This window comes from Sphingomonas mangrovi, from assembly GCF_047975845.1.
Classification (GTDB): Bacteria; Pseudomonadota; Alphaproteobacteria; order Sphingomonadales; family Sphingomonadaceae; genus Sphingomonas.
The window spans coordinates 56,882-169,139 of sequence record NZ_JBIUCZ010000003.1 but is presented as its reverse complement, the minus strand read 5'-3'; the positions used below and the strand labels follow the sequence as shown (position 1 = coordinate 169,139).

General features: G+C 69.9%; 99 protein-coding genes, 2 tRNA genes and 1 pseudogene (1 of these 102 only partly in view). 45 read left to right on the top strand and 57 right to left on the bottom strand.

Annotated elements, in window-relative coordinates:
• Positions 1-298: 298 nt before the first annotated feature.
• The 4 genes from ACBY01_RS03365 to ACBY01_RS03350 all read right to left on the bottom strand — a co-directional run bounded on the left by ACBY01_RS03365 (position 299) and on the right by ACBY01_RS03350 (position 4,784).
• Positions 299-706 (bottom strand): DUF3035 domain-containing protein, encoded by a 408-nt coding sequence (locus tag ACBY01_RS03365; RefSeq protein WP_416459353.1) that lies wholly within the window; start codon positions 704-706, stop codon positions 299-301.
• Entirely contained in the window at positions 699-1,214 is a 516-nt protein-coding gene (gene lspA, locus ACBY01_RS03360; RefSeq protein WP_416459352.1) for a signal peptidase II, read from the bottom strand. Before lspA ends, ACBY01_RS03365 begins: the two co-directional genes overlap by 8 nt.
• Positions 1,214-4,210: an isoleucine--tRNA ligase gene (ileS, locus tag ACBY01_RS03355; protein ID WP_416459351.1), complete on the bottom strand. Its 2,997-nt coding sequence runs from the start codon at positions 4,208-4,210 to the stop codon at positions 1,214-1,216. The genes lspA and ileS overlap by 1 nt, the downstream gene beginning before the upstream one ends.
• Positions 4,211-4,283: 73 nt before the next feature.
• The gene (locus tag ACBY01_RS03350; protein ID WP_416459350.1) at positions 4,284-4,784 is read right to left on the bottom strand and encodes a hypothetical protein; all 501 of its coding nucleotides are present in this window, start codon (positions 4,782-4,784) and stop codon (positions 4,284-4,286) included.
• A 92-nt stretch (positions 4,785-4,876) separates the two neighbouring features.
• Here ACBY01_RS03350 and rpiB point away from each other — a divergent pair, with 92 nt between their 5' ends.
• The 5 genes from rpiB to ACBY01_RS03325 all read left to right on the top strand — a co-directional run bounded on the left by rpiB (position 4,877) and on the right by ACBY01_RS03325 (position 8,701).
• Positions 4,877-5,323, top strand: coding sequence for a ribose 5-phosphate isomerase B (gene rpiB / locus ACBY01_RS03345; protein WP_416459349.1), 447 nt, complete (start codon positions 4,877-4,879; stop codon positions 5,321-5,323).
• A gap of 269 nt (positions 5,324-5,592) precedes the next feature.
• On the top strand, positions 5,593-6,900 hold the full coding sequence (gene glyA, locus ACBY01_RS03340) for a serine hydroxymethyltransferase (protein ID WP_416459348.1): 1,308 nt from the start codon (positions 5,593-5,595) through the stop codon (positions 6,898-6,900).
• Between the two features lies 1 nt (position 6,901).
• Complete coding sequence (locus tag ACBY01_RS03335) at positions 6,902-7,069, top strand: hypothetical protein (protein WP_416459347.1); 168 nt, start codon at positions 6,902-6,904, stop codon at positions 7,067-7,069.
• A complete protein-coding gene (nrdR, locus tag ACBY01_RS03330; RefSeq protein ID WP_416459346.1) occupies positions 7,070-7,531 on the top strand; it encodes a transcriptional regulator NrdR in 462 nt (153 codons plus the stop codon).
• 126 nt (positions 7,532-7,657) lie between these two features.
• Positions 7,658-8,701, top strand: coding sequence for a TrmH family RNA methyltransferase (locus ACBY01_RS03325; RefSeq protein WP_416459345.1), 1,044 nt, complete (start codon positions 7,658-7,660; stop codon positions 8,699-8,701).
• 126 nt (positions 8,702-8,827) lie between these two features.
• On the opposite strand, the gene ACBY01_RS03320 is transcribed toward ACBY01_RS03325, so the two are convergent.
• Positions 8,828-9,127 (bottom strand): chorismate mutase, encoded by a 300-nt coding sequence (locus tag ACBY01_RS03320; protein ID WP_317893612.1) that lies wholly within the window; start codon positions 9,125-9,127, stop codon positions 8,828-8,830.
• 218 nt (positions 9,128-9,345) lie between these two features.
• Between ACBY01_RS03320 and rpsD the strand changes: the two genes are divergently transcribed.
• The 5 genes from rpsD (at position 9,346) to aguB (ending at position 14,298) form a co-directional block, all read left to right on the top strand.
• Positions 9,346-9,960 carry a 30S ribosomal protein S4 gene (gene rpsD / locus ACBY01_RS03315; RefSeq protein WP_416459344.1) on the top strand — a complete coding sequence of 205 codons (615 nt, stop codon included), beginning with the start codon at positions 9,346-9,348 and terminating at the stop codon, positions 9,958-9,960.
• Between the two features lie 145 nt (positions 9,961-10,105).
• Positions 10,106-11,758 carry a M28 family metallopeptidase gene (locus ACBY01_RS03310; RefSeq protein ID WP_416459343.1) on the top strand — a complete coding sequence of 551 codons (1,653 nt, stop codon included), beginning with the start codon at positions 10,106-10,108 and terminating at the stop codon, positions 11,756-11,758.
• 22 nt (positions 11,759-11,780) lie between these two features.
• Positions 11,781-12,185: an NUDIX hydrolase gene (locus ACBY01_RS03305; RefSeq protein WP_416459342.1), complete on the top strand. Its 405-nt coding sequence runs from the start codon at positions 11,781-11,783 to the stop codon at positions 12,183-12,185.
• Between the two features lie 41 nt (positions 12,186-12,226).
• Positions 12,227-13,201 (top strand): agmatine deiminase family protein, encoded by a 975-nt coding sequence (locus ACBY01_RS03300; protein WP_416459341.1) that lies wholly within the window; start codon positions 12,227-12,229, stop codon positions 13,199-13,201.
• Between the two features lie 248 nt (positions 13,202-13,449).
• A complete protein-coding gene (aguB, locus tag ACBY01_RS03295) occupies positions 13,450-14,298 on the top strand; it encodes an N-carbamoylputrescine amidase (protein WP_416459340.1) in 849 nt (282 codons plus the stop codon).
• A 161-nt stretch (positions 14,299-14,459) separates the two neighbouring features.
• Here the strand turns inward: aguB and ACBY01_RS03290 are convergent, their stop codons facing one another.
• Both ACBY01_RS03290 and ACBY01_RS03285 read right to left on the bottom strand, forming a co-directional pair.
• A complete protein-coding gene (locus ACBY01_RS03290) occupies positions 14,460-15,389 on the bottom strand; it encodes a mechanosensitive ion channel family protein (protein WP_416459339.1) in 930 nt (309 codons plus the stop codon).
• Between the two features lie 112 nt (positions 15,390-15,501).
• Entirely contained in the window at positions 15,502-16,164 is a 663-nt protein-coding gene (locus tag ACBY01_RS03285; RefSeq protein WP_416459338.1) for a uracil-DNA glycosylase, read from the bottom strand.
• 23 nt (positions 16,165-16,187) lie between these two features.
• Between ACBY01_RS03285 and folK the strand changes: the two genes are divergently transcribed.
• From folK to ACBY01_RS03270, 3 genes are all read left to right on the top strand, one after another.
• A complete protein-coding gene (gene folK / locus ACBY01_RS03280) occupies positions 16,188-16,682 on the top strand; it encodes a 2-amino-4-hydroxy-6-hydroxymethyldihydropteridine diphosphokinase (RefSeq protein WP_416459337.1) in 495 nt (164 codons plus the stop codon).
• A 12-nt stretch (positions 16,683-16,694) separates the two neighbouring features.
• Positions 16,695-16,770: transfer RNA gene (locus ACBY01_RS03275), tRNA-Lys, on the top strand.
• 167 nt (positions 16,771-16,937) lie between these two features.
• A complete protein-coding gene (locus tag ACBY01_RS03270; protein WP_416459336.1) occupies positions 16,938-17,666 on the top strand; it encodes a phosphatase PAP2 family protein in 729 nt (242 codons plus the stop codon).
• Here ACBY01_RS03270 and galE read toward each other — a convergent pair.
• Positions 17,649-18,644 carry a UDP-glucose 4-epimerase GalE gene (gene galE / locus ACBY01_RS03265; protein ID WP_416459335.1) on the bottom strand — a complete coding sequence of 332 codons (996 nt, stop codon included), beginning with the start codon at positions 18,642-18,644 and terminating at the stop codon, positions 17,649-17,651. The two genes, ACBY01_RS03270 and galE, sit on opposite strands and share 18 nt — an antisense overlap.
• Before the next feature lie 166 nt (positions 18,645-18,810).
• On the opposite strand from galE, the gene msrA reads away from it, so the two are divergent.
• Positions 18,811-19,359, top strand: a complete 549-nt coding sequence (gene msrA, locus ACBY01_RS03260; RefSeq protein WP_416459334.1) for a peptide-methionine (S)-S-oxide reductase MsrA — start codon at positions 18,811-18,813, stop codon at positions 19,357-19,359.
• Between the two features lie 149 nt (positions 19,360-19,508).
• Here the strand turns inward: msrA and ACBY01_RS03255 are convergent, their stop codons facing one another.
• Genes ACBY01_RS03255 through ACBY01_RS03240 form a run of 4 tightly spaced genes read right to left on the bottom strand, consistent with a single transcriptional unit; the run spans position 19,509 to position 21,756 of the window.
• Positions 19,509-20,450, bottom strand: coding sequence for an L-threonylcarbamoyladenylate synthase (locus ACBY01_RS03255; RefSeq protein WP_416459333.1), 942 nt, complete (start codon positions 20,448-20,450; stop codon positions 19,509-19,511).
• 38 nt (positions 20,451-20,488) lie between these two features.
• The gene (locus ACBY01_RS03250) at positions 20,489-20,710 is read right to left on the bottom strand and encodes a hypothetical protein (RefSeq protein ID WP_416459332.1); all 222 of its coding nucleotides are present in this window, start codon (positions 20,708-20,710) and stop codon (positions 20,489-20,491) included.
• A gap of 57 nt (positions 20,711-20,767) precedes the next feature.
• A complete protein-coding gene (locus tag ACBY01_RS03245; RefSeq protein WP_416459331.1) occupies positions 20,768-21,124 on the bottom strand; it encodes a GntR family transcriptional regulator in 357 nt (118 codons plus the stop codon).
• Between the two features lie 50 nt (positions 21,125-21,174).
• The gene (locus tag ACBY01_RS03240; RefSeq protein ID WP_416459330.1) at positions 21,175-21,756 is read right to left on the bottom strand and encodes a nitroreductase family protein; all 582 of its coding nucleotides are present in this window, start codon (positions 21,754-21,756) and stop codon (positions 21,175-21,177) included.
• A 111-nt stretch (positions 21,757-21,867) separates the two neighbouring features.
• Between ACBY01_RS03240 and ACBY01_RS03235 the strand changes: the two genes are divergently transcribed.
• From ACBY01_RS03235 to ACBY01_RS03215, 5 genes are all read left to right on the top strand, one after another.
• Positions 21,868-23,514 carry a peptide MFS transporter gene (locus ACBY01_RS03235; protein WP_416459329.1) on the top strand — a complete coding sequence of 549 codons (1,647 nt, stop codon included), beginning with the start codon at positions 21,868-21,870 and terminating at the stop codon, positions 23,512-23,514.
• A 112-nt stretch (positions 23,515-23,626) separates the two neighbouring features.
• On the top strand, positions 23,627-25,147 hold the full coding sequence (locus ACBY01_RS03230) for an efflux transporter outer membrane subunit (RefSeq protein ID WP_416459328.1): 1,521 nt from the start codon (positions 23,627-23,629) through the stop codon (positions 25,145-25,147).
• Entirely contained in the window at positions 25,147-26,547 is a 1,401-nt protein-coding gene (locus tag ACBY01_RS03225; protein ID WP_416459327.1) for an efflux RND transporter periplasmic adaptor subunit, read from the top strand. Before ACBY01_RS03230 ends, ACBY01_RS03225 begins: the two co-directional genes overlap by 1 nt.
• Entirely contained in the window at positions 26,537-27,262 is a 726-nt protein-coding gene (locus tag ACBY01_RS03220; RefSeq protein WP_416459326.1) for an ABC transporter ATP-binding protein, read from the top strand. The genes ACBY01_RS03225 and ACBY01_RS03220 overlap by 11 nt, the downstream gene beginning before the upstream one ends.
• Positions 27,262-28,470, top strand: coding sequence for an ABC transporter permease (locus tag ACBY01_RS03215; RefSeq protein WP_416459325.1), 1,209 nt, complete (start codon positions 27,262-27,264; stop codon positions 28,468-28,470). Before ACBY01_RS03220 ends, ACBY01_RS03215 begins: the two co-directional genes overlap by 1 nt.
• On the opposite strand, the gene ACBY01_RS03210 is transcribed toward ACBY01_RS03215, so the two are convergent.
• The 5 genes from ACBY01_RS03210 to glpX all read right to left on the bottom strand — a co-directional run bounded on the left by ACBY01_RS03210 (position 28,439) and on the right by glpX (position 33,867).
• Positions 28,439-29,053, bottom strand: coding sequence for a nucleotidyltransferase family protein (locus tag ACBY01_RS03210; RefSeq protein WP_416459324.1), 615 nt, complete (start codon positions 29,051-29,053; stop codon positions 28,439-28,441). The two genes, ACBY01_RS03215 and ACBY01_RS03210, sit on opposite strands and share 32 nt — an antisense overlap.
• A complete protein-coding gene (locus tag ACBY01_RS03205) occupies positions 29,040-29,963 on the bottom strand; it encodes an XdhC family protein (protein ID WP_416459323.1) in 924 nt (307 codons plus the stop codon). Before ACBY01_RS03205 ends, ACBY01_RS03210 begins: the two co-directional genes overlap by 14 nt.
• 258 nt (positions 29,964-30,221) lie before the next feature.
• Entirely contained in the window at positions 30,222-32,108 is a 1,887-nt protein-coding gene (locus tag ACBY01_RS03200) for a CocE/NonD family hydrolase (protein ID WP_416459322.1), read from the bottom strand.
• A gap of 47 nt (positions 32,109-32,155) precedes the next feature.
• Positions 32,156-32,905: a CPBP family intramembrane glutamic endopeptidase gene (locus tag ACBY01_RS03195; RefSeq protein WP_416459321.1), complete on the bottom strand. Its 750-nt coding sequence runs from the start codon at positions 32,903-32,905 to the stop codon at positions 32,156-32,158.
• Positions 32,902-33,867: a class II fructose-bisphosphatase gene (gene glpX, locus ACBY01_RS03190; protein ID WP_416459320.1), complete on the bottom strand. Its 966-nt coding sequence runs from the start codon at positions 33,865-33,867 to the stop codon at positions 32,902-32,904. Before glpX ends, ACBY01_RS03195 begins: the two co-directional genes overlap by 4 nt.
• A 153-nt stretch (positions 33,868-34,020) precedes the next feature.
• On the opposite strand from glpX, the gene ACBY01_RS03185 reads away from it, so the two are divergent.
• On the top strand, positions 34,021-34,377 hold the full coding sequence (locus ACBY01_RS03185) for a hypothetical protein (protein ID WP_416459319.1): 357 nt from the start codon (positions 34,021-34,023) through the stop codon (positions 34,375-34,377).
• A gap of 8 nt (positions 34,378-34,385) precedes the next feature.
• Here ACBY01_RS03185 and ACBY01_RS03180 read toward each other — a convergent pair whose 3' ends face one another.
• Positions 34,386-34,781 (bottom strand): hypothetical protein, encoded by a 396-nt coding sequence (locus ACBY01_RS03180; protein ID WP_416459318.1) that lies wholly within the window; start codon positions 34,779-34,781, stop codon positions 34,386-34,388.
• A 78-nt stretch (positions 34,782-34,859) separates the two neighbouring features.
• On the opposite strand from ACBY01_RS03180, the gene ACBY01_RS03175 reads away from it, so the two are divergent.
• The 14 genes and pseudogenes from ACBY01_RS03175 to glgA all read left to right on the top strand — a co-directional run bounded on the left by ACBY01_RS03175 (position 34,860) and on the right by glgA (position 59,105).
• Positions 34,860-35,171, top strand: coding sequence for a DUF6496 domain-containing protein (locus ACBY01_RS03175; RefSeq protein WP_416459317.1), 312 nt, complete (start codon positions 34,860-34,862; stop codon positions 35,169-35,171).
• 16 nt (positions 35,172-35,187) lie between these two features.
• Positions 35,188-35,601 (top strand): annotated as a pseudogene (locus ACBY01_RS03170) (Mut7-C RNAse domain-containing protein); the annotation flags it as partial.
• Between the two features lie 90 nt (positions 35,602-35,691).
• Entirely contained in the window at positions 35,692-36,549 is an 858-nt protein-coding gene (locus ACBY01_RS03165) for a glucose 1-dehydrogenase (protein WP_416459357.1), read from the top strand.
• Positions 36,550-36,616: 67 nt separating this feature from the next.
• The gene (locus ACBY01_RS03160; RefSeq protein WP_416459316.1) at positions 36,617-36,943 is read left to right on the top strand and encodes a DUF2934 domain-containing protein; all 327 of its coding nucleotides are present in this window, start codon (positions 36,617-36,619) and stop codon (positions 36,941-36,943) included.
• Positions 36,944-37,097: 154 nt separating this feature from the next.
• Complete coding sequence (locus ACBY01_RS03155) at positions 37,098-40,196, top strand: maltotransferase domain-containing protein (RefSeq protein ID WP_416459315.1); 3,099 nt, start codon at positions 37,098-37,100, stop codon at positions 40,194-40,196.
• On the top strand, positions 40,193-43,426 hold the full coding sequence (treS, locus tag ACBY01_RS03150; protein ID WP_416459314.1) for a maltose alpha-D-glucosyltransferase: 3,234 nt from the start codon (positions 40,193-40,195) through the stop codon (positions 43,424-43,426). The genes ACBY01_RS03155 and treS overlap by 4 nt, the downstream gene beginning before the upstream one ends.
• Positions 43,423-45,609, top strand: a complete 2,187-nt coding sequence (glgB, locus tag ACBY01_RS03145; protein ID WP_416459313.1) for a 1,4-alpha-glucan branching protein GlgB — start codon at positions 43,423-43,425, stop codon at positions 45,607-45,609. The genes treS and glgB overlap by 4 nt, the downstream gene beginning before the upstream one ends.
• The gene (gene glgX, locus ACBY01_RS03140) at positions 45,606-47,744 is read left to right on the top strand and encodes a glycogen debranching protein GlgX (protein WP_416459312.1); all 2,139 of its coding nucleotides are present in this window, start codon (positions 45,606-45,608) and stop codon (positions 47,742-47,744) included. Before glgB ends, glgX begins: the two co-directional genes overlap by 4 nt.
• Positions 47,741-49,453, top strand: coding sequence for a malto-oligosyltrehalose trehalohydrolase (treZ, locus tag ACBY01_RS03135; RefSeq protein WP_416459311.1), 1,713 nt, complete (start codon positions 47,741-47,743; stop codon positions 49,451-49,453). Before glgX ends, treZ begins: the two co-directional genes overlap by 4 nt.
• Positions 49,450-51,441, top strand: a complete 1,992-nt coding sequence (gene malQ, locus ACBY01_RS03130) for a 4-alpha-glucanotransferase (RefSeq protein WP_416459310.1) — start codon at positions 49,450-49,452, stop codon at positions 51,439-51,441. Before treZ ends, malQ begins: the two co-directional genes overlap by 4 nt.
• Positions 51,438-53,897: a malto-oligosyltrehalose synthase gene (gene treY / locus ACBY01_RS03125; protein WP_416459309.1), complete on the top strand. Its 2,460-nt coding sequence runs from the start codon at positions 51,438-51,440 to the stop codon at positions 53,895-53,897. Before malQ ends, treY begins: the two co-directional genes overlap by 4 nt.
• A 55-nt stretch (positions 53,898-53,952) precedes the next feature.
• Entirely contained in the window at positions 53,953-56,352 is a 2,400-nt protein-coding gene (locus ACBY01_RS03120) for a glycogen/starch/alpha-glucan phosphorylase (RefSeq protein WP_416459308.1), read from the top strand.
• Positions 56,353-56,415: 63 nt separating this feature from the next.
• Positions 56,416-57,672 (top strand): glucose-1-phosphate adenylyltransferase, encoded by a 1,257-nt coding sequence (glgC, locus tag ACBY01_RS03115; RefSeq protein ID WP_416459356.1) that lies wholly within the window; start codon positions 56,416-56,418, stop codon positions 57,670-57,672.
• Entirely contained in the window at positions 57,669-59,105 is a 1,437-nt protein-coding gene (gene glgA / locus ACBY01_RS03110) for a glycogen synthase GlgA (RefSeq protein ID WP_416459307.1), read from the top strand. Before glgC ends, glgA begins: the two co-directional genes overlap by 4 nt.
• 199 nt (positions 59,106-59,304) lie before the next feature.
• On the opposite strand, the gene ACBY01_RS03105 is transcribed toward glgA, so the two are convergent.
• Positions 59,305-59,748 carry an Lrp/AsnC ligand binding domain-containing protein gene (locus tag ACBY01_RS03105; protein ID WP_416459306.1) on the bottom strand — a complete coding sequence of 148 codons (444 nt, stop codon included), beginning with the start codon at positions 59,746-59,748 and terminating at the stop codon, positions 59,305-59,307.
• A gap of 144 nt (positions 59,749-59,892) precedes the next feature.
• Here ACBY01_RS03105 and putA point away from each other — a divergent pair, with 144 nt between their 5' ends.
• Positions 59,893-62,994 (top strand): bifunctional proline dehydrogenase/L-glutamate gamma-semialdehyde dehydrogenase PutA, encoded by a 3,102-nt coding sequence (putA, locus tag ACBY01_RS03100; RefSeq protein ID WP_416459305.1) that lies wholly within the window; start codon positions 59,893-59,895, stop codon positions 62,992-62,994.
• Positions 62,995-63,198: 204 nt separating this feature from the next.
• Here the strand turns inward: putA and ACBY01_RS03095 are convergent, their stop codons facing one another.
• The 5 genes from ACBY01_RS03095 to ACBY01_RS03075 all read right to left on the bottom strand — a co-directional run bounded on the left by ACBY01_RS03095 (position 63,199) and on the right by ACBY01_RS03075 (position 70,624).
• Positions 63,199-64,248: a LacI family DNA-binding transcriptional regulator gene (locus ACBY01_RS03095; RefSeq protein ID WP_416459304.1), complete on the bottom strand. Its 1,050-nt coding sequence runs from the start codon at positions 64,246-64,248 to the stop codon at positions 63,199-63,201.
• A gap of 6 nt (positions 64,249-64,254) precedes the next feature.
• The gene (locus ACBY01_RS03090; protein WP_416459303.1) at positions 64,255-65,766 is read right to left on the bottom strand and encodes a tryptophan halogenase family protein; all 1,512 of its coding nucleotides are present in this window, start codon (positions 65,764-65,766) and stop codon (positions 64,255-64,257) included.
• A complete protein-coding gene (locus tag ACBY01_RS03085; protein ID WP_416459302.1) occupies positions 65,763-66,794 on the bottom strand; it encodes a cupin-like domain-containing protein in 1,032 nt (343 codons plus the stop codon). The genes ACBY01_RS03090 and ACBY01_RS03085 overlap by 4 nt, the downstream gene beginning before the upstream one ends.
• Entirely contained in the window at positions 66,787-67,503 is a 717-nt protein-coding gene (locus ACBY01_RS03080) for a SapC family protein (RefSeq protein ID WP_416459301.1), read from the bottom strand. Before ACBY01_RS03080 ends, ACBY01_RS03085 begins: the two co-directional genes overlap by 8 nt.
• 124 nt (positions 67,504-67,627) lie before the next feature.
• A complete protein-coding gene (locus ACBY01_RS03075; protein ID WP_416459300.1) occupies positions 67,628-70,624 on the bottom strand; it encodes a TonB-dependent receptor in 2,997 nt (998 codons plus the stop codon).
• Between the two features lie 202 nt (positions 70,625-70,826).
• On the opposite strand from ACBY01_RS03075, the gene ACBY01_RS03070 reads away from it, so the two are divergent.
• Both ACBY01_RS03070 and ACBY01_RS03065 read left to right on the top strand, forming a co-directional pair.
• Complete coding sequence (locus ACBY01_RS03070; RefSeq protein ID WP_416459299.1) at positions 70,827-73,085, top strand: beta-glucosidase; 2,259 nt, start codon at positions 70,827-70,829, stop codon at positions 73,083-73,085.
• Positions 73,086-73,242: 157 nt separating this feature from the next.
• Positions 73,243-73,638, top strand: a complete 396-nt coding sequence (locus ACBY01_RS03065) for an acyl-CoA thioesterase (protein WP_416459298.1) — start codon at positions 73,243-73,245, stop codon at positions 73,636-73,638.
• Between the two features lie 203 nt (positions 73,639-73,841).
• Here the strand turns inward: ACBY01_RS03065 and ACBY01_RS03060 are convergent, their stop codons facing one another.
• The 9 genes from ACBY01_RS03060 to ACBY01_RS03020 form a co-directional block, all read right to left on the bottom strand.
• Entirely contained in the window at positions 73,842-75,839 is a 1,998-nt protein-coding gene (locus ACBY01_RS03060; protein WP_416459297.1) for an acetyl-CoA carboxylase biotin carboxylase subunit, read from the bottom strand.
• Between the two features lie 4 nt (positions 75,840-75,843).
• The gene (locus ACBY01_RS03055) at positions 75,844-76,215 is read right to left on the bottom strand and encodes a lysozyme inhibitor LprI family protein (protein WP_416459296.1); all 372 of its coding nucleotides are present in this window, start codon (positions 76,213-76,215) and stop codon (positions 75,844-75,846) included.
• A gap of 66 nt (positions 76,216-76,281) precedes the next feature.
• Positions 76,282-76,491: a hypothetical protein gene (locus ACBY01_RS03050; RefSeq protein ID WP_416459295.1), complete on the bottom strand. Its 210-nt coding sequence runs from the start codon at positions 76,489-76,491 to the stop codon at positions 76,282-76,284.
• Positions 76,482-77,510: a biotin synthase BioB gene (bioB, locus tag ACBY01_RS03045; RefSeq protein WP_416459294.1), complete on the bottom strand. Its 1,029-nt coding sequence runs from the start codon at positions 77,508-77,510 to the stop codon at positions 76,482-76,484. The genes ACBY01_RS03050 and bioB overlap by 10 nt, the downstream gene beginning before the upstream one ends.
• On the bottom strand, positions 77,507-79,672 hold the full coding sequence (gene scpA, locus ACBY01_RS03040) for a methylmalonyl-CoA mutase (RefSeq protein ID WP_416459355.1): 2,166 nt from the start codon (positions 79,670-79,672) through the stop codon (positions 77,507-77,509). Before scpA ends, bioB begins: the two co-directional genes overlap by 4 nt.
• Before the next feature lie 40 nt (positions 79,673-79,712).
• Entirely contained in the window at positions 79,713-80,138 is a 426-nt protein-coding gene (mce, locus tag ACBY01_RS03035) for a methylmalonyl-CoA epimerase (RefSeq protein ID WP_416459293.1), read from the bottom strand.
• On the bottom strand, positions 80,135-80,569 hold the full coding sequence (locus ACBY01_RS03030; RefSeq protein ID WP_416459292.1) for a hypothetical protein: 435 nt from the start codon (positions 80,567-80,569) through the stop codon (positions 80,135-80,137). Before ACBY01_RS03030 ends, mce begins: the two co-directional genes overlap by 4 nt.
• A gap of 124 nt (positions 80,570-80,693) precedes the next feature.
• On the bottom strand, positions 80,694-81,512 hold the full coding sequence (locus tag ACBY01_RS03025) for a hypothetical protein (RefSeq protein WP_416459291.1): 819 nt from the start codon (positions 81,510-81,512) through the stop codon (positions 80,694-80,696).
• On the bottom strand, positions 81,493-83,019 hold the full coding sequence (locus ACBY01_RS03020; RefSeq protein WP_487247709.1) for an acyl-CoA carboxylase subunit beta: 1,527 nt from the start codon (positions 83,017-83,019) through the stop codon (positions 81,493-81,495). The genes ACBY01_RS03025 and ACBY01_RS03020 overlap by 20 nt, the downstream gene beginning before the upstream one ends.
• 222 nt (positions 83,020-83,241) lie before the next feature.
• Between ACBY01_RS03020 and ACBY01_RS03015 the strand changes: the two genes are divergently transcribed.
• A complete protein-coding gene (locus tag ACBY01_RS03015) occupies positions 83,242-84,213 on the top strand; it encodes a Gfo/Idh/MocA family protein (protein ID WP_416459289.1) in 972 nt (323 codons plus the stop codon).
• 330 nt (positions 84,214-84,543) lie between these two features.
• On the opposite strand, the gene topA is transcribed toward ACBY01_RS03015, so the two are convergent.
• Entirely contained in the window at positions 84,544-87,129 is a 2,586-nt protein-coding gene (topA, locus tag ACBY01_RS03010; RefSeq protein WP_416459288.1) for a type I DNA topoisomerase, read from the bottom strand.
• 85 nt (positions 87,130-87,214) lie between these two features.
• A complete protein-coding gene (locus ACBY01_RS03005; protein WP_416459287.1) occupies positions 87,215-87,892 on the bottom strand; it encodes a hypothetical protein in 678 nt (225 codons plus the stop codon).
• Between the two features lie 160 nt (positions 87,893-88,052).
• Between ACBY01_RS03005 and ACBY01_RS03000 the strand changes: the two genes are divergently transcribed.
• Complete coding sequence (locus ACBY01_RS03000; RefSeq protein WP_416459286.1) at positions 88,053-88,835, top strand: M48 family metalloprotease; 783 nt, start codon at positions 88,053-88,055, stop codon at positions 88,833-88,835.
• Between the two features lie 439 nt (positions 88,836-89,274).
• Here ACBY01_RS03000 and ACBY01_RS02995 read toward each other — a convergent pair.
• Positions 89,275-89,367: transfer RNA gene (locus tag ACBY01_RS02995), tRNA-Ser, on the bottom strand.
• Positions 89,368-89,531: 164 nt separating this feature from the next.
• On the opposite strand from ACBY01_RS02995, the gene ACBY01_RS02990 reads away from it, so the two are divergent.
• Complete coding sequence (locus ACBY01_RS02990) at positions 89,532-90,266, top strand: DUF1134 domain-containing protein (RefSeq protein WP_416459285.1); 735 nt, start codon at positions 89,532-89,534, stop codon at positions 90,264-90,266.
• A 49-nt stretch (positions 90,267-90,315) separates the two neighbouring features.
• On the opposite strand, the gene ACBY01_RS02985 is transcribed toward ACBY01_RS02990, so the two are convergent.
• Positions 90,316-91,641 carry a dihydroorotase gene (locus tag ACBY01_RS02985; RefSeq protein ID WP_416459284.1) on the bottom strand — a complete coding sequence of 442 codons (1,326 nt, stop codon included), beginning with the start codon at positions 91,639-91,641 and terminating at the stop codon, positions 90,316-90,318.
• A gap of 44 nt (positions 91,642-91,685) precedes the next feature.
• Between ACBY01_RS02985 and ygfZ the strand changes: the two genes are divergently transcribed.
• Positions 91,686-92,417 (top strand): CAF17-like 4Fe-4S cluster assembly/insertion protein YgfZ, encoded by a 732-nt coding sequence (gene ygfZ, locus ACBY01_RS02980; protein ID WP_416459283.1) that lies wholly within the window; start codon positions 91,686-91,688, stop codon positions 92,415-92,417.
• A gap of 297 nt (positions 92,418-92,714) precedes the next feature.
• On the opposite strand, the gene ACBY01_RS02975 is transcribed toward ygfZ, so the two are convergent.
• The 16 genes from ACBY01_RS02975 to ACBY01_RS02900 all read right to left on the bottom strand — a co-directional run bounded on the left by ACBY01_RS02975 (position 92,715) and on the right by ACBY01_RS02900 (position 104,697).
• Positions 92,715-93,839: an OmpA family protein gene (locus ACBY01_RS02975; protein WP_416459282.1), complete on the bottom strand. Its 1,125-nt coding sequence runs from the start codon at positions 93,837-93,839 to the stop codon at positions 92,715-92,717.
• A gap of 106 nt (positions 93,840-93,945) precedes the next feature.
• A complete protein-coding gene (locus ACBY01_RS02970; RefSeq protein WP_416459281.1) occupies positions 93,946-94,455 on the bottom strand; it encodes a DUF2793 domain-containing protein in 510 nt (169 codons plus the stop codon).
• 13 nt (positions 94,456-94,468) lie between these two features.
• On the bottom strand, positions 94,469-96,616 hold the full coding sequence (locus ACBY01_RS02965; RefSeq protein ID WP_416459280.1) for a phage tail protein: 2,148 nt from the start codon (positions 96,614-96,616) through the stop codon (positions 94,469-94,471).
• Complete coding sequence (locus ACBY01_RS02960) at positions 96,616-97,023, bottom strand: NlpC/P60 family protein (protein WP_416459279.1); 408 nt, start codon at positions 97,021-97,023, stop codon at positions 96,616-96,618. The genes ACBY01_RS02965 and ACBY01_RS02960 overlap by 1 nt, the downstream gene beginning before the upstream one ends.
• Complete coding sequence (locus ACBY01_RS02955; RefSeq protein WP_416459278.1) at positions 97,020-97,838, bottom strand: DUF2163 domain-containing protein; 819 nt, start codon at positions 97,836-97,838, stop codon at positions 97,020-97,022. Before ACBY01_RS02955 ends, ACBY01_RS02960 begins: the two co-directional genes overlap by 4 nt.
• Entirely contained in the window at positions 97,835-100,123 is a 2,289-nt protein-coding gene (locus ACBY01_RS02950) for a phage distal tail protein, Rcc01695 family (protein WP_416459277.1), read from the bottom strand. The genes ACBY01_RS02955 and ACBY01_RS02950 overlap by 4 nt, the downstream gene beginning before the upstream one ends.
• A gap of 17 nt (positions 100,124-100,140) precedes the next feature.
• A complete protein-coding gene (locus ACBY01_RS02945; protein WP_416459276.1) occupies positions 100,141-100,704 on the bottom strand; it encodes a tail tape measure protein in 564 nt (187 codons plus the stop codon).
• Entirely contained in the window at positions 100,697-100,897 is a 201-nt protein-coding gene (locus tag ACBY01_RS02940) for a phage tail assembly chaperone (RefSeq protein WP_416459275.1), read from the bottom strand. The genes ACBY01_RS02945 and ACBY01_RS02940 overlap by 8 nt, the downstream gene beginning before the upstream one ends.
• Entirely contained in the window at positions 100,894-101,211 is a 318-nt protein-coding gene (locus ACBY01_RS02935; protein WP_416459274.1) for a gene transfer agent family protein, read from the bottom strand. The genes ACBY01_RS02940 and ACBY01_RS02935 overlap by 4 nt, the downstream gene beginning before the upstream one ends.
• On the bottom strand, positions 101,208-101,615 hold the full coding sequence (locus ACBY01_RS02930; protein ID WP_416459273.1) for a phage major tail protein, TP901-1 family: 408 nt from the start codon (positions 101,613-101,615) through the stop codon (positions 101,208-101,210). Before ACBY01_RS02930 ends, ACBY01_RS02935 begins: the two co-directional genes overlap by 4 nt.
• Before the next feature lie 14 nt (positions 101,616-101,629).
• Positions 101,630-102,031, bottom strand: a complete 402-nt coding sequence (gene gp17 / locus ACBY01_RS02925) for a tail completion protein gp17 (protein ID WP_416459272.1) — start codon at positions 102,029-102,031, stop codon at positions 101,630-101,632.
• On the bottom strand, positions 102,028-102,243 hold the full coding sequence (locus ACBY01_RS02920) for a hypothetical protein (protein WP_416459271.1): 216 nt from the start codon (positions 102,241-102,243) through the stop codon (positions 102,028-102,030). Before ACBY01_RS02920 ends, gp17 begins: the two co-directional genes overlap by 4 nt.
• The gene (locus tag ACBY01_RS02915) at positions 102,240-102,791 is read right to left on the bottom strand and encodes a head-tail connector protein (protein ID WP_416459270.1); all 552 of its coding nucleotides are present in this window, start codon (positions 102,789-102,791) and stop codon (positions 102,240-102,242) included. The genes ACBY01_RS02920 and ACBY01_RS02915 overlap by 4 nt, the downstream gene beginning before the upstream one ends.
• Positions 102,792-102,861: 70 nt before the next feature.
• Complete coding sequence (locus tag ACBY01_RS02910) at positions 102,862-103,917, bottom strand: phage major capsid protein (protein WP_416459269.1); 1,056 nt, start codon at positions 103,915-103,917, stop codon at positions 102,862-102,864.
• A gap of 67 nt (positions 103,918-103,984) precedes the next feature.
• Positions 103,985-104,371: an HK97 family phage prohead protease gene (locus ACBY01_RS02905; RefSeq protein ID WP_416459268.1), complete on the bottom strand. Its 387-nt coding sequence runs from the start codon at positions 104,369-104,371 to the stop codon at positions 103,985-103,987.
• Complete coding sequence (locus ACBY01_RS02900; RefSeq protein ID WP_416459267.1) at positions 104,359-104,697, bottom strand: DUF6127 family protein; 339 nt, start codon at positions 104,695-104,697, stop codon at positions 104,359-104,361. Before ACBY01_RS02900 ends, ACBY01_RS02905 begins: the two co-directional genes overlap by 13 nt.
• On the opposite strand from ACBY01_RS02900, the gene ACBY01_RS02895 reads away from it, so the two are divergent.
• A complete protein-coding gene (locus ACBY01_RS02895) occupies positions 104,696-104,845 on the top strand; it encodes a hypothetical protein (RefSeq protein WP_416459266.1) in 150 nt (49 codons plus the stop codon). The genes ACBY01_RS02900 and ACBY01_RS02895 overlap by 2 nt on opposite strands.
• On the opposite strand, the gene ACBY01_RS02890 is transcribed toward ACBY01_RS02895, so the two are convergent.
• A complete protein-coding gene (locus tag ACBY01_RS02890; RefSeq protein WP_416459265.1) occupies positions 104,842-105,984 on the bottom strand; it encodes a phage portal protein in 1,143 nt (380 codons plus the stop codon). The two genes, ACBY01_RS02895 and ACBY01_RS02890, sit on opposite strands and share 4 nt — an antisense overlap.
• Before the next feature lie 28 nt (positions 105,985-106,012).
• On the opposite strand from ACBY01_RS02890, the gene ACBY01_RS02885 reads away from it, so the two are divergent.
• A complete protein-coding gene (locus ACBY01_RS02885) occupies positions 106,013-106,228 on the top strand; it encodes a hypothetical protein (RefSeq protein ID WP_416459264.1) in 216 nt (71 codons plus the stop codon).
• A gap of 82 nt (positions 106,229-106,310) precedes the next feature.
• Here ACBY01_RS02885 and ACBY01_RS02880 read toward each other — a convergent pair whose 3' ends face one another.
• Both ACBY01_RS02880 and ACBY01_RS02875 read right to left on the bottom strand, forming a co-directional pair.
• Positions 106,311-107,591 carry a DNA-packaging protein gene (locus tag ACBY01_RS02880; RefSeq protein ID WP_416459354.1) on the bottom strand — a complete coding sequence of 427 codons (1,281 nt, stop codon included), beginning with the start codon at positions 107,589-107,591 and terminating at the stop codon, positions 106,311-106,313.
• Positions 107,592-107,617: 26 nt separating this feature from the next.
• A complete protein-coding gene (locus tag ACBY01_RS02875) occupies positions 107,618-108,121 on the bottom strand; it encodes a hypothetical protein (RefSeq protein WP_416459263.1) in 504 nt (167 codons plus the stop codon).
• Between the two features lie 182 nt (positions 108,122-108,303).
• On the opposite strand from ACBY01_RS02875, the gene ACBY01_RS02870 reads away from it, so the two are divergent.
• Positions 108,304-109,293, top strand: a complete 990-nt coding sequence (locus ACBY01_RS02870) for a bile acid:sodium symporter family protein (protein ID WP_416459262.1) — start codon at positions 108,304-108,306, stop codon at positions 109,291-109,293.
• 21 nt (positions 109,294-109,314) lie between these two features.
• Here the strand turns inward: ACBY01_RS02870 and ACBY01_RS02865 are convergent, their stop codons facing one another.
• On the bottom strand, positions 109,315-111,486 hold the full coding sequence (locus tag ACBY01_RS02865; protein ID WP_416459261.1) for a catalase: 2,172 nt from the start codon (positions 111,484-111,486) through the stop codon (positions 109,315-109,317).
• A 125-nt stretch (positions 111,487-111,611) separates the two neighbouring features.
• Here ACBY01_RS02865 and ACBY01_RS02860 point away from each other — a divergent pair, with 125 nt between their 5' ends.
• Positions 111,612-112,258, top strand: partial view of a TraB/GumN family protein gene (locus ACBY01_RS02860; RefSeq protein ID WP_416459260.1) — the 5' portion only. 256 nt of this gene lie beyond the right edge of the window; the window shows 647 of its 903 coding nt (coding positions 1-647); the start codon lies at positions 111,612-111,614; its stop codon lies off the right edge, out of view.

Genomic DNA, 112,258 nt, shown 5'->3' with positions numbered 1-112,258 from the left:
GATTGCCCGGCTTCGCGAAGCCGGGCAATCGCACACCGTTCCGCATACGAGAGCTGTCGGTACCTGGTTCCCATCGCAACACCTCAACCTGGTGTTGCACTTCGTTTGTGAACTCGGGGCATCCATTCGCGCAGCGCTTGCGATTCCAGGCGGAGCGGCAATGGATCCTGACTTCCGTCAGGATGACGAAGGGGGGACCTTGCGCAGAGTCTTCCCGACGCGGAAGCACCTCGGGGCATAGCAAAAGGGGCTGCGACGCGAGTCGCAGCCCCTCTCGTATTCCGTACCCCTGGCGTGCTTACGGCGTAGTGCGGGCGGCCTGGCCGTCGCCTTCGGGAGCGGCGATGATGTCCTGGGTGGTCGAGCCCTTGTCGACCACGTTGGTGTCCGGATCGGCGAGTGCCGAGCGGACGCCGGTGTCGGCCGCGGCGTTGCCGCCGGCTTGGCTGACCGCGGCGCGTTCGCTAGCGCTGCGCTGCGCCTCGCCGCCGAACATCGCCTGCAGCGCCTGGGTGGAGGCGCCGACTTCCTGCGGGCGCGGCGCACCCGGCTGCGGCGGCACCAGCGCATAGTCGGGCGGGATCACCAGCGGCGCCTGGCGCGCCACCGCGAACTCGTCGGGACGGGCGCGGTTGAGACCCGACGAGCCGCAGCCCGCCAGCGCAAGGGCGAGCGCAACGCTCGCGGCGGCATGGAGTTTACGCATTTACCTTCTCCCCAGCGGGCGTTTCGGCGGGCTTGTCGCGCACCAGCACGGCGCGGACAAGCAGGATCAGCACGCCGATGGTGATGGCGGCGTCGGCGACGTTGAAGATCAGGAACGGGCGCCACGTTCCGAAATGCAGGTCGAGGAAGTCGACCACATAGCCGAAGCGCACGCGGTCGAGGATGTTGCCGAGCGCACCACCCAGCACCATGCCCAGCGCGAACAGGTCCGGCCGGCTCTTTTCACGCAGCATCCACCAGGCGACGCCCGAGGCGATCGCGGCAGTGAGCAGCACCAGCGCCCAGCGCATCACGCTGCTGTCGGCGGGGAGCAGCCCCAGCGACACGCCGACGTTTGGCACGAAGCGCAGGTCGAAGATCGGCAGCAGCAGGCGCTCGTCGCCCGGCTGGGACACGCCGAGCGGTCCGGTGACGACGAACTTCACCGCCTGATCGACGAGAAAGATCAGGCCGGCGAGCAGAAAGCCGTGAAGGCGGGTGCGTTGCATCAGGATACTACCTCGGCACAGCGGTGGCACAGCGCATCGTCCTCTGCAACGTCCGGCAGATGGCGCCAGCAGCGGCCGCACTTACGCTTGTCGGTGCGGGCGACGCCCACGGCGGCGTCGTCGCCCTGCCCCTTCGCCACTGAAGCGACGATGAACGCCTCGGCAAGCGCGTCCTCGGGAAGCGGCAGCGCGGGGACGGTGACGTCCGCCTCCAGGCTGGAGCGCACGATCTTTTCGCGGCGCAGCGGCTCGATCGCCTCGGTCACCCGCTCGCGCAGGCGGCGGACGTCCTCCCAGTTGGTCGACACCGCATCGTCGGCGGGCAGCGCCGGCAACTCTGGCCATTCGAGCAGGTGCACCGAGCCGTCCTCGCTGGGGTAGCGCGCCTGCCACACTTCCTCGGCGGTGAAGGCAAGGATCGGTGCGGCATAGCGAACCAGCGCGTGGAACAGCAGGTCGAGCACGGTGCGATAGGCGCGGCGCTTGGGATCGTCCGCAGCGTCGCAGTAGAGCGAATCCTTGCGGATATCGAAGAAGAACGCCGACAGATCCTCGTTGGCGAAGTCGGTCAGCGCGCGCGCATAGCGGTTGAACTCGTACGCCTCGGCGGCGGCGCGCAGCTCGACGTCGAGCTTGCCGAGCAGGTGGAGCACGTAGCGCTCCAGCTCGGGCATCTCGGCGACCGCGACCCGCTCCGCGTCGGTGAAGCCGTCGAGCGCACCGAGCAGGTAGCGGAAGGTATTGCGCAGCTTGCGATAGGTGTCGCCGGTGCCGGCGAGCACTTCCTTGCCGATGCGAACATCCTCGAAATAGTCGGTCTGCGCGATCCACAGGCGCAGGATGTCGGCGCCCGATTCGCCGATCACCTTCAGCGGATCGACGACATTGCCCAGGCTCTTGGACATCTTGCGGCCGTTGCCGTCGAGCGCGAAGCCGTGGGTCAGCACCGCATCATAGGGCGCACGGCCACGGGTGCCGCAGCTCTCCAGCAGCGACGACTGGAACCAGCCGCGATGCTGGTCCGAGCCCTCGAGATAGAGGTTGGCGCGGGTGCCGGCGCCGTAGCGCGCCTCGACCACGAAGGCGTGGGTCGAGCCCGAGTCGAACCACACGTCGAGGATGTCGGTGACGACCTCATAGTCGGCGAGCGCATAGTCGGGGCCGAGCAGCGCCTGATGATCGGCGGCGAACCAGGCATCGGCACCACCCTGGCGGAAGGCGTCGAGGATGCGCGCGTTGACCGCCGGATCGCGCAGATAGGCGCCGGTCTGGCGGTGGACGTAGAGCGCGATCGGCACGCCCCAGGCGCGCTGGCGGCTGATGACCCAGTCGGGACGGCCCGACACCATCGAGGCGATGCGGTTGCGGCCCTTTTCCGGCACGAAGCGGGTGTGCTCGATCGCGTCGAGCGCGAGTTCGCGCAGGGTCGCGCCGTTGCCGGCGGCGGGTGCGCGCCCATCTGCCATCCCTACAGTTCCCGTCACCCCAGCGAAGGCTGGGGTCTCCCGCGGCTCCTGTCCCGCGCCCTCGCCGGAGATCCCAGCCTTCGCTGGGATGACGGGGGCGGCGGACGAGGTCGACGCGCCTCCGTCCATCGGGATGAACCACTGCGGCGTCGCGCGGAAGATCACCTTCGCCTTGGAGCGCCACGAATGCGGATAGCTGTGGCGGAAGTCGTCCGACGCGGCGAGCAGCGCGCCCGCTTCGCGCAGGTCGCGGCAGATCGACCCTTCCTCCAGCTTGCCGCCGTTGCCGGACGCGGTGAACTTCGGGTTGATGACGCTGCCCTGGCCGCCGAGCCACGCCCAGTCCTCGCGGTACTTGCCGTCGCCGGTCACCGCGAACACGGGGTCGATGCCGTAGGCCTTGCACAGCGCGAAGTCGTCCTCGCCATGGTCCGGCGCCATGTGGACGAGGCCGGTACCCGCGTCGGTCGTGACGAAGTCGCCCGGCAGCATCGGGCGCGGCTTCGCGAAGAAGCCACCGCGCGCGTGCATCGGATGGCGGGCGACGGCGCCAGCGAGTTGCGCGCCCGTGCCGCGCCACACCACCGTACCCCGGCGAAGGCCGGGGTCCAGGGTTTCGGACGCTGCCGCCCGGGGCTCTGGACCCCGGCCTTCGCCGGGGTACGGCACCCGCTTGGTGAAGGATTCGACCAAAGCCTCGGCGACCAGGTAGCGCCGCTCGCCCTCTGCCAGCAGGACGTAGTCCACCTCCGGACCATACGCCAACGCCTGGTTCACCGGGATCGTCCAAGGCGTAGTCGTCCAGATCACCGCATGCGCGCCGACCAGCTCGGGCGCATTGGGCGCCTCGACGATCTCGAACGCGACGTCGATCTGCGTCGAGGTGATGTCCTCATATTCGACTTCGGCCTCGGCGAGCGCGGTCTTTTCGACCGGGCTCCACATCACCGGCTTGGCGCCGCGGTAGAGCTGGCCGCCTTCCGCGAACTTGAGCAGCTCGCCCGCGATCGTCGCCTCGGCCTCGTACTTCATGGTGAGGTACGGGTCTTCCCAGTCGCCGAGGACGCCCAGCCGCTGGAACTGGCCCTTCTGCACGTCGACCCAGTGCGCGGCATAGGCGCGGCATTCGGCGCGGAACTCGGCCGGCGGCACCTCGTCCTTCGAGCGCTTCTTGGCGCGATACTGTTCCTCGATCTTCCACTCGATCGGCAGGCCGTGGCAGTCCCAGCCCGGAACATAGGGCGCGTCCTTGCCCATCAGCGTCTGCGAACGGACGATGATGTCCTTGAGGACCTTGTTCATCGCATGGCCCATGTGGATGTCGCCGTTGGCGTAGGGCGGGCCGTCGTGGAGGATGAACCGCTCGCGCCCGGCGCGCTCCTTGCGGAGGCGATCGTACAGCCCGATGCGCGCCCAGCGATCGAGGATCGCCGGCTCCTTGGCGGCAAGCCCCGCCTTCATCGGGAAGTCGGTCTTCGGCAGGAAGACGGTGTCGCGCCAGTCGCGCTTCGCGTTCGGTTCGTCGGTCATGGAACCGCGCCGATTAGAGGATGCGGGGCCGGGGGTGAAGCGCGAAGTGGTGGACGGGGCGCGGTGGCGCCCGTCAGTCGCGGCAATAGCCCTCGCCGGGTTTCACCGTCAGGCAGTCGTCCTTGCCCGCGAGCCACTTGAGCCCGGTGGCGTCGCCGTCGGTCGCGCGCAGCGTCTGCGCGCCGTCGGGCCGAGTGAAGCGGATGGTGTCGCCGTCCGCCACGCCCGCGAAGCTGCCCTTGTCATCCAGCGTGTATTGCATCGTCAGCGTGTAGTGCCCGGGGCCGTGGGCGGCATCGGCGGCGATGTCGAGGTTGAGCCCCTCGACCCCGCGCCAGCGGCCGATCCAGCCGTCGGTGGCGGCGGTATCCGCAGTGGCCGTCGCTGCCGGGGTCGGCGTCGCGGAAGCGGCCGGGGTCGGCGTCGCGGAAGCGGCCGGGGTCGGCGTCGGGGCGGTGGCGACGCTGTCGCGGACCTGCTGCTCGACCGCCTCGCCCTCGGCGCGGCGCGCATCATGGTCGTTGCACCCCGCCAGCGTCACCAGCACCGCCGCCAATCCGATCCCTGCGCGCATCCGTTCCTCCACCGCGTTCGCCCGCTTCTCTAGCGTTCGCAGGCCGGGACGGCTAGGCAGCAGCGATCCCCAGATTTGCAAGGCCCGCACCCATGACCCACCGCATCGCGCTCGCCTCCGACCATGCCGCCGTGTCGCTCAAGGCCACGCTGGCGCAATGGCTGCACGACGCCGGGCACGAGGTAGTCGACCTGGGCCCGGAGGGCGAGGCGAGCGTCGACTATCCCGACTACGGCTATACACTCGCGCGTGCGGTCGCCGGCGGCAAGGCGACGTTCGGCATCGCGCTGTGCGGATCGGGCATCGGCATTTCGATCGCGGTCAACCGCCACGCCGGCTGCCGCTGCGCGCTCGTCAACGAGCCGCTGTCGGCGCGGCTGGCACGCGAGCACAACGACGCCAATGTGCTGGCGCTGGGCGCGCGGCTGGTCGGCATCGAAATGGCGAAGGCCTGCATCGACGCGTTCCTCGCCACCCCCTTCGGCGGCGAACGCCACCAGCGCCGCGTGGACAAGCTGGGAACACCGTCGCTGGATTGATGCGCCTTCTGGCGCTGCTTCGTCCAACCTCCTCCGTTTGCCTCGAGTAGCCGTCGAGCTTGTCGAGACGGCGTATCGAGAGGGCGGTTGCCGTGGCTCTCTCGATACGGGCTCTCGACAAGCTCGATCCCTACTCGAGACAAACGGAAGAATAAGAGCGGCCCCGGCAATGGGAGCAACATGCCGGACCCAACAACGGGTAGCCTTCACGCGCGCGGCATCCTAAAGGCACGCGCGACCGGCCAGCCCGAGCCCCAGGAGGCGCATCCATGAGCAGCAATCCGCAGACCCATCAGGTCCAGCCCGACGGTTTCTTCACCCGTACCCTGGCCGATGCCGATCCGGACGTGTTCGCCGGCGTCGCCCACGAGCTCGACCGCGAGCAGACCCAGATCGAGCTGATCGCCAGCGAGAACATCGTGTCCAAGGCGGTGCTCGAGGCGCAGGGTTCGGTGTTCACCAACAAGTACGCCGAGGGCTATCCGGGCAAGCGCTATTACCAGGGCTGCGCCCCGTCCGACGAGGTCGAGACGCTGGCGATCGAGCGCGCCAAGCAGATCTTCGGCTGCGGCTTCGCCAACGTCCAGCCGCACTCGGGCGCGCAGGCCAACGGCGCGGTCATGCTGGCGCTGACCAAGCCCGGCGACACCATCCTGGGCATGAGCCTCGACGCCGGCGGCCACCTCACCCATGGCGCCAAGGCGGCGATGTCGGGCAAGTGGTTCAACGCCGTCCAGTACGGCGTGCGCCGCGAAGACCATCGCATCGACTACGACCAGGTCGAGCAGCTGGCCAAGGAGCACAAGCCGACGCTGATCATCGCCGGCGGCTCGGCCTATCCGCGCCACATCGACTTCGCCCGCTTCCGCGCGATCGCGGACGAGGTGGGCGCGAAGTTCATGGTCGACATGGCGCACTTCGCCGGCATCGTCGCAGCCGGGCTGCACCCGACCCCGTTCGGCCACGCCCATGTCGTCACCACCACCACCCACAAGACGCTGCGCGGGCCGCGCGGCGGCATGGTGATGACGGACGACGAGGCGATCGCCAAGAAGATCAACTCGGCGGTGTTCCCGGGCCTGCAGGGCGGGCCGCTGATGCACGTCATCGCCGCCAAGGCGGTGGCGTTCGGCGAGGCGCTGCGCCCCGAGTACAAGAGCTACATCGCCGCGGTGGTGGAGAACGCCCAGGTGCTCGCTGCCACGCTTAAGGAGCGCGGCAGCGACGTGGTGTCGGGCGGCACCGACACCCATCTCGCGCTGATCGACCTGACCCCGCTGGGCGTCACCGGCCGCGATGCGGACGAGGCGCTGGAGCGCTCGGGCATCACCTGCAACAAGAACGGCATCCCGTTCGACCCGCTGCCGCCAGTGAAGACCAGCGGCATCCGCGTCGGGTCGCCGGCGGGCACCACCCGCGGCTTCGGCACGGGCGAGTTCCGCGAGATCGGCAACATGGTCGCCGACGTGCTCGACGGCCTGGCGGCCAAGGGCGAAGCGGGCGACGCGCAGGTCGAGGCGGGGGTCCGCGAGCGGGTTCGTGCGTTGTGTGCTCGGTTCCCGATCTACGGAGGCTGAGATGACCGACTACACGACCGACGCGGAAAAGAAGGCGCTCGGCAAGAGCATGGCGAAGTGGGGTGCCTTGGGCGCCGTGGTCGCCATCCCCCTCCCCTTCGTCGGGCCGGTGATCGGCGCGGCGGCGGGGGCGGGCTATGCCTATTACAAGGCCAAGAAACGGATCTGAATGCGCTGCCCCTTCTGCGGACATGAAGCGAGCCAGGTAAAGGACAGCCGCCCCACCGAGGATGGGGCGGCGATCCGCCGGCGCCGCCAGTGCGAGGCCTGCGCCGCACGCTTCACCACCTTCGAACGCATCCAGCTGCGCGAGCTGTGGGTGCTCAAGAGCGAGAGCCGGCGCGAGCCGTTCGACCGCGAGAAGCTGCTCCGCTCGGTCGCGATCGCCACCCGCAAGCGCCCGGTCGAACAGCCGCAGATCGAGCGGCTGGTGTCGAGCATCCAGCGCCAGCTGGAAACCACCGGCGACACCGAGATCCCCGCCCCGCGCATCGGCGAGATGGTGATGGAGGCGCTGAAGGACCTCGACTCGGTCGCGTACATCCGCTTCGCGAGCGTCTACAAGGACTTCCGCGAGGCGCGGGACTTCGAGGAATTCGCGGGGAACGTCGCCGAGGTGGGGCGGGAGTAGCACCCCTCAACCGCCGGCCCGCGGCATATACCGCCGTTCGTCCTCTCCATCCGTTCGGTTCGAGCCGCATCGAGCCTGTCGAGATGCGAAGTCGAGAACCCGCCGAGCCACGAGAGGAAGCCGTCGATGTTCCACGTCTACATCCTGCGCTGCGCCGACGGCACCTATTACACGGGCCACACCGAAGACCTGGAGGCGCGGCTCGCCCAGCATCAGGCCGGCACCTTCCCGGGCTACACCCATGATCGACGCCCCGTCGAACTGATGTGGAGCGACAGCTTCCCGACGCGGATCGAGGCGCTCGAGCGCGAGCAGCAGGTCAAGGACTGGTCGCGCAAGAAGAAAGAGGCGCTGTTCCGCGCCGACTGGGACGGCGTGTCGGCGGCGGCGGGTTCTCGACCACGCGTCTCGACTGCGCTCGACGCGCGCTCGAACCGAACGGAGAAATTAGAAGTGTCCCCACCCCCCGTCATCGTGCTGGTCCGGCCGCAGCTCGGCGAGAACATCGGCAAGGCCGCGCGGGCGATGCTCAACTTCGGGCTGGTCGAGATGCGGCTGGTGTCGCCGCGCGACGGCTGGCCCAATCCGCAGGCGGGGCCGGCGGCGAGCGGCGCCGACGTGGTGCTGGAACAGGCCCGCGTGTTCGACAGCGTCGCCGAGGCGGTGGCCGACTGCAGCCACGTCTATGCGACGACGGTGCGCAAGCGCGGCGTCACCAAGCCGGTGGTGACGCCGGAGGAAGCCGCACGCGCGATCCGCAGCGACCCCGGTCGCGCCGCGATCCTGTTCGGACCCGAACGCTCGGGGCTGGAGACCGACGACGTCGCCGTCGCCCGCACCATCGTCACCGTGCCGATTAACCCGGAGTTCGGCTCGCTCAACCTCGCCCAGGCGGTGATCCTGGTCGCCTACGAATGGTCGAAGGGTGCCGACCTCGCCAGCCCGCCGGAGACCGAACTCGATCCGCCGGCCCGCCAAGAGGAGCTGGAGGGGATGATCGGCCAGCTCGACGCGATGCTGGAGGACGGCGGCTATTTCTTCCCGCCCGACCGTGCGCCCACCACGCGGCGGATGCTGCGCACGCTGCTCACCAAGCCCGGCTGGACCGCGCAGGAGGTGCGCACGGTGCGCGGGGTGCTGTCGACGCTGGCGCGGCCGCGCCAGCGGTAGAGCACCGTCCGGCCCTCCTTCGTCATGCTGACGCAGGTCAGCATCCATACACGCTGCGCCCGCGCTTCCTGCCGGAGCGGCAATGGATCCTGACTTGTCGTCAGGATGACGAGGGGAACGAAAGGGTTAGCGCCGGTCGAACGCGGCCAGCTCGTAGGCGATCGACGCCTCGACCAGCTGCTCCCACAGCGCGCCGACCACGTCCTCCGGTACGCCCAGCCGTGCCGCCTCGGCGCGGGCGTTGGCGATCACCTCGGCCTTGCGCGCCTCGTCGCGGACGTGGCCGCGCTCCGGCTTGATGCGGGCGGCGGCGTCCATATAGGCGAAGCGGCGGGCGAGCAGCGCCACCAGCTCGCGGTCGAGCTGGTCGACGCCGGCGCGGACTTCGCGCATGGTGGTGCAATCGGGACCGGATAGGATCGTCATGCCGCGTGCCTAGGCGGGCGGCCCGTGCGCTGTCCAGCGCCGCCGCCGCGGCTTGACTCGCAAGGCCGCTTCCGGCTAGGCGCGCGCCTTCGCAATTGGCCCCGCACCCCGGTGAAGCGGCGGCCCTGCCGATCTTTCGATCCCAGCAGCGCGAGAAACCGGGATTCGCGACCGCCCCTCGGGACGGTCACCGTCGTTGCAATTGCAAGGAATACGTCATGTCGAAGCGCAGCAGCGCCAAGTACAAGCTCGACCGTCGTCTCGGCGAGAACATCTGGGGTCGTCCGAAGAGCCCGGTCAACAAGCGCGAGTACGGCCCCGGCCAGCACGGCCAGCGCCGCAAGGGCAAGATGTCCGACTTCGGCATCCAGCTGCGCGCCAAGCAGAAGCTCAAGGGCTATTACGGCGACGTCACCGAGAAGCAGTTCAAGCGCACCTACGAGGAAGCGTCGCGCATGAAGGGCGATACCGGTCAGAACCTGATCGGCCTGCTCGAGCAGCGCCTCGACATGATCGTCTATCGCGCCAAGTTCGCGCCGACGATCTTCGCCGCGCGCCAGATCGTCAACCACGGCCACATCCGCGTCAACGGCGTGAAGTGCAACATCGCGTCGCGTCGCGTCCGTCCGGGCGACGAGATCACCCTGGGCAGCAAGGCGCAGGAAATGACGCTGGTGCTCGAGGCGCAGAGCCTGGCCGAGCGCGACATCCCCGAGTACGTCGCCCCCGACGGCGCGGCCAAGGTGACCTTCACCCGCGTGCCGACCCTCGACGAGGTGCCGTATCCGGTGAAGATGGAACCGAACCTGGTCGTCGAGTTCTACTCGCGCTGATCGGGTCCCGCGGCTCCGGCCATGGTCCGAAACGAAGAGGGCGGTCCCGCGGGGCCGCCCTTTTTCGTTGTGCGCACCGGCATTTGCGCCGCCGCGACCGGCTGTGCCACAAGGGACGCGACGATCGATCCCTCCCGGAGACTCCATGCGCGCATTCCTGCTCGCCGCGGCGCTGCCGCTGGCCGCCTGCCCCACCCTCGCCTTCGGCCAGGCGGCGACGCCCGCGCCGGTCTCCGAGGAGACGCTCAAGACCGTCACCAAGACGCTGTCGTCCGATGCATTCGAGGGCCGCGCGCCCGGCTCTGCCGGCGAGGAGAAGACGCTCGCCTATCTGGTCGAGCGCTTCCAGGCGGCGGGGCTCAAGCCCGGCAACAAGGGCAGCTGGTTCCAGGACGTGCCGCTCGTCGAGATCACCGCGCGCAACGTCTCGCCGCTGACCTTCACCGGCGCCGGCCAGCCGCGGTCGCTCGCCTATGGCCCCGAAATGGTCGTCGGCACCTACCAGGTGACGCCGCGGATCGACGTGAAGAACAGCGACGTGGTGTTCGTCGGCTACGGCATCAATGCGCCCGAGAAGGGCTGGAACGACTATGCCGGCGTCGACGTGAAGGGGAAGACCGTCGTCATCCTGGTCAACGATCCGGATTACGAGTCGCCCGGCCTCACCGGGCCGTTCAACGGCAAGGCGATGACCTATTACGGCCGCTGGACCTACAAGTACGAGGAAGCCGCGCGCCAGGGGGCGGCCGCCGCGATCATCGTCCACGATACGGTGCCGGCCGCCTATGGCTGGAACGTCGTCCAGTCGAGCTGGACCGGCGCGCAGCAGGTGGCGGACGCCGCCAACGGCCATAGCGACCAGTCGCAGGCGATCGGCTGGATGCAGCTGGACGCCGCCCGCAAGCTGTTCGCCGGCGCCGGCAAGAACCTCGATACGCTGATGGCTGCGGCCAAGCGCAAGGGGTTCAAGGCGGTGCCCTTGAAGGGCGTGCAGGCCTCGGTCAGCTTCGACAACCAGATCCGCCGCCATGCGTCGAAGAACGTGGTCGGCATCCTGCCCGGCACCCAGCGCCCCGACGAGGTCGTGCTCTACACCGCGCATTGGGATCACCTCGGCCACTGCGAGGCGGCGCCCGACGGCGACGACATCTGCAACGGCGCGGTCGACAACGCCAACGGCGTCGCCGCGCTGGTCGCGCTCGCCGAGGCCAATGCCAAGGCCGGCGCGACCCCGCGCTCGCAGCTGTTCCTGGCGGTAACCGGCGAGGAATCGGGGTTGCTCGGCTCCGACTATTACGGCGCCAACCCGATCTATCCGCTCGCCAAGACGGTCGGCGGGGTCAACATCGATGCGATGTCGATGGCGGGGCCGTCGCGCAACATCGTCGTGATCGGCAAGGGCAAGTCGGAGCTCGACGCCTATCTCAACCGCGCGCTCGCCAAGCAGGGCCGCGTCGCCACCGCCGAGCCGACCCCGCAGAACGGCTATTACTATCGCTCCGACCATTTCAGCCTCGCCAAGCACGGCGTGCCGATGCTCTACGCCGAGGGCGGCGAGGACCTGGTCGCCGGCGGCGTCGCCGCGGGCAAGGCCGCGGCCGAGGACTATACCGAGCACCGCTACCACGGCCCCAAGGACGAGTACGATCCCAAGTGGAACTGGGACGGCGTCGTCCAGGACGTGACGCTCTACTATCAGGTCGGCCGCGAGTTGGCGACGACGAGCGCCTGGCCCAACTGGGTTGCCGGCGACGAGTTCCGCGCGATCCGCGACCGCAGCCGCGCCACGGCCCAGTAAGACGGTCGCGGCGTCCACGCGCATGTTCAGCGCACCTCGCGCCGGTTGCGGCGCGGCTGTCGTCGTCGATGGCCGCATGCTCCTCGTGCAACGCAACCGCGCGCCCGAGCCCGGCCATTGGGGCCTGCCGGGCGGCAAGATCGACCTGTTCGAAACCGCAGCCGCCGCGACGGAGCGCGAGGTGATGGAGGAACTCGGCATCGCCATCGTCGCCGACACCCTCCTGTGCTTCGTCGACCAGATCGACCGCGACGCGGGCAGCCATTGGGTGGCGCCGGTGTTCTTGGTGCGCGATTTCCAGGGCACCCCCGTCAACCGGGAGCCCGAAAAGCACGCCGCGGTCGCATGGTTCGCGCTCGATGCACTCCCCCAGGCGCTCACGACGCCGACGCGGGTCGCGCTCGCCGCGCTGCGTGCACGGGACTAGCGCCCTTTTCCGCTTTCCCTGCCGCGGCTAAGGACGCCGCCATGACCATGCATCCCCCCGCCGAATGGGCGCGCCACGACGCCGTGTGGATCGGCTTCCCCAGCCATCCCGACCTCTGGCTCGAAGACCTGGAGCCCGCGCGGGCGGAAGTCGTCGCCTTCGCGCGGGCGGTGCATGCCGAGGGTGCGGGCGAGCGCGTGGTGCTGGTCGCCGCCGACGAGGACGCCGCCGCCGCCGCGCGGGCGCTGGCGGGCGACGCTGCCGAGGTGGTGATCGAGCCGTTCGGCGACATCTGGCTGCGCGACACCGGCGCGATCCTCGACGGCGCGGGCCGCGCGCACGACTTCGGCTTCAACGGCTGGGGCGGCAAGTACGACCTGCCCGGCGACGACAGCGTGGGTGCCGGGTTGGCCCGTGCGCGCGGGCTCGCCACCGGGCGGCACGAATGGATTCTGGAAGGCGGCGCGATCGACGGCGACGGCACGGGGCTGGTCGTCACGACCGAGCAGTGCCTGCTCAACCCGAACCGTAACGGCGAAGGCTTCACCCGCGACAAGGCGGAGGCGCTGCTGCGCGCCGACCTAGGCTACACTCGCTTCCTGTGGCTGGGCGACGGGTTGCTCAACGACCATACCGACGGCCATGTCGACAACCTCGCCCGCTTCGTCGGCCCGAACCGGCTGGCGATCCCCGAGCCGGCGGCGGACGATCCCAACGCCGACGTGTACCGCGACGCGGCCGAGCGCGCGCAGGCAGCCGGCGTCGAACTCGTCCGCATCCCCTCCCCCGGCCGCGTCGTCGCCGAGGACGAGGTGATCCCGGCGAGCTACATGAACTTCTACATCGGCAACGCCGCGGTGGTGGTGCCGGTCTACGGTCAGCCGAGCGACGATGCGGCGGTGGCAGCGCTTGCGGCGATCTTCCCGGACCGCGAGGTCGTGGGGCTGCGCGCCGACCATATCCTGACGGGCGGCGGCAGCTTCCACTGCATCAGCCAGCAGATCCCCAGCCGCTGATCCTATGCGGGCGCGGCGGTTTCCCGTCGCGCCCACTCGCGCATAGCCGATCCTTGTGCCCCGGCGCAGGCCGGGGCACAGGTGGGTCAACGAAGCCGCATCTCGCGAGCCGCCCGCAACTGGACCCCGGCCTGCGCCGGGGTACGGTCATGGTTCAGGCTGAGTGTGGATGCCAGTTGCGGCTGCAGGAACCTCAGCGCACATATCCGGCACTGGCAACCGGGGCCGCTTCGACTACATAGCGCGGCATGACCGAAATCACCGTCGCCGCGCTGCAGCTCGCCTTTTCCGCCGACATCGACGCGAACATCGCCAACGTCTCCCGCCTGGTTCGCGAGGCGGCGGCCAAGGGCGCGCAGGTGATCCTGCCGCCCGAATTGTTCGAGGGCGAATATTTCTGCCGGGTCGAGGACGAGGGGCTGTTCGCCAACGCCAAGCCCGTGGGCGAGCACCAGGCGGTGTTGGCGATGCAGGCACTCGCCGCCGAGCTGAAGGTGCACATTCCGACCAGCTTCTTCGAGGCGGACGGCCCGCACCATTACAATTCGCTGGCGATGATCGGCCCGGACGGCAAGGTCCAGGGCGTCTATCGCAAGAGCCACATCCCCGACGGCCCCGGTTACGAGGAGAAGTTCTACTTCCGCCCCGGCAACACCGGCTTCAAGGTGTGGGACGGACCTGCCGCCAAGATCGGCGTTGGCGTCTGCTGGGACCAATGGTACCCGGAAACCGCCCGCGCGATGATGCTGATGGGCGCGCAGCTGCTCTTCTACCCCACCGCGATCGGCAGCGAGCCGCACGACACCAGCCTCGACACCGCGCGGCTGTGGCGCCGGGCGATGGTCGGCCATGCGGTCTCCAACGTGGTGCCGGTGATCGCCGCCAACCGCGTCGGCACAGAACACGGCCAGACCTTCTACGGCACCAGCTTCATCTGCGACGAGCGCGGCGACATGCTGGCCGAGCTGGGCCGCGAGGAGGAAGGCGTCATCACCGCGACGCTCGACCTCGACCGGGTGAAGCGCCACCGCGCCGCCTTCGGCTTCTTCCGCGATCGCCGGCCGGAGCTCTACGGCCGGCTGACGCAGGACGTCTGACGCTTCGGGTACGATGACGCTGCAACACACCGTTTGTCCTGAGGTGCCATTGAGCGCAGTCGAAATGGCGTATCGAAGGAGCGCCCACGGTGCTTCGATACGGGGCTTCGACAAGCTCAGCCCCTACTCAGCACGAACGGTTCGCTAGTGAGTCAGCGACCCTAGAACCCGTCCGAGTCGTCGCTCGCGCGGGTTTCGCCGTCGGAGGGCGCCGGCGGTGGCATCCGCTCCTTCTCCGCGCCGCGCTTGAGCGGCAGCGCCTCCTTGAAGGTGAGCGTGCGATAGGGGAACGGGATCTCCATGCCCGCATCGTCCAGCGCGCGCTTGATGCCGCGCACCACCGCGTCGCGGGAGCGGTGCATGTCGATCGGCTTGGAGCCCGCCCACCAGCGCACCAGGAAGTTGATCGAGCTGTCGCCGAACTCCTTGGCGAACACGTCGATGCGCTGGCTGGTGTCGACGCCGTCCGCGTCGCGCACCGCCTGCTCGATGACCGAACGCGCCGCCTCCAGATCGACGTCGTAGGCGACGCCCACGTCCACCTGATGGCGGCGGGTAGCACCGTCGGTCAGGATCTTGACGGGGTTCTTGAACAGATAGGCGTTGGGCACGAGCACCAGCTCGTTGCTCAGGTGGCGCAGATAGGTGTCGCGCAGCGTGATGTGCTCCACCTTCCCCTCGACGCTCTCGCACTCGATCATGTCGCCGATGCGCATCTTGCGCCGGAGCATGATGAGCACGCCGGCGAGGAAATTCTCGAAGATGTCCTTGAACGCGAAGCCGACCGCTACCGAACCCAGGCCGAGCACGGCGAGCAGGTTGGCCGGGGTGACGCCGGGCAGGACGATCGAGCTCGCGATCATCAGCCCGCCGACCCAGATCACGACGCCGACCAGCGTCTCCGCCAGATCGACCAGCGTGTTGCGGACGTGGGACCGCTTGAACAGCCGCTCGGCGATGCGGCGGGCGAACTTCGCCACTGCCCAGGTGACCAGCAGCACCACCGCCGCGATCGCCATCTGCGGCAGCATCCGCACCAGCCCGGCGGCCATCTCGTGCAGCCGCCCCAGCAATATTCGAAACAGATCCATCCGCGCGTGTCCCTCCAGCCCCGATCCCCTGTCGTGCGGACACGACGGCCGGTGGCAGGGAAGCGAACGCGCGGGACGATGGAATGGTGCCCGGGCGCGCCGAAACGTGGCGTCAGGCTTCGGTGTCGCGCAGCTCCAACGCGCGCGCGAACACCGCCTCGAACATCGGCTGGGTCAGCCGGCCGGTGTTCTGGTTGTAGCGCGAGCAGTGATAGCTATCGATCAGGATGCGGCCGTCGGGCATGCGGTGCTCGGCGAGGTGGCCGAACTTCGCCTTCGGCAAGCGCCCGCCCAGCGCCTTGACCGCTGACTGGTGGGCGATCTGGCCCAGCGCGATGAACACGCGAACGCGCGGCAAGGCGGCGATCGGCGCCTCCAGGAACGGGCGGCAGGTGCGGATCTCCTCCGGCGTCGGCTTGTTCTCGGGCGGCAGGCAGCGCACCGCGTTGATCAGCACCGCGCCCTTCAGTTCGAGCCCGTCGTCGGGACGGGCGTCGAACACGCCTTCCGACAGCCCGAACTTGGCGAGCGTATCGTAGAGCAGCGCACCGGCATAATCGCCGGTGAACGGCCGGCCGGTGCGGTTGGCGCCGTGCTTGCCGGGCGCGAGGCCCACCACCGCGAGCCATGCATCGGGATCGCCGAACGCCGGCACCGGCGCGTTCCACCAGTCGGGATATTCCTGACGGAGCGCGGTGCGGAACTCGACAAGGCGCGGGCAGAGCGGGCAATCGCGGGAGGGTTCGGTGGCGGGAAGCGGGCTGGCAGCAGACATGGCGCTGCGGTAGGCGCCCCAGCATGGCCAGGGCAAGCTATGCGATCGCGATCGGCTCGAATCGGCCCGGGCGGCACGGCAGCCCGGAGCGCGAGGTCGCGGCCGCGCTCGACGCGCTCGGCGGGGTCGTTGCGGTGGCGCCGGTGATGCGCAGCGCCCCGCTCGGGCCCTCGCTGCGCCGCTATGCCAACACGGTGGCGCTGGTCGAGAGCGCACTCCTGCCGCCGGAGATGCTGGCGCATTGCAAGGCGATCGAGCGCCGGTTCGGCCGGCGGCGCGGGCGGCGCTGGGGCACGCGGGTGCTCGATTTAGACCTGGTTCTGTGGTCCGGCGGCCCCTGGGCGAGCCCCGGGCTGATCGTGCCGCACCCGGCGTTTCGCGAGCGCCGCTTCGTGCTCGACCCGCTCGCCCGGCTGGTGCCCGAGTGGCGCGACCCGGTGAGCGGACGCACCATCCGCCAGCTCGCGGCGCTGCTCCGGCACGCCAGGGCGGTTGACCCGGCGGCGAACGCTGCCTAGGGCGCGCGGCGAGGGCCGTTAGCTCAGTCGGTAGAGCAACTGACTTTTAATCAGTAGGTCGCTGGTTCGAACCCAGCACGGCTCACCACCGCCAAGGTGGTTTCCTTCGCGGTATCCCCCTCCGTCACCGCAGCGAACGCTGGGGTCTCTTCGTAACGGGGAGATGCCAGCCTTCGCTGGCATGATGATCAGGGCAGCGGACCACTGCACCGCCGCCCCATTGCCTCGCCGGCCGTGCGCTGCGACAGGCAGGCGATGGCTTCCCCTTCCCTCGTGTCGACCCATGCCGAGCTGCGCCCCTCCCCACGCCGTCCGTGGCCGCTGGTCGCGGGCGTGCTCGCCGCGATCGCGCTGCTGGCGCTGCTGTTCCTCGCCTCGGTGATCGCGCGCGGCGATGCGCTGGCGTTCGACCGCACGCTGATCCTGGCGCTGCGCGTCTCGGGCCATCCCGACCTGCCGATCGGCCCGCCCAAGCTGCCGTCGATCGCGCGCGACGTTACCGCGCTCGGCAGCGGCACGGTGCTGACGCTGGTGGTCGCGCTGGCGACGACCTTGCTGCTGCTGCGCCGGCTGTGGCGCACCGCCGCGCTGACGCTGGTGGCGACGATCGGCGGTGCGAGCGCGGTGTCGCTGCTCAAGCGGCTGTTCGAGCGCGCCCGCCCCGATCTGGTCGAGCATCTGATGCGCGAGACCTCGTCGAGCTTTCCGTCGGGCCACAGCGCCAACAGCGCGATCGTCTATCTGACGGTCGCGACGCTGATCTTCCCGATGATCCGCGAGACGCACGTGCGGCTGTTCGTGGTGGTCGCCACCATGACGATCGTCGGGATGATCGGGATCAGCCGCGTCTACCTGGGCGTGCATTGGCCGAGCGACGTGCTCGCCGGCTGGATCTTCGGCGCGCTGTGGGCGCTCGGCTGGTGGCGGGTCGAGCTGACGCTGCTCGCCAGCGCCCGCACCGCCAGGTCAGCCGCGCTCGGCTAGCGCACGCTCCCAGCCGAGCGCGTCGGCGACGATGCGGTCGAGGTCGTCGTATTGCGGCCGCCACGGCAGCGCCGCCAGGATCGCGGCATTGTCGGCGACCAGCGCATCGGGATCGCCCGCGCGCCGGCCCTCGATCCGCCGCTCGATCGTGCGATTGGTGACGCGATCGACCGCGTCGAGCACCTGGTTGACCGAATAGCCGCGGCCATAGCCGCAGTTGAGCGTGTGGCTGCGCTCCGGCTCGGCGACGAGCAGGTCGAGTGCGTGGACGTGCGCCGCCGCCAGGTCCGAGACGTGGATATAGTCGCGCACCCCGGTGCCGTCGTCGGTCGCGAAGTCGGTGCCGAACACCGAGACGTGGCTGCGCTTGCCGGTCGCCGCCTCGACCGCGACCTTGATGAGGTGGGTCGCGCCGGCGGTCGACTGGCCCGATCGGCCCTGCGGGTCGGCGCCGGCGACGTTGAAATAGCGCAGCGCGCAATAGTTGATCGGATGCGCGGCGGCGACGTCCTGGAGCATCGCCTCGGTCATCAGCTTGGACATGCCATAGGGATTGATCGGCGCCTTGGGCGAGTCCTCCCGGATCGGTACCCGATCGGGGATGCCGTAGGTGGCGGCGGTCGAGGAGAAAATGAAGTGCTTCACCCCGCACACGACCGCGCTTTCGAGCAGCGCCCGACTCGCGGCGGTGTTGTTGCGATAGTATTTGAGCGGGTCGCTGACCGATTCGGGCACCACCACCGATCCGGCGAAGTGCATCACCGCCACTACCTGGTGCTCGCGCATCGCCGCGCGCACCGCGTCGTCGTCCTCGATCGCCGCCTCGATCAGCGTCGCGCGGGGATCGACCGCCCAGGCGAAGCCGGTGACGAGATTGTCGACCACCACCACGCGCCAGCCGGCGTCGAGCAGCGCCAGCACTGCATGGCTGCCGATATAGCCTGCCCCGCCCGTCACCAGCACCGAACCCTCGCGCATGCCCACTCCCTTCGCTTCGACGCCCGAGCCCCTAGCAGCGGCGATTGTGCCCGGCGAGTACGTTCCTATCTCTAGGCGACGAACCCGCCGGCCGGGGACGTCGGCAAGCACCGCTTCCGATCCGATTCCCGCCCGGCGGACCCGCGCTTTTGTTCAGGAGATGTGTATGGCTACCGAAGTCGCGACCTTCGCGGGCGGCTGTTTCTGGTGCACCGAGGCGGTGTTCCGCGACGTGATCGGCGTGGAGTCGGTCGAAAGCGGCTATATCGGCGGCACCGTCGCCAACCCCACCTACAAGCAGGTGTGCGGCGGCGACACCGGCCATGCCGAGGCGATCCGCATCACCTACGACGCGGACCAGATCGACTACGACTCGCTGCTCGACATCTTCTTCGCGACGCACGACCCGACGCAGCTCAACCGCCAGGGCAACGACGTCGGTACCCAGTATCGCTCGGCGATCTTCCCGCACGACGCCGACCAGGAGGCGCGCGCCCGCGCCGGCATCGAGCGCGCCGGCGAGAGCGGCGGCACGATCGTCACCACCATCGAGCCGCTCGGCGAATGGTATCCGGCCGAGGGCTATCACCAGGAATATTGGGAAGGCGAAGGCCAGCGGAACCCCTATTGCCTGGCGGTGATCCCGCCCAAGCTGCAAAAGCTGCGCAAGAGCTTCGCGGCGCGATCCAAGGCGTCCGCGCCGACCGCGGCCTGACGCGGAAAGTCAGCGGCTCATCGTCCTTCTTCCGTTCGTCTCGAGTAGGGATCGAGCTTGTCGAGAGCCCGTGTCGAGAGAGGCGATTTCTCGATACGCCGCCTCGACAAGCTCGGCGGCTACTCGAAACGAACAGTGAGAATGAGAGCCTACACCGCCGCGCGGGCGAGCCGGTCGTTGATCGCGACGCCCAGCCCGCCGCGCGGCACCGGCGCAACCGCGATCCGCGGCGCTGCCGCGGCATCGGCGCGGTGGAGGCAATCGAACAGCCGTGCCGCGGCCTCGGTGAGGTCACCCTCGGCCGACAGCGTGTCGTCGCCGGCGACCGCGCCGAACCCGATCAGCCACTCGTCGGGCGCTGCCTGCGCCGCGTCCAGCCGCACCGGCTTTCCCGGCGCATAATGGCTGGCGAGTTGGCCGGGCGCCTCGATCCCCGCGCCCGCACCGCCCGGCAGCGCGCCGGTCATCGCAGCCACCTGCTCCGCGGCGATCGGGCCGGGACGAAGCAGCCGCACGCTGCCATCGGTGCAGGCGAGGATCGTCGATTCGAGCCCGCGCTCGGTCGCCCCGTCGTCGAGGACCAGCGGAATGCGCCCGTCCAGGCTCGCGAGCACATGAGCCGCGCGCGTCGGGCTGATGCCGCCGCTGGCGTTGGCCGACGGTGCGGCAAGCGGCTTTCCCGTCGCGGCGAGCAGCGCCTGCATCGCCCGGTGCGCCGGCACGCGCAGGGCGACGCTCGGCAGGCCGGCGGTCACCAGCGAGGCGATCGGCGCCCCCTCCCGCAGCGGCAGCACCAGCGTCAGCGGGCCCGGCCAGAAGACGTCCGCGAGGCGGCGGGCATGCTCGTCGAACACCGCCAGCGCCTCGGCGGCGGCGCGATCGGGCAGGTGTACGATCAGCGGATTGAAGCTCGGCCGCCCCTTGGCGGCATAGATGCCCGCCACTGCCGCCGCATCGGTGGCGTCGGCAGCGAGGCCGTAGACCGTTTCGGTGGGCACCGCGACGCACTGGCCGTCGGCGATGCTGCGCGCGGCGTCGGCGATCGCCTCCGGCCCATAGGGCAGGCAGCGCGTGGAGATGGCAGCGGACATGCCCGGGCGCTATCGCGCGGGGCACGCCCCGGCAAGGGTCAGGCGGCGAGCAGCGGAGCGGGCGAGGTGCGGGTCATCCCGGTCGCGAGGCGGTGCACGCCGCTGATCGGCAGCGCGGTGTGGCAGACGGCGCATTCGGCGGACATCCGCCCGACGAACCACTGGGTCTGCCCGCAATCGGGGCAATGGTTCGTCTCCGACAGGCGATAGGAGGCGCCGAGCACCCCGCCGCCTTCCCCGCCAATGTTGCCCTGCTGCATGGAATTCCCCCGTTTCGACGGGCAAGAACGTCGACGAGTCGGCGCCGGTTCCGCGCGTCAGGCGGGTTCGCGGTCGAACAGATCGTGGAGGTCGAGCCCGAGCAGCGCGATCTGCTCGCGCACCCGCGGCCAGGTGCCGGCGAGGAACCGCTCGCGCTCGGCCAGGCGCAGCCGCTCGGCGGCGCCCGGCAGCACGAACATGCCGACCCCGCGCCGCACCTCGACATAGCCGTCGTCCTGAAACGTCTGATAGGCCTTCGCCACGGTCAGCGGATTGGCCCCCTGCTCGGCGGCGAAGGCGCGGACCGAGGGAAGCTGCTCGCCCGCGCGCACGTCGCCGCGCAGGATCGCGGCGGCGACGATCGCGCGCAGCTTGAGATAGACGGGGCTGTCGTCGTGATCGATCGCTGCCATGCTGCGTTAATACAGCAACCGGCCGCTGCGTCCACCCTCAGCCCTGCCCGTCAGCCCTGCCAGCGCGTGACCAGCGCGGCGGGATCGGGGCGCGGCCGCTCCTCGAGCGGCTTGCCGGCGGTGCCGAGGAAGACGAACCCGACGATCCGCTCCGGATCGGCGCCGAACGCGTCGCGCACCGTGGGCGACATGCTGGGCCAGCCCGTGATCCAGCTCGCGACGAACCCCATCGCATGGGCGGCATGGAGCAGGTTCATTGTCGCCGCCCCCACCGACATCTGCTGCTCCCACAGCGGGATATGGCTCTCCGGGCGCGGCGAGGACAGCACCACCACCAGCGCAGGCGCCGGCGCGCCGAAGGTCGCCATCGCCTCCAGCTCCAGCCGGCCCGCGTTGGGCTTCTCGGTGCGATAGGCGTCCACCAGCATCGCGTTGAACGCCGCGCGGGCTTCGTCCGGCACCACCACGAAGCGCCAGGGGGCGAGCTTGCCATGATCCGGCGTGCGCGCGGCGAGCGCCAGCATCGCGTCGATCTGCTCCGGATCGGGGCCCGGCGCCACCATCTCGCGCGGCTTTCCCGAGCGGCGCGTGGCGAGCAGCGAAAGCGGGGTGGAACGGTCGTTGAAGGTCATGGCCGAGCCTTATCGAGCCCGGCGACGGGCAACAACCGCTTGGCACGCCGCAATTCTCCGCTAGTCTCGCGCGCCATGCACGCCTGGCGCCCGGCAAGCCGCGGTGCCGTCATGGCTTCAAAGGGGAATCTAGTGGCTGTCATTCCGGCAATCGCCGTTGCCTTTCTGTTGGTGTTGCTGGTCGGGGGCGCCTCCGTCGCCCTGAGCAGCAAGCCCGAGTTCGCGGGACACCCCAAGGGCCTGTACGTCCTGTTCTTCGCCGAGATGTGGGAGCGCTTCTCCTACTACGGCATGCGCGCGCTGTTGGTGTTCTACCTCACCAAGCACTGGCTGTTCAGCGACGGTGAGGCGAACCTGATCTACGGCGCCTACAACAGCCTGGTGTACATCACGCCGGTGCTGGGCGGCTATCTGGCCGACCGCTATCTGGGCCAGCGCAAGGCGGTGCTGTTCGGCGCGATCCTGCTGACCATCGGCCACGGGCTGATGGGCTTCGAGGGCGACGGCGGCGGCAACAGCGGCGGCGCGATCAACATCTTCTGGCTGGCGCTCGCCTTCATCATCGTCGGCTCGGGCTTCCTGAAGGCCAACATCTCGGTGATCGTCGGGCAGCTCTATCCGCGCACCGACACCCGCCGCGACGGCGCCTATACGATCTTCTACATCGGCATCAACGTGGGCGCGACGCTGGGCACCATCCTGGCCGGCTGGCTGGGCGAAACCTATGGCTGGAGCTACGGCTTCGGCGCGGCGGGCATCGGCATGCTGCTGGGCCTGATCGTGTTCGTCGGCTTCAAGCCGCTACTGCTGGGCAAGGGCGAGAGCCCCAATCCCGCGGCGCTGGCGCGCAAGGTCGCCGGGCTGCGCTTCGAGCATCTGCTCTATGCGCTCGGCCTCGCCTCGATCGCGGTCGCGTGGGCGCTGATCCAGTATCGCGACGTGATCGAGGTGCTGCTGGCGGTCAGCGGTGTCGTGCTGCTCGGCTACGTCATCTACGAATCGTTCAAGGTCGATCGCGAGGCGCGCCACCGGCTGTGGGTGGTGCTGTTCCTGATCGCGCTCAACCCGGTGTTCTGGGGCCTGTTCGAGCAGGCGGGCGGTTCGCTCAACCTCTACACCGACCGCTATGTCGATCGCGGCGGCGTGCCGGCGTCGATCTTCCAATCGATCAATCCGCTCTACATCGTCCTGCTAGGCCCGATCTTCGCCTGGCTGTGGGTGTGGCTCGGCAAGCGCGGGCTGGAGCCCTCGACGCCGGCCAAGTTCGGGCTGGCGCTGCTCCAGGTCGGCTTCGCGTTCCTGGTATTCGTGTGGGGCGCCAATTCGGTCGGCCCGGCGGTCGCGACCCCGGTGCTATTCGTGTTCCTGATCTACCTGTTCCAGACCTCGGGCGAGCTCTGCCTGTCGCCGGTCGGCCTGTCGGCGATGAACCGGCTATCGCCCAAGACGCTGGCCAGCCTGATCATGGGCGCGTGGTTCTACATGACCGCGGTCGGCCAGTTCGTCGCCGGCAAGATCGGCCAGGCGACCGGCGGCGAAGGCGGCGAGATGACCAAGGAAGGGACGCTCGCGGTCTACAACACCATCGGCTGGTGGACGATCGCGATCGGCGTCGGCGTGCTGCTGGTGTCGCCGCTGATCAAGCGGCTGATGCACCTCGACACGCTGTCGGACGAACCCGACCATGCGCTGGCGGGCGAGCAGGAGATCGGCGAGCCCAAGGCCGCCGGCTTCAACACCAGCGACGAGACCCGCTGATCCGCGACCGGGGCGCCTGCGGGCGCCCCGCGACCCCGCCCCGTCGCCGGCGATACAGGTTGCGACAATAAAAGGGTGGACGGCGCAACGATCCGCCGCTTTGGTCGCGGCCATGTCGATCCGGCGCCTACCCGTCCTCCTCGCCGTCCCCGCCCTCCTCTCGGCCTGCGCGGCCGGGCCCGACTATCGTCCGGCCGCCCCCGCCCAGCTCGGCGTGCCGGACCGCTATTCGGTTTCCGCCGACGCCGAGCGGCGCGCGGACCTGACCCGCTGGTGGGAGCGCTTCGACGATCCGCTGCTCAGCCAGCTGGTGGCGGAGACCGCGACCGGCAACCTCGACGTCGCGCAAGCCGTCGTGCGGCTGCGCCAGGCGCGGGAATCGCTGATCCAGTCGCGCGCCAGCCTGTTGCCGACGCTGTCGGGCTCCGCCGGCTACAACCGCAACTTCAACGTGCGCGGCGGCAGCGCGGCGGTGACGCTGCCCGACGGCACCGTCACCAACATCAGCCGCGGCGCGGGCGACAGCTTCTCGCTGGGCGGCGACGCCAGCTACCAGGTCGATCTGTTCGGCGGGGTGAGCCGCACCATCGAGGCGACCCGCGCGAGCGAGGAGGCGTCGCGCTTCGACTATGCCGCGGTGCTGATCGCGCAGCAGGCGGAGATCGCGCGCAACTACGTCACCGCGCGGCTCGCCCAGGCGCAGCTCGCCAACGCGCGCAGCTCGCTCGCGCTGCAGGACGACAACCTCGAAATCGCCGGATTCCGCGTGCAGGCTGGGCTCGTCTCGTCGATCGACCAGGAGACCGCACGCGCGCAGCGGGCGCAGACCGCCGCGACGATCCCGACGATCGAAACCACCTATAACTCCGCGGTGTCGCGGCTGGGCGTGCTGACCGGCCGTGCCCCCGGCGCGCTCAAGGCGGCGATGGCGGCGACCCGCCCGATCCCGGCCGCCGCGACCCCGATCGGCGTCGGCATCCCCGCCGACACGCTGCGCCAGCGCCCCGATATCCTCGCCGCCGAACGCAGCCTGGCGGCCGCGACCGCGCAGATCGGCGTCGCGCGCGCGCAACTCTATCCGGCGCTTGCGATCAGCGGCAACATCACCACCAACGCCACCAGCCTCGGCGACCTCGCCGACGTGATCAGCGGCGGGCTGTTCGCCGGGCTCACCCAGGCGATCTTCAACGGCGGACGGCTGAACTCGCAGGTTCGCGCGCAGGAGGCGGCCGCGCAAGGCGCGCTGCTCACCTACCGCACGACCGTGCTCACCGCGCTGGAAGACGTCGAGAACGCGATCGTCGCGCTCGACGCCGCGCAGCGCCGCGCGCGCGAACTGGCGGTGGCGCTCGACGCGGCGCGGGCGAGCGCGATCCTGTCGCGCAGCCAATATCGCGCCGGCCTCACCGACTTCACCACGCTCAACCAGGCCGAGGCGTCGCTGCTGTCGGCGGGCAACGGCCTTGTGCAGGCGCAGGCCGACCAGGCGAGCGCGCTGGTGCAACTCTTCACCGCGCTCGGTGGCAGCTGGGACGCCGCCGCGATCCCGAGCGGCGACACCCGCGACGCCCCCCGCATCACCGGCAGCTTCCCCGCCGTCGTCCCGACCGACCAGACCCCGCAGGACCGCTGATGGCCGAACCCACCTCCACCGAACTCAACGACTTCCTCGGCGCCAAGCCGGTGCCGCGCTGGCGGCAGCGGCTCAAATGGGTCGTCGTCGCGGTCGTGCTGCTGCTGCTGATCTTCGCGCTGTCGCGCTGCTTCCGCGGGCCGGAGGGCGTCTCCTACGCGTCGCAGCCGGTCGAGCGCGGCGCACTGACCGTCACCGTCTCGGCCACCGGCAAGCTCGCGCCGACCAACCAGGTCGAGGTCGGCTCCGAACTGTCGGGGCTGGTCACCAAGGTGGTGGTCGACGTCAACGACCGCGTCACCGCCGGCCAGCCGCTGGCGCTGATCGATCCCGAGCGGCTCGACGATGCGATCCAGCAGAGCCAGGCGGCGGTCAACGCGCGCCAGGCCGACGTCGCCACCGCCCGCGCAACGCAGCAGGAGGCGCAGGCGCAGCTGTCGCGGCTGGAGGAAGTCAGCCGGCTGTCGGGCGGGCGCGTGCCGGCCAAGACCGAGCTGGAAACCGCGCGCGCCGCCGCCGCGCGCGCCGTCGCCGCGGTGCGCGCCGCCGAGGCCAACGTCGTCTCGGCCCGCGCGCAGCTCAATTCGGACCAGACCCAGCGCACCCGCGCGATCATCCGCTCGCCCGTCAACGGCGTCGTCCTCGCGCGCCAGATCGAACCGGGGCAGACCGTCGCCTCGTCGTTCAACACGCCGACGCTGTTCGTGATCGCCGAGGACCTGTCCTCGATGAAGCTGGAGGTGTCGATCGATGAGGCCGACGTCGGCCAGGTCAAGGAGGGCCAGCGCGCCGACTTCACCGTCGACGCCTTCCCCGGCGAGACCTTCCCGGCGCGGATCACCCGCGTCGATCTTGGGTCGAACCTGACCACCAGCTCAAGCTCGTCGTCGACGAGCACAACCACCAGCACCACCGGGCAGGTCGTCTCCTATGCCGCGACGCTGAGCGTCGAGAATCCCGAGCTCAAGCTGCGTCCGGGCATGACCGCGACCGCTGAGATCGTCACCGTCGAGCGGCCGCAGGCGCTGCTGGTGCCGAACGCCGCGCTGCGCTTCACGCCGACGACCGAGACCGCGGGGTCGGGCGACAGCGGCCGCGGCGGCATCACCGGCGCGCTGCTGCCGGGGCCGCGTCGGCGCGGCGGCGGCGGTGCGGAGAAGAGCGCGACCGGCCACCGCAACGGTCAGCAGACCGTCTATGTGCTGGGCGGCGACGGCACGCCGCAGCCCGTACAGATCACCACCGGCAACACCAACGGCCAGGTGACCGAGGTGATCGGCGGCGGGCTCAAGCCGGGGATGAAGGTCATCACCGGCCAGCTGGCGGCCGGGCAGACCGCGCCGGCGGGTGGCGGCAGCTCGGGCGGGCAGCGCGGCGGCGGAGGCCAGCGTGGCCAGTGACGCGGCCGAGCCGCTGATCCGCCTGCGCGGCGTTACCAAGGTCTATGGCGAGGGCGCGACCCAGTTCCAGGCGCTGAAGGGCGTCGACCTCGACATCGCCGCCGGGGACTTCGTCGCCGTCATGGGCCCGTCGGGGTCGGGCAAGTCGACGACGATGAACATCCTCGGCTGCCTCGACGTGCCGTCGGCCGGGACCTTCCTGTTTCGCGGCCAGCATGTCGAGACGCTCGGCCGCGACCAGCGCGCGCTGCTGCGGCGGCGCTACCTGGGCTTCGTCTTCCAGGGGTTCAACCTGCTCGCCCGCACCAGCGCGCTCGAAAACGTCGAGCTGCCGCTGCTCTATCGCGGCGATGCCAAGGGGGAGCGGCGCGAGGCGGCGATGGCCGCGCTCGCCAAGGTCGGGCTCGACCCGTGGTGGGACCATACGCCCGCCGAGCTTTCGGGCGGCCAGCAGCAGCGCGTCGCCATCGCCCGCGCGATCGTCACCCAGCCCGACGTGCTGCTCGCCGACGAACCGACCGGCAACCTCGATTCCGAGCGGTCGGTGGAGATCATGCAACTGCTCACCGAACTGAACGTCCAGAGCGGCATCACCGTCTTGATGGTCACCCACGAGCCCGACATGGCCGCGTTCGCGCGCACCGTCGTCCATTTCAAGGACGGACTGGTCGAGCGCGTCGACCGCAACCACCACCAGGGCGAGGCCGTCGGCTGATGCTGGGCACCACCCTCCTGCTCGCGGTCCGCTCGATCCTGCGCCACAAGCTGCGCTCGTTCCTGACGACGCTGGGCATCATCATCGGCGTCGCCGCGGTGGTCACGATGGTGACGCTGGGCAAGGCGACGACCTCTGCCGTGCAGTCGCAGATCGCGGCGCTGGGCACCAACATCCTCCAGATCCGCCCGGGCCAGGGCTTCGGCCGCGGCGGCGGCGGGCCGCGCCCGCCCGATTTCGAGGAAGCCGACGTCGACGCGATCCGCGAGCAGGTCGCCGGCGTGACGGCGGTCGCCCCGCAAGCGCAGGCGAGCGCCACCGCGATCTACAACGGCGCCAACTGGTCGACGACGATCAACGGCACCACCAACGGCTATTTCCAGGTGCAGCCGTGGACGCTGACCGCCGGCCGCACCTTCCTGCCGCCCGAGGAACAGGCGGGCAAGGCGGTCTGCATCATCGGCAATACGGTGCGCCAGAACCTGTTCCGCGGCGGCGAGGCGGTGGGCCATCGCTTCCGCATCGGCAACGTCTCGTGCGACGTGATCGGCACGCTGTCGACGCGCGGCCAGGCCGGGTTCGGCGGCGACCAAGACGATGTCGTCATCATGCCAATCAAGACGGTCCAGCGCCGCTTCACCGGCAGCCGCGACGTCCGGCTGATGCTGGTCGGCGTGGATCAGGCGTACGACAGCGCCACGGTGCAGGCCTCGATCAGCGACCTGCTGCGCGAACGGCGCAACATCAGCGGCGGCAAGGAGGATGATTTCAACATCTTCGACACCGCGCAGATCTCCGCAACGCTGACCGGCACCACCACGCTGCTGACCGGGATCGTCACCGCGGTGGCGGCGATCAGCCTCGTCGTCGGCGGGATCGGCATCATGAACATCATGCTGGTATCGGTCACCGAGCGCACGCGCGAGATCGGCATCCGCCTGGCGATCGGCGCGGTGGCGCGCGAGGTGCTGATGCAGTTCCTGGTCGAGGCGATCGCGCTGTCGTGCCTGGGCGGCCTCGCCGGGCTGGTGATCGCACAGCTGACGGTGCTGGCGCTCGCGCCGGTGATGCAGGTGCCCTATCTGTTCGAGCCGCAGATCAACGCGATCGCTTTCGCGATTGCGGCGTTGATCGGGGTGGTGTTCGGCTATTTCCCGGCACGACGCGCCGCCGCGCTCAATCCGATCGACGCGCTCCGGCACGAGTAGGCCGGAGCGCGTAGGTCGCGCGCAGCGCCGCGAGGTCCTCGGGCGTGTCGATGTCGAGCAGCTCGTCGGCGCGGGTGATGACGTGGTGGCCGCCGCGCACCAGCGCCCGCGCCCCCTCGTCGCCGCAGCAGCGCAGCAGCTCGGGGAAGTGGTTGGCACCGAACAGCGCCGGCGGCGTCGGATGGACGCCGTTACTCGACGCGATCACCGCATCGGGCCCCTCGGCATAGTCGAGCAGCCGGTAGACATGGGTGGCGGTCACCCGCGGCATGTCGGCGAGCGCGATCAGCACCGCCGATGCGCCCTGGTCGAGCGCGGCCTGCACGCCCAGCCGGACCGAGCTCGCCTGGCCGTCTTCGGGCGTCGGATTCTCGATGACGGTGTAGCCGCGCGACGCGAAGTCGAGGCTGGTGTGGCATACCACCGCCACCCGGCAGTGGAACGGCACCGCCTCCAGCGCGGTGACGACATGATAGGCGAGCGGCTTGTCGAGAAAGGGCTCGACGAGCTTGTCGGCCTCGCCGAACCGCAGCGAGCGGCCGGCGGCGAGCAGCACCAGCGCGGTGTCCTCAGCGCGGATCATGGAACGCCTGCACCATGGCGGCGGCGATCGACAGCGCGATCTCCGAAGGACCGATCGCGCCGATCGACAGGCCGACGGGGCCGTCGATCCGCGCCAGCGCGTCCGGTGTCATCCCCGCCTCGGCCAACCGCTCAAGCCGCGCGGCGTGGCTGCGCGTCGATCCCAGCGCGCCGACATAGGCGGCGGGGCTGGCGAGCGCCGCGGTGAGCGCCGGGTCGTCGATCTTGATGTCGTGGCTGAGCGTCACGATCGCGGTCGCGGGATCGGGCCGGAGCGCCGCGATCGCCTCGTCCGGCCAGCGATCGTCGAGCGTCACCCCGGGGAAGCGTTCTTCGGTCAGGAAGCGTGCGCGAGGGTCGATCACCACCGTGGCGATGCCGAGCGTGCCGGCGAGCGCGGCGAGCGCCTGCGCGATCTGCACCGCGCCGACGATCAGCAGCCGGCGCGGCGGATCGTAGCGGTTGCGGAACACCTCGCCCGTACCCTCGTCGCGGAGCGTGCTGTGGCCGGTGGCGAGATCGGTCTCCACCACCAGCGTGTCGCCGCGATCGCGCGCCTCGGCGATGCGGTCGAACAGCTCGGGATCGAAGCCGGTGGCGGAGACCGGCTGGACCATCACCTCGATCTCGCCGCCGCACGGCAGCCCCACTTCCCACGCCGCGGCATCGGCGACGCCGTAGCGCTTGCGCTGGAACGGGCCGCCCGCGATCACCTCGGCAGCGGTCGCGAGGATGTCGCTTTCGACGCAGCCGCCCGATACCGACCCCTCGAACCGCCCGTCGGCGTGGACCAGCATGTGGCTGCCGCGCGGGCGGGGCGCGGAGCCCCAGGTGGAGGTCACGGTCGCGAGCGCGAGCGGCTCGCCCTGCCACGCGCGGGCTGCGGAAAGGACGCTGTCGTTATCGGCCATGCGATGTGCGTCGCAGATACGCGTGCGCGACGCAATCGGGGCGGCTTCGGCGCGCGATGGAACGGGAGATCACCGCAACGGGGCCCAGGTGTTCGCGGGGCCCTCGCGTCCCGCCCACCCGGTTCTCGTCATGCTGACGGAAGTCAGCATCCATTCGCGCTACGCTTGCGCTTTCGGGCGGAGCGGCAATGGATCCTGACTTCCGTCAGGATGACGGGAGGGGGCGTTGCGCGCCTTCCACGAACGCCACGCGGAGCCCTATCGCATCACCGGCAGCGTCACCTTGCTGCCGGTGCACACGCGCTGCGTCGCCTTCACGAAGTCCTCCGGCTTGGCCTTGGTGATGTTGGGCACGAAGCTCTGCGGGTTGCGGTCGATCACCGGAAACCAGCTCGACTGGACCTGCACCATGATGCGGTGCCCGGCCTTGAAGACATGGTCGTGGTCGCGCAGCGGCACGTCCCAGGCGCGCACCTGGTCGGGGACGAGCGGCTTGGCCGTCTCGAAGCTGTCGAGCCAGCGGCCGCGGCGCACCTCCATCGCGATCGGCAGGCGATAGCCGTTGCGCGACTTCCCGTAGTTACCCATCTGCGCCGGCGAAGGCACGGGTTCGGCATCGTCGGGGTACACGTCGATCAGCTTGACCACCATGTCGCTGTCGGTGCCCGAAGTCGAGGCCATCAGCGTCGCCGCCACCTCGCCCGTCACGGTCAGGTCCTGTTCCAGCGGCGCGCTCGTCCAGCTGAGCACGTCGGGGCGGTTCTCGACGAAACGCTGGTCCGCCGCCTCCCACCACCGCCATTCGAGCGAGGGATAGGTGGGCGAGATCGGCCGCTCGCGGAACGGCACGGGGTTGGCGGGATCGGACACGAAGTCGCGGCACTGCCCGGCCGCCCCTGCCCCATCGAACGACAGCGTGCCGTCGGCGCGCAAGTAGAGCGCCGTCTGGGTAGCGCCCGGCGCCGGCCACTTCGCATAGCTCTTCCACGTCCAGCTGCCCGACTGGAACATCTTCGCCTCGAAGCTGGGCTTCGTACCCTTGCCGTGCAGCCAGTAGCGGAAGAACGGCGCCTCGATGTCGCGGCGGAAATCGGTGCCGCTGGTGCCCGGAATGGGGAAATGGCCCATATCGTCGCCGGCGGTGCGCCAGGTGCCGTGCGCCCAGGGGCCGGCGACGATCATGTTGTTGCCGGCCGGATCGTCGGCCTCCATCTTCTCGTAGATCTTCCAGCTGCCGAGCGGGTCTTCCTGGTCCCAGAAGCCGGCGACGTGGAGCGTCGGCACGGTCGTGCGGCCGAGGCGGTCGGTCCAGTGCTGGTCCTTCCAGAAGGCGTCGTAGTCCGGATGCTCGATCATTTCGGTGACGCGCGGCACGCTGCCCTTGAAGTGTTGCGTGTCGAGGTTTTCGACCGGCCCGAGCTTCAGGAACCACTCGTAGGTGTCGTAGGCGCCGCCATAGTCGAAGTCCTCCCCCTGCTTGTTGTTCTGCAGCGGGTAGAGCCAGTCGGTCGCGTAGGAGAGCCGCATCGCGCCGTAGCGGTGGAGATCGTCGTTGATCCACCAGTCGTTCCACGCCGCCTGAGGGCTGGTCGCCTTGAGCGCGGGGTGCGGGTTGGCGAGCGCGATCGCCGCGGCATAGCCGGGATAGGACACGCCGGTCATGCCGACGCGGCCGTTGTTGGCGGGCACGTGCTTCACCAGCCAGTCGATCGTGTCATAGGCGTCGGTGGATTCATCGGTAGCGTCGCTGCCCTTGGCCCCCTCGGGCTGGAGCGCCATCGACATGGTGAACGTGCCTTCGCTTTCGAAGCGGCCGCGCATGTTCTGGGTGACGAGGATGTAGCCGTCCGCTTCCAGGAACTCCATGCCGCGCTGCGGCCCGACCGCGCTGGCCGGCGGCACGCCATAGGGGGTGCGGGTGAGCAGGATCGGCAGCGGCCCCTGCTTGCCGAGCGGGCGGCGGATCACCGTCTGCAGCCGGGTGCCGTCGCGCATCGGCACCATCACCTGTTGGTAGCTGTAGCGCGCCGTCGGCGTCTCCGCCGGGGCGGCCTGCACCGGCACTCGCGCGCCCGCCACCGCCGCCGCGCTCGCCAGCAGCATCGCCAGCCCTGCCCCCGCCCCTGCCAACATCCCGTGTCGCATGTCCGCCCTCCGTTCGCGCCGTTGGTCGGGCGCGCGGGGCGGGCTTGTCAATGCCGCACGCGCCAGGCGCCGGCGAAGGCGGGACGCAGCACCAGGCTGTTGAGGTCGAGCAGCCCATGCGCCAGCATCGCCAGCCACAGCGCACCGGAATAGAGGTAGAGCGCCGCGAACAGCGCCCCGACGAGCGTCGTCGCCACCATGCCCCAGATCCGCTGATAGCCGTGCGCCAGCCCGAACAGCAGCGTCGCGACCACGAACCCGCCGAGCGCGCTGCCGGTCGCCCCGGCGATCAGCAGCGGCAGCAGCAGGCGGAAATAGGCTTCCTCCACGATCCCGGCGGTGATCGCGATTCCCCCGCCCCAGCCCAGCTCGCCGCGGGTACGCGGCAGCAGCGCGCCGATCTGGCCGATGCGCAGGTCGCCCTTGCCGCGCCGTCGCCGCCACGTCGCGATCGACAGCCCGACGAGCGCGCCGCCGCCCAGCCCGCCCGCAACGGCGGCGGCGAGCCGGCCGGGATTGCCGGGCGCGACCTCCCGCCCCAGCAGCGCCATCCGGCTCGCGGCCGCAAGCGCGTCGAACTCGTGCGGAAGCGCCCAAAACGCCTCCAGCCGCCCGAGCAGCGCCAGCGCGAGCAGCGACACGAACCCGAACGACAGCCCCGCCCGCACGATCCAGCGGCGGAAACGAGCGGTGCGCGAGCCGGGAGCCGGCGCGCCGCCCCAGCGCCGCCGCAGCGCCTCACCCTTCAGGAACCAGCCGTAGCTCGCGAGCGCCAGCGCGAGCAGCGCGGCGGTCATGCGTCGATGCGGTGCTCGCCCTTGACCCAGCGCACCGTGCCGGAGCTGGCGCGCATCACCACGCTTTCGGTCGTCATCTTGCCGCGCATGCGCTTGACGCCGGCGAGCAGCGAACCGTCGGTAACGCCGGTCGCCGCGAAGATGCAGTCGCCGCGCGCGAGCTCGGTCAGGTCGTACTGCTTGTCGAGGTCGGTCACGCCCCATTTGGCGGCACGCGCGCGCTCGTCGTCGTTGCGGAACAGCAGCCGGCCCTTGAACTGGCCGCCGACGCAGCGCAGCGCCGCGCAGGCGAGCACGCCCTCGGGCGCGCCGCCGATGCCCATGTAGACGTCGATGGTGGTGTCGGGATCGCTGGTCGCGATCACCCCCGCAACGTCGCCGTCGCCGATCAGCACCACGCCGCAGCCGATCGCACGCAATTCGGCGATCAGCGCCTCGTGACGCGGACGGTCGAGCACGCAAGCGATGATGTCGCTGGGCTTCACGCCCTTGGCCGCGGCGATCGCCTCGACGTTCTGCGTCGGCGACCGGTCGAGGTCGATCACGCCGGCGGGATAGCCGGGGCCGACCGCGATCTTTTCCATGTAGACGTCGGGGGCGTTGAGCAGCCCGCCTTGCTCGGCGATCGCCAGCACCGCGAGGCTGTTCGGCCCTGCCTTGGCACAGATGGTGGTGCCTTCGAGCGGATCGAGCGCGATGTCGATCGACGGCCCTTGGCCGGTGCCGACCTTCTCGCCGATGAACAGCATCGGCGCCTCGTCGCGCTCGCCCTCGCCGATCACGACGGTGCCGTCCATGTCGAGGCCGTTCAGCGCCTCGCGCATCGCCTCGACCGCGGCGGCATCGGCGGCCTTTTCGTCGCCGCGGCCGACGAGCGTCGAGGCGGCGACGGCGGCAGCCTCGGTCACGCGGACCATCTCCAGCACGAGGACACGATCGAGAACCTTGCTGGCGGTCTGCATGGCGGTGCTTCTGCTCCCTGTGATGATCCGGCGGCGATAGGGGAGCCGGTGCGCAATGTCGAGCGAGTGGGCGGGCGCGGGCAAGAGGGCTGGCGTTTGGCGCCGGATCGGGCAGTATCGCACCGACCCCGACCCTGCGCCTTGGAGGTGCCGATGCCGTTCGATCTGCTGCTGGTGGTGATGGCGCAGCAAGGCGCTGCCGAAACGGCGCTGACACGCTACCGCAACGCGACCCGCGCGGAGTATCGCTGCGAACGGTCCGAGGCGGAGAACGAGGTGACGGTCTGCGCGCTGCGCGATGCCGATCGCTTCCGCGTCCCCATCCTGGAGCCGACGCCGGGCGACCCGAAGATCGTCGATGCGATCTCGGAGCGGAACCGGCTGGTCAAGATGCCGGCGCTCGCCTGCGGCCTGCAGACCTCCTTCGAAGGCTGCGGCATGTTCGGCGCGACCGCGACCGTGAACAGCAACGGTGTCGGCGTCTCCAGACCCCGCCCGCTCGCACCCTAGCGGCGCCGCTAGAAGCGCGCCGGCCGCAGCCGGATCGGGATCGGCGCGTCGAGTCGCTGCCAGCCGCGTTCGGCGAGCACGGCGTTGCTCTGCACCGGCTTGCGCCCCGCCGCGCGATCGAGCGACCAGGTGATGTGATAGCGGCTGCCGTCGGCGCGGTCGGTGGTGCCGCCGATCGCCACCACCAGCGCCTGCAGCCCCGCGCCGTCGTCGACCCAGCCGACCACCTCGCCCGCCGTCTCGACGGGAAGCGGCGTGTCGCGGCCGGTGCCGGAACGCAGCGTGACGTGATCGGCGACCACGTCGGGCCAGCGCGGTGGGAACCGGCCGAGCAGCATCGCGCGATCGACGGGATCGAGCTTCCATCCGACCACCGACCCGTCGCCTTCCTGCCGCTCCGTCACTTTGCGTCTCCTGGCGCGTTGTCCGCCGGTCCGAGCGCGCGGCGCCGTTCGCGCGTTCCCTCCGTCGGAGACACGATCATGGCGAAGCAGAGCAAGGCCCAGAAGGACACGATGGAACGGGTCATGCACGAGTTCAAGGAAGGCGAGCTCGAGTCCGGCTCCGGACGCAAGGTCAAGAGCCGCAAGCAGGCGGTGGCGATCGGCCTGAGCGAGGCGGGCGCCTCCAACCAGCAGAGCCCGGCGGAGAACCGGCGCCGGCTCGCCAAGACCAAGCGGCAGGAGGCGGGCGCAGGCCCGACCAAGGCCGAGCTGTACGCAAAGGCGAAGCAGCAGGACGTCCCCGGCCGCTCCAAGATGACCAAGGCCGAGCTGGAGAAGGCCGTCGGCTGACCGCCGGCCGCCGACCATGCCGCCGCCGCGGCTGCTGTGCGACGAGATGCTGGCCGGGCTCGCCCGCTGGCTGCGCACCGCCGGCCACGACGCCGCGCTGGCGCCCACCGGCACACCAGACGCCGCGCTGCTCGAGACGGCCCGGCGAGAGGGACGCACGCTGCTGACCCGCGACCGCGCGCTTGCCCGTGCCGGCGGGGTGCTGGTGCCGCAATTGGCCGAGGCACAGGCGGCGTTCGTCGCCGGGCGGCTGGGGATCGACTGGCTGCACGCACCCTTCACCCGCTGCCTGGTCGACAATACGCCGCTCGCGCCGGCGGTCCCTGCTGCGGTTGCGGCGCTCGCGGCGGAGACCCGCGCGCTGCCCGGCCCGTTCCGCGCGTGCCCGGCGTGTGGACGGGTATATTGGCCGGGCAGCCATGTCCGGCGGATGACCGCCCGGCTCGAACGCTGGCGGGCGGCGAACCCGCCGGCGGAACCCTGCTCGGCGGTCGGCCGTTCGCGAAGCGAAGGAGACCCCATGACCGACCGCCCCACGCCGCCGCAGCCGGAACAGCAGCAGACGCCGCCGGGAACGATCGCGGACATGGACCCGCGCCCCGACCACGGCGAGACGAGCTATCGCGGATCGGGCCGGCTGCACGGGCGCCGCGCGATCCTCACCGGCGGCGACAGCGGCATCGGCCGCGCCGTCGCGATCGCCTTCGCGCGCGAGGGAGCGGACGTGCTGATCTCCTACCTCGACGAGGACGCGGACGCGCAGGATACCGCCCGGCTGGTGGAGGAGGCCGGCCGCAAGGCGGTGCTGGTGCCCGGCGACATCGGCGACCCCGCGCACTGCCGCGCGATCGTCGACAAGGCGGTCGAGGCGTTCGGCGGGATCGACATCCTGGTCAACAACGCCGCCCACCAGAAGACGTTCGACGCGATCACCGACATCCCGGACGAGGAGTGGGACAAGACCTTCCGCATCAACATCCATGCGATGTTCTATCTGACCAAGGCGGCGGTGCCGCACATGCAGCCGAGGTCGGCGATCATCAACACGACCTCGGTCAACGCCGACACGCCCAAGCCCACGCTGCTCGCCTACGCGACCACCAAGGGTGCGATCCAGAACTTTACCGCCGGGCTGTCGCAGCTGCTCGCCGAACAGGGCATCCGCGCCAACTGCGTGGCGCCCGGCCCCGTGTGGACGCCGCTGATCCCCGCCACCATGCGGCCCGAGCAGGTCGCGAACCTCGGCAAGGACGTGCCGATGGGCCGCGCCGGCCAGCCGGCGGAGCTCGCACCAATCTATGTGATGCTCGCCAGCCAGGAAGCGAGCTACGTCTCCGGCGCCACGGTCGCGGTGACCGGCGGCAAACCGATTTTGTGAGCCCCCTTTCGGGCGGGGCATCTTTGCGGCAGAGACCCGGGCTCCGGCCGGGCAATGGAGAGTGACGGTGAACGAACGAGAGCAGCGTATCCGGGAGCGTGCCCATGCCTTGTGGCAGCAGGAAGGGGAGCCCGAGGGCCATCACGAGCGCCACTGGGATGACGCCACGCGCGAGGTCGACGCCCAGGCGGCCGCCTCGACCGATGCGGAGGTAACACCCGCGCCCAAGAAGCCGCGCGCCCGCCGCGCCGCCGCGACCAAGGCGGCGAGCCCGGTCGAACCGGCGGCCACTGCCGGCGAGGCTGCCAAGACCAAGCCGGCCCCGCGCGCCAAGGTTGCGGCAAAGCCCGCCGCCGCACCGGCCAAGCGCAAGCCGGCCAAGACCAAGGGCTGATCCGCCCCGCCCGCCCGCGACGCTGTCGCCGGCGGGCCCTTTTCCCGCATCGGTGGTGATGTCCGGACGTCCCGTCGCAATCGTCGCGGCGGGCGGGAACGATGCGTCGTGGCCGTTGTTAACCCTGTAGATACCGAAAACTTGGAGGTCGCTTTTGCCGCAACTCGCCCGTCGCCTCCTGTCGCTTGCCCCCTCTTCGCCCGCTCCCCAGCAGCTGCTTGCCGATGCCGCGGCGGCCGGCTTCGACGGCGTGCTGTGGAACCCGGATGCGCCGATCCTCGGCGATGCGGAGCTGGTGCCGGCAGCGTTGCCGAAGGCGTGCGACGCCGCGGGGCTGGCGCTGCTGGTCGCGCTGCCGCTTGACCGCGTACCGGTCGACCATGCGCTGGTCTCCAGCCACCCGCAGGCGTTTGCGATCCGTCGCGCGGGCAGCGGCGGCGCGGTGGTCGACCCGCGTGCGCCTGCCCGCGCCACCGGCGAAGCGCGGGCGCGGCTGAGCACGCCCGAGGCCGCGGCGCTGCTGCTGCCGATGCTGGTCGAGCGGCTGTCGGCGCTGGTGGAGGCGGGCGTCGCCGGTTTCCGGCTGCTGGGTGCCGACCGCATCCCGTCCGAGACGCTGGCGCAGCTGCTCGGGCAGGTGCGCGAACGCCATGCGGATACGCAGTTTCTGGCCGGAGCGCCCGATCTGTCGCGGCCGCAGGTGCGCGCGCTCGCCGATGCCGGGCTCGATGCGATCCCCTCCTCCTTCGGCTGGTGGGACCTGCGCGCGCGCTGGCTGATCGAGGAATATGAGGAACTCCGCGATCAGGCGCCGCTGCTCGCCGAAGTCACGGCCGAGGCCGGTGGCGATGCCGACGCGCCCGCCGGGCTTGCCCGCACGCTCGCGACCGCGGCGGCGACCGCCAACGGCCTGATCGTGCCCGCCGCGCTGTTCGCCGCCGGCGGCGATGCTGCGCAGGCGGTGCGCCACGCGCTCGACATCGCCCGGCAGGCCGAGGATTTCGCCGGCGAGATGCGGCCGCTCACCGGCCCGCAGGCGCCGGTCGGCGTGCTGCTGCGTGCCGACACCGGCGACGTGCGCGATGCGAGCGCGGCGCTGCTGGTGCTGGTCAACCGCACCGACACGCCCCAGCCGCTCCCCGCTCCGGAGGCGGTGCGCGAATTTATGGGCGCGGCGTTCGACGGCTTCTCCCCGCTCGGAACGGGCGGCGATGCCGACGCGCCGCTCGCCGGCGGCGAGGTGCGGCTGATGACCGCCCGCCGCGCCACCGCGATCCGCAGCACCGTGGCCGCCGACGCGATCCGCGCCGGTACCGCCTCGCCGCGGCTGGTGGTCGAGGACCTCCACCCGCGCGTCGACGGCGGCGCCTTCCCGGTCAAGCGCGTCGTCGGCGAGCAGGTCGCCGTCGAGGCGACGGTGTTCACCGACGGGCACGAACAGCTCGCGGTCGAGCTGCACTGGCGTGCGGCGGACGAAACCCGCTGGCGCGTCGCGCGCATGACGCAGCACCCCAACGACCTGTGGCGCGGCGGCTTCCCGCTCGAACGGCTCGGCCGCTACGAATATGCGGTGGAGGGCTGGCTGGATCGCTTCGGCGGCTTCCGGCGCGACTTCACCAAGAAGCTCGACGCCGGTGTCGCCCAGCCGGTCGACCATGCCGAGGGCCGCGCGCTGGTCGCCGAGGCGGTGGCGCGGTCGCAGGGCGAGGCGCGCACGACGCTCGCCGACTGGCAGAAGCGGCTGGAGAAGGCCGGCGAGGACAGCGCGTCGCTGCTGCTCTCGCCCGAACTCGCCGCGCTGATGGACGCGGCCGACGACCGCCCGCACCGGCTGCGCTCCGAACCGCAGATCGTCGATGCCGAGCGCCTCGCGGCGCGTTTTTCCAGCTGGTACGAGCTGTTCCCGCGCTCGCAGACCGAGGACGCGAGCCGCCACGGCACTTTCGACGACGTGATCGCGCGGTTGCCCGCGGTGCGCGACATGGGCTTCGACACGCTCTACTTCCCGCCGATCCACCCGATCGGGCGCACCCATCGCAAGGGCCCGAACAACACGCTGACCGCCGGCCCGGACGATCCCGGCAGCCCCTATGCGATCGGCAGCGCCGAGGGTGGGCACGACGCGATCCATCCGCAGCTGGGCACGCCCGAGGACTTCGCCCGGCTGGTCGAGGCGGCGCGCGCGCACGGGCTGGAGATCGCGCTCGACTTCGCGATCCAGGCCTCGCCCGACCATCCCTGGCTGACCGAGCATCCCGGCTGGTTCGCATGGCGGCCCGACGGATCGATGAAGTACGCCGAGAACCCGCCCAAGAAGTATCAGGACATCGTCAACGTCGACTTCTACGGCCCGGACGCGATTCCGGGACTGTGGACAGGGTTGCGCGACGTGATCCTGCTCTGGGTCGAACGTGGCGTGAAGACCTTCCGCGTCGACAATCCGCACACCAAGCCGTTGCCCTTCTGGGAATGGATGATCGGCGAGGTGCGCGCCGAGCACCCCGACGTCATCTTCCTGGCGGAGGCGTTCACGCGCCCGTCGATGATGTACCGGCTCGGCAAGATTGGCTTCTCGCAGAGCTACACCTATTTCACCTGGCGCGACGACAAGCAGGGGCTGATCGACTACGTCACCGAGCTGACGACGACCGCGCCCAAGGAATTCTACCGGCCGCACTTCTTCGTCAACACGCCGGACATCAACCCGGTGTTCCTGCAGACCTCGGGCCGGCCGGGCTTCCGCATCCGCGCGGTGCTGGCGGCCACGCTGTCGGGACTGTTCGGCGTCTATTCCGGCTTCGAGCTGTGCGAGGCCGATCCGGTGCCGGGCAAGGAAGAGTATTTCGATTCCGAGAAGTACATCGTCAAGCCGCGCGACTGGCAGGCGCCGGGCAACATCATCGGCGACATCACGCTGCTCAACCGTCTGCGCAGGGCGCATCCCGCGTTGCAGACGCACCTCAACACCCGCTTCCTGCCCGCGCACAACGACCGGGTGATCTTCTACGCCAAGCCCGCCCCCGACGGCAGCGAGATGCTGCTGGTGATGGTCAACATGGACCCGCACCATGGGCAGGACGCCGCGTTCGAACTGCCGCTGTGGGAGTTCGGCATCCCAGACGACGGCAGCGTCGCCGTGGAGGACCTCGCCGGCGGCCATCGCTTCCGCTGGCACGGCAAGCACCAGCACATCCGCCTCGACCCCGATCAACCCTATCGCATCTGGCGTATCGCCCCCGGAGACTTCGCATGACCGCCGCCGCCCCCGACCAGGATCCGCTCTGGTACAAGGATGCGGTCATCTACCAGCTGCACGTGAAGTCGTTCTTCGATTCCAACAACGACGGGATCGGCGACTTCAAGGGGCTGATGTCGAAGCTCGACTATCTCGCCGACCTGGGCGTCAACACGCTGTGGCTGCTGCCCTTCTACCCCTCGCCCCGGCGCGACGACGGCTATGACATCGCCGAGTATCGCGACGTCAGCCCCGATTACGGCACGATGGACGACGCGCGCGACTTCATCGCCGCGGCGCACGAGCGCGGCATGCGCGTCATCACCGAACTGGTCATCAACCACACCTCGGACCAGCACCCCTGGTTCCAGCGCGCCCGCAACGCGCCCAAGGGATCGCCCGAGCGCGACTGGTACGTGTGGTCGGACGACGACAAGATCTATTCGGGCACGCGGATCATCTTCCTCGATACCGAAAAGTCCAACTGGACCTGGGACGAGGTTGCCGGGCAGTATTTCTGGCACCGCTTCTACAGCCACCAGCCCGACCTGAACTTCGACAATCCCGAGGTGCTGAAGGAAGTGCTGTCGGTCATGCACTTCTGGCTCGACTTGGGTGTCGACGGGCTGCGGCTCGACGCGATCCCCTATCTGATCGAGCGCGACGGCACCTCGAACGAGAACCTGTCCGAGACCCACGACGTCCTGAAGAAGATCCGCGCCGACCTCGACGCGCACTATCCCGACCGGATGCTGCTCGCCGAGGCGAACATGTGGCCGGAGGACACCCAGCAGTACTTCGGCGAGCAGGGCGACGAATGCCACATGGCGTTCCACTTCCCGCTGATGCCGCGCATGTACATGGCGGTGGCGCAGGAGGATCGCTTCCCGATCACCGACATCATGCGGCAGACGCCGGAGATCCCCGAGAACTGCCAATGGGCGATCTTCCTGCGCAACCATGACGAGCTGACGCTCGAAATGGTGACCGATGCCGAGCGCGATTACCTGTGGAACACCTATGCCGCCGATCGGCGCGCGCGCATCAACCTGGGCATCCGTCGCCGGCTCGCGCCGCTGATGGAGCGCGACCGGCGCCGCGTCGAGCTGATGAACGCGCTGCTGCTGACCATGCCGGGCACCCCCGTGCTCTATTACGGCGACGAGATCGGCATGGGCGACAACATCTTCCTGGGCGACCGCGACGGCGTGCGCACGCCGATGCAATGGTCGCCCGACCGCAACGGCGGCTTCTCCCGCGCCGATCCGCCCAGCCTGGCGCTGCCGGCGATCATGGACCCGCTCTACGGATACCAGGCGGTGAACGTGGAGGCGCAGGAGCGCGACCGCCACTCGCTGCTCAACTGGCTCAAGCGGATGCTGGCGGTGCGCGGCCAGTATCAGGCGTTCGGCCGCGGCAGCCAGCGCTTCCTGCGCCCCGCCAACCGCAAGGTGCTGGCCTATCTGCGCGAGCATGAGGGCGACACCATCCTGTGCGTCGCCAACCTCGGCCGCACCGCACAGGCGGTGGAGCTCGACCTGCACGAGTTCGAGGGGCGCACGCCGGTCGAACTGCTCGGCAGCACCCCCTTCCCCAAGGTCGGCCAGCTTCCCTATCTGCTGACGCTGCCGCCCTATGGCTTCCTGTGGTTCCGCCTCGCCTCCGACGAGGAGGCGCCGAGCTGGGCGAGTGGTGCTCCGGCGAGCGAGGTCGAGCGCTACACCTTCGTGCTGCGCCCCGCGCTCGCGGACGTGGCGCTGGGCGCCAACCGCGGCGTGCTCGAAAAGGATGTGCTGCCCGCCTATGTGCCGCATCGCCGCTGGTTCGGCGCCAAGGACGAGGCGATCGACGGCGTGCGGCTGGTCCGCGCGACGCCGCTGCCCCATGCCGACGACCTGCTGCTCAGCGAGGTCGAGGTCGCGACCGACAGCGGCACCGCCCTCTACACGCTGCCGCTGGGCATCGCCTGGGAAGGCGAAAGCGTCGGGCCGTTCGCTTCCAACCTGGCGCTCGCCCGCGTCCGGCGCGGCCGCACCGTCGGCCTGCTGACCGACGGCTTCGCACTCGAAGGTTTCGGCCGGTCGGTGGTGCAGGCGTTCCGCGACGGCACGACCGTCCCGCTGGAGGACGGCGGCGACCTGCGCTTCACTGGCTTCGACGGCTTCGATCTGGAGCCGGATGCCGAGCCCGAATGGCTGGCGGCCGAACAGTCGAACTCGACGCTGGTGCTGGGCCAGCGCGCAGTGCTCAAGCTGCTGCGCAAGGTCGCGCCGGGCATCCATCCGGATGTCGAGATGGTGCGCTACCTGACCGAGCACGGCTTCGCCAACGTGCCGCCGATGCTCGGCACGGTGAAGCGGGTAGAGGACGATCGCGAGACGCTGCTGATGCTGGCGCAGGCGTTCGTCTACAATCAGGGCGACGGCTGGCAGTGGACGCTGGGCGTGCTCGAACGCCTCGCCACCGACGAGAATGCGAGCTTCTCCAACTACCGCAACTTCGCGTCGAACTTCGGCCGGCGGTTGGGGGAGATGCACGCGGTGCTGGCGCAGGACAGCGACGACGCGGCCTTCGCGCCCGAGCCGATGTCCGCGGCGGACGCCGACCGGCTCGGCGCACGCGTGGCGGGGCAGCTCGACCGCGCGCTGCTGATGCTGGAGGGCCTGTCGCTCGACAGCGAGGAAGCGGATACGGCGGTCGCGACGCTGCTCGACCAGCGCGCGGCGCTGATGGAGCGGGTCGGCGCGGTCGCCCGCACCGCCGAGGGGCGTGCCCGCACCCGCATTCACGGCGATCTCCACCTGGGCCAGGTGCTGGTGACCGGCAGCGACGTGATGCTGATCGACTTCGAGGGCGAGCCCGCGAAGCCGCTCGCCGAGCGCCGCGCCAAGGACCTGGCGCTGCGCGACGTCGCGGGCGTGCTGCGCTCGTTCGACTATGCCGCCGCGGTCGCCGAGCGCAATCTGCCCGCCACCGGCGAGCGCGACGAGGCGCGTGCCGGCGAACGCTATGCCGCGTTCGGCAATCTCGCCGCCGAGGCGTTCCTCGCCGGCTATGCCGAGGCGACGGCCGAGGCCGGCGGGGCTCCGATGGCGGAGGCGGGCGATCCGCTGCTCGACCTCTTCCTGCTCGAAAAGGCGGCCTATGAGGTCGCGTACGAGGCCGCCAACCGGCCTGACTGGCTGGCCGTGCCGGCGCTGGGACTTGCCCGCGCCGCCGCCCGCCTGCGCAACGAGGAACTCGCATGATCGACGCCGCCGCACTCGCAGGCGCGCTGCGCGCCGGAACACTCGACGATCCCTTCGCGCTGCTCGGCGTGCACGATACGGAGGGAGGCCGCACCGTCCGCAGCTACCAGCCGGGCGCCGAAGCCGTGGCGCTGGTCGCGCGCGACGACCGCCGCCCGCTCGGCGAGCTGACCCAAGACGACGGGCTGTGGACCGGCACGCTCGCCGAGGACGTGCCCTATGCTCTCGCGATCCGCTGGCCGGGCGGCTGGGTGCAGGAGACCGAGGATGCCTATGGCTTCGGCCCGGTGCTCGGCGACCTCGACCTCCACCTGTTCAACGAAGGGCGCCACTGGGACCTCGCGCGCGTGTTCGGCGCGCAGCCGCGCGTCGTCGAGGGGGTCGAGGGCGTCGTGTTCGCGCTATGGGCGCCCAACGCGCGCCGGGTGTCGGTGATCGGCGACTTCAACGGCTGGGACGGCCGCCGCAACCCGATGCGCCGCCATCACGGCGCCGGTGTGTGGGAGCTGTTCGTGCCGCGCATCGGCGCGGGCGCGCATTACAAGTTCGAGATTCTCGGCGCCGACGGACAGGTCGTGCAGAAGGCCGACCCGCTCGCCCGCCGGACCGAGGCGCCGCCCGCGACCGGATCGATCGTCGCGGCGACTGCCGACTATCGCTGGCACGATGCCGACTGGATGGCCGAGCGCGGCAAGCGCCAGGCCCCCGACGCACCGCTGTCGATCTACGAAGTGCATGCCGGGTCGTGGCTGCGCCCCGACGGCGATGCGCAGGGCACGCTCGATTGGCAGGGCTTGAGCGAGCGGCTGATCCCGTACGTCGCCGACATGGGCTTCACCCATGTCGAGCTGCTGCCGATCATGGAGCATCCGTTCGGCGGCTCCTGGGGATACCAGCCGCTGTCGCAGTTCGCGCCCTCGGCACGCTTCGGCTCGCCGGAGGAGTTCGCCGGCTTCGTCGACGCCTGCCACCGCGCCGGCATTGGCGTGATCCTGGACTGGGTGCCCGCGCACTTCCCGACCGACGCGCACGGCCTGGCCCAGTTCGACGGCACGCACCTCTACGAGCATGCCGACCCGCGCGAGGGATTCCACCAGGACTGGAACACGCTGATCTACAACCTCGGTCGGCGCGAGGTGGCGGGGTTCCTGCTCGCCTCGGCACTGTGGTGGCTGGAGACCTTCCACATCGACGGGCTGCGCGTCGATGCGGTCGCGTCGATGCTCTACCGCGACTACAGCCGCAACGCCGGCGAATGGGTGCCCAACATCCACGGCGGGCGCGAGAACCTCGAATCGGTCGAGTTCCTCAAGCGCATGAACGCGCTGGTCGCCGAACGCTGCCCCGGCGCGATCACGCTGGCCGAGGAGTCGACCGCCTGGCCCGGCGTCACCGCCCCCGTCCACCAGGGGGGCCTCGGCTTCACCTACAAGTGGAACATGGGCTGGATGCACGACACGCTCCAGTATGTCGAACGCGACCCCATGTACCGCCGCTGGCACCACGGCGAGCTGACCTTCGGGCTGGTCTACGCCTTTTCCGAAAAGTTCGTGCTGCCGCTCAGCCATGACGAGGTGGTCCACGGCAAGGGTTCGCTGCTCGGCAAGATGCCGGGCGACCGCTGGCGCCAGCTGGCGACGCTGCGGGCGTACTTCGGCTTCATGTGGACGCATCCGGGCAAGAAGCTGCTGTTCATGGGTGGCGAGCTTGCTCAGGACACCGAGTGGAACCACGACGCGCAGCTGCCGTGGGAGCTGCTCGACCGGCCCGATCATGCCGCGATCCAGCGGCTGGTGCGCGACCTCAACACGCTCTACGCGGCCGAGCCCGCGCTCCATGCCCGCGATGCCGATCCGGCCGGGTTCGACTGGATCGTTGGCGACGATGCCGAGAACAGCGTGTTCGTCTACGCCCGCTACGGCGAGGGCCGCGCCGCCCCCTGCGTGGTGCTGGTCAACATGTCGCCGGAGCCGCGCCACGGCTATCGCGTCGGCCTGCCGCGTGCCGGCCAGTGGCGCGAAGTGCTGAACAGCGACGCGGAAATCTACGGCGGCGGGAACATCGGCAATGGTGGAGCGATTACCGCTTCGACGTCGTCGCACCACGGCCAGCCGGCCAGCGCGGACGTCGTGCTGCCCCCGCTTGCGGCGGTGGTGCTTCGGTACGAAGGGGGTCCTCGTTGAACAATCTGCCCGACCGGCTCGAAGCCGGTTCGCCCTATCCGCTCGGCGCCACCTTCGACGGCCTGGGCGTCAATTTCGCCGTGTTTTCCGCCAACGCCGAGAAGATCGAGCTGTGCATCTTCGAGCCGACCGGCCGGCGCGAGATCAAGCGCTATGAACTGACCGAATGGACCGACGAGGTCTGGCACGGCTACCTGCCCGACGCGCGGCCGGGCCTCCTCTACGGCTACCGCGCCTATGGCCGCTATGCGCCCGAGGAAGGCCACCGCTTCAACCCGAACAAGCTGCTGCTCGACCCCTACGCCAAGCAGCTGCACGGCGAGGTCCGTTGGACCGACGCGCTGCACGGCTATCAGGTGCGCTCGCGCCGTGAGGATCTGAGCTTCGACCGTCGCGACAGCGCGCCCGCCATGCCCAAGGGCGTGGTCGTCGACACGCATTTCGACTGGTCGGGCGACACCCGCCCGAACACCCCCTGGTCGGACACGGTGATCTACGAGGCGCACGCCAAGGGTCTCACCAAGTTGTTCGAGGAAGTTTCCCCGCCCGAGCGCGGCACCTTTGCGGCGCTCAGCCACCCGCGGGTGATCGACCACCTCAAGCGGCTGGGCGTGACCGCGATCGAGCTCATGCCGATCCACGCGTTCGTGCAGGACCGCTTCCTGCAGGAAAAGGGTCTGCGCAACTATTGGGGGTACAACACCCTCAGCTATTTCGCGCCCGAGCAGCAGTTCTTCGCCGGCAACAGTCACAACGAGCTGCGCCTGGCGGTGCGCCGCCTGCACGCCGCCGGGCTCGAGGTCATCATGGACGTGGTCTACAACCACACCTGCGAAGGCTCCGAACGCGGCCCGACGATGTCGTGGCGCGGCCTCGACAACGCGACCTACTACCGCCACGTCCGCGACAATCCGCGCTATGCGATCAACGACACCGGCACGGGCAACACGCTCAACCTGGAAAAGGCGCGCGTCATCCAGATGGTGGCGGACAGCTTGCGCTATTGGGCGACGTCGTTCGGGATCGACGGCTTCCGCTTCGACCTGGGGCTGACGCTCGGCCGCGAGGAGCATGGCTTCAACCCCGGCGCGGCCTTCTTCGACGTGATCCGCCAGGACCCCATCCTGGGTCGTCTGAAGCTGTCGACCGAACCCTGGGACATCGGCCCCGGCGGCTACCAGCTCGGCAACTTCCCGCCCGGTTTCGCCGAGTGGAACGACAAGTACCGCGACGGCGTGCGCAAATACTGGCGCGGCGACTCGTCGATGCGCGGCGAGCTGGCCGCGCGCATGTCGGGATCAAGCGACCTGTTCGACCGCCGCGCGCGGCGCCCCTGGGCGAGCGTCAACGCGCTGGCGGTGCACGACGGCTTCACGCTCGCCGATACCGTCGCCTACGAACAGCGCCACAACGAGGCGAACGGCGAGGACAATCGCGACGGCCACAGCGAGAACTACTCGCGCAACTGGGGCGTCGAGGGTCCGACCGACAACGAAGCGATCAACGACGCGCGCCAGCGGGTGATGCGTTCGATGCTCACCACGCTGTTCACCTCGCTCGGCACGCCGCTGCTGCTGGCGGGCGACGAGTTCGGGCGCAGCCAGGGCGGCAACAACAACGCCTATTGCCAGGACAACCCGATCGGCTGGGTCGACTGGAGCAAGCGCGACACGCCCGAAGGCAAGGCGCTGTTCGACTTCACCGCACGGCTGATCGCGCTGCGCCACGAGCACGAGCTGCTGCGGCCGCAGAGCTTCCTCTATGCCGACAAGCTGCCGGGCACCGAGATCAACGACCTGGAATGGTGGGACGAGCGCGGCCAGCCGCTGAGCTCGGAGGATTGGAACAACCCCGAAGGCCGCGCGCTGGTGATGCGCCGCGCGCGCGTGATCGAGGACGGCCGGATCGAGGCGATGACGCTGCTGCTCAACGCATCGGGCGACGCGATCACCTTCCACCTGCCCGCCCCCGACGTGCCCCGCACCGTGCTGGTCGACAGCGCCAAGCCCGGCGAGACCGCATTCGAGGTCGGCAATTCCTATGAGGTCGCCCCGCAGGGTGCGGCGCTGATCCGCTGGATCGCCGACATCGCCGAACCGGAGACCGAGCCCGCGCCGGAAGAGCAGCCCGCGTGAGCGCCTGGGGCGCCACGCCGGTCGCCGCCGACCGCACCCGCTTTCGCCTGTGGACGCCCGATCGCGACGCGGTGACGCTGGAGATCGACGGCGGCGACGCGGTCGCGATGATGCGTGCCGACGACGGCTGGTTTGCTGCCGAAGCGCCGGTGGGTGCTGGCGCTCGCTATCGTTTCCGGCTCGACGCCGACCTGGCGGTGCCCGATCCCGCGTCGCGCGCGCAGGCGGGCGGCGTCCACGGCTGGAGCGTGGTGGTCGACCCGCAAGCCTATCGCTGGACCACGCCCGAGTGGCGCGGACGGCCGTGGGAAGAGGCGGTGATCGAGGAGGTCCATGCCGGCGTGCTCGGCGGCTTTGCCGGGGTTGCCGAACGGCTGCCGGCGCTCGCCGAGCTGGGCGTTACCGCGATCGAGCTGATGCCGGTCAACGCATTCGGCGGCACCCGCAACTGGGGCTATGACGGGGTGCTCCCCTATGCCCCGGCCGAAGCCTATGGCAGCCCGGAAGACCTGAAGGCGCTGGTCGACCGCGCCCATGGGCTGGGGCTGATGGTGTTCCTGGACGTGGTCTACAACCACTTCGGACCCGACGGAAATTACCTGGGCGCCTATGCCGGCGGCTTCTTCCACACCGACGTGCACACCCCTTGGGGCGGCGCGGTGGCGGTCGATGCCGAGCCGGTGCACCGCTTCTTTGTCGACAATGCGCGCATGTGGCTGGAGGAGTATCGCATCGACGGGCTGCGCTTCGACGCGGTCCATGCGATCGGCAACCCCGGTTTCCTCGACGCGATGGCGGCCGAGCTGCGCGAAAGCGTCGGCCCCAACCGGCACGTCCATCTGGTGCTGGAGAACGAAAGCAACGACGCCGACCGGCTCTCTCCCGGCCGCTACGACGCGCAGTGGAACGACGACTTCCACAACGTGCTGCACGTGCTGCTGACCGGCGAGACCAGCGCCTATTACGCCGATTTCGCCGAGCAGCCGGCCGAGCGGCTCGCGCGCTGCCTGGCCGAGGGCTTCATCTACCAGGGCCAGGGCTCGCCCAACCACGACGGCAAGCCGCGCGGCATGCCCAGCGACCACCTGCCGCCGAGCGCGTTCGTCTCGTTCCTCCAGAACCACGACCAGATCGGCAACCGCGCGATGGGCGAGCGGCTGACGCTGCTCGCCGACCCGGACAAGCTGCGCGCGGCGACCGCGCTGCTGCTGCTCGGCCCGCAGATCCCGCTGCTGTTCATGGGCGACAGCGAGGGCAGCGAGGCGCCGTTCCTGTTCTTCACCGACTTCCACGACGAACTCGCCGACGCGGTGCGCGAGGGGCGGCGCAAGGAGTTCGCGAAGTTCGCGGCGTTTGCCGATCCGGAGGCGCGCGCGCGGATCCCCGATCCCAACGCGCGCAGCACCTTCGACCAGTCGCGTCCCGAGCCCGGCCCGGCCGCGGCCGAGTGCCGCGCGCTCTATGCCGAGCTGCTCGCCCTGCGCCACGCGCACATCGTACCGCGGCTGAAGGGCGCGCAGAGCCTAGGTGCCGAGGCGATCGGCGACGCGGCGGTGGTTGCGCGCTGGCGGATGGGCGACGATGCGACGCTGACGATCGCGCTCAACCTGGGCGACGCGGCGGTTGCCTTCCCGAACCTCGCCGAGCCGCTGTTCGCGCGCGGCGAGCCGGGCGCCGGGCCGAGCGTCGCCGTCTGGATGGAGGTATGAGCCCGCTCCACGCCCTCGCCACCGACGCCGGGCTGCAGATCGACTGGGAGGATTACGCCGGCGAGCCGCAGCAAGTCGCCGATGCGGCGCTGGTGAAGGTGCTCGCCGCGCTCGACCTGCCCGCCGACAGCGCGAGCGCGATCTCCGAGAGCCGCCGCCGACTGCAGGACCAAGCGACCGCGTGCAGCTTCGTCTCCGCCGACGTCGGCACGCCGGTGCCGCTGCCCGCCGGCTGCCTCGCCGCGGGTGCGGCCGAGCTGGAGCTGGAGGACGGCAGCCGCCGGTCGCTGCGGATCGACGGGCGGCGCCTGCCCGCGATCGACGTGCCGGGCTATCATCGGCTGGTGCAGGGCGATCGCGTCCTCCGCCTCGCGATTGCGCCCCGCCGCTGCTTCGGCGTCGCCGATGCCGCGGGCGGCAAGCGGCTGTGGGGACCGGCGGTGCAGATCGCTGGCCTGCGCGACACCACCCCCCGTGCGTTCGGCGACTTCGGTAGCTTAGGCGAGACCGCGCGCAGCTTCGCCGCCGCCGGTGCCGACGCGCTGGCGATCAGCCCGGTGCACGCGCTCTTCCCGGCCGATCCCAGCCGCTACAGCCCCTATGCGCCGTCGAGTCGGCTGTTTCTCAACATCCTCTACGCCGATCCCGCGCTTGCCGGGCATCCCGTCGATGAGGCCGCGTCCCCTGACCTGATCGACTGGAACGCCGCGATCCCCGCCCGGCTGCGCCAGTTGCGCGCCGCCTTTGCCGCGCGGAGCGACGCGGTGCGGGCCGAGGTCGCCGCCTATGCCGCCGAGGGCGGCGACGAACTGCTGCGCCACGCGCGCTTCGACGCGCTGCACGCGCATTTCTTCGGCGAGAGCGGCGCCACTGGCTGGCAGGGCTGGCCCGCCGCGTTCCACGATCCGGCCGGCGAGGCGGTCGCGCGCTTCGCAGCCGAACACCGGCAAGAAGTCGACTTCTACCTGTTCTGCCAGTGGCTGGCGAAGCGCAGCCTCGACACCGCGCAGCGCGCCGCGACCGATGGCGGCATGGCGCTGGGGCTGATCGCCGACCTGGCGGTGGGCATGGACGGCGGCGGCAGCCATGCGTGGAGCCGGCGCGACGACCTGCTCACCGGACTGTCGCTCGGCGCCCCGCCCGACCTGCTCGGGCCGGAGGGACAGAGCTGGGGCATCACCGGCTTTTCCCCGCGCGCGCTCCAGCGCACCGGCTTCGAGCCGTACATCGCGACGCTGCGCGCGGCGCTCGACCATGCCGGCGGCATCCGCATCGACCATGCGCTGGGGCTGCGGCGGCTGTGGGTGGTGCCCGAGGGTGCGTCACCGCGCGACGGCGCCTATCTCACGATGCCGCTCGACGACATGCTGCGCGTGCTGGCGATCGAATCGCATCGCGCCAGCGCCGTGGTGATCGGCGAGGATCTGGGCACGGTGCCTGAGGGCTTCCGGCCCAAGATGGACGAGCGCGGCATGCTCGGCATGCGCGTGCTGCCGTTCGAGCGCGACGAGGACGGGTTCATTCCCGCCGAGAATTGGTCGCCCGAAGCCGCCGCGATGACCGGCACGCACGATCTCGCCACCGTCGCCGGCTGGTGGGCCGAGCGCGACCTTGACTGGAACTGGCGGCTCGGCCGCACCCGCGAGGACGCCGTCGAGGCGGACGAGCGCGCGACCCGCGGCGAGGAACGCACGCTGCTGTGGCAGGCGCTCACGGAGGCAGGCGCCGCGCAAGCGCCTGAGCCGGCCGCCGACGACCCCGTCCCCGCTGTCGATGCGGCACTCGATTTCGTCGCTAGCACGCCCTGCGAACTCGCGATCCTGCCGATCGAGGACCTGATCGGTGCCGAGGAACAGCCCAACCTGCCCGGCACCATCGACGAGCACCCCAACTGGCGCCGCCGCATGCCGGCGCCCACCCCCGACCTGCTTGCCCGACCCGAGGTCGCCCGGCGCGTCGCCCGCATCAACACCGTGAGGAACGGATGACCCCCCGCGCCACCTATCGCTTCCAGTTCCACCGCGACTTCACCTTCGCCGATGCCGAGGCGCTGGTGCCGTATCTCGAACGGCTGGGGGTGAGCCACGTCTACGCCTCGCCGATCACGACCGCGCGCAGCGGCTCGACGCACGGTTACGACGTGGTCGACCCGACCCGGATCAACCCCGAGCTAGGCGGCGAGGAGGCGTTTCGTACGCTCGTGGCGGCGCTGCGCGCCCGCGGCATGGGCGTCATCATCGACATCGTCCCCAACCACATGGGCGTCGTCGGCGGCGAGAACGGCTGGTGGATGGACGTGCTCGCCCGTGGCCAGCACAGCGCCTACGCGCGCTTCTTCGACATCGATTGGCGCGAGCCGGTGCTGCTGCCGGTGCTCGGCTCTCCGCTCCCCGAAGCGCTCGACCAAGGAGCGCTGGCGATCGTCGAGGAGGACGGCAAGCGCTTCGTGTGCGCCTACGGCGAGCACCGCTTCCCGTTGCGCGACGAGGACCAGGCCGGCGGCGCCACCAGCGACGCCGCCGAAATCCGCGCGGTGCTGGAACGCCAGCACTATCGCCTGGCCTCGTGGCGAACTGCCAACGACGACCTCAACTGGCGCCGCTTCTTCACGGTAAGCGAACTCGCCGGCCTGCGCGCCGAGGAACCGGAGGTGTTCGAGGCGACCCACACGCTCCCCTTGCGCCTCTATGCCGAGGGGCTGATCGACGGCGTCCGCGTCGACCATGTCGACGGCCTGACCGACCCTGCCGGCTATTGTCGCCTCCTGCGCGAACGGCTCGACGCCTGCGAGCGGCCAGCCGACGCGCCGCCGGGCCCGGCCTATTTCGTGATCGAGAAGATCCTGGGCGCGGGCGAGCCGCTGTCGGGCGACTGGGGCGTCGACGGCACCAGCGGCTACGACTTCATGGAGGAAGTCGCAGCCCTGCTCCACGCGCCCGAGGGCGAAGCGCCGCTTGACCGGCTGTGGGAAGAGATCAGCGGGCGCCCGGCGGATTTCGAGGCCGAGGAGCTGGAGGCGCGCCGCCACATGCTCGCCTGGGCGTTCGAAGGCCAGCTGACGCGCTGCGTCGAGGCGTTCCGGGCGCTTGCCGCCTCCACGCCCGAGACCGCCGGCGTGACCGGCGGCATGCTGCGCCGTGCGATCGAGCGGCTGCTGTGGGTGTTCCCCGTCTATCGCACCTACGGCACCGGCGATGCTGCGCCGGAAAGCGATGCCGAAATCCGCGAGATCGCGCGCAGCCGCGTCGCCGCCCATGTGCCGCCGGGCGAGGAAGCGGTGGTCGACCGCGTGCTCGACTGGCTCGCCGGCACCGGACCGGGCGGCGCAGAGCTGGCGGCAGACGCGGTGCGCCGCTTCCAGCAGCTCTCCGCCCCGATCGCAGCCAAGGCCGTCGAGGACACCGCCTTCTACCGCTATGGCCGGCTGCTCTCGCGCAACGACGTCGGCTTCGACGCGACGCGCTTCGCCGCCACCATCGCCGAGTTTCACGCCGATGCGGAAGGGCGCGCCGAGCGCTTCCCCGCCGGCATGCTCGCCACCGCCACCCACGACCACAAGCGCGGCGAGGACGTGCGCGCGCGGCTGGCGGTGCTGAGCGAGCTGCCCGACTTGTGGCGCGAGACGGTGCTGCGCTGGCACGCGATGGCCGCCCCGCATGCCGAGGGGGTCGATCCGGGCGACGTCTACATGCTGTTCCAGACGCTGTTCGGTGCCTGGCCCGACGGGCTGGCAGCCGACGACACCGCGGGCCTGTCCGCCTTCGCCGAGCGCGTCGTCGCCTGGCAGCAAAAGGCGCTGCGCGAGGCCAAGCTGCGCTCGTCCTGGGAAGCCCCCAACGCGACCTACGAAGGCGCGGCCGAGGCGCTGGTGCGCGCGCTGCTCGATCCCGCCAAGTCCGCGAGCTTCCTCGCCGACCTCGCCGGCTTCCTCGCAACCACCGACGCGCCGGCGCGCGCCAATTCGCTCGCGCAGGTGGCGCTGCGCTACACCGTGCCGGGCGTGCCCGACTGCTATCAGGGCACCGAACTGCCCGACTTCAGCCTCGTCGATCCCGACAACCGCCGCCCCGTCGACTATGCCCTGCGCGAGCGGCTGCTTGCCGACCCCGCGCCGGGCGGCGAGAAGCTGGCGCTGCTCGCCCGGCTGCTCGAGCTGCGCCGTACGCATCCGACGCTGTTCGCGGCCGGCGACTATCGCGCGCTGGCGGTGCGGGGCGCGCGGGCCGAGCACGTCCTCGCCTTCACCCGCACCCGCGGCGACACCACGCTGCTCGCGGTGGTGGCGCTGCGGACCGCCGCCGCCACGGCCGGCACCGACCGGCCGGCGCCGTCCCGCGACTGGTGGGGCGACACCGCGCTGGAGGGCGCGCCCGACGGTGCGGAGACCCAAATCGCGACGCTGCTGTGCGACGAGCCGATCGCGATCCGCATCTTTCCGCAATGACAGCGGGCGATTGCGCGATAGAGATCGGGTCCCCGTCCTCTCCTACGGCGCACCCATGACCCTTTCCCCGCTTGCCGCGCAGATCGTCGACACCCTCAAGCACCGCATCGGCAAGGACGAACGCGCCGCCCACCCGCACGACTGGCTGGCAGCGACCATCCTGACGCTGCGCAACACGATCATCGATCGCTGGATGGAATCGACGCGCACGGCCCATGCCTCGGGCGCGAAGCGGGTCTATTATCTCAGCCTGGAGTTCCTGATCGGCCGGCTGCTGCGCGACGCGCTCGCCAACTTGGGCTGCGATGCCGAGGTGCGCGACGCGCTGGAGGAAGTCGGCGTCGACCTCGCCGCGATCGAGGAAATCGAGCCGGATGCCGCACTCGGCAACGGTGGGCTCGGCCGGCTCGCCGCCTGCTTCATGGAAAGCCTCGCGAGCCTCGACCTCCCCGCCTATGGCTATGGCATCCGCTATGTGAACGGCATGTTCCGCCAGCGCATCGACGAGGGCTGGCAGGTCGAGCTGCCCGAGACCTGGCTCGCCCACGGCAATCCCTGGGAGTTCGAGCGGCGCGAGAGCGCCTATTTCGTCGGCTTCGGCGGCGAGGTGGTCGGCAACGACGCGGGCCGCGTCCACTGGAAGCCGGCCGAGGGGCTGGAAGCGATGGCGGTCGACACGCCGGTGGTCGGCTGGCGCGGGCGGCGGGTGAATACGCTGCGGCTGTGGACCGCGCGCGCGCTCGACCCGATCCGGCTCGACCGGTTCAACGCCGGCGACCACCAGGGCGCGCTCGCGGGCCAGCTCGCGGCCGAGACGCTGGTGCGGGTGCTCTATCCGGCGGATTCGACGCCGGCCGGCCAGGAGTTGCGGCTGCGCCAGGAGTATTTCTTCTCCTCCGCCTCGATCCAGGACATCGTGCGCCGCCACATGCAATATGTCGGCGACATCACCACCCTGCCGGAAAAGGCGGCGATCCAGCTCAACGACACCCACCCGGCGGTGGCGGTGGCGGAGCTGATGCGGCTGCTGGTCGACCATCACGACGTCGCGTTCGACGAGGCGTGGGACATCGCGCGCGCGACCTTCGGCTACACCAATCACACGCTGCTGCCCGAGGCGCTGGAGAGCTGGCCGCTGCCGCTGTTCGAACGGCTGCTGCCGCGCCACATGCAGCTGGTCTATGCGATCAACGCCAAGCTGCTGAAGGAAGCGCGCGAGACGCCGGGGATCGACGATCGCGCGATCGCGGCGATCAGCCTGATCGACGAGGGCAGCGAGCGGCGGGTGCGGATGGCCAATCTCGCCTTCGCCGGCGCCCACAGCATCAACGGCGTCGCCGCCCTCCACACCGAGCTGATGAAGAAGACGGTATTCGCCGATCTCCACCGCCTCTACCCGGAGCGGATCAACAACAAGACCAACGGCATCACCCCGCGCCGCTGGCTGCACGAGTGCAATCCCGGGCTGACCGCGCTGATCGCCGATGCGATCGGCCCGGCGTTCAAGGACGATGCCGGCAAGCTCGCGGCGCTCGCACCCTTTGCGGAGGACGCGGGCTTCCGCGACCGCTTCGGCCAGGTGAAGCGCGCCAACAAGGTCGCGCTCGCCGAGCATATCCACGTCGAAATGGGCCTGTCGCTCGACCCCGACGCGCTGTTCGACGTGCAGGTGAAGCGCATCCACGAATACAAGCGCCAACTGCTCAACCTGATCGAGACGGTCGCGCTCTACGACCAGATCCGCAGCCATCCCGAGCGCGACTGGGTGCCGCGGGTCAAGCTGTTCGCCGGCAAGGCGGCGCCGAGCTACTGGAACGCCAAGCTGATCATCAAGCTGGCCAACGACATTGCGCGGCGGATCAACGCCGACCCGGCGGTCGGCGGGCTGCTGAAGGTGGCCTTCCTGCCCAACTACAACGTGTCGCTCGCCGAGCGCATCATGCCGGCGGCCGACCTGTCGGAGCAGATCTCCACGGCGGGCATGGAAGCGTCCGGCACCGGCAACATGAAGCTGGCGCTCAACGGTGCGCTCACCATCGGCACGCTCGACGGCGCCAACGTCGAGATCAAGGACCGGGTGGGCGACGACAACATCGTCATCTTCGGGCTCACGGCCGAGCAGGTGGCCGAGCGCAGCCGCGACTATCGCCCGCGCGAGGCGATCGATGCCAGCCCCGCGCTGTCGCAGGCGCTGTCGGCGATCGCCGGCGGCGTGTTCTCGCCCGACGATCCCGGCCGCTATGCCGGGCTGGTCGGCGAGCTCTACGACCACGACCGCTTCTTCCTGGCCGCGGACTTCGACAGCTACGCCGCCGCGCAGCGCGAGGTGGACCGGCGCTGGCGCGACCCCGCCGGCTGGCAGGCGGCGGCGATCCGCAACGTCGCCAACATGGGGTGGTTCTCGTCCGACCGGACGATCCGCGACTATGCCCGCGAGATCTGGCGCGTCGCCTGAACGAACCCGAACGACATCTTAATCGTTAAGCAACCATAACGGAACGACGGGAGAGGACCGATGATCGAGAGGCGCGGGCAGCCATTGGCACGCGATGCCATGGCCTATGTGCTCGCAGGCGGACGCGGCAGCCGGCTGGCGGAGCTCACCGACGTCCGCGCCAAGCCCGCCGTCTATTTCGGCGGCAAGTCGCGCATCATCGACTTCGCGCTGTCCAACGCGATCAACTCGGGCATCCGCCGCATCGGCGTCGCCACCCAGTACAAGGCGCATTCGCTGATCCGCCACCTGCAGGGCGGGTGGAACTTCCTGCGGGCCGAGCGCAACGAGGGGTTCGACATCCTCCCCGCCTCGCAGCGAGTCAGCGAGTCGCAATGGTACGAGGGCACCGCCGACGCGGTGTTCCAGAACATCGACATCATCGAGAGCTACGCGCCCGAGTATATGGTCATCCTGGCGGGCGACCACATCTACAAGATGGATTACGAGCTGATGCTCCGCCAGCATTGCGACTCCGGCGCCGACGTGACGGTCGCGTGCATGGAGGTACCGCGGCTGGAGGCGAGTGGGTTCGGCGTGATGGCGGTCGACGCGAACGACCGCATCACCGATTTCGTCGAAAAGCCCGCCGACCCGCCGGCGATGCCGGGCCGCCCGGACGTCGCGCTGGCGTCGATGGGCATCTACGTCTTCAACACCCGCCTGCTGATCGAGCAGCTGCGCCGCGACGCCGCCGATCCCCAGTCGGCGCGCGACTTCGGCAAGGACATCATCCCGTATCTGGTCCGGCACGGGAACGCGGTGGCGCACCGCTTCTCCGACTCCTGCGTCCGCGCGCCCGAGGAGCGCGAGGCCTATTGGCGCGACGTCGGCACCGTGGATGCCTACTGGGAAGCCAACATCGACCTGACCGACGTGGTGCCCAAGCTCGACCTCTACGACCACAGCTGGCCGCTTTGGACCTATTCGGAGGTGACGCCCCCGGCCAAGTTCGTCCACGACGAGGACGGCCGCCGAGGCGAGGCGATCAGCTCGCTGATCTCGGGCGACTGCATCATCTCGGGCGCGTCGATCCACAACAGCCTCGTCTTCACCGGCGTGCGCGCGCACAGCTTCGCGACGCTGGAGCAGGCGGTGATCCTCCCGCGCTGCCACATCGCCCGCAACGCGCGGCTAACCAAGGTGGTGGTCGACGCCGGGGTGCGCATTCCCGACGGGCTGGTGGTGGGCGAGGATCCGGAGCTCGACGCCCGCCGCTTCCGCCGCACCGACAATGGCGTGTGCCTCATCACCCAGCCGATGATCGACCGGCTGGCATGATCCGCGCGCTGTCGGTCGCGTCCGAAGCCTATCCGCTCGTCAAGACCGGCGGGCTTGCCGACGTGGTCGGCGCGCTCCCCGACGCGCTCGCGCCGCACGGCGTCGCCACCACCACGCTGCTGCCGGGCTATGCCGCGGTGCTGGCGCACGTCGGCGAGGCGCGGGTCGTCCACCGCTGGGGCGATCTGCTGGGGGTGGAGGCGCGGTTGCTCGCCGGCACGCTGGGCGACCGGCCGCTGCTGGTGCTCGACGCGCCGCGGCTGTTCGCGCGCGACGGCGGTCCCTATGCCGACGCGCGCGGCCGCGACTGGCCCGACAACTGGCGCCGTTTCGCCGCGCTCTCCCGCGCCGCCGCCGAGGTCGCGCGCGGCGCTGCCGGCGATCGCGCCTTCGACCTGCTCCACGCCCATGACTGGCAGGCCGGGCTGGCACCCGCCTATCTGCGCTTCGCCCCCGAACCGCATCGCGTGAAGAGCGTCGCGACGATCCACAACATCGCCTTCCAGGGGAGCTTCGACGCCGGCGTGTTCGGCGAACTGGGCCTGCCGCCGCACGCCTGGGGGATCGAGGGCGTCGAATATTACGGCAATCTCGGCCTACTCAAGGCGGGACTGTGGGCGGCGGACGCGATCACCACCGTCAGCCCGACCTATGCCGGGGAGATCCGCCGGCCGGCGTTCGGCATGGGGCTGGAGGGGCTGATTTCGTCGCGCGGCGCCCGCGTCACCGGCATCCTCAACGGCATCGATCCGGCGGTGTGGAACCCGGCGACCGACCCGCTGCTCGCGGCACCCTACACCGCCGACAGTCTTGACGCGCGCCGCGCCAACACGCGCGCGGTCGAGCAACGCTTCGGCCTGTCGGGCGAAGGGCCGATCTTCACCGTGGTGAGCCGGCTGACCTGGCAGAAGGGCATGGACGTGCTCGCGGGGCTGCTCGACGAGCTGGTCGCGATGGGCGGCCGGCTGGCGATGCTCGGCTCGGGCGACGCCGCGCTGGAACAGGCGTTTCGCGCTGCGGCCGAACGCCACCCCGGCCGCATCGGCGTGCAAATCGGCTATGACGAGCCGCTGTCGCACCTGCTGCAGGGCGGCGCAGACGCGATCCTGATCCCTTCGCGCTTCGAGCCGTGCGGGCTGACCCAGCTCTACGGCCTCGCCTATGGCTGCGTGCCCGTGGTGGCGCGCACCGGCGGGCTGGCGGATACGGTGATCGACGCCAATGTCGCCGCGCTCGACGCCGGGGTGGCGACGGGGGTGCAGTTCGACGGCGTGACGCCGGACGCGCTGCGCGGCGCGATCGCGCGGACGGTGGCGCTGTATCGGGATCGGGACCGCTGGCGGCAGATCCAGGGGCGCGGGATGGCGGCGAATTTCTCGTGGCGGAACAGCGGGGCGAAGTACGCGGCGCTGTATCGGGCATTGTTGGGGTAAGGCCCCCTCTCACCCCCCACCCGTTCGTGCCGAGTAGAGACCGAGCAGCCCCGCAGGGGCATGTCGAGGGCTCGTATCGAGGTACCTCCCAGCCACCCTCCCTCGATACGCCGTCTCGATACGCGGCTGCGCCGCACCTCTACGGCTACTCGGGATGAATGGGGGTGGGTGGAGCGCGGGTTGTGAAGCAGCGCGCCTCCTACAACGGCAACCGCGTCGTCGCCTTCACCTCCTCCAGCACTGCGTAGGTCCGCGTCTCGCGAATCCCCGGCATCGCCACCAGCGTGTCGCCCAGGAAGGCGCGGTACGCCGCCATGTCCGCCACCCGCACCTTGAGCAGATAGTCGAACCCGCCGGCGACCATGTGGCATTCCAGCACCTCGGGCACGCGGCGGACGTGCTCGGCGAAGGCGGCGAAGGCGTCGTCGGTGGTGCGATCGAGCAGCACCTCGACGAAGATCATCAGCGCGCGGTCGAGTTGGCCGGGGTCGAGCAGCGCGGTGTAGCCGGTGATGACGCCGGTCGCGCGCAGCCGCTTGACCCGGTCGAAGCACGCCGCCGGCGACAGCCCGCAGCGCTCGGCGAGCGCCTGGTTGGTGATCCGCCCGTCCTCCTGCAGCACGCGCAGCAGCTTTCGGTCCATCGCGTCCACTGAAGATCCTTCGCCCAAGCAGCCATTAGGGTCCGAGGCTTCGGCCCGCGCCCACGAAATGCAAAGCACAATCGGTCGGGATTCGCCTAGTCGGCGAAACAGATCTTGCCGAAAACCCGCTGCCGGAGTGCCTTCATGCTTCGTTCGTTCGACTGGAACCACCTCGACGCCCTGCAGTATCAGGATGAGGAGGAGACGGTCGCCGAGCTGCTGCGCGCGGTGCCGCTGTCGCTGGAGGAGCGCTCGGCGGTCGGTGCAGACGCGGTCGCGCTGGTGAAGGCGGCGCGCGCCTCCACCCGCAAGCAGGGTGTGGTCGAAAGCTTCCTGCAGGAATTCTCGCTCGGCACCAAGGAGGGCCTGGCGCTGATGTGCCTGGCCGAGGCGCTGCTGCGCACGCCGGACGCCGAGACGCGCGACCGGCTGATCGCCGAGAAGATCGGATCGGCCGACTGGGCAAGCCATCTCGGCGGCTCCGACAGCCTGTTCGTCAACGCCTCGACCTGGGGGCTGATGCTGACCGGCAAGCTGATCGACGTGGACGAAGAGGCGCGGCGCGACTTGTCGGGCTGGGCGAAGCGGCTGGCGGCGCGGGTCGGCGAGCCGGTGATCCGCCAGGCGGTGGGCGCCGCGGTCAAGATGATGGGCGAGCAGTTCGTGCTGGGCCGCACCATCGAGGGCGCGCTCGCCCGGGCCAAGCGCGAGGGCTATCTCTGCTCGTTCGACATGCTGGGCGAAGGCGCGCGCACCGCCGAGGATGCCGAGCGCTACGAGCACATCTATGCCGAGGCGATTGAGACGGTCGGCCGCGCCCGCGGCGCCGACCTCTCGCCCGAGGACGGCCACGGCGTTTCGGTCAAGCTGTCGGCGCTGTGCCCGCGCTACGAGGCCGTGCAGGAAGCGCGGGTGTGGGACGAGCTCTACCCGCGCGTGGTGCGGCTGGCGACGATCGCCGCCCGGCACGACCTCAATCTCGCGATCGACGCCGAGGAATCGGAGCGGCTGGTGCTGTCGCTGAAACTCGTCGAGCAGCTGGTGCGCGAGCCAGCGCTGGGCGACTGGACCGGGCTGGGCGTGGTGGTTCAGGCGTATCAGAAGCGCGGGCGGGCGGTGATCGCCGGGCTCGAGGCGCTGGCGCAATCGAGCGGCCGGCGGCTGATGGTGCGGCTGGTCAAGGGCGCCTATTGGGACAGCGAGATCAAGCGGTCGCAGGTCGGCGGCCGGCCCGACTATCCGGTGTTCACCACCAAGCCGGCGACCGACCTCTCCTATCTGGTCTGCGCCGAGCAGCTGATCCGCGCCGCGCCCAGCCTCTATCCGCAGTTCGCAACCCACAATGCCCATACGCTGGCGGCGGTGCGCCGCATGGCCGACCGCGCCGGTGTGCGCATCGAGCACCAGCGGCTGCACGGCATGGGCGAGGCGCTGTACCGCTCGGCCGGCAACCGCTTCACCCTGCGCGCCTATGCGCCCGTCGGCGGGCATGAGGAGCTGCTGCCCTATCTGGTCCGCCGGCTTCTGGAGAACGGCGCCAACACCAGCTTCGTCCACGCGCTGCTCGACGAGCGCGTTCCGGCCGAGACGGTGGTGGGCGATCCGGTCGCCGCGGCACAGGCGCAGCCGGGGCGCCACCCGCGCCTGCCGGTGCCGGGCGACCTCTATGGCGCAACGCGGCGCAATCCGCTCGGCCGCGACTATAGCCGCGACAGCGAGCGCGCCGCCGCGCGCCATGCCGCCGAACTGGGCGCAGCCGACACCATCGCCGCCGGGCCGATCGTCGGCGGCACGCTGCTCGCCGGCACCGGACCGCAGCCGATGACCAGCCCGGTCGACCGCAGCAAGCTGATCGGCGCGGTCAGCGAAGCCACCGAAGCCGACATCGACCGCGCCGCTCGTACCGCCCGCGCCGCGCAGCCGGCATGGGACCGCAAGGGCGGCGCCGGTCGTGCGGCCGTGCTGCGTGCGATGGGCGACGCGTTGGAGGCGGAGATGGACCGCTTCGTCGCGCTGCTGGCGCGCGAGGCGGGCAAGACGCTCAACGACGGCGTCGCCGAGGTCCGCGAGGCGGTCGACTTCTGCCGCTACTATGCGCATCTTGCCGAAAAGCAGTTCTGCGGTCTCCAGCCGCTCACCGGCCCCGTCGGCGAGACCAACCACCTCGAACTGCGCGGGCGCGGCACCTTCGTGTGCATCAGCCCGTGGAACTTCCCGCTGGCGATCTTCACCGGCCAGATTGCCGCCGCACTGGCCGCCGGCAACGCCGTGCTCGCCAAGCCCGCCGAGCAGACCCCGCTGGTGGCGGCCGAGGCGGTGCGGCTGTTCCACCGCGCCGGGCTCGACCCGGACGTGCTCGCGCTGGTGCCGGGCGACGGCGCGACAGTCGGCGCGGCGCTGGTCGGCCATCCGCTGGTGCACGGCGTGGCGTTCACCGGCGGCACCGAGACCGCCTGGGCGATCAACCGCCAGCTCGCCGACCGCAAGGGTCCGATCCTGCCGTTCATCGCCGAGACCGGCGGGTTGAACGCGATGTTCGTCGACACCACGGCGTTAAAGGAACAGGTGGTCGACGACGTGATCGTCTCCGCGGTGGGTTCGGCGGGGCAACGCTGCTCGGCGCTGCGGCTGCTGTTCGTGCCGGAAGAGTCCGCCGACGAGCTGATTACGACGCTGGTCGACGCGCTCGACACGCTGGTGATCGGCGACCCGGCCGAGGCCAGCACCGATGTCGGCCCGGTGATCGACGGCGAGGCGCAGGCGATGCTGGAGCAACACGCCGAGCGGCTGGCGCGCGAGGCGACGATCCTCAAGCGCCTCGACCCCGGCGTTTGGGGAACGCGCGGCAGCTTCTTCGGCCCGGTGCTGGCCGAGGTGCCGCGCGCCGACTTCCTCGCCAAGGAAGTGTTCGGGCCGATCCTGCACGTCTACCGCTATCGCGCCGACGAGCTGGAGAGCATCGGCCGTCAGCTCGCCGCCACCGGCTATGCGCTGACGCTGGGCATCCACAGCCGCATCGAACGCTTCGCCGAGCAGGTCCGCGACCTGGTGCCGGCGGGCAACGTCTATGTGAACCGCTCGATCATCGGCGCGGTGGTCGGCGTGCAGCCGTTCGGCGGCGAGGGCCTGTCGGGCACCGGCCCCAAGGCGGGCGGCCCCCACGCGCTGCTACGCTACGCGACCGAGCGCGCGGTGTCGGTGAACATCACCGCGCAGGGCGGCGATCCGGCGCTGCTGAACCTTTGATGGGCCGGGGGGCCCTCCCCCTTTCCCTCCCCCACTCGTTCGTATCGAGTAAAGACCGAGGTGCGGCGCCGCCGCGTATCGAGGGCTCGTATCGAGATATCGCCACCCTCCCTCGATACGCCGTCTCGATACGCTGCTTCGCAGCTACTCGACGGCTACTCGGGATGAACGGGAGAGGGAGAGGCAGGGGCGCGGAGGCGCGCGCTACCGCCGCGGCTTGGCCGTCGACCCGCGCACCGTGAGCCCGGCCGGCACCACCACCGGCGCGCCCCCCCGCTCGCCGCTCGACTCGGCGGCGATCAGAAGTTCCACCGCGCGCGCGCTCACCTCGGCGATCGGCTGGACGACGGCGGTGAGCGGGGGATGGGTGAAGCGCACGATCGGTGTGTCGTCGAAACTCACCAGCGACAGATCGTGCGGCACGTCCAGCCCCGCCGCGCGCGCCGCCGCGAGGGTGGCGATCGCCATCTGCTCGCTGCTGGCGACGATCGCGGTGGGCGGCTCGGGGGGGGCGAGCAGATGTTCGGCAGCCACCAACCCGCTGTCATAGCCGAAGTCGCCCTCCGCCAGCAGATCGTCGCGCTGCCCCGCAGCCGCCATCGCGCTGCGCCAGCCGCGGATGCGCCAGCCGCTGACTTCATAGTCCCCCGGCCCGGCGATGAAGCCGATGCGGGTGTGGCCGAGCGCGAGCAGATGCTCGGTCGCGAGCACGGCGGCGTGCTCGTCGTCCATGGTGAGGCGGAAGCCCGGCCCGTCGGCCAGCGAGCCGACGCGCGCGAACGGGATGTTCTGTTCGGCGAGCAGCCCGGTGATGAGCGGGTTGTGCGAATGCGGCGGGGTCAGGATCACGCCGTCGGGCTGGAGGGCGGCAAGCGCGGCGGACAGCTCGCGCCCGATATGGTCGCTGTGGGTGTCGACCAGCTCGACGATCATGCGATAGCCGTGCTCGGCGCAGGTGAGCATCCCGCCCAGCAGCATCTGGTCGACCCAGTCGGTGCCCTCGCGCTTGCGCCAGTCCTCGATGGTGCGCGCGCGGTCGTTGAGCGCGACGATCAAATAGGAACGCGAGCCGCCCATGCGCTGCGCCGCGATCGAGGGGACATAGCCCAGCCGGTCGATCGACGCCTGCACCCGCTCGACCATTTCGGCGCGGACGTTGGGCTCCTTGTTGATGACGCGGCTGACCGTCTGCAGCGACACCCCGGCATCGGCGGCGACGTGCTTGATGGTGACGCGTTGCGGGCGGCGCGCCATCGGGCGTCAGGCGGCCTGTTCGGCAGCGGCGCCGCAATAGCGCGCGACATAGTCGGCGTGGCGCGGCAATCCCGCGACGGTACGCGCGACACTGTCGCGCAGGGTGCCGAGCAGCCGTGCGAGTTCCTCATCGGGCAGCTTCTCCGCGATCGGATGCCAGGCACGCGGCTCGATCCCCTGCCCCATCATCACCTGGACCCAGCTGTTTTCCGCGAACAGCTCCTCGTTCTTGCGGAACACGCGGCCGGTCTCGCGGAACAGGTCGATCTTGTGGGCGAGGCTGTCGGGGATCTCCATCGTCGCGCACTGCCGCCAGAAGGCGCTGTCGCGGCGCTCGGTCGCCTTGTAGTGAAGGATCAGGAAGTCGCGGATCTGCTCCATGTCGGTGAGTTGCTGGTCGTTGAACTCGGTGATGTCGCACTCGCTGACCTGGGCCAGCGGCAGCATCCGGATCAGCCGCAACACCGCGCGCTGGATCAGGTGGATGCTGGTCGCCTCCAGCGGCTCGAGGAAGCCGCTCGACAGGCCGATCGCGATGCAGTTGCGGTGCCACTGCTTGCGCCGCGCGCCGGTGACGAAGCGCAGATGGTTGGGCTCGGTGCGGGTCGCCCCCTCCAGATTGCCGAGCAGCCGGTCGAGCGCGGCGTCGCGGCCGAGGTACCGGCTGCAATAGACCAGGCCGTTGCCGGTGCGGTGCTGGAGCGGGATTCGCCACTGCCAGCCGGCGTCGTGCGCCATCGCGCGGGTATAGGGGAGCGGCGGGCCGACGCTTTCGGTCTGCACCGCGATCGCGGAATCGCACGGCAACCAATGGGTCCAGTCGTCGTAGCCGGCGTGCAGCGTCTGCTCGATTAGCAACGCACGAAACCCGGTGCAGTCGAGGAACAGGTCGCCCTCGATCCGCTGCCCGCTCTCCAGCACCAGCGCGGCGATGTCGCCGCGTTCGCCGTCGAGTTCGACCTGGGCGATCCGGCCTTCGATCCGGCGGGTGCCGTCGGCCTCCGCCATCGTCCGCAAGAAGCGCGCGTAGCGGGTGGCGTCGAGCTGGTACGCATAGTTGAGGCGGTTGTCGGGCAGGTGCGCGAACTTGCCCTCCAACGCGGCGACGAGTTCGAGGCAGTAGGCATCATAGGGCTCGGCATGCCCCTTGGCGCGCCCGTGCAGCCAGAAATGCTGGAAGCCGGCCGACCAGTGATCCTTGCCCGTCAGGCCGAAGGAATGGAAATAGCGGTCGCTGCCGTCCTTCCACCCGTCGAACAGGATGCCGAGCTTGAAGGTGGCCTGGGTCGCGGCCATGAACTCGGCTTCCTTGATGCCGAGCAGCCGGTTGTAGGTGGCGAGCGGCGGGATGGTCGATTCCCCCACCCCAACCGTGCCGATCGCGTCGGATTCGACCAGCGTCACCTCAATCGCGTGACCGAGCGTGCGGGCGAGCGCGGCGGCCGCCATCCAGCCCGCGGTGCCGCCGCCAGCGACGACGATGCGGCGCAGGCGCTTGGTGTCGGGGACCCCCGTCACTGGCTGAGCTGCCGCAGGAGGAAGCCGCGGATGCGCTCGGCGCTCTCGGCGGTCATCGGCGCGAGCACGCCGCGTGCCGCCTCGGGGATGTGCTCGACATCTTCGGTCCTGTTCTGGAAAACATAATGGTCGAAAAGGTCGCGCCAGTGGCGCTTCTCGTCGTCCGGCAGGTCGCGGATCGCCATCATCGCGAGATTGAGCGCGTTCTGCGGCTGGCCCAGGAAGCGCGGCGTGTCGCGCCACCAGAAGTTCACCAGCACGTTGAAGGCGCTCAGGCCCTCGACATGGTGCCACCACATCGACGGGATGTGCAGCGCGTCGCCGGGCTCCAGCTCGGCCACCTGCGCGTGCTCCAGCGCCTCGCGGAAGCGGGGGAAGCGCTCGAAGTCCGGATCGTGGAAATCGACCATGCTGACCGCGCGGCCCGCGGGCGTGTTGTCGACAGGGCCGAGATAGAGGTTGCGGAACTGGTCGGGCGGAAACAGCGTGAAGCGCCGCCGTCCCACCGCCACGCAGGCGAGGTTGTCGGGGAAGTCGTTGTGCGCGGCGACGCGGGTGCGCGTGCCGATCCAGATGCCGTCCAACGTCTTGCGGCCGCTCAAGTCGAGCGCGTTGTCCTCCGCCAAGCCGGAGAAGAAGCGGTGCATGTCGAGCGAGGCGAGATAGAGGGTATGCGCGTCGGGCGTCCCCTCACCCGCGTCCATACGCGCGAATACTTCGGGCAGCTTGGCGCGCAACGTGCGGAAGTTCATCCCCATCGCTTCGTCGTAGAACAGCCGGCCGTCCGAGCCGGGGGGCCCGGCGGTGACGGTAAGCGGCATGTCCCGCGCCCGCTCCGCCAGATAGGCGCGCGCCGCCCGCGACGACTCCCGTCCCGCCGCGACGAGCGGCCAGTGCGACACGAGGCCGCGGACGATGAAGGGGCGGTTCGCCTCGCGCAGCGCGGTATCAAGCTCGCCGGCGTCGGCGATCTGCCGTTCCGCGACCCGCGGCAACGCGCCGAAGATGTCGCGGCCGGGCTCAGCCATGCCGCAGGCGCCGGTTCTTGCGCCGGATCAGCGCATCGAGGTTGGAAAGCGACGCCACCGCCATGAAGACCGGCATCAGATGCCCTTCGGCGTGGAGTTCCGCCAGCGCGGACGGGTCGAGACCTTCCAGCCGCTCCTCGTTGATGGTGTGAAAGCCGACCAGGCGGTTGGTCGAGCCGTCGTCGAGCGGAAGCTCGACGATCAGCGGTTCGAGCAGGTCGTGGCGGCGCAGCGCCGCAAAGAAGTCGGCCGAGCCGCGGTAGCCGGCATCGAGCGCGCCGAGCTGCTCGGTCGCGCGCTGGAGATAGGGCGTCGGTTGGCCGAGGTCGTCGAACAGGGCGATCCCATCTTCGCCGGCGATCCGCGGGCTCGCCATGTCGATGTGGACGTGGCGTTCCGGGGAGTCGGGCGCGGGGCGCCCGATCAGGAGGGGCTGGATCTCCATCGCCAGCGGCCGGTAGCGGGCGTCCCAGCGATCGCCCTCCAGATACAGATTCTCGCCGTTCTCGAACCCGAACAGCGCCATCGCGGCGAAGCTGTCGTGTTCGTGGTTGAGCCGGAACAGGATGGCATATTCGTTCTGCACCCGGCGGAACTCGTCGGGCACGGTGACGCAGCACATCACCGCATCGCCGAACGCCGCGCCGCGGGTACCGTGTACGCGCAGGGTCCGGTGCGTCTCGGCGGTCAGAACGGCATGATCGGACATGAAGCAACCTCTGTTTCCAAGGACGCGGCGAACGCCGGCACGCGGCCACGTCTACCCGGTCGGGCAGGACATCCTCCAGTGGAGAATGCCCTGCCCGTCGCGGCGATCGGTCGTTCCCGGCCGATCAGAAGGTGAAGCGGACGCCCGCCGAATAGCGCGCCGCGCCCGGCTGGACGAAGGTCGCGTACGCATCGGAACGGGTGTGGCCACGCCGTCCCTCGCCGGTGAGGTTGATGACCTCACCGAACGCCGCCAGCCCGTTGCCGAAGTCGTAGCTCGCGCTGGCGTCGACCTGGCCATAGGCCTCGACATAGAAGGGGTTCGGCCCCGAACCGGACAGGAACTCGTCGCGCCAATTGTACGCGACGCGCGCCTGCAGCCCGCCCTTGTCGTAGAACAGCACCGCGTTGGCGCTGTCGCTGAGGCCGGTCAGCGCGAACTGGGTGACGCTGGACGGCTGGGTGTTGTCGTACACCGCATCGCCGTTGACGATGGTGTAGTTCAGGATGGTGCCGAAGCCGGTATCCCAGAAGCTGTGCTGGACCGCGAACTCCCATCCGTGGATCGCCGCCGTCTGGTCGCTGTTCACCGGCTGCGAGATCTGGAAGATCAGCGGATCGTCGCCGGGCAGACCCGGGATGATCAGATCGCCGTTCGGGCTGTAGGTCACCGTCTCCGGGAAGTTGGCCGCGATATACTGCCGGATCTCGGTCGAGGTCGCCGTCGGCCCGAGTGCCGCGCGCGCGGCGTCGGCGCGCGGCCCCTGACCGGGGTTCGTCAGGCCGAACGCGGTGGTGTTCACGCGATCGGACGAGATGAAGTTCGACACGTCCTTGTGGAAATAGCCGACGGAGACGTAGCTCGACGGGCCGTAATACCACTCCGCCGATAGGTCGATGTTCTTCGACTTGTAGGGGAGCAGGCCCGGGTTGCCCTGACCGCCGGTACCGTTGCCGATCCGGAACAGCTGGTCGATCGTGCGGCCGCCCTGCAGGTCGGCATAGCCGGCGCGGGTGATGGTGTGGCTGTACGAAGCGCGCAGCTTGACGTCGGGCAGCGGCGACACGTCGAAGTCCACCGCCGGCAGCCAGTTCTGGTAGCTGCCCTTGAAGCGGGTGAACTCGCTACCCTGATAGCTGATGTTGAATTCGTTGGCCGAGATCCACGCCGTGCTCACCGGCGTCGGCACCAGTGCCGACGAGTCGACGGTCGTGGTCTCGTACCGAACGCCGGCCATCAGGTGCGCCGGGTTGCCGAACAGGTCGAACTTCGTCCCCGCCTGGATATACGGTGCAAGCGTCTTTTCACGAATGCGCCGGTCCGTATTATACTCGGCAAGACAGTTGCCGTCGCCGCCGCAGATCCCAAACTGCTGGTCGAGCAGCGGCACCAGCCGGTTGAAGTCGAAGCTGAAGAACTGCTCGATCATGCCGGCGCCACCGACACCCTTCAGCCCGTCGAACTTGTCCGAGATCGTCTCGGGCGAGAAGATGTCGTCGGGGATGTCGCCCGGGGTGCCCAGGCCGCCCCAGGTATCGTTCTGGATATAGCCGTAGGCCGAGCGGACCTTGTTGTCGACGTAGCTGACGCCCCAGTCGATGCTGTCGAGGAAGTCGCCCTGATGGTCGTAGTGTCCGCTCAGCTGAACCTGGTTGATGCGATCCTTGAAGTAGGAGTTGCGGAACACGTTGCCGGTGGCGCGGATCTGCGATGGATCGAGCGGGTCGACGTCCGGATAGAAGTCCGCCGAAATGATCGGGAAGTCGTTCTCGAAGTTGATCGACTGGTTGCGGACGCCGAAGATCGCGGTGCCGACCGACTGGCTGTTGCCGTAGACGCTGCCCGGCTTCGACTCCGCAGTCGAATGATGCCCGTCGAGCGTGACGGTGACTCCGCCGGGGGCTTCCCAGACGAGATTGCCGCCGAGCGACTTGTTCTCGTTCTTCACTGAGGTCAGCGCGCCCGAGTAGGACAGGTCCTTGTTCTCGTTGCGGCGGAACTGCTCGGAATAGAAGATCGGATCGGCGATCGGGCCGTCGCCCCATGCGCTCGAGGTGTCGGCATGGTTGTAATAGATGCCGACGTTGCTGTTGTGGGTTTCGAGCTCGTAGCGCGAATAGGTGAAGTCGACGGTGGCGGTCAGCGAATCGACCGGGCGGAATTGCAGCACCGCCTGGCCGTTGATCCGCTCGCGATCGATGTCGTTGAGGTCGTAGGAGGCGTTCTGCGCGACCTGATAGACGTCGTCCGGGCCGGGACGGTTGGTGATGTTCGCATAGCGCGGATCACCCTCCATCGGCAGCGACCCCCAGTTGTTCTCGGAGCCGAGATACCCATCGCGGTAGCCGACGTTGGCGGTGTTGTTGCTCGCCTTGCGCCGCGAATAGCTGCCGATCAGCAGCACGCCGATGCGATCGTCGGCGAAGGTGTTGCTGATGATGCCCGACACTTCCGGCGTCACGGGGTCCTTGCCGTTGCGCGTGGTATCGAGAATGCCCTTGGCGGCAACGCTGCCGCGCAGGCCGGGCTTGTCGAAGGGGCGCGGCGTCAGGATGTTGATGGTCGAGCCGATGCCGCCCGTCTCGACGGATGCGCGACCAGACTTGTAGACTTCAAGTGCCTTCACGCCTTCGGACGCAAGATTCTGGAAGTCGAACGAACGCGACGAGGGGGCGCCGAAACCGTCGCCGATGGTCGAGGTCGGCATCTGGCGGCCGTTGAGCAGCACCAGGTTGAACTCGGGACCGAAGCCGCGGACGGTGACGGTCGAGCCTTCGCCGTTCGAGCGATCGATCGACACGCCGGTGATGCGCTGCAGCGACTCGGCGAGGTTGGTGTCGGGGAACTTGCCGATGTCCTCGGCCGAGATGGCGTCGACGACACCCTGCGCGTTGCGCTTGATGTTCATCGAATCGCGCAAGCTAGCGCGGATGCCCGTGACGACGATGTCGCCGCCGGAGTCGGGCGCGTCGGTGACGCTATCCTGCGTCTCGGACGGCCCCGGATTTCCCAAGGTCGCCGCGGCGTCCTGCGCCAGCGCGGTTGCCGGCATGCCGGCCAGTGCCAGCGCGGAAACGGTCACCACCCAATGCGTATGCGAACGAGCCTTGAAGCCTCGCATCCAATCCTCCCCTGATATCGGCGCATAATGGATTTGCGCCGTTGTTGAGAACGTTCACTTCCTTGCGGGGCCGTTGTCAAGCATGGTTGCGGTAACAATGGATCGGCGGGGTGCGACGCCCTTGAGAACGTTCTCAACCTGTGCTCCTAAAGGCACAGGGTCGGCGCTCGACCGACCGATGCAGCAGGAAAAGGGGAAGAGGATGAAGATCGTTGCGATGCTGCTGGGGGGATCGCTCCTCGCCGGCCTGGCCACACCTGCGGTTCTCGCGCGCGAGCCGCAGCAGCAGGCCGCTGGCACCGCACCGGCGGGCGATGCCCGCGCCCGTGCGGAGGCGATCGTCGCGCGGATGACGCTCGACGAGAAGATCGCGCTGGTCCACGGGCTGTTCCCGCCGATGGCGGAGGGCAAGACGCGCAACGAGCTGATCCCGTCCGCCGGCCACATCGACGGCATCCGCCGGCTGGGCGTGCCGCTGGTGCGCGAGAGCGATGCGTCGCTCGGCGTCGCCAACCAGGTCGAGCAGCGCAAGGGCGATGTCGCCACCGCGCTCCCCTCCGGCCTCGCCACCGCGGCGAGCTTCGATCCCGAGATCGCCCGCGCGGGCGGCGCGATGATCGGTGCGGAGGCACGCGCCAAGCGCTTCAACGTGCTGCTCGCGGGCGGCGTCAACCTGACGCGCGATCCGTGGAACGGGCGCAACTTCGAATATCTCGGCGAGGACCCGCTGCTCGCCGGGCTGCTCGGCGGCGCACATATCGCCGGGGTGCAGTCGAACCAGATCGTCTCGACGGTCAAGCATTTCGCGCTCAACGCGCAGGAAACCGGCCGCATGGTCGCCGACGCACGCATCGACGAGGCGGCGCTGCGGATGAGCGACCTGCTCGCCTTTCAGATCGCGATCGAGAAGGGGCGGCCGGGTTCGGTGATGTGCGCCTACAACAAGGTCAACGGCGACTGGTCGTGCGAGAATCCGCGGCTGCTGACCGACGTGCTCAAGCGCGACTGGGGCTATCGCGGCTGGGTGATGAGCGATTGGGGCGGCGTCCATTCGACCGCCAAGGCGGTCAACGCCGGGCTCGACCAGGAGTCGGGGCAGGAGCTCGACAAGGCGATCTTTCTCGGCGCGCCGCTCAAGCAGGCGGTGCAGAAGGGCGAGGTTTCGAGGGCGCGGCTCGACGACATGGTCGCGCGCTACCTGACCGGGCTGATCGAGACCGGCGCCTATGACACGCCGATGCCGGAGAACGCCCTGACGATCGCCTATGACCAGCACGCCGATGTCGCGCAGCGCGCCGCCGAGGCAGGGATCGTGCTGCTCAAGAACGAGCGCACCCTGCTGCCGCTGGCGGCGAGCGCCAAGCGGATCGTCGTGATCGGCGGCAATGCCGACGTGGGCGTGCTGTCCGGCGGCGGATCGAGCCAGGTGCGCTCGGTCGGCGGCGCACCGATCGAGATCCCGCTCGCCTATGGCGCGGCGGCGTCGTTCGTGCGCATCACCTACCACGCCTCTTCGCCGCTCGAGGCGTTGCGCGCGGCACTGCCGGGGGTGCAGATCGACTATCTCGACGGCCGCAACCTCAACGCCACCGTCGACGCGGTGAAGGCGGCGGACCTCGCGATCGTGTTCGCCACGCAATGGACGACCGAGGCGGAGGACGCGCCCAACCTGCGCCTGCCCGACCATCAGGACGCGCTGATCGCAGCGATCGCCGACGCCCAGCCCAGGACGGTGGCGGTGATGGAGACGGGCGGCCCGGTGCTGATGCCGTGGATCGACAAGGTGCCGGCGGTGGTCCAGGCCTGGTACCCCGGCCAGCGCGGCGGCGAGGCGATCGCCAATATCCTGACCGGCAAGGTCAACCCCTCCGGCCGGTTGCCGATCACCTTCCCCGCCGACGCCGGCCAGCCGCCGCGCCCGACGCCCGTCGGCCTAGAGCGGATGACCTCGCTGGAGGCGCAGGCGGCGGCCAATCCCGCCAATGCGAGCAGCTATCAGCTGCCGAGCTTCCCGATCGACTATGTCGAGGGCGCCGACGTCGGCTATCGCTGGTACGAGAAGAAGGGGCAGACCCCGCTGTTCCCGTTCGGCCACGGCCTCAGCTACACCAGCTTCGCCTATCGCAAGCCGGTGGTGAAGGGCGGCCGGTCGCTGAGCGTCACGGTCGAAGTGACCAACACCGGCAAGCGCGCCGGTGCCGACGTGCCGCAGCTCTACGTCCGCCCCGAGGGGTCGAACGCGCCGATGCGGCTTGCGGCGTTCCAGCGCATCGAGCTCCAGCCGGGCGAGAAGCGCCGCGTGACGCTGACCGCCGAGCCGCGTGTGCTCGCCGACTACGACACCGCGCTGCCGGGCTGGCGGATCGCGGGCGGGCGCTATCGGGTGGCGATCGGCCACGACGCGACGGACCGCAAGCTGACCGCGGTGACGACGCTCGATGCGGCGACGATGAAGCCGTGAGGCGCCCCGCCCCTTCTTCGTCATCCTGACGGAAGTCAGGATCCATTGCCGCTACGGCTGGAGTCGCGAGCATAGCGGCGATGGATGCTGACCTTCGTCAGCAGGACGGGTGGGGGATGGGTCGACGGGGACTGCGGCGGGCGGGTAGGAAGCGGACATGGCGCGCTACACCACCCGCATCACCGCCGGCCCGGCCGACATCGACGAGCTCGGCCACGTCAACAATGCGGTGTGGGTGCGCTGGATCCAGGACGTCGCCACCGCGCACTGGCAGGCGGTCGCCCCGCCCGAGCATCGCGACCGCTACGTCTGGGTCGTGACGCGGCACGAGATCGACTATCGCGGCAACGTCGCGGCGGGCGACACGGTCACCGCCGAAACCTGGGTCGCTGAGCCGCCGCGCGGCGCCCGTTTCGACCGCCACATGCGCTTCGGCGGCGACGACGGGCGCGTGCGGGTCGAGGCCAAGACCACCTGGGCGATCGTCGACCGCGAAACCGGCCGCATCCTGCGCGTGCCGCCGGAGGTGGCCGCACCGTTCCTGGCGGCATAGGCGCGGGGGTGGAGCGCCGCCCCTTCACGCGCACCCGTTCGTGCCGAGTAGAGACCGAGTAGCTGCGCAAGCAGCGTCTCGAGGGCTCGTATCGAGGTGCCGTGCCAGGCGGGCCTCCCTCGATAGGCCGTCTCGATACGCTCCTGCCGAGCTACTCGACGGCTACTCGGGACGAACGGAGAGGGAGAAGCGTTCGGGCGCCCCTACTCCAGCTCCAGGATCACCGCGTCGACCATCAGGCTCTGGCCTTCCTCGGCGTTCACCGCCTTCACCGTACCGGCCTTCTGGCTGCGCAGGATGTTCTCCATCTTCATCGCCTCGACCACCGCGAGTGGCTGGCCGGCCTCGACGCGGTCGCCGGGCGCGACGTGGAGCTTCGTAAGCAGCCCCGGCATCGGGCAGAGCAGCAGCCGCGACAGATCGGGCGGGACCTTCTCGATCATGTGGCGGGTGAGATCGGCGACGTGCGGCGGCAGCACGCGTACCGTGTGCGCGGCGCCGCGCGCGGTCAGCCGCCAGCCGCCGCGCAGGCGCGCGACGCGCACCACCAGCGGTTCGTCGTCGAGCATCGCCGCGAACAGCGGCTCGCCCGGGCGCCAGTGGCCGACCAGTTCGATCGCCTCGCCCTCCGCGAAGCGCACCAGCTGGCCGCCCTCGAACGGCTCGACGCGGGTTTCGAACCGCGCCTCACCGAGCGTCACCACCTTGTCGGTCGCCGGCACGATCGCGCGGCCGAGCTGACCGTCGATCTGGGCGGCACGCGCGGCCTGAGTGGCGTCGAGCACGCTCGCCACCGCCGCCAGCTGGCGCTGCAGCTCGGCCGATGGCGCTGCGCCGGTGAAGCCTTCCGGAAACTCCTCGGCGATGAAACCGGTGGTGAGCGCACCGTCGCGGAAGCGCGGATGCTGCATCAGCGCCGACAGGAAATCGAGGTTGGTGCCCAGCCCCTCGATCTCGAAGCGGTCGAGCGCCTGGACCTGCGCGTCGATCGCCGCTTCACGCGTTTCGGCATGGGTCACCAGCTTGGCGATCATCGGGTCGTAGTAGATGCTGACCTCCCCACCCTCGCGCACGCCGTCGTCGATTCGAACGCCATCGCGTGCGGGCGGCGGACGGTACCGCACCAGCCGGCCGGTCGAGGGCAGGAAGCCGCGATACGGGTCCTCGGCATAGACGCGGTTCTCGATCGCCCAGCCGGTGAGCGTGACGTCGTCCTGCCCGAAGCCGAGCGGCTCGCCGGCGGCCACGCGGATCATCTGCTCGACGAGGTCGAGGCCGGTGATCGCCTCCGTCACCGGATGCTCGACCTGGAGGCGGGTGTTCATCTCGAGGAAGTAGAAGCTCTCGCCGGTCGCATCCGCGCCCGAGACGATCAGTTCGACCGTACCCGCGGAGAAATACCCCACGGCACGCGCGAGCGCGACCGCCTGCTCGCCCATGCGCCGGCGCATTTCGGGGGTGACGAACGGCGACGGCGCCTCCTCGACCACCTTCTGGTGGCGGCGCTGGATCGAGCACTCGCGCTCGCCGAGGTAGACGAGGTTGCCGTGCTGGTCGCCCAGTACCTGAATCTCGATGTGCCGCGGGCTCTGGATGAACTTCTCGATGAAGACGCGGTCGTCGCCGAAGCTCGCCAGCCCCTCGCGCTTCGTCGCCTCGAAGCCCTCGCGCACGTCTTCCTCGGACCAGGCGAGCCGCATGCCCTTGCCGCCGCCGCCGGCCGAGGCCTTCATCATCACCGGATAGCCGATGTCGCCGGCGATCCGCACCGCATCCTCGGTGGTCGCGATCTCGCCGAGAAAGCCGGGGACGACGTTGACGCCCGCTTCCTTGGCGAGCTTCTTCGACTCGATCTTGTCGCCCATCGCCGCGATCGCGCCCGGCGGCGGACCGACGAAGGCGATGCCGGCCTCCGCACAGGCGCGGGCGAACTCGGCACGCTCGGACAGGAAGCCGTAGCCGGGGTGGATGCAGTCGGCGCCGGTTTCACGGGCGGCGAGCAGGATCAGATCGGCGCGCAGATAGCTTTCGGCGGCCGGCGCCGGACCCAGCCGCACGGCCTCGTCGGCCATGCGGACGTGCGGCGCATCGGCATCGGCATCGGAATAGACCGCGACCGTCGCGATCCCCATCCGCTTGGCGGTGCGCATCACGCGGCAGGCGATCTCACCGCGGTTGGCGACCAGGATCTTGGCGAACATCGGCTTACCCCTTCCAGACGAGCGACTGGAGCTGCGCGGTACGCTGGCGGGTGAGCCGCACCTTGCACTGCGCCTGCGCCATCGGCTGCGCCGATCCGCCGGCGAACTCGCCGCCTTCGATGACGCACTGCGTGTCGCGGAACTTGAGCCAGGCGCGCTGGCTTTCGAGCAGCGCGGGCGCATAGCCGAAGCCGCCGCCGCGCGAGCTATTCCTGGCGTCCCGGCCCTTCATATAGGCGTAGGTCGTCTTCCACTGGCGAGTCATCGCGGCGTCGGCCGCCTGATAGGCCTGACCGGCGCAGCGCGTCATCTCCGCCTGCGTCTGGGGGTTCGCACAGCTCACGGCAGCCGCCGCGGCCAACAGGGTCACCAGCATTCGCTCTCCTTCACGCGCATCCTCGCCGCCGGGGTTCGCCCCGATCTCGCCAACGATGCCGTCTCCTCAACGATCCCAGAGCAGCTCCCGCAGCTGCTGCGTCCGCGCCGTGGTCACGGCCGCCAGGCACTGGTTGGCGGCGAACGGCTCCCTCATCTCCGCGTCGGCGCGATCGGCAACCGCCTTCTCGCACATCGTCATCGCGGTCTGGGTCTGCTTGTCGCCACAGTCGTCCACTGCGGCGGTGCCGGCCAGCGCCAGCGCGATCAGCAGCATGCGCAGGCTTCCTTCACCCGTGGCGCTTCGGCCGCCATCGGGCTTAGGCCCAGCCGCGCGAACAGCGCCGCGTCCTTATCGTCGCCCGCGTTGCCGGTGGTGAGCAGCTTGTCGCCGGTGAAGATCGAGTTGGCACCCGCCAGGAAGCACAGCGCCTGGGTGGCGTCGCTCATGCTCTCGCGGCCCGCCGACAGGCGCACCATGCTCGCGGGCATGGTGATGCGCGCGACCGCGACGGTGCGGACGAACTCGATGTCGTCGATCTTGGCGAGCGGCGTGTCGGCGAGCATGTCGCCCAGCACCGTGCCCTTGACCGGCACCAGCGCGTTGACCGGCACGCTTTCGGGATGGTGCGGCAGCGTCGCCAGCGCATGGATGAAGCCGACGCGATCCTCACGCGTCTCGCCCATGCCGACGATCCCGCCCGAGCACACGTTGATGCCGGCGCCGCGGACATGGTCGAGCGTGTCGAGCCGTTCCTGGAAGCTGCGGGTGGTGATGACCTCGCCATAGCGTTCGGGCGAGGTGTCGATGTTGTGGTTGTAATAGTCGAGCCCCGCCTCGGCGAGCTGCGCGGCCTGGTCCGGCGTCAGCATGCCCAGGGTCATGCAGGTTTCCATGCCCATCTGCCGCACGCCCTTCACCATCTCGATGATGGCGGGCATGTCGCGGTCCTTGGGATTGCGCCAGGCGGCGCCCATGCAGAAGCGCGACGAGCCATTGTCCTTGGCCTGCGCCGCGGACTGGAGCACCGCGCGCACGTCCATCAGCTTGGTCGCCTTCAGCCCCGTCTCGGCATGCACCGACTGGTTGCAATAGCCGCAGTCTTCCGGGCAGCCGCCGGTCTTGATCGACAGCAGCGTGGAGAGCTGGACTTCGTCGGCGCGATGGCTGGCGCGATGCACCTCGGCGGCGCGGAACAGCAGCTCGGGAAACGGCAGGTCGAACAGCGCCGCGATCTCGTCGCGCGTCCAGTCGGTGCGCACGTCCGCGGCGTGCTGGGGAAGGGTGTCGATCATTCGGCGGCGTCCTCGAATCCGGCAGGGGGCATGTTGTGGCCGAGCAGGCGCAGCACGTCGGCGGCGCATTCGACCACGTTCGATCCAGGCCCATAGATGCCCTGCACGCCCGCGTCGCGCAGATAGTCGTAATCCTTCGACGGGATGACGCCGCCGGCGATGACCTTCACGTCGCCGCGCCCGGCCTCGCGCAGTCCGCGGATGAGCTCGGGAATCAGCGTCTTGTGCCCGGCGGCCAGGCTGGAGGCGCCGACCACGTCCGCCTCGCTCTCCAGCGCGAGCACCACCGTTTCCTGCGGCGTCTGGAACAGCGGGCCGGAGACAACCTCGAACCCCAGGTCGCCGAACGCCGAGGCGATGACGTTGGCGCCGCGGTCGTGCCCGTCCTGCCCCATCTTGGCGACCAGCAGCCGCGGCTTGCGCCCAAGCCGGCGCTCGACCGCTTCCACCCCCGCGACCACCTGCGCCCAGCGCGGGTCCTCGGCATAGGGCGCGCCATAGACGCCGGCCACCGGCACCGGCGTGGTGCCGTAGCGTCCGAACCCCGCCTCCATTGCCGCCGAAATCTCGCCCAGCGTCGCGCGCGCACGCGCCGCCTCGACCGCCAGCGCGAGCAGGTTGCCGTCGCCGGTCGCGCCGGCGGCCAGCCCGTCGAGCGCGGCGCGGCAGGCGTCCTCGTCGCGGCCGGCACGCACGCGCGCGATCCGCGCGATCTGCGCCTCGCGCACCTTGGTGTTGTCGACCTCCAGCGTCTCGATCGGGTCTTCGCTGGCGAGGCGGTATTTGTTGACGCCCACGATCACGTCCTCGCCGCGGTCGACACGCGCCTGGCGGGCGGCGGCGGCTTCCTCGATCATCGCCTTGGGCCAGCCGGCGGCGACCGCCTTGGCCATGCCGCCTTCGGCCTCCACCCGCTCGATGATCGCCCAGGCCTGGTCGACCAGCTGCTGGGTGAGGCTTTCGACATAGTAGGAGCCGCCCAGGGGATCGACGACCTTGGTCATCCCCGTCTCCTCCTGCAGCACGATCTGGGTGTTGCGGGCGATGCGGGCGGAGAAGTCGGTGGGCAGCGCGATCGCCTCGTCGAGTGCGTTGGTGTGCAGCGACTGGGTGCCGCCCAGCATCGCCGCCATCGCCTCGATCGTGGTGCGGATGACGTTGTTGTACGGATCCTGCTCGGTCAGCGACACGCCCGAGGTCTGGCAATGGGTGCGCAGCATTTTGGAGCGTTCGTCCTTGGCGCCCGCTTGCGTCATCACCCGGTGCCACAACACGCGCGCCGCGCGCAGCTTCGCCACCTCCATGAAGAAGTTCATGCCGATCGCGAAGAAGAACGACAAACGCCCGGCGAACTTGTCGATGTCGAGGCCCGAGGCGATGCCGTAGCGGACATATTCCATGCCGTCGGCGATGGTGAAGGCGAGCTCCTGCACCTGCGTCGCCCCGGCCTCCTGCATGTGATAGCCGGAGATCGAGATGCTGTTAAACTTCGGCATGTGCGTCGAAGTGTAGGCGAAGATGTCCGAGATGATCCGCATGCTCGGCTCGGGCGGGTAGATATAGGTGTTGCGGACCATGAACTCCTTGAGGATGTCGTTCTGGATCGTGCCTTCCAGCTTTTCCTGATCGACGCCCTGCTCTTCCGCCGCGACGATGAAGAAGGCGAGCACCGGGATCACCGCGCCGTTCATGGTCATCGACACCGACATGCGATCGAGCGGGATGCCGTCGAACAGGATCTTCATGTCGTCGAGGGTGTCGATCGCGACGCCCGCCTTGCCGACGTCGCCGACGACGCGCGGATGGTCGCTGTCGTAGCCGCGGTGAGTGGCGAGGTCGAAGGCGACCGAGAGCCCCTTCTGCCCGGCCGCCAGGTTGCGGCGGTAGAAGGCGTTGGATTCCTCCGCGGTCGAGAAGCCGGCGTACTGGCGGATCGTCCACGGGCGGCCGGCATACATCGACGCGCGCACGCCGCGGGTGAAGGGCGCGAAGCCGGGCAGGCCGGGGTCGCCAACCTTCTCCGGGGTGACGTCCTCGGCGGTGTAGAGCGGCTTGACGGGGATGCCCTCGGGCGTCTCCCAATCGAGATCGCGGCCCTTCACCTCCTTCGTGGCGAGCGCCTCCCAGTCGGCGCGGGTGGCGCGCGCCTCGGGCTCGGGCAGGTCGCGGGCGGCGGGTGCCGCGCCACTGTCCTCGCCGGTGTTACGCTCGATGTTCGCCACGCGGGCTCTCCATGATTTCGGTGAGCACGCCGCCCATGTCCTTGGGATGGACGAAGAAGATCGGCGTGCCGTGTGCGCCGATGCGCGGCTCGCCGAGCACGCGCATGCCCCGTTCCTCGAACCACGCCTTTGCGGCGTGAATGTCGGGCACTTCGTAGCACAGGTGATGCTGTCCGCCGGCCGGGTTCTTCGCCAGGAAGCCGTGGATCGGCGACTCCGCCCCCAGCGGCTCGATCAGCTCGATCTGGGTGTTGGGCGCGTCCACGAAGCAGACGCGCACCCCCTGCGTGGGCAGGTCAAACGGCGCGCCGACCGCGGCATCGCCCAGCAACGTGCGATAGGTCTCGGCCGAGCGCTCGATGGAGGGCGTCGCCACGCCGACGTGGTTGAGGCGGTCGAGGATCACCTCACCTCCCGCGAACCGAACATCAGCTGGATCAGCGAATTCTCAGAGACTTGTCTACTACCTTTGCCTACATCTTTCCTCATCGCCGTGAGCGCCGCTCCCATTGCCGCCTGCCCCTCCGGGCTTTTGAAGTCGGAATAGCGGAATACATTGCCCACGGCCTCCACGACTTCAACTGATCCAACGAGACCTATTCGACCACGCAGTTGCGCCGTCAGAGACAAAGCACTTTGGTAGCGCTCGGTACCTGGTTTGGAAAACGTCAGATCGCCTAGAACCTGAAAGTACTTCGAATACAATTCCCACTTGGCCTCACGCTCAAACCTAAAGCGCTCAAAACCCCTAGCGAATAATGCCTGCACAATGCCGCCCACCGCAGCAGATAGAAGGCCCACGAGAGCGACTAAGATGGCTGTATCGGAACTTGTCATAGCAGCACGCCTTCATGCATCTCGCACGCGAGCTGGAAGCGTTTGCACCGACCGCTCAGGTCTAGGTCCGGATCCCAAGCGGACGCAGCCGACCGCCTGTGTAAGCGCATGGCGACACAACGGCCTAGCATGTGCGCATCCGCGTCTCGCCGCGGGCGGCGTATTTAGCGGCCTGGCGGACATAATGATCGGTGAAGGTCTCGGTGCCGGTGTAGCGCACGTCGAACGAGCGGTCGGGAACGATGTCGGCGATCTTTCCCTCCAGCGTGGTGGCGGGATCGGCGGTGCCCGCGCCGCTGTCGTCATAGCTCTCGGGCACCGAGACCAGCCCCACCGGGCCCTTGTCGGTCAGACCCGTGAGGGTGAAGACGCTGCACGTATAGCCCTGCCAGGTACCGCCGCCGCTCGCATAGATTACCGGATCGGCGCCGAACTTGTCGGAGACCGACCATTCGGTGGGCGGCGCGCCCCAGCTCGATCCCGCCACCGCGTCGGGCCAGTGGCCGGCGACGGTGAAGCCGGCGGCGGTGGGCTTGAGATAGGCGACGTCGAGCCCGCCGGTGCAGCCGTGGCAGCCGTCGGTCATCTCGGCGGTGCTGATCAGCACCGCGGTGTCGCCGCGCCAGACCAGCCGCGCGGGCGTGGTGACGAGCTGGGCGCCGTCCTTGGAAGCCGTCGCCTTGCCGGTCGGTCCGAACACCGCCTTGCCCGCAAGCGCGAGCTGCTCGGCCGCGGGAAGCGCGCGCACGCCGGTGGGCGTGGCGGTGGACGGCGCGGCGGTCGGGGCGGCGAGACGCCGGGGCTCGGAACGCTCGGGCGTGCGCGGCCAGAACAGCAGCGCGCCAATCCCCAGCGTCACCGCGACCACCACCAGCGCGGCGGTGAACCAGCCGCCCTTGGTCGAACGGGCGGCGGCGCCGCGCCTAGAGCGGGATGTTGTCATGCTTCTTCCACGGATTTTCCAGGCTCTTGCCGCGCAGCTTGCGCAAGCCCAGCGCGATCCTCCGGCGAGTCGAATGCGGCTGGATCACCTCGTCGATGAAGCCCTTCGACGCCGCCACGAACGGGTTGGCGAAGCGCGCCTCATACTCGGCGGTGCGCTCGGCGATCTCCTCCGGCGTGCGGCCGCGGAAGATGATCTCCACCGCGCCCTTGGCGCCCATCACCGCGATCTCGGCGGTGGGCCAGGCATAGTTCAAGTCGCCGCGCAGGTGCTTCGACGCCATTACGTCATAGGCGCCGCCATAGGCCTTGCGCGTGATGACGGTGATCTTGGGCACGGTCGCCTCGGCATAGGCGAACAGCAGCTTGGCGCCGTGCTTGATGATGCCGTTGTGCTCCTGCGCAACGCCGGGAAGGAAGCCGGGCACGTCGACGAAGGTGACGATCGGGATTTCGAACGCGTCGCAGAAGCGTACGAAGCGCGCCGCCTTCTTCGACGCGTTGATGTCGAGCACGCCGGCGAGCACGGTCGGCTGGTTGGCGACGAAGCCGACCGTGCGCCCCTCGATCCGGCCGAAGCCCGTGAGAATGTTGGCGGCGTGCGCGGGCTGCACCTCGAAAAAGTCGCCCTCGTCGACCACCTTCCGGATCAGCTCGTGCATGTCGTAGGGCTGATTGGCCGACGGCGGCACCAGCGTGTCGAGGCTGTCCTCCATCCGATCCCACGGATCTTCGGTGGGCCGCTCGGGTGCCTCGACGCGGTTGGAGGCGGGCAGCAGGTCGACGAAGTCGCGCGCCGCCAGCAGTGCTTCGATGTCGTTGTCGAACGCCACGTCGGCCACCGACGAGCGGGTCGTATGGGTGACGGCGCCGCCCAGCTCCTCCTGGGTCACCACTTCGTTGGTCACCGTCTTCACCACGTCGGGGCCGGTGACGAACATGTAGCTCGAATCCTTCACCATGAAGATGAAGTCGGTCATCGCCGGCGAATAGACCGCGCCCCCCGCGCAGGGCCCCATGATGAGGCTCAGCTGCGGCACCACGCCCGAGGCGAGCACGTTGCGCTGGAACACCTCGGCATAGCCGCCGAGCGAGGCCACCCCCTCCTGGATGCGCGCGCCGCCCGAATCATTCAGGCCGATGACGGGCGCACCGACCTTCATCGCCATGTCCATGACCTTGCAGATCTTGGCGGCATGGCGTTCGGATAGCGAGCCGCCGAACACGGTGAAGTCCTGGCTGAAGACGAACACCAGCCGGCCGTTGATCGTGCCCGATCCGGTCACCACCCCGTCGCCGGGGATCACCTGCGCCTCCATGCCGAAGTCGACGCAATTATGCTCGACGAACATGTCGAGCTCCTCGAAGCTGCCGGGGTCGAGCAGCACGTCGAGCCGCTCGCGCGCGGTCAGCTTGCCCTTGGCATGCTGTGCCGCGATCCGCCTCTCGCCGCCGCCGACACGCGCCGCGGCCCGCCGCCGTTCCAGCTCCTGCACCTGTGCGCGCAAGCCCATCTCCTTGTCGGGGCGCCTCTTTGCCGATGCGGCTGGGCGCTGCTCCTGCCCCAAGGTAGCGGTCCGGCGGGGGGGGGAACAAGGGGCATCGCCGAAAACCGCGCCACCGCCGCTCGCCCGCAATTGATCGTCCGGCGTGGCGCCGATATGTCCGACTTATCGACCAGGGACAGCGGCGCAGAGCCGCCGGTCCCGAGGAGCGGAGAGGAACCCGGTTTGGATACGGCACGTACACCCAACGACACTTCTGCAGCCGCGGGCGGCGCGGGCACCATCCGCATCGCCCTGGCCGGCATCGGCAAGATCGCGCGCGACCAGCATATCCCGCACATCGCCGCCAACGACCGGTTCGAGCTCGTCGCCGCCGTCACCGGCCATACCCCGCCCGAGGGCGTCCCCGGCTTCCGCACCATCGCCGAGATGATGCAGGCGGTGCCGGACGTGCAGGCGATCTCGATCTGCACGCCGCCGCGCGGCCGGCTGGTGCTGATCGAGGAGGCGCTGGCGCACGGGCTGGACGTGATGATCGAGAAGCCGCCGGCGGCGACGCTGTCGGAGGCCGAGGACTTCGTGCGCGTCGCGCGCGAGGCGGGCCGCGTGCTGTTCACCACTTGGCACTCGCGCGAAGCCGCCGGCGTCGAGCCGGCGCGCGCCTGGCTCGCCGAACGCGAAATCCGCCGCGTCGAGGTGAACTGGAAGGAGGACGTGCGCGTCTGGCATCCGGGCCAGGCGTGGATCTGGGAGCCGGGCATCGGCGTGTTCGATCCGGGCATCAACGCGCTGTCGGTGATCACCCGCATCCTGCCGCGCCCGCTGCTGCTGCAGGAGGCGGCGCTGCGCTTCCCGTCGAACCGCCCGGCGCCGATCGCCGCCGACCTGACGTTCGCCGACACCGCCGGCGTTCCGGTCGACGTGTTCTTCGACTTCGACCAGCGTGGGCCACAGACTTGGGACATCGACGTCGAGACCGACCGCGGCAGCCTGAAGCTGTCGATGGGCGCGTCGAAGATGTTCGTCGACGGCGTCGAGCAGGACGTGGGCGACGAGCCGGAGTATGCGCGGCTTTATCGCCGCTTCGCCGAGTTGCTCGACACCGGCCGCAGCGACGTCGACCTGTCGCCGTTCCGCCACGTCGCCGACGCCTTCCTGCTCGGCCGCCGCAGCGAAGTGGGCGCGTTCGAGGAATAAGCGCCTTCCCGGGGCGAAACAGAAGGGCGCGTGTACCCCCGCGGTACGCGCGCCCTTCTGCGTCGTGAGGTGCGTTTACCGGACCTCGCCCAACGTCCTTCGTGCTCCTGCGAAGGCAGGAGCCCAGGGTTTCAGACGCAAACCGCCGTTCTGCTTGGCCCTGGATCCCTGCCTGCGCAGGGATACGGGTAGGCTTGGGGGGAAGTGCAACTCCCCATTCTCGTCATCTGGACGGAAGTCAGGATCCATTGCCGCTACGGCTGGAATCGCGAGCGGTGCGGCAATGGATGCTGACCTTCGTCAGCATGACGGGTGGAGATGGGCGAAGCGTCAGTCTTCCGTCTTCGCCGCCGCCTTCTTTGCGGGTGCCTTCTTCGCCGGCGCCTTCTTGGCGGCCGGCTTCTTGTCGGCGGCGGGCTTCTTGGCCGCCGCCTTCTTCGCCGGGGCCTTGCGGCCCTTCTTGGCCGGCGCTGCGGCGGCGCGGGCGTCGATCATCTGGGCGGCTTCCTCCAGCGTCAGCGCCTCGGGCGCGACCGTCTTGGGCAGCGTCGCATTGGTGGTGCCGTCGGTGACATAGGGGCCGTAGCGCCCCTCCATCAGCTTGATCTCCGCCTCGGTGCGCGGATGGGCGCCGAGCACGCGCAGCGGTTCGCGCGCTGCCCCGCGCGCCGGCCGCCCGGCAGCCGCCTCGGCGAGCTTCACCACAGCGGCGTTCATGCCGGTTTCGAACACGTCCGCCGTCGTCTGCAGCCGCGCGTATTTGCCGGCGTGCTTCAGATAGGGGCCATAGCGCCCGATCGCCGCCTCGATCGGCTCGCCCGTCTCCGGATGGTTGCCGATGACGCGCGGCAGGCTCAGCAGCTTCAGCGCCCATTCCAGCGTCAGCTCGCCGCCCGGAAGGTCCTTGGGAATGGAGGCGCGCTTGGCCTCCTTGCCCTCGCCCAGCTGGATGTATGGTCCGAAGCGACCCGACTTGCGTTCGACCTCCAGCCCCGTCTCCGGATCTTTGCCGAGCCCCTCGGGGCCGGTGTCCTCGCCCTCGCCACCCGGCTGCGCGAAGCGGCGGGTGAATTTGCACTCGGGATAGTTGGAGCAGGCGATGAACGCGCCGAACTTGCCGCCACGCAGCGCCAGCCGGCCCTCGCCGCAGTTCGGGCACAGCCGCGGATCGGATCCGTCGGCCTTTTGCGGAAACAGGTACGGCGCGAGGAAGGTGTCGAGCTCGGCGGTAATGGCCGAGGGCTGCTGCTCCATCACCTCGGCCGTGCGCGGCTTGAAGTCGCGCCAGAAGGCTTCGAGCACCGCCTGCCATTCGGCGCGGCCGCCGGATACGTCGTCGAGCTCTTCCTCGAGCCCCGCGGTGAAGTCGTAGCCGACGTATTTCTCGAAGAAGCGCTCGAGGAACGCGGTCAGCAGCCGACCGCTCTCCTCGGCGAAGAAGCGATTCTTCTCCACCCGCACATAGGCGCGGTCCTTGAGCACCTGAATGATCGAGGCATAGGTCGACGGGCGGCCGATGCCGAGTTCCTCCAGCCGCTTGACCAGCGAGGCTTCGGAGAAGCGCGGCGGCGGCTGGGTGAAGTGCTGCTCGGCGGTCACGCCCTTCTTGGCAGGCGCGTCGCCGTCGCGCAGCAGCGGCAGGCGACGCGAATCCTCGTCACCGGCATCGTCGCGGCCTTCCTCGTAGAGCGCGAGATAGCCGGGGAAGAGCACGACCTGGCCGGTGGCGCGCAGGGCCAGCCGGCCGGTGCCGTCCTCCAGCTCGACCGCGGTACGCTCCAGCCGCGCCGACGCCATCTGGCTGGCGAGCGCGCGCTTCCAGATCAGGTCGTAGAGGCGGCCGTGGTCGCCCGCACCGGCGCGATCCTTGGAGAAATCGGTCGGGCGGATCGCCTCGTGCGCTTCCTGCGCATTCTTCGCCTTGGTCTGGTACTGGCGCGGCCGGTCCGGGACGTAGCTGGCGTCGTAGCGGTTGGCGATCGCCCCGCGCGCCGCGTCGATCGCCGATCCGTCCATCTGCACGCCGTCGGTACGCATATAGGTGATCGCGCCGTCCTCGTAGAGCGACTGGGCGATGCGCATCGTGTGGCTGGCGGAGAAGCCGAGCTTGCGCGCCGCCTCCTGCTGCAGCGTCGAGGTGGTGAAGGGCGGCGGCGGGTTGCGGGTCGCGGGCTTGGTTTCGACCGAGACGACCGAGAGGCGCGCCGCCTCGACCGCTTCCTTGGCGGCGAAGGCCGAGCCCTGGTCGCCCAGCGACAGGCGGTCGAGCTTCTTGCCGTCGAACTTGACCAGCCGAGCCTCGAACGGCTGGCCGTCCTGCTCCATCTGCGCGACGACCGACCAATATTCCTGGGCGGTGAAGCCCTCGATCTCGCGCTCGCGCTCGACGATCAGGCGCAGCGCCACCGACTGGACGCGGCCGGCGGACTTGGCGCCGGGCAGCTTGCGCCACAACACCGGCGACAGGGTGAAGCCGACCAGATAATCGAGCGCACGCCGGGCGCGATAGGCGTCGATCAGGTCGGTATCGAGCCCGCGCGGCGCCTTCATCGCCGCCAGGATCGCCGGCTTGGTGATCGCGTTGAAGGTGACCCGCTCGACCTCCTTCGGCAGCGCCTTCTTCTTGGCCAACACCTCCTGCACGTGCCACGAGATCGCCTCCCCCTCGCGATCGGGGTCGGTGGCGAGGATCAGGCGGTCGGCCTTCTTGGCCTCGTCGGCGATTGCTTTCAGCTGGCGCGACTTGTCGGCATAGGTTTCCCACTCCATCGCGAAGCCGTCGTCGGGGTGGACCGAGCCGTCCTTGGGCGGCAGGTCGCGGACGTGGCCGTAGGAGGCCAGGACGCGATAGTCCTTGCCGAGATACTTCTCGATGGTCTTCGCCTTGGCGGGCGACTCTACGATGACAAGCTGCATGGGAGTGTACGGGGTCCTTACGTGTACGCGTGAGAGTGGGGATGGCGCATGCCCCGCGTCAAGCGCCCCTAGCGCGGCAACGGAATCAGGCGAAGACCTGTTCCAGCGCCTCCTGCGGCGCGCGTGTCCGGGCGTAGACCGCAAGGCCGACGTACCAGGCGGCGACGGTCGCCAGCGCGATGACGACGTTCGTCATGGCAAGCTCGACCATCGTCTCGGACGCGTCGACGTCCGAAAGCGCGATGATCCCGCCGATGAGGAGGACGAACGGGGCGAAGAGAAGGCACAGCAGGATCGCCACCGGAAGCGCCCAGCCCTGCGTCCGTCGCCAGCTCTCGCCGATCGCATCGGTCACGCGCAGGTCCTCGGCGATGACGATCGCAGACGCGGCGGACCAGCGTGCGGCGACGTACAACCCGGGCACCACCAGCAGCACCAGCCCCAGCATCATGCCGAGGGTGGTGAGGAACTGCTGTCCGAACAGCGCCACGATGCCGCCGGTGCGGCCGCTTTCGGCGACCCATTGCTCGCGCAGCGCGACGTGACGAAGCAATCCCCATTGCACCGCAAGCTGCGCGACGGCGGACGCCATCGTCCCGCCGCGTCCCAGATTGTCGGCCACGAAACCCGAGATGGACAGCAACGCCACGGCACCGCCCACCAACCACGGCTCACGACCGGCGAGTGCCCCTGCGCCCCGCCACAACTCCGCCATGCGACTGCCGACATCGGCCATATTCCCCGCCCCTTCGTGCAAGATCATCGAGCGAGCGGTAGAGCTCGCGAGATAGTTCGGTTACCGGATAACTCGGGAAATTTCCTAGCCGTTAATGCTGTTTGTCATCGGATCGCCGTTGTCAGAATCAAAGATTGCTGCTCTCTTGGCAACTCATTGGCCGACTTGAATAGGGCAGGGGGCGAATATGCGCAGAAACAACAAAGTTCGAAATGTCCTGTCGCCGGTGCTTGCCAGTGCCGTAGTGGCGGCGGTTGCAACGGCCGCCTGGAGTTCGTCTGCCCATTCGCAACGCCTTGGTGATCTCTTGGGTTCAGCCAAGAAGGTGGCGCAGGCCGCAACCGTCACCGACGAACAGATGGTCACCTACTTCTCGCAGATGTCTGATGAAATGGACCGGCAGAACCAGATCGCCCCGGCCAAGAACCCCTATGCCGTCCGCCTAGCCAAGCTGACGGCTGGGCTTCCCAGCTATGACGGGCTCGACCTCGACATCAAGGCGTATCTGGTCAACGATATTAACGCGTTCGCCATGGGGGATGGCACCGTACGCGTGTATTCTGGGCTGATGGACAAATTCACCGACGACGAAGTGCGTTGCGTGATCGGCCATGAGATCGGGCATGTTAAACTTCAGCACGGGCAAAAGCGGTTGAGACGCGCCCTGCAACAGGATGCCGCGCTGAGCGTAGCGGGCACGGCCAGTTCCGGAGCGCGCCGGTTCACCAGTTCTGAGCTTGGCGGATTGATCCAGAACGTGCTCAGCGCCCAGCATTCGCAAGCGGCCGAAACCGCCTCTGATGATTATGCGCTGACCTTCATGACCAACAAGGGGTATCCGCAGCAGGCATGCCCGGCTGCGATGGACAAGCTGGCGGCACTCGGTGGCGGTGGCGGCATCGGACTACTGAAAACCCATCCCGATCCAGCTCAGCGCGCCAAGCGGATGCGCGCAAAGATCAAGTCCTAGAACTGGATGGCAGATTGCAACTTCTCGTGAATGTACGCACCAGAAGACCTGCACCTCTATCGAAGGAGACCATGCGCGCCGAGGTAGTCCAGAAGATCCCGGATCCGCTGCGGTAGCATGTCGGATCGTCCGACGTTGATCGCGTGGGATGCTTCCGTCGGGTCTTCGGGAAAGTTTGGCAGCAGTCGTACCATTCGCCTCGTCGCAACGTCTTAGCGGACGTTCGCGACGCTGCCGCATGTCGTCCCCTCCAAATCCGTCCGCAGCGTAGCGATCCACAGATCAGGTCAGTTTCTCCGCGGCAAATCCTTCAGCGCCGTTCGTGGAAAACAATCGGTCAGGACTTGCTAGAGGTACGCGAGTAGACTGGTAGCCGCAACCTGGGCACCTCCCATCCGCGCGGAAAAGGCGATAGAAATCAGCTCTTTCGCGAAGAGACTGGCGGAGACGGAGGGATTCGAACCCTCGGTACCAGTAATCCCGGTACGGCGGTTTAGCAAACCGCTGGTTTCAGCCACTCACCCACGTCTCCGGGATCGGCCTTGAGGGCGCGGCTATAGCCAGCATGTCGGTTGGGATCAACTGGGCTCGCATCGCTTTTCGACCGCGTGTAGGACTCGGGTCGTCGCGCCATTCATTGCAGCGTAAGCGGCAGGCGCGGATAGGGTGTTCGAACTGGTTTTTCGGGGGAGTGGCATGCGCAGGTTGTGGCTGATGCTGGGGAGCGTTGCGGTGGCATTGGCCACGCCCGCGGCAGCGCAGATGCGCACTGTCGATCCCAACGACGCGATCGACGGCGACCTTGCCCCCGCGTCGCCGCAGCAATCGCAGGCACCGGTCGCACAGCCCGACCCGTCGGTGGCGCAGGATTATGACCCGACACCGGCCCAGCCCGCCGCGCCGACCGTGCCGCCCCCCGCCCCGACCGGCGCGACGATGGCGTCCGCCGACACCTACCAGCGCGAGGACCTGATCGACGCTGCCGAGGGCGTGTTCGGCAAGGGCGCCGAAGGGCTAGCCGGCATCCTCGAGAACATTCTGAAGGATCAGGGGCAGCCCAACGCCTATATCGCGGGTCGCGAGGCGGCGGGCGCCTTCGTGGTTGGGCTGCGCTACGGTTCGGGGGTGATGAGCCACCGCGTCGAAGGGCAGCGGCCGGTCTATTGGACGGGACCCTCGGTCGGGTTCGACGTCGGCGGCGACGCGACCAAGGTATTCGTGCTCGTCTACAACCTCTACGACTCGCAGGAACTCTACCACCGTTTCCCGCAGGCGGAGGGTCGCGCCTATTTCGTCGGCGGCTTTTCGGCGAGCTACCTGCGCCGTGGCGACGTGGTGCTGATCCCGGTGCGGCTGGGGGTCGGCTGGCGGCTCGGCGCCAACATCGGCTATATGAAGTTCACCGAGAAGTCGAAGTGGATGCCGTTCTGATCGGCACCGCCTGAGCGGGCGGCCGCGGAGTAGCGCGGCCGCCCACCTCTCAGCCGAAGTCCACCGCATCGAACCGCAGCGGCGCACCCGTCGCCTGTGCCGCAAGCTGATCCTCCCACATCACCTGCTGACCGCGCACGATCGTGCCGATCGGCTTTCCGGTCAACGCCATGTCCGTGAAGGGCGACCAGCCGGCGCGCGATGCCAACCACGCAGCATCGACGGTCCAGCGCTTCTTGAGATCGACGACGGTGAAGTCGGCATCGTAGCCGACCGCGATCCGCCCCTTGCCAATCAACCCGAACAGCCGCTGTGGCCCGGCGCTGGTCATGTCGATCAGCCGCTGAAGGCTCAGCCGCCCGGCGGCGACATGGTCGAGCATCAGCGGCAGCAGGGTCTGTACGCCGGGCATCCCGCTCGGGCTCGCGGGATAGGGCTTGGCCTTTTCCTCCAGCGTGTGCGGCGCGTGGTCGGAACCGATCACGTCGGGCACGCCCTGGTTGAGCCAGTGCCACAGCCCGTCGCGATGCGCGCCCGAACGGATCGGCGGGTTCATCTGCGCGTGCGTGCCCAGCCGCGGATAGGCCTCCTCGCCGGCGAGCGTCAGGTGCTGCGGCGTCACCTCGCACGAGGCGACGTCCTTGTTCTGGCCCAGCAGTTCGAGTTCGGCGGGGGTCGTGACGTGGAGGACATGGATGCGCCGGCCCGCCTCGCGCGCCAGCCGCAGGATGCGCCGGGTGGCGATCATCGCACTCTCATCGTCGCGCCACACCGGGTGTGAGCGCGGGTCGCCGGTCACCCGCTCGCCGGCGCGCGCGTTCATCCGGTCTTCGTCCTCGGCATGGATCGCGACGCGACGATGGCCCGAGCGCAGCACGCGCAGCAGATTGGCGTCGTCGTCGACCAGCAGGTTGCCGGTGGACGAACCCATGAAGATCTTGACGCCGGCGGTGCCGGGCAGGCGCTCCAGCTCGCCCAGATGCTCGGCGTTGCCCGCCGTCGCGCCGACGTAGAAGGCGTGGTCGCACCACATGCGGTCCTTGGCGCGGGCGAGCTTATCGGCGATCGCCTCGGCGCTGTCGGTATTGGGGTTTGTGTTCGGCATCTCGAACACCGCGGTCACCCCGCCCAGCACCGCCGCGCGGCTGCCGCTTTCCAGGTCTTCCTTGTGGACCAGACCCGGCTCGCGGAAGTGCACCTGGGTGTCGATCACGCCCGGCAGCACGTCGAGACCGGTGCAGTCGATCGTCGTGCCGGCATCGCCCTGCCCGCCGATCTGGGCAATGCGCCCGTCGCGCACCCACAGGTCCGCCGCCGCCGGTCCGCCGGGCAGGTGCACGGTGCCCCCTGCCAGTTTGAGGTCAAAGCTTACCACGGTCGCCCCTTTCGTCAGCTGGGCCGCTTCCCTACCTTGCCGGGATGACGGAGACCATAGCCGGGACCTGGCTCGCCGACCGCGCGTTGCTGCGCGTCGGTGGAGCGGAGGCACGCCCCTTCTTACAGGGGCTGTTGACGCAGGATGTGACGACGGTGCAGCCGGGCCAGCCGCGCTGGTCGGGCCTGCTCACGCCGCAAGGCAAGGCGCTGTTCGAGTTCCTGTTGTGGGACGATGGGGACGCAGTGCTGATCGACTGCGAAGCGGCCCAGGCTGAGGCGCTCGCACGACGGCTGGCGCTCTACCGCCTGCGCCGCCCGGTAAGCATCGAACGGGCCGCCGGTGGTGTCCACTGGAGAGCAGAGGGCGAAAAGGGCGTCGCCGATCCCCGCTTGCCCGATCTCGGCCGGAGATGGCTGGGGGAGGTCGGCAGCCCGGCCGAGGCTTGGCTCGCGCATCGCCTGGCGCTCGGCGTCACGGAGGGCGTCGCCGAGCTCGGCCAGGACAAGACGCTCTGGCTCGAGTGCAACGCGCGCGAACTCGGCGGGGTCAGCTTCACCAAGGGCTGTTATGTGGGCCAGGAGAATACGGCGCGCATGCACCATCGTTCGAAGGTGAACCGGCGACTGGTGGTGGCACCGCTCGCGGAGCCGGGCGATCGCACGCGGATGCGCTATCCCGATCTGGGGCTGATGGTCGAGCACCGGCGCGCCGAGTCGGTCGGAGACGCCCTGATCCCCGAATGGCTGAAGGATGCCGTCGCTTCCGAGGCATAGCGGCCGGAGGGGGTTGTTTCACAGGTAGGTGCGCGGCTGCAGGGCAAGGTCCAGCCGCGCCTGTCATCGGCTGCCTGAAGCGCGCCGGATTTTCCAGTTAGATCAACGAGCACCGCCGTCGAGCGTCCCACGCGCACCGCGGCACGAAACCGGTCGGCGCGGCGATGATAGGCCGGCATCCAGCTGCGAGCGTCGCAGGGCGACCTGCGCACGATCGACCCCGATCGCCGTTGCGCAAAGAAAAAGGGAGGCCGGTTGCCCGGCCTCCCCGATTTCCATTCGACCGGAAGGTCGAACTTACATGCCCGAACCCGGACCGTACGTGATTTCCACGCGACGGTTCTGGAGTTCGCGCACGCCGTCGGCGGTCTCGACGCGCGGACGGCTCTCGCCGAACGCTTCCGAAGAGATCACGCCACCCGGGACGCCACGACCCTCGAGGTACGCACGGACCGAGTCCGCACGGCGCTGCGACAGGCCGACGTTGTACGAAGCCGCACCCGAACGGTCGGCGTGGCCAGCCAGCATGACGCTGGCGTTGCCGCACGACTGGTAGTTCGAGATGGCGTTGTCGAGGATGCCAGCCGCTTCCGGCGTGATGTCCGACTTGTCCCACTCGAAGAACACGATGTACGGCCCAGGCGTGCAGACCACCTGCGGCTCCGGAGCCGGCGGCGGCGGCGGGGGCGGCGGGGGCGGCGGCGGCGGCGGCGGCGGCGGCGGAGCAGCCGGCTCACCGAAGTTGAAGGTCACGCCACCGAGGATGCTGTGCGAGCGGAAGCGCCCGTCATAGCCACGGCCAGCGACGTCGACCAGATTGACGTCTTCAGCGTTGAAGAAGCGATACTTCAGCGAAACGTCGACGTTCTCGGAGACCGGAGCGCGCACGCCGGCGATTGCCTGCCATGCGAACACGGTGTCGGAGTCGTCGAGGAACGCGCCGTTGTTGTTGACGCGATAGTCGCTGGCCTTGACGCGAGCGACACCCGCACCGCCGCCGACGAAGCCCGAGATGCCGTCGTCTTCACCGAAGTCGAGCATCGCGTTCGCCATGAACGACAGCGCCGAGGAACGGCCGCCGGCGTCATAGTCGCCCGCACCGACCGAGGTCAGCGCGCCGCCAGCCGTGTAGGCCGGGATCGCAGTGGTGGAACGATAGCTGTCGAGCGTCGCGCTACGATAGCTGACTTCGGCTTCAACGCGGAACGCGCCGAAGTCGTAACCGACGAAGCCACCGACGTCATAGCCATAATCGTGGTCGACGGTGGACTGAGCACCCGCCGGCGTCGAGAGGTCGTAGTCGATGTCTTCGACGATCATCGCGCCGCCTTCCACGCCCACGTACCACGCGTTGTCGCGTGCGAGGGCGGGAGTCGAAAGCGCGGTGGTCGCGAGCGCCAATGTGACGGCAAGCTTCCGCATTCTATTCCCCTTTCATGGTTGTCCTACGGACAGCACAAACCCCCTACTCGCGCCTTCGTTTCCGCGCAAGCGAACAAACTGTTCCGGTGTGGCGGAACTGCAACAGTTAATCTGCGTTGCGCGCGATCAATCCATGATCTCGCAGAATGTTCAGGATCGACGCGAGCGTGGCACGGGCCTCGACATCTGTCACCTCCCCTCCCGCAGGTGCAGCAATCGCCTGCTGCTGCGCGCCGACGACCTGAACGCCGTCGATCAGCAGACGCGTGCCGCGGAACTCCCCCAACTGCCAGCTTCCATCGATCCAGCGTACCGCCAGCGCCTCGCTTCGACTCCACGCGGTCATTCCTTCCCGCGGTGCGGCGAAACGCCATCCGCCCTCGGTCCAGGCGGCGAGCCCGCCCGCCTGCCCCACCCATTCCCCCGTCGGCGCGTCGCCGACGATCCAGCACTGCCTCACGGCGGCTGCGGCGGGGGGATGGTTCTGCCCCACCGCTTCCACCTCCGGATGGAGGAGGATGTCGAGCGCGAGCAGCGCCTCGTTATGCGTCATCTCCTTCTGCGCCTGTCCGGGGTGAAGCAGCGGCAGCGCGAAACGGTCGGTCCGGTCGATCATGGCAAGCCTCGTGTCAGCAAAGGGACAGAACAGCCGGCGCCGACGCGCCATAGCTGCCGATCTGGCGCACCTCGATCCGCGCCGGCCGGTCGGCGTCGGCGGGCAGCAGCAGTTCCGGGGCGGTGCTCGACACGGTGGCCGCGGTTCCGTCGACCGCGACGAGCCGGAGCCGATAGAGCTCCCCGTCCTCGCCGAGCGGCACCTCCGCGTCATCGCGCCAACGCCAGCCGAGTCGGCTGCGCCGCACCCAGCGGATGCGGAGCGCCCCGTCCTGCTCGGCGATCGCGCGCAGGTGAACCGGCGACGGCGGGCACAGCGACCATCCGATAACGGGCGCCTCGGCGGCGGCCCCCTCCGCCGCATCGGCGATCCCCACCGCCCGCAAGCGGAGCCGGACGCCCTCGCCGACCCGTCGGGGCTCGATCCAGCGGATCGCTTCCGACTGCAGCAGCGCGAAGCGGTCGCCGTGCCGCTGCGTCCCGATCGCCGCCTCGGTACCGCGCCGGCCACGCCACAGCCGCCGGAGCCGCCAGCGACACGGCGACAGCTGCACCGCCTCGCCGAACTGAAGCAGCTCGTCGCCGACCATCGCCAGGTTCGCGCCCAGGTCGAGCGCCGCCGAGCTCGCGCCCGACAGCGCCATCGAGTCGTGCGGGAAGACCAGCTCGATCGTCGAGAGCCGGTCCTCGACCATCGCCGGTGCCGCAACCGGCGGCTCGACGACCGTTCCGAGCGTCGCCGGCGCCGCGGTGCTGCCGATCGCCTCCCAACGCTGCCCGTCGTCTTCGCTGACCAGCAGGGTGGCGCGACGCCAGCCGGGGGAAACGCCCGCCGCGAGGATGGCGACGCGCGGCATCCCGGTCGCCACCTCGTCGAGCGGCGGCACTTCGAATCCCGCCAGCCGAGTCGGACCGTGCAGTGCATCGGGTGCCAAGGTCGCGCGCCCGCCCGATGCGGTGCGCGCCACGATCGGCGCGGCCACGATCCTCTTGAGATCGAGCGCGAGCGTCATGCCTTCCAGCGTCCACCCGCTCACCCGCCACTGACCGGGTTCGTCGCCGATTGTCACCCGGTCGCCGGGGACGAGCGCAGCCGCCGTCCAGTCGATCGCCACCCGCCGCGTTTCGCGCGCCAGGTCGAGCGCCTCGACCGCGCGCGCCGCCAGCCCGCGTGCCAGCCCCGCCTCGATCACCGCCGGCAGTTCGATCCGCTGCGCCCGCCCGGTCGAACCGGCGCGCACCGCCCGCTGGACGCCGGTTTGATAGTCGCGGTCGGCATCGTAATAGCCGATCGTCACCTCCGCCGGCGCGGTATCGCTCGCCGCGATCGCGCGCGTGCCGCGACCGACGCCGCGTGCCTCGCCCCGTGCCCCGGCATCGTCGATCGGCACGGCCACCCCGGCGCCGGCACGCACGCCGTCGCTGCCGAGCCAATAGCCCGCCGGCATCAGCAACGCTTCCACCGCCGCGCGGACGCTGTCGCCCTGCGCCGAATAGCCGATCAGCGGCAGCACCCCCTCGCCCGCACCGATCGCGCCGTCGCTCAGCTCGGCGATCACCGCGCCCGCGGTCACCAGCCCGTCGGCCGACACCTCGAAGGTCAACGAAGGGATTCGGTTGCCGAAGTCGGCGAGTTGCAGCCCTTCGAACACCGCATAGGCACAGCCGCGATGTGCCGGGGTCAGCCCCGCACCCTCTGCCGCCGCGATCAGCGGGTCCGGCGTTTGGTCCTCACCCCCCAGGTGCAGCCGGAACCCGGCCTGCGTCTTCCAGTCGCCCGCAGCGCCGCGCAGCAGCTTGCCGTCCGCCCAGATTCGCCCGACGCCCCCGATCGCTCGCCCCGACAGCAGCACCGCGAAACTGGCGGCGTAGCTGTAGCTGGTGATGTTCGGCTGTCCCTTGCCCGCGCTGTCGGTGCTGCGCGATTCGATCAGATCGGTCGCCCAGATCACCGTCCCCGCGACGCGCATCGTTCCGAACAGCCGCGGAATCTGCGTCGCGTACGAAGAGGTCTGCACCGCCAGCTCGGTCAGCCGCGGACCCTGCCGCCCCTTCGGCCGGAACAGGCTGCCGTCGACCGTCCGTCCCAGCGTAGCACCGAGCGCCGCGCCGATCGGTCCGCCCACCGCGCCGCCGACCACCGTCAGCACCAGCGTCGCCATCAGCTCTCTCCCCCTTGCCAGCGCCACGCGCTCACCACCGGAAACGGCGGCGATCCCGGCCGCTCGACCACCCGCCTGAGCACCGCGTCAGCGTGGATGATCCCGTCACGGCTTCGGATCGCGAGATGCAGCTGCTCCGGCCCCGCGCGCAGCAGCAGCACGTCCCCAGGCAGCGCATGCGCAACTGCCACCAGCCCGGCGGCCCGCAGCACGGCTTCGGCGCACCGCCGCTCGCCCGATCGTAAGCCATAGTCGGCCGGTAACGTCCCCCGGCACCCGTCCGCCGCCAACGCGACCGCCACCAGCCCGACGCAGTCGAGCCCCAGCGCCGGATCGCGTCCGTGGAGCCGGAAGCGGCTCCCCAGTGCCGCACGCGCCGCCGCCACGACGCGCTCGTTGCCGGTCATGCGCCGGGGTAGCGGGTCAGCAGGTCGATGCCCGGCAGATAGGGCTCGCCGCGAAAGTTGACCGCGTTGGCGAAGCGACCGGCACAACTCTCCAGCCGCTTGTCGCAGCCCTCGACCAGCTCGACCAGGTCGCCGCCCGCCACCGCCAGCGGCGGCATCCGCTCCAGCGTCACCGTCGCCCCGTCGGAGGCGGCGATCGCCGCGTCCAGCCCAGCGTTGGCGCCGCCGAACCAGCGCAGTTTGCCCGCGCCATAGGCGTCGGCGGACGGCTCGACGCGATCGAGCGTCAGCCGACGCTCGTCCGCCGCCACGACGCGCGCGAAACATCGCCGCCCTGCCATCGCCACCCGGCAGCGTCCGTCGCCCAGCCGCGCGCGACACGTCGGCGACGTCTCCTCCACCACCGGCCGTTCCAGCGCGGTCGCCACCCCGCGCAATTCGGCCGTGAACGCGCCGTCGGCCGTTTCCACCGCTCCGAGGGTTCCTTCCCCAAGCGCCATCGGCGCACCCGGATCGGTCCAGTCGACCGCGAAGACCGCAACGCGGGCTCCGTCCCAGCGGCCCGCGAGAAGATCGACCTCGCCGATCGCCCCGGCGGTGAGCGGCCCGCTCGCGTCCATGCTGTCGGCATCGAGCGCATCGCTGCGCCGAATCGCCGAGGGCGTCATGCCCGGCGCCGCGCGATAGCGCAGGCCGTCGACGGCGAGATCGCGGTCGTGCGCGGTCAGCCCGATCGTCACGCCGTCGCGCCGCTCGAGCCGCCAGCACAGCGCCATCGTCGTCAGCGGGCCCTCAAGCCAGGGAAGCGCGCTCATGCCTCGCGCACCTCGACCAGCGGCACCGAGGGAGCGGCGCCGGCACGGAAGGTCGCACGGTTCACCGTCAGCCGGTCCTCGGCGAAACGCACCGGCACGTCGAAGCGGTATCCCGCCGTCACCACGGCGCCGTGGGGCGGCGCGGCGTCCAGCGCCACCACGCCGGCGTGGACCAGAGAAAAGCGCTGCGTCTCGACCCCATCGATCGCCACGCGGACGCTCCCCGCCACCGGCCGCGTTATCCGCCGCGTCATCGCCCCATAGTGCTTCACCAGCGGGAAGGCCGTGGCGATGTCGTCGCCGACGCCGATCGCCTGGTCGGTCGCCGCGACCTCGTCTGCAGACGCATGGTCGAACGGATCGCTCAGCCGGAATGCCCGCGCCGGCCCCATCCGCGCGCGGAAGAAGTCGAGCAGCGTCGCGATATCGGCTTCGGATCGTACTCCCGGTCCCACGTCGTAGCGGGTGCGCGGCTCCGCCCAGTCGGCGTTGCGCTTCTCGCTCCCGCCCGCGCTGGTGACGATCGCGGTGGACATCTCGGGCGCCACCTCCGCCTCGCGCCCCAGCGCCAGCGGGAAGCGCACGTCGTCGAACGCCTGCATCGCGTCCTCTCCTTCGTCGAAATGGACATAGCCGTCGCGCAGCACCTGCGGCAGCGCCCAGAGGAAGGTGGCGGCGATCCCGCGCGCTCGTGCCGTCTCGGCAGCGGCATCGATCGCCGCCCACTGACCGGCATCCTCGGGCCTGAGCACAAAGCCGGCGAAATAGTGCTGGCGCTCGGGCGAATAGCCGAGCCGCGCCTCGGCCGCCGCCACCCCGCGCGCGGTCGCCGCGGTGTTGCCGACCGCCGCCCAGTCGTAATCCTCCAGCTGGAGCACGTCGAACGCGGGCGATGCCCAGCCGACCGGCAGGTTGGCGCGCTTGAGCTCGGGTGCCGCGGCGTCGAGTACCGTCGGCAAATAGGCGAGCAGCAGCGTCTCCGCCTCCGGCGCCACCTCCCGCACGGCGGCGGTCAGCGCCGCGGTCGAACGCGCCAGAAGCACCCCCGCGCGGTCGAGCAGCGCCGTCTGCGCCGCATCGAGCGGCCCGCGCACGCTGGCGATCGCCACCGGATCGAGCGCCGCACGCGCGGCACCATCGTAGAGGCACGGCCGTCCGTCGGGCAGCACCCACCACCACGGCTCGCCGATCTGAAAGCGCACCGCCTGCCCCGCCTCCAGCGCGATCCCCACGAACGCCTGCGCCACCTGCCGCAGATAGCCCATCGCGCCTTCGTGCGCCGGCGACAGCAATGCCGATGGCGGCTCCCAGCCGGTCAGCCCCGGTGTGCCGTCGGCGGCGCGCTGCTTCCAGTCGCCCCGGCAATGCTGGTCGAGCAGTTCGTAGGACAGCGACCAGATCACGCCATAGCCGAGCGCCACGGCCTCCGCCGCGAAGCTGCGGTGCCAGGCGGCGCACGGCGCGTTGAGCACGCCCCCGGCGAGGCTCGCGTACAGGCCGCCGCCGTTCGCCTCGAGCCGGAAATAGTGGCTCATGCCGACATAGTGGACGATGCAGCCGCGGTACCCCAGGTGCAGCACGTTGCGCAGCAGCCGTGCCGGCGTCAGGTGATAGCTATCGTCGTATCCGCTCGCGATCGACAGCCCGTGCTCGGGCAGGATCGCCGCGCCGATCGCCAGCACCGAATCCGGGCCGTCGCAGACGATCTCCGACAGCTCCGCCCAGCCTTCCGCCGGCGCCGGCAGCAGCGCGTCTTCGCCGGAGTAGCCCGGCCCCACCAGCGACACGAACATGCGGTCGACATCCCCCGCCCACAGCGGATCGGCGTCCGCGGGCAGGTCGAACCCGCCGACGGTCGTGGCGAAGTCGATCGCCACCACCGCGTCCTCGGGCGTGCCGACGGCATAGTTCCAAAGCCGCACATACCAGGCGCGCGGCGCACCCGACGCATCGCGCCCTTCGATCGTCAGCACCGGGCCGTGCACGGCATCCAGCGCCACCACCCCGCCCGATCGCCACCGGAAGCGCAGCCGGCAGCGGCGATAGTCGCGCGCTGTCGCATAGCCGAGCAGCGGGTGGTCGTGGCGGTCTTCCGATTCCCAGATCAGCCCCGCCAGATCGTCGGCGCGATAGAATACCGCATCCACCCGCAGCGCATCGGGTGCAGTGGACACGACCGAGGCCATCATCGGCCGCGGGAAGTTGACCGTCCAGAAGCGCGGATCGAACCGCGTCAGCACGTCCTCGGCCTGCCCCGTGCGCTCGCGCGCCAGCCAATAGCCCATTCGCCTTCTCCTTGCGGTCAGTCGATGTCGCTCAGCGCCGCCTTGACCGCGCGCGCGACCTGCCGGCTCGATTGCGCCAGCGCACGCGGCGCCTCCCCCGCGGCCGCGTTGACCGCGATGGACACGCGCACCTCGCGCCCGCCTGCGGGCTGCGCCGTGGCGATGCTGCCGCTGCTGGTCGGCACGAACAGCTCGGGCCCACGCTCGCCCACCCAATAGGGCCGCTGCGGGCTCACCGGCCCACCGGTCGCCCGCCCCGGCGCGCCCGACACCAGCCCGACCAGCGTCGTGAGCAGCCCGTCCCCGCTCGCCGCTCCGCCCAGCAGCGTGTCGAGCCCGCTCCGCATCGCGCTCGCCGCGATCTCGCCCAGCACCTGGTTGGCAATCCGCCCCAAGTCCTCGAATCCCAGCCGGCCGCTGCGCACCGCCCGCACCAGCGTGGTCTCCAGCGCACGGCCCGCGCGCTCGACCCCACCCGCGAACGGCCCCTCCAGGCTGGTCTGCATCGCTGCGACGTCGCGCGCGAAGCCTGCGGTGTCGGCGCGCACCGACACCACCAGCCGCTCGATTTCCTCATCCATCGGGAAATGCCTCCATTAGCCGCGCGAGCGTGCCCGCATCCGGCGGGGCCGCGCCGGCATCGCCGCCGATCGCCTGGGCCAAGGCCGCCAGTTCCGCCGGCGTCGCGCGCCAGAAGGAGTCCGGGCTCCAGCCGAACCACAGGCCCGCAAACCCCGCCAGCCGCACCGCCGCCTCAACGAAGCGCTCGCTCACCGCCCGCCCAGGATCTGCGCCAGCAACTGCCGAAGCGCCGGCGTCGCCGCGGCAAGCCCGCCCGCCACCACCGCCTCGCCCAGCGCCCCGCGGGTCAGCGCCTCGGGCCGCTCGCGCAGGCAGTGCCAAAACAGCGCCACCAGCTCGCCCAGCGACAGCCTGCCCGCCGCCGCGCGCTCGACCAGCGCGAACAGCGGCCCCAGCTCGCCCTCGGCCGCGACCAGCGCCGCAAAGCTCGGCCGCAGCACCAGCCGCTCGCCCGCCACCCGCAGTTCCGCCTCGCCGCGCACCGGGTTTGCCGGCGGGCCGCTCACGCCGACACCACCGCGCCGGAGCTTTCCAGCGCCAGCGTGTAGCTGCGCTCGCCGTTATAATCGCCGGCATAGTCGAGCCGGGTCAGCAGGAAGCACCCGGTCATCGTCTCGCCGCTCTCGAAGCTCAGCCGATAGTCGTCGATCGTGCCGGCGAGCGCGTTCGCCTTCAGCCGCGCCTCGGCGGCCGATCCGGTGAACACCCCCGCGCCCGACACGCTCACCGATCGCACCCCGGCCCCCGACAGCAGCTCGCGCCAGCCGCCCGAATCCTTCGACGTGATCGCCACCGCCTCGCCGTTGATCGACAGCTGCGTCGTGCGCAGTCCCGCCACCGTCGTGAAGCCGGGCGGCACCTGGCCGTCGCCCACCTTCAGCAGGAACGCGCTTCCCTTTTCCGCCGCCATGTCTCGTCTCCTCGTCACTGCATCCGCAGCATGCGCACGCGATATTCGTTGGTGCCGGCCCACAGCCCCGCGCTCTCGCGCACGATGCGACTGCGCACCGGCACCAGGCTCGCGATCCGCCAGCCCCCGGGAAGGTCGCGCGGCAGCGTCTCCACCGCGGCATCGACCTCGCCGGCCAGCTGGCGCAGCCGCACCGGCCGCTCGCCCGCGTCGCGCAGCACGATCGCGATCCGGCCCTCGCGTCCCACCAGATCCTTGGTGCTCCAGTCGCTCAGCAGCGCCTCGGCCACTTCCGCGAACGGCCGCGCGCCACGCACCGGCGGCGCATCGAACACCGCGGTCACCACGCCCCGCACGCCGGGATGCGCGGTAAGGGCGGCGACCAGCGCCTCGCCCAGCACGGTGTGCGCGCTCATCGCTCCGCTCCCAACCAGCGCACCCGCGCATCGTCGATCCGCCGCTGCCACAGCCCGCGCGCGGAAATCGTCACCGACGTCGCGTCCCGCTCCACCGCAATTCCCGAAAGGTCGGCCGCGGCCGCCTCCGCCGCATCCGCGATCCGCGCCACCGCGTCGCGTACCGCCCGAGCCCCTGCCGCCTCTCCACGGCCGCGCAGCCGCGCCATCATCGCCGCACCTCAGGCGCCAGCCGCATCCGCCGCCACGGCCGCCACAGCGCCGCCACCGCTGCCGGCGGCTCGCCTGCGCTCTCGCGACTGGTGAACAGATGCGCGATCAGCAGCACGATGCCTTGCGCCAGCGGCGCCGGCACCCCCTCCCAGGCTTCCGCGATCCCCGCGCGAAAGCCGATGCGCAGCCGCCCGGCGCTGCCCGGCTGCGGCGCCCGCACCCAGCCGGTGCCGTCGGCGCTCAGGTCGATCGCATAGCCCTCCGCCGGCAGCGCGAACGCCGCCCCGTCAGCGGGCAGCCCCTCCACGGCGGTGATCGCGGTCACCGGCTGCACCGGCAGCGGCGACCAGCTCGCGGTCGCCGGCAGCACCGTCTGCCAGTCGCGCGCGATCAGCGCATGGCCGGTGAACGCCTCGCACACCGAAAACGCCGTGGCTGCGCCCTGCTCCAGCACCGCCGTTTCGTCGGTCGCCGCGATGCGCAGATGCGCCGATGCGGCGGCACAGGCAGCGGCGATCGCCGCCGCCGGAATGGGGGGCGTGTCCATTGGCTAGGCTCCGTAGTCGTGGACGAAAAAGAGGGTCCGGCGCAGGGCTCCCCCTGCGCCGGATGAAAGGTCACGCCGCGGCGAACTTCATCAGCTTGATCGCCTCCGAATTGCTCACCTGCCCGCCGACGCGCTTGGTCGCGTAGAAGTGGACGAACGGCTTGTGCGAATAGGGATCGCGCAGGATCTGCGTCTCCTGCCGCTCGGCGATCAAATAGCCCGCGCGGAAGTTGCCGAATGCGATCGACACGCTGTTCGCGGCGATGTCCGGCATGTCCTCCGCCTCGACAACCGGATAGCCGAGCAGCGTGTCGGGCTGCCCCGCGATCAGTCCCGGCTGCCACAGAAACGCTCCGTCCGACGTCTTGAGCTTGCGGATGCGGGTGGAGGTCGCCGCGTTCATCACGAACACCGCACCCTGGCGGTACGGCGCACGCAGGCTCTGCACCAGGTCGATCAGCCGGTCCTGCGGCTCGCTCCCGAAGTCGCCCGCCGCGCCGCTCGCCAGATACTGGAGCGTCCCGAACGCGCGCACCGCATCGCCGGTCGTCGCGATCGGCTGGCGCAGAAAGCCCTTGGGCTGGTCGATACCGGTGCCGTTGACGAACGCCTGCCCCTCGGCCGCGGCGAACTCGGTCGCAATCTCGCCCGCCAGCCACTCCTCGACATCGAACGCCGCGTCGTCGAGCATCGCCTGGCTCGCTGCCGGGTTGGCGTAGAGGTCGCCCATCGGCGGTGCCACCTCGTGGAACACCGGCGTCGCCGTCTCCGGCCGCGCCGCCGTTTCCGACGCCCAGCCCGACGGCGTGCCGCCGCTCGTCACCAGCTTGCGATAGCCGGCGCTGCCGACCTTCACGACGTTGGCGATCGCGCGAATCGGGCTCGCCGAGCGGAGCAGCGTATCGATCTGCGCGTCGATCTCGGTCGGCACGGCATAGCCGCCCGCCTCGCCGGTCACCCCGGTGAACGCCTTCATCTCCAGCGTCGCGCCGCTGCGCACGAAGCCCTCGAACGCCGCGCCGTTGGGACGCACCGCCCCCGCCAGCATCGGCCGCGCCGCCGGCGTCCCCGCCCCTTCCACGCCCGCGAAGCTCGCCTCGAGCGCGTCTGCCTTGGTCTCGATCATCACCGTCTCCCACAAAGAAAAAGGGCGCCCCATCGGGACGCCCTCGCCTCACCACCTCGGCCCGACGTCAGCCGGGCTCCACCGCATGCACCCGCGCCAGCGGCTGCATCGGCGTCGCCACCAGGCTCACCTCGACCAGTTCCAGCCGGCGCAGCTCGCGCCAGCGCCCGTGCCGCGCCGCCTGCACCCGGTATCCGAACGACAGCCCGCTCACTGCGCCGTCGCGCACCAGCGCGGCGAGGTCCGGCAGCTCGACCCGCCCGATCACGCGCAGCCCGCGGCTATCCTCGCGGGCCTGCTCGATGTGCCCCACCGGGCTCCCGCGATGCTGCCACAGCAGGGGCACGCTTGCCGCACCCGCAAAGGCGCCAGCGCGCACGACATCGCCGCCGCGATCGGGCGCATCGAAGATTGCGGCATAGCCGGCGAAGCGCAGCGCGCTCACCGCACCCACGCGCCGAAGCCGGTCTTGACCGCCACCCCCACGAGCACCAGCGCCAGCAGCATCCGCACCACCCAGCCGATCGCGGCGCGCGCCGCCGATCGCTTGGCATCGCGCCACGCCGCCAGCAGCTCGCGCAGCTCCTTCAGGTCGCCGTGCGCGGCGGTGTCCTCCAGCCCCAGCAGCGTCAGCGCGCGCGTCGCGCCGACCTCGCCCGCCTCCTCGACGATCGCGCGCAGCGTCGCGAGGTCGGCGCCGTCCTGGCGCGCCTGCCCCATCAGCTGCGCGAGCACCTGCGCATTGTCCATCATCGCCTCCGCCTGATAGTGCCCGCCCATGCGCCGCCGGCTCCGCATCGTCCTGTTCGCCGCGCTGGCAGCCCTGGTATCGATCGCGTTCGTGCTGCCCTTCGTCCGCGGCAAGCACTGCGCCGCCCAGGGCGGCCGCTTCGACCGCACCACGCTCGCGTGCAGCCGCCCGGGCTAGAGACCCTCGCCCGATCCCGGCCCGACGCCCACCATCGCGCGCTTCTCCTCGCGGGTCAGGAAGTCGGCGTCGCGCACCTGATTCCACAGGCGCTCGCGATCCTCCGCCAGCGCTGGCACCCGGTCGAGGTCGACCGCCAGCGACGCGTCGGCGAAGCGCCCTCCCAGTGCCTGCGCCAGCTCGGCCAGGATCCGCTCGGCGAGCGGCAGGATCGCCAGCCGCCACAGCGCGCGATTGGCCTCGCGGTAATTGGCGTAGGTATTGTCGCCCGGCAGCCCCAGCAGCATCGGCGGCACTCCGAACGCCAGCGCGATCTCGCGCGCCGCCTGTGCCTTCAGCCCGTTGAAGTCCATATCCGCCGGGGTGAGGCTCATCGCCTGCCACTTGAGCCCGCCTTCCAGCAGCATCGGCCGCCCGGCATTGGCCGCGCCCGCGAACCCCGCCTCCATTTCGGCGCGCAGCCGCTCGAACTGGTCGCGCGACAGCACCGCGCCGTCGCCCGGATCATAGACCAGCGCGCCCGAAGGCCGCGCGGCGTTGTCGAGCAGCGCCTTGTTCCAGCGCGCCGCCGCATTGTGCACCGCGATCGCGCCGGCCGCCGCGCCCAAGCAGCCCAGCCCGTAGTGGTCGTCGAGCGGATGGAACGCCCTGAGGTGCACCACCGCCGGCCGCCCGGCCGCGTCCTCGGCAGGCAGCCGCTGCACCTGCGCCCCTACCCGGTAGCGGAACGCCACCGGCCAGCCGCTCGCATCCGCCTCCACGCTCACCCGCTCGGGCCGCAGCGCATAGAGCTCGCCCACCCCGCCGCGCCCGTCGTCGAGCAGCTGAACGAAGGCGTTGCCGTGCAGCAGCAGCTGCGCCGCAATCGTCTCGGTGAGCACCTGCCCCGCCGACCGCCGCGTCACCAGCCGCACCAGCTGCGGATCGCCACCGACGATCGGCGCCGCGGCCACGCCCTCCGCCACCATCCGCACCGCGCGCTGGGCGATGGCGTTCTCCAGATAGCCGGCGCGCACCTGCGCCTCGTAGCCGGTCGGCCAGGTGCCCAGCACCGTCATGCCCGACCCCGCCGACAGCGCGGGGCGCCGCCCGCCGCCCGGCGCGGGTTCCGCCAAGCCCTTCCTACCGAACCATTTCATGCTACGTTCCTCCGAAAAGGAGAGTCGAATGCCGCAGAGCGCACATTTCGCCCTTTTCCCCGCGTCGCTGATGCTGTTCTGGCTGGGCGGCATGTTCGTCTGGGCCGGCTGGCGCATCCGCCGCCGCGAGGTCCGCCCCGCCGGCGGCGAGCCCTACGCCCGCTCCGCAACCCGCCACCTCACCATCGGCGGCAGCGTCTGCGCCGTCGCCTTCGTGCTGCTGTACCTGTCGCTGTTCACCTGACGCGCAGGGACGCCGCCAGCCTTCATCCGTCATGCCAGCGAACGCTGGCATCTCCCGCGACTCCAGCCGCGCCGCCGCGGCGCTACAAACACCGCACCGACGCCGGCCCCCGCCGCCCCAGCATCAGCTCGGCGAGCGCCCACACCAGCGCATCGGCGCGGTCCGGCGAGCGGCCCGGCCCCGCGTAGCCGCCCCCCGCCACCAGCCCGCACAGCTGATCCTCCAGCTCGGGAAAGGCGCCGACATGCCCCACCCGCCCCTGCTCGTAGAGCGCCGCCACCGGTTCGGCCCGCGCCACTTTCCCGCGCGAGGCATGAACCAGCCGCACCGGCAGCGCCGCCTCCGCGGTACGCAGCACCGTCTCGACCATCGCCCCGCCCTGGTTGGCCTCCGCCACCACCCGGTCGGCCCCGTGCCGCGCTGCGCAACCCGCCACCGCCCTCGCCCACCCGTCGGGCGTGAGACCGCCAGCGCTCGCATCCTCCAGCACATAGCCGCGCCCGTCGCTGCCCAGCCCCGCCGCGACGATCCCGCAGGCGTCGCCCTCGGCACTCGCCGGCGGATCGACCGCCACCACCACCCGCACCAGCGCCGGCGCACCGCGCACGCGGCACCGCTCGATTTCCGCCCGCGTCCACAGCGCCCCCGCGACGTCCTCGATCAGCTCGCCGTCGAGTTCCTGCCGCCCCAGCCGCGTCCCCGCGTAATTCGCCGTCACCGCCTCGACGAAGCTCGCCGGCAGATGCGGGTTGTCGCGGGTCCGTCCCACCGTCTCGTGAACCCCCGGCAGCGCGCGCACCCGCCGCAGCAGCGCCACCGGCCGCGGCGTCGTCGTCACCACCAGCTGCGGCCGCTCGCCCAGCCGCAGCCCCATCGTCAGATTATCCCAGGCGGCGTCGCCGTCGCGCCACTTCGCGATTTCGTCGCACCAGCCGGCGTGATGTTCGGGGCCGCGCAGCTTCTCGCCCGCCTCCGCCGAATAGGCGAAGCCGCGCGCGCCGGAGGCGAAGTGCAGCACGTCCCCCTTCAGCACCGTCGGCTCCTGCTCCCGCGCGCAGGCCCTGAGCCCGCCCTCGCCGCCGATCATCACCCGGTGCACGTCATCCAGCGTCGCCCCGACGAGCGCGATCCGCGCCTCCGGATAGCGGCGCGCGTAGTCCGACACCCATTCCGCCGCGGCGCGCGTCTTGCCGAAGCCGCGCCCTGCCAGGATCAGCCAGATCCGCCAGTCCTGCGCGCTTGGCAGCTGTCCGGCGTGCGCCCAGCGCTCCCACCGCTCCAGCAGCTCGCGCCGCTGCGCGGGCGACAGCGCGGCGAGCGTCGCCGCCTGAATCGCCGGGTCCGCGCGCGCCAGCGCCCGCATCGCCGCGGCGCGCCGTTCGGCTTCGCTCACGCATCCTCTCCCCCTGCACCGCCGGCGTTGTCGCGGGCAGCAGGCGCGTCCTCCGCTGCCTGGCGCTTGTTCAGCACCGCCAGCCGCTTCAGGATCGCCGCATCAGTCTTGTCCGCGGCACCGCCCTTCGCCGCCTGGTCCGGCGCGCGCACCGCCTGCTGCCGGTCGAGCAGCCGCAGCGCGAACAGCATGTCGGGCGTTTCCAGCGGCCCCTTCGCCTCGCCCGTCAGCACCGCCGCGGTGCGCTCGATCAGCATCGCCTCGATCCGGTCGTAGCCGACGCGAAGCGCGACCCCCCAGCCATCGGCGAACCTGGCGTCCTTGCGCCGGGCGGCATAGGCATCGAGCGGCGCGATCGCGATCGCCTCCGCCGCGCGTTCCACGCTGCCGATCGCCGCCAGTTGATCGAGAAAACGGCGCTTCGCCGCCGAATCGAGACTTTTGGCTTCCTTCGCCCCGGCAGGCGCCTCGCTCGCGCCCGGCAAGTCCTGCTGCGCCATCGCCCCTCCTTCCGAAATGCAAACGGGGCCGGAAACCTCCGACCCCGCCCGCAATTCCTCAGCGTGCAAATGTAGTGCCACATCAGCGTGACGATGTCAACTGTTTTGTGCCTATTTGGTTTGTTGTTGTGACCGCATCGTCATACCTCGGCAGCGCCCGCAATGCCCGGTAGGGAGAACCCATGGCCGCTCCCTCCCTGCGACGCCTCGTCGCGAACACCGATCGCTACAGCATGCTGCTGCTCGCCACCGTGCTGCTCGCGTCGCTGCTGCCGTGCCGCGGCCGGGTCGCCGATGGCCTCGCGCTCCTCACCCAGGCGGCGATCGCGCTGCTGTTCTTCCTCCACGGCGCCAAGCTGTCGCGTGCCGCGATCCTCGCGGGTATCGTCGCGTGGCGGCTGCATCTGGTGGTGTTCGCCGCCACCTTCCTGCTGTTCCCGTTGCTCGGCCTGGCCATCGAGCGCGCCTCGCTGCCGTTCCTCGCCCCCGCGCTCGCGCAGGGGATGCTGTTCCTCACCCTGCTGCCTTCGACCGTCCAGTCGTCGATCGCCTTCACCGCCATCGCGCGCGGCAACGTTCCCGCAGCGGTGTGCAGCGCCTCGCTGTCGAACATCGCCGGCATCTTCATCACCCCGCTGCTGGTGGCGCTGCTGATGGGCGTGTCGGGCAGCGGCGGCGACTCGCTAGCCGCGATGGAGTCGATCGCGCTCCAGCTGCTGCTGCCGTTCGTCGTCGGCCACCTCCTGCGCCCGCTGCTCGGCGGCCTGCTCGACCGGCACAAGCCGCTGGTCTCGACGGTCGATCGCGGCTCGATCCTGCTGGTGGTCTACACCGCGTTCAGCGCCGCGGTGATCGAGGGGCTGTGGCACCGCGTCCCGCCGCTGCAGCTGGTGGTGGTCGGCGCCGTCTGCTGTGTGCTGCTTGGCGTCGTGCTCTACGCCACCCGCACCCTCGCGCGCCGGCTGGGCTTCTCGCGCGCGGACGAGACGGTGATCGTCTTTTGCGGTTCGAAGAAAAGTCTAGCCTCGGGCGTGCCGATGGCGGGCGTGCTGTTCCCCGCCGCCCAAGTCGGGGCGCTGATCCTGCCGCTGATGCTCTTCCATCAGCTGCAGCTGCTCGCCTGCGCGGTGATCGCGCGCCGCTATGCGCAGGCGGCGGACGCGACCGGCTGAACCGGCGCGCCCGCCCCTTCGTCAGCGTGCCGCGGCGGCGTCCAGATCGACCGCCATCTCGCGCTCCCAGAAGCGCAGCGCGGCCAGCGTATCGAGGAACGCGTCGGCATCCTTCGCCTTCGCCAGCGGGACGAAGCCCCCGTCGCGTTCCTCGGGCACCCGCGCCTCGGCGAACAGCGTCTCCGCCTCGGCCGAATGCGCGATGAACTTGCAGTGCGCATAGGCGTCGGACACGAAGTCCTTGGCCGGGGCATCGCCCGCCAGCAGCGTCGCGCCCTCGGCAGAGGGAAGCACCGCCACCGCATCGTACAGCGCCGACGGGCCGCCATCGATCTTCTGCTTCGCCGCCACCGCGGTGCCGTCGTCGAGCGTCACCCCGCCGATCTTGGGCGCGATCACCTCATACACCGCGCCGTTCTTCTCCACCGCCTTCAGCAGCGCGTTGAACAGCTCGGCGCTCGACCCGTCGGTCAGCAGCAGCCCGAGCTTGCGGCCCTTGAAGCTGCCGGGGCCGTTAGCGACGATGCTCAGCTTCTTCGACGGCGCCAGATCCTGGGTGGGCTTCGCCGCCACCGCCGCTTCGGGCAGCGCCATGCCGAGACCGTCGGCGACCGTCTGCGCCAGGTCCGCGTCGATGTTGCGCAGGTGCGACACCGCCCGCGCCCGGATGTCCGGCCGCTCGACCTTGCTCAGCTCGAACACCAGCGCGTCGCCCATGTGCTTCTGCTCGATTGTCTCCTGGCTGCGATAGAACTGCCGCGCCTGGCTGTAATGGTCGGCGAAGCTCTCCGACTTCACCCGCCGCTTCGGCCCCTCGACCGGCGCTTCGTAGCTGGTGAAGCCCTTGGGAGTCTCGCGCGGGCCGCCGTCCGCACCCCAGCTGTTCGGCTCGTAGTTGGCGCGCCCCGCGGGGTTGCGCATCGCCATGTGGCCGTCCTGCTGGAAGTGCATCACCGGGCAGCGCGGCGCGTTCACCGGCAGGTGGGTGAAGTTGGGGCTGCCCAGCCGCTTGAGCTGGGTGTCGAGGTACGAGAAGTTGCGCCCGTGCAGCAGCGGATCGTCGCTGAAGTCGATCCCCGGCACGATGTTCTGCGTGCAGAACGCCACCTGCTCGGTGTTGGCGAAGAAATTGTCGACGTTGCGGTCGAGCACCAGCCGGCCGATCACGCGGATCGGCACGTCCTCTTCCGGAATCAGCTTGGTCGAATCGAGATGGTCGAACGGCAGCTTTGCCGCGGTCTCCTCGTCGAACAGCTGCACGCCGAGCTCCCACTCGGGGAAGTCGCCGGCCTCGATCGCTTCCCACAGGTCGCGGCGGTGATAGTCGGGATCGGCGCCGCTGATCTTGACCGCCTCGTTCCACAGCACCGACTGCAGCCCCTGCTTGGGCTTCCAGTGGAACTTGACGAAGGTCGACTTGCCCGCGCCGTCGACCAGCCGGAAGCTGTGGACGCCGAAGCCTTCCATCGTCCGGAACGAGCGCGGGATCGCGCGGTCGGACATGATCCACATGATCATGTGCCAGCTCTCGGGGGAGAGGCTCGCGAAGTCCCAGAAATTGTCGTGTGCGGTCTGCGCCTGGGGAAAGCCGCGGTCGGGTTCCTCCTTGGCGGCGTGGATCAGGTCGGGGAACTTGATCGCGTCCTGGATGAAGAACACCGGGATGTTGTTGCCGACCAGGTCCCAGTTGCCTTCGCGCGTATACATCTTCACCGCGAAGCCGCGCACGTCGCGCGCCAAGTCGCGCGATCCCGCCCGCCCGGCGACGGTGGAGAAGCGCACGAACACCTCGGTCTTCTGCCCCACCGTGCTCAGCACGTCGGCGCGGGTGTAGTCGGCCAGGCTGTCGGTCAGCTCGAAATAGCCGTGCGCGCCGAAGCCGCGGGCATGGACCACGCGCTCGGGAATCCGCTCGTGATCGAAGTGGAAGATCTTTTCGCGGAGGATGAAGTCCTCCAGCAGCACGGGGCCACGCGGACCGGCCTTCAGGCTGTTCTGGTCGTCGGCGATCGCCACCCCCTGCGCGGTCGTCAGCGCCGCGCCGGCATCGTCGGTCGTCTGGTGAGTCTCGCCGCCCTCGCCCTGGGGCTCGGCATAATGCGTCGGCGTATCCGCGCCGTCGGGTTTGGGGCTCGCCTTGGCCGGGCTCTCGCCCTTCACCTTGCCCGCATCACCCTTGCTGCTGTTCGCCATAACCGTTCCCTTTGACTGGTCGAACCCCGACAACGTACGGCAAGCGCTTCCGGCCCAGTGATTTTATCGCAACCGCTCATCGACCCGCCGCTACCGGCACCTGGCTTCGAAAAGGATCGACTCGCATGATCAAGATGCTGCTGCGCACCGGCGTGTTCGCGCTTTGCGCCTGGGCGATGCCGCTGCCCGCGCAGCAACCGGCCCCCGCCCCGAAGACGGTCGATGCCGATCCCGCGCTGTGGGTGGTCAAGGACGACGACACGACCATCTATCTGTTCGGCACCATCCACCTGCTCAAGCCGGGGCTCAGCTGGTTCGACGAAGCGGTGAAGACCGCCTTCGACCGCAGCGACGAGCTGGTGCAGGAGATCGTCCTGCCCGATTCGCAGACGGTGCAGCGGGCGCTGGTCGCCACCGCGATCAACCCCACCGGGCCGGGCCTCGAAGAGAAGCTGCCCGCCGACACTCGCACGGCCTATCGCGCAGCACTGGCCGAGCTGGGGATCGCTCCGGCGAACTTCGACCGCTTCGATCCGTGGTTCGTCGCCACCAATCTGTCGGTGCTCAAGCTGGTGAAGGACGGCTACGACCCGAACAACGGCGCCGAACAGGCACTCACCACCGCCGCCAAGCAGGCGGGCAAGCCCGTCATCGGCCTGGAGACGATCGAGCAGCAGTTCGGCTATTTCGACGGGCTGTCCGAAAAGTCGCAGATCGCCTTCCTCACCGACACGCTCGAGCATCTGCCGGAGGCGAAGCAGGAGGTCGACAA

What these genes read in the sequence shown, in the direction of transcription:
- ACBY01_RS03365 (WP_416459353.1), bottom strand. Translation starts at nt 706, where the DNA reads ATGCGTAAACTCCATGCCGCCGCGAGCGTTGCGCTCGCCCTTGCGCTG.
- lspA (WP_416459352.1), bottom strand. Translation starts at nt 1,214, where the DNA reads ATGCAACGCACCCGCCTTCACGGCTTTCTGCTCGCCGGCCTGATCTTT.
- ileS (WP_416459351.1), bottom strand. Translation starts at nt 4,210, where the DNA reads ATGACCGACGAACCGAACGCGAAGCGCGACTGGCGCGACACCGTCTTC.
- ACBY01_RS03350 (WP_416459350.1), bottom strand. Translation starts at nt 4,784, where the DNA reads ATGCGCGCAGGGATCGGATTGGCGGCGGTGCTGGTGACGCTGGCGGGG.
- rpiB (WP_416459349.1), top strand. Translation starts at nt 4,877, where the DNA reads ATGACCCACCGCATCGCGCTCGCCTCCGACCATGCCGCCGTGTCGCTC.
- glyA (WP_416459348.1), top strand. Translation starts at nt 5,593, where the DNA reads ATGAGCAGCAATCCGCAGACCCATCAGGTCCAGCCCGACGGTTTCTTC.
- ACBY01_RS03335 (WP_416459347.1), top strand. Translation starts at nt 6,902, where the DNA reads ATGACCGACTACACGACCGACGCGGAAAAGAAGGCGCTCGGCAAGAGC.
- nrdR (WP_416459346.1), top strand. Translation starts at nt 7,070, where the DNA reads ATGCGCTGCCCCTTCTGCGGACATGAAGCGAGCCAGGTAAAGGACAGC.
- ACBY01_RS03325 (WP_416459345.1), top strand. Translation starts at nt 7,658, where the DNA reads ATGTTCCACGTCTACATCCTGCGCTGCGCCGACGGCACCTATTACACG.
- ACBY01_RS03320 (WP_317893612.1), bottom strand. Translation starts at nt 9,127, where the DNA reads ATGACGATCCTATCCGGTCCCGATTGCACCACCATGCGCGAAGTCCGC.
- rpsD (WP_416459344.1), top strand. Translation starts at nt 9,346, where the DNA reads ATGTCGAAGCGCAGCAGCGCCAAGTACAAGCTCGACCGTCGTCTCGGC.
- ACBY01_RS03310 (WP_416459343.1), top strand. Translation starts at nt 10,106, where the DNA reads ATGCGCGCATTCCTGCTCGCCGCGGCGCTGCCGCTGGCCGCCTGCCCC.
- ACBY01_RS03305 (WP_416459342.1), top strand. Translation starts at nt 11,781, where the DNA reads ATGTTCAGCGCACCTCGCGCCGGTTGCGGCGCGGCTGTCGTCGTCGAT.
- ACBY01_RS03300 (WP_416459341.1), top strand. Translation starts at nt 12,227, where the DNA reads ATGACCATGCATCCCCCCGCCGAATGGGCGCGCCACGACGCCGTGTGG.
- aguB (WP_416459340.1), top strand. Translation starts at nt 13,450, where the DNA reads ATGACCGAAATCACCGTCGCCGCGCTGCAGCTCGCCTTTTCCGCCGAC.
- ACBY01_RS03290 (WP_416459339.1), bottom strand. Translation starts at nt 15,389, where the DNA reads ATGGATCTGTTTCGAATATTGCTGGGGCGGCTGCACGAGATGGCCGCC.
- ACBY01_RS03285 (WP_416459338.1), bottom strand. Translation starts at nt 16,164, where the DNA reads ATGTCTGCTGCCAGCCCGCTTCCCGCCACCGAACCCTCCCGCGATTGC.
- folK (WP_416459337.1), top strand. Translation starts at nt 16,188, where the DNA reads ATGGCCAGGGCAAGCTATGCGATCGCGATCGGCTCGAATCGGCCCGGG.
- ACBY01_RS03270 (WP_416459336.1), top strand. Translation starts at nt 16,938, where the DNA reads ATGGCTTCCCCTTCCCTCGTGTCGACCCATGCCGAGCTGCGCCCCTCC.
- galE (WP_416459335.1), bottom strand. Translation starts at nt 18,644, where the DNA reads ATGCGCGAGGGTTCGGTGCTGGTGACGGGCGGGGCAGGCTATATCGGC.
- msrA (WP_416459334.1), top strand. Translation starts at nt 18,811, where the DNA reads ATGGCTACCGAAGTCGCGACCTTCGCGGGCGGCTGTTTCTGGTGCACC.
- ACBY01_RS03255 (WP_416459333.1), bottom strand. Translation starts at nt 20,450, where the DNA reads ATGTCCGCTGCCATCTCCACGCGCTGCCTGCCCTATGGGCCGGAGGCG.
- ACBY01_RS03250 (WP_416459332.1), bottom strand. Translation starts at nt 20,710, where the DNA reads ATGCAGCAGGGCAACATTGGCGGGGAAGGCGGCGGGGTGCTCGGCGCC.
- ACBY01_RS03245 (WP_416459331.1), bottom strand. Translation starts at nt 21,124, where the DNA reads ATGGCAGCGATCGATCACGACGACAGCCCCGTCTATCTCAAGCTGCGC.
- ACBY01_RS03240 (WP_416459330.1), bottom strand. Translation starts at nt 21,756, where the DNA reads ATGACCTTCAACGACCGTTCCACCCCGCTTTCGCTGCTCGCCACGCGC.
- ACBY01_RS03235 (WP_416459329.1), top strand. Translation starts at nt 21,868, where the DNA reads ATGGCTTCAAAGGGGAATCTAGTGGCTGTCATTCCGGCAATCGCCGTT.
- ACBY01_RS03230 (WP_416459328.1), top strand. Translation starts at nt 23,627, where the DNA reads ATGTCGATCCGGCGCCTACCCGTCCTCCTCGCCGTCCCCGCCCTCCTC.
- ACBY01_RS03225 (WP_416459327.1), top strand. Translation starts at nt 25,147, where the DNA reads ATGGCCGAACCCACCTCCACCGAACTCAACGACTTCCTCGGCGCCAAG.
- ACBY01_RS03215 (WP_416459325.1), top strand. Translation starts at nt 27,262, where the DNA reads ATGCTGGGCACCACCCTCCTGCTCGCGGTCCGCTCGATCCTGCGCCAC.
- ACBY01_RS03210 (WP_416459324.1), bottom strand. Translation starts at nt 29,053, where the DNA reads ATGATCCGCGCTGAGGACACCGCGCTGGTGCTGCTCGCCGCCGGCCGC.
- ACBY01_RS03205 (WP_416459323.1), bottom strand. Translation starts at nt 29,963, where the DNA reads ATGGCCGATAACGACAGCGTCCTTTCCGCAGCCCGCGCGTGGCAGGGC.
- ACBY01_RS03200 (WP_416459322.1), bottom strand. Translation starts at nt 32,108, where the DNA reads ATGCGACACGGGATGTTGGCAGGGGCGGGGGCAGGGCTGGCGATGCTG.
- ACBY01_RS03195 (WP_416459321.1), bottom strand. Translation starts at nt 32,905, where the DNA reads ATGACCGCCGCGCTGCTCGCGCTGGCGCTCGCGAGCTACGGCTGGTTC.
- glpX (WP_416459320.1), bottom strand. Translation starts at nt 33,867, where the DNA reads ATGCAGACCGCCAGCAAGGTTCTCGATCGTGTCCTCGTGCTGGAGATG.
- ACBY01_RS03185 (WP_416459319.1), top strand. Translation starts at nt 34,021, where the DNA reads ATGCCGTTCGATCTGCTGCTGGTGGTGATGGCGCAGCAAGGCGCTGCC.
- ACBY01_RS03175 (WP_416459317.1), top strand. Translation starts at nt 34,860, where the DNA reads ATGGCGAAGCAGAGCAAGGCCCAGAAGGACACGATGGAACGGGTCATG.
- ACBY01_RS03165 (WP_416459357.1), top strand. Translation starts at nt 35,692, where the DNA reads ATGACCGACCGCCCCACGCCGCCGCAGCCGGAACAGCAGCAGACGCCG.
- treS (WP_416459314.1), top strand. Translation starts at nt 40,193, where the DNA reads ATGACCGCCGCCGCCCCCGACCAGGATCCGCTCTGGTACAAGGATGCG.
- glgB (WP_416459313.1), top strand. Translation starts at nt 43,423, where the DNA reads ATGATCGACGCCGCCGCACTCGCAGGCGCGCTGCGCGCCGGAACACTC.
- malQ (WP_416459310.1), top strand. Translation starts at nt 49,450, where the DNA reads ATGAGCCCGCTCCACGCCCTCGCCACCGACGCCGGGCTGCAGATCGAC.
- treY (WP_416459309.1), top strand. Translation starts at nt 51,438, where the DNA reads ATGACCCCCCGCGCCACCTATCGCTTCCAGTTCCACCGCGACTTCACC.
- ACBY01_RS03120 (WP_416459308.1), top strand. Translation starts at nt 53,953, where the DNA reads ATGACCCTTTCCCCGCTTGCCGCGCAGATCGTCGACACCCTCAAGCAC.
- glgA (WP_416459307.1), top strand. Translation starts at nt 57,669, where the DNA reads ATGATCCGCGCGCTGTCGGTCGCGTCCGAAGCCTATCCGCTCGTCAAG.
- ACBY01_RS03105 (WP_416459306.1), bottom strand. Translation starts at nt 59,748, where the DNA reads ATGGACCGAAAGCTGCTGCGCGTGCTGCAGGAGGACGGGCGGATCACC.
- putA (WP_416459305.1), top strand. Translation starts at nt 59,893, where the DNA reads ATGCTTCGTTCGTTCGACTGGAACCACCTCGACGCCCTGCAGTATCAG.
- ACBY01_RS03095 (WP_416459304.1), bottom strand. Translation starts at nt 64,248, where the DNA reads ATGGCGCGCCGCCCGCAACGCGTCACCATCAAGCACGTCGCCGCCGAT.
- ACBY01_RS03085 (WP_416459302.1), bottom strand. Translation starts at nt 66,794, where the DNA reads ATGGCTGAGCCCGGCCGCGACATCTTCGGCGCGTTGCCGCGGGTCGCG.
- ACBY01_RS03080 (WP_416459301.1), bottom strand. Translation starts at nt 67,503, where the DNA reads ATGTCCGATCATGCCGTTCTGACCGCCGAGACGCACCGGACCCTGCGC.
- ACBY01_RS03075 (WP_416459300.1), bottom strand. Translation starts at nt 70,624, where the DNA reads ATGCGAGGCTTCAAGGCTCGTTCGCATACGCATTGGGTGGTGACCGTT.
- ACBY01_RS03070 (WP_416459299.1), top strand. Translation starts at nt 70,827, where the DNA reads ATGAAGATCGTTGCGATGCTGCTGGGGGGATCGCTCCTCGCCGGCCTG.
- ACBY01_RS03065 (WP_416459298.1), top strand. Translation starts at nt 73,243, where the DNA reads ATGGCGCGCTACACCACCCGCATCACCGCCGGCCCGGCCGACATCGAC.
- ACBY01_RS03060 (WP_416459297.1), bottom strand. Translation starts at nt 75,839, where the DNA reads ATGTTCGCCAAGATCCTGGTCGCCAACCGCGGTGAGATCGCCTGCCGC.
- ACBY01_RS03055 (WP_416459296.1), bottom strand. Translation starts at nt 76,215, where the DNA reads ATGCTGGTGACCCTGTTGGCCGCGGCGGCTGCCGTGAGCTGTGCGAAC.
- ACBY01_RS03050 (WP_416459295.1), bottom strand. Translation starts at nt 76,491, where the DNA reads ATGCTGCTGATCGCGCTGGCGCTGGCCGGCACCGCCGCAGTGGACGAC.
- bioB (WP_416459294.1), bottom strand. Translation starts at nt 77,510, where the DNA reads ATGATCGACACCCTTCCCCAGCACGCCGCGGACGTGCGCACCGACTGG.
- ACBY01_RS03030 (WP_416459292.1), bottom strand. Translation starts at nt 80,569, where the DNA reads ATGACAAGTTCCGATACAGCCATCTTAGTCGCTCTCGTGGGCCTTCTA.
- ACBY01_RS03025 (WP_416459291.1), bottom strand. Translation starts at nt 81,512, where the DNA reads ATGACAACATCCCGCTCTAGGCGCGGCGCCGCCGCCCGTTCGACCAAG.
- topA (WP_416459288.1), bottom strand. Translation starts at nt 87,129, where the DNA reads ATGCAGCTTGTCATCGTAGAGTCGCCCGCCAAGGCGAAGACCATCGAG.
- ACBY01_RS03005 (WP_416459287.1), bottom strand. Translation starts at nt 87,892, where the DNA reads ATGATCTTGCACGAAGGGGCGGGGAATATGGCCGATGTCGGCAGTCGC.
- ACBY01_RS03000 (WP_416459286.1), top strand. Translation starts at nt 88,053, where the DNA reads ATGCGCAGAAACAACAAAGTTCGAAATGTCCTGTCGCCGGTGCTTGCC.
- ACBY01_RS02990 (WP_416459285.1), top strand. Translation starts at nt 89,532, where the DNA reads ATGCGCAGGTTGTGGCTGATGCTGGGGAGCGTTGCGGTGGCATTGGCC.
- ygfZ (WP_416459283.1), top strand. Translation starts at nt 91,686, where the DNA reads ATGACGGAGACCATAGCCGGGACCTGGCTCGCCGACCGCGCGTTGCTG.
- ACBY01_RS02975 (WP_416459282.1), bottom strand. Translation starts at nt 93,839, where the DNA reads ATGCGGAAGCTTGCCGTCACATTGGCGCTCGCGACCACCGCGCTTTCG.
- ACBY01_RS02970 (WP_416459281.1), bottom strand. Translation starts at nt 94,455, where the DNA reads ATGATCGACCGGACCGACCGTTTCGCGCTGCCGCTGCTTCACCCCGGA.
- ACBY01_RS02965 (WP_416459280.1), bottom strand. Translation starts at nt 96,616, where the DNA reads ATGGCGACGCTGGTGCTGACGGTGGTCGGCGGCGCGGTGGGCGGACCG.
- ACBY01_RS02960 (WP_416459279.1), bottom strand. Translation starts at nt 97,023, where the DNA reads ATGACCGGCAACGAGCGCGTCGTGGCGGCGGCGCGTGCGGCACTGGGG.
- ACBY01_RS02955 (WP_416459278.1), bottom strand. Translation starts at nt 97,838, where the DNA reads ATGAGCGCGCTTCCCTGGCTTGAGGGCCCGCTGACGACGATGGCGCTG.
- ACBY01_RS02950 (WP_416459277.1), bottom strand. Translation starts at nt 100,123, where the DNA reads ATGGGCTATTGGCTGGCGCGCGAGCGCACGGGGCAGGCCGAGGACGTG.
- ACBY01_RS02945 (WP_416459276.1), bottom strand. Translation starts at nt 100,704, where the DNA reads ATGGATGAGGAAATCGAGCGGCTGGTGGTGTCGGTGCGCGCCGACACC.
- ACBY01_RS02930 (WP_416459273.1), bottom strand. Translation starts at nt 101,615, where the DNA reads ATGGCGGCGGAAAAGGGAAGCGCGTTCCTGCTGAAGGTGGGCGACGGC.
- gp17 (WP_416459272.1), bottom strand. Translation starts at nt 102,031, where the DNA reads ATGAGCGCGCACACCGTGCTGGGCGAGGCGCTGGTCGCCGCCCTTACC.
- ACBY01_RS02920 (WP_416459271.1), bottom strand. Translation starts at nt 102,243, where the DNA reads ATGATGGCGCGGCTGCGCGGCCGTGGAGAGGCGGCAGGGGCTCGGGCG.
- ACBY01_RS02915 (WP_416459270.1), bottom strand. Translation starts at nt 102,791, where the DNA reads ATGGACACGCCCCCCATTCCGGCGGCGGCGATCGCCGCTGCCTGTGCC.
- ACBY01_RS02910 (WP_416459269.1), bottom strand. Translation starts at nt 103,917, where the DNA reads ATGATCGAGACCAAGGCAGACGCGCTCGAGGCGAGCTTCGCGGGCGTG.
- ACBY01_RS02895 (WP_416459266.1), top strand. Translation starts at nt 104,696, where the DNA reads ATGCGCCGCCGGCTCCGCATCGTCCTGTTCGCCGCGCTGGCAGCCCTG.
- ACBY01_RS02900 (WP_416459267.1), bottom strand. Translation starts at nt 104,697, where the DNA reads ATGGGCGGGCACTATCAGGCGGAGGCGATGATGGACAATGCGCAGGTG.
- ACBY01_RS02890 (WP_416459265.1), bottom strand. Translation starts at nt 105,984, where the DNA reads ATGAAATGGTTCGGTAGGAAGGGCTTGGCGGAACCCGCGCCGGGCGGC.
- ACBY01_RS02885 (WP_416459264.1), top strand. Translation starts at nt 106,013, where the DNA reads ATGCCGCAGAGCGCACATTTCGCCCTTTTCCCCGCGTCGCTGATGCTG.
- ACBY01_RS02880 (WP_416459354.1), bottom strand. Translation starts at nt 107,591, where the DNA reads ATGCGGGCGCTGGCGCGCGCGGACCCGGCGATTCAGGCGGCGACGCTC.
- ACBY01_RS02875 (WP_416459263.1), bottom strand. Translation starts at nt 108,121, where the DNA reads ATGGCGCAGCAGGACTTGCCGGGCGCGAGCGAGGCGCCTGCCGGGGCG.
- ACBY01_RS02870 (WP_416459262.1), top strand. Translation starts at nt 108,304, where the DNA reads ATGGCCGCTCCCTCCCTGCGACGCCTCGTCGCGAACACCGATCGCTAC.
- ACBY01_RS02865 (WP_416459261.1), bottom strand. Translation starts at nt 111,486, where the DNA reads ATGGCGAACAGCAGCAAGGGTGATGCGGGCAAGGTGAAGGGCGAGAGC.